A 112,613-nucleotide genomic window follows, 5' to 3' on the forward strand; every position below is an offset into this window, starting at 1 on the left:
ATGTCCGCCCGCTACGATCAGAAGCGGAGGATCCTCCGTTACTTGCTCAGCATAACCGGAGGGGGCTCCGGTTACCATCGACCCGGGCCTGCGACCCGGTCGAGCCGAGGAGGAACCGTGCCCGACCGTCCGCTGCGCGCCGACGCGCTGCGCAACCGGCAGCGCCTGCTGGACACCGCGGTGCAGGCGTTTTCCCAGGCGGGCGCGGAGGTAACGCTCGATCGCGTCGCCAAGGAGGCCGGCGTCGGCATCGGCACGCTCTACCGCCACTTCCCCAGCCGCGAAGCGCTCATCGAGGCGGCGTACCGCAACGAGCTGGAGAAGCTCTGCGACGCCGCGCCGTCGCTGCTCGCCACCCGGCCCGCCGACGTGGCGCTGCGCGCGTGGATGGACCGGTTCGTCGACTACCTCGCCACCAAGCGGGGCATGGCCGACGCGCTGCGGCTGGTCATCGCCTCCGGCGCCAACCCGTACGCGCAGAGCCGCGACCTGCTGCTGGCCGCGCTCGGCGAATTGCTCGCGGCCGGCGCGGCGGCCGGCGTCCTGCGCGCCGACGTGGCCGCCGCCGACGTGCTCGCCAGCCTCAGCGGGGTCTCCCTGGTGGCCGGCGAACCGGACCAGCGCGCCCAGGCCGGACGCCTGCTCGACCTGCTCATGGACGGCCTGCGCCACCGGCCGGGCTGACCGAATCGGCCACCCGGACCGACGTGCGCTGACAGACTCGGCCGGTGGGCTCGTACCGCTGGCGGGGACGCCTGGGGCCGGCGGTGCCGGTGGCCCCAGGCGCCCGCGTCGACCGGTTCGAGATCTTCTTCGACCTGGTCTTCGTCTTCTCGTTCTTCATCATCACCCGGGCCACCGCCCTGCAGGTGAACGGCGGGGCGCTGCTGCACGCGCTGCTGGTCCTCGCCGTGCTCTGGTGGTCGTGGGTCGTGCACAGCGTGGTCGCCACCCGGGTACGCCTCGGCGAAGGCTTCGTCCCGGTGCTCATGACCATCGGCATGGCCGCGCTGTTCACGTTCGCGCTGTCCCTGCCGCAGGCGTTCCGGGACCCCACCGGCAACGCGGCCGGGCCGATGGTCGCGGCGCTCAGCTACACCGTCCTGCGGTTGATCCACCTGCTGCTGTACCGGCACGCCATCCGGGACAGCCCGAACGAGCGCCGGCAACTCCTCCGGTTCGCCCCGGAGCTGATCGGCAGCACCGCGCTGCTGCTGGTCGCCGCGCTGCTGCCGCCGAGGATCGACGACCTGTTCTCCGCGGCGGTGCTCCGGGACGTGCTGTGGGCGGTGGTCATCCTGCTCCAGTACGGCACCGGCATACTCGCCGGCACCTGGGGCTGGGGCGTCGCGTCCGCCGAACACTGGACCGAGCGGTACGACCTGATCCTGATCATCGCGCTGGGCGAATCCGTGATCTCGGTCGGCGTCGGCAGCAATCTGCTCGGCCAGCCGCCCACCTGGCCGGCCGTGGCCGCCGCCGTGCTCGGCATCTTCTTCACCGCCGCGCTCTGGTGGGCGCACTACGACATGATCGGGCCGGCCGCCCGCATCGCGTTGCACGTCGCGCAGGACGGCCCCCGGGTGGCGATGGCCCGGGATGCGTACGCGTACCTGTTCCTGCCGATGATCGCGGGCATCATCCTGTTCGCGCTCGGCGCCGAGACGATCGTGCACGGGATCGCCGACCCGAACGTGCCACCGAGCGAGCCGGCGCACGGCCCGGGCGTGCCGCTGCTGTTCGGCGGCGTGATCTGCTACCTCTGCGGCAACATGCTGTTCCAGCTGCGTACCCTGCGCACGCTGAGCTGGACGCGGGTCGCGACGGCGTTGCTGCTCGGCCTGGCCATCCCGGTCGCGGAGCGGGTCCCGGGGCTGGCCGCGCTGGGCATACTCACCGCCATCACCGTCGGCATGGTGGCCGTCGAGGTGATCGTCTTCGACGAGGGCCGGCGGGCCCTGCGGAAGCTGGTCTTCGAGGAACGCGCCAGCCACGAGGCGCACGAGGCTGCCTGGCGGGCCCGCTGGCACGACCGGCCCGACGAAGGCGAGTGAACCAGCGTCCCGCCGCCTCCGTGGCACCTGCCGGATCGGCGCTCCCCCGCCGGCCCGGCCCGCCTCGACGCGGCGTGAGGTGTCTTGTTAACAAGGGGCCCTTTCACCTCCTCAGGCGTTAAGAAGGGGCCCTTCCTTACGGTTCGGCCGTCGGCAGAATCGGCGCGTACGGGGTGGCCGGCGACGCGGCGCGCGCCGATGCTGAGGCGATGGCGACCTTCTCCGTACAGGCCCATCCCACCGACGCGGCGAGCTGGACCGAGCTGGCCCGCACCGTCGAGGCGGCCGGTTTCGACGCGCTGTTCGCGGCCGACCATCCCGGCGACTGCGCTTCGCCGTTCGTCGCGCTGGCCGCCGCGGGAGCCGTGACCAGCACGCTGGGCCTCGGCTCGTACGTCTCCAACGCCGCCGTCCGGGAACCGATCCTGCTCGCCGCCGACGTGGCCACGCTGGACGTGGTCTCCGACGGGCGGGCCCGGCTCGGCCTCGGCGCCGGGCACACCCCGGCCGAGTGGCGGGCCGTCGGGCGCGAGCGCCCGGACGTCGCCGGCCGGGTCCGCCGCTGCGTCGCGGTGGCCGAGGCGGTACGGGCGCTGCTGGCCGGCGAGACGGTCACTGTGGACACCGAGGAGCTGACCGCGTACGCCGCCCACCTCAAGGAGCCCCGACCGGTCCAGGACCGGATCCCGCTCACCGTCGGCACCGCGAACTCGGCGCTGCTGCGCTGGGCCGGGGCGCACGCCGACGTGGTGGGGCTGACCGGCTTCGGGCGTACCCTCTCCGACGGCCACCGGCACGAGGTCAGGTGGCGGACCGACCAGATCGAGGCGCAACTCGCCCACGTCGCGGCCGGCGCCGCCGGCCGCGACACGCCGCCGGTGCTGGAGGCGCTGGGCCAGCACGTCGCGGTCACCGACGACGCGGAGGCGGACGCCGCGCCGCTCGCCGCGAAGCTCGACCTCACCGTCGACGAACTGCTCGCCACCCCGTTCGCGCTGGTCGGCACCGCCGACGAGATCGTCGCGGCGGTGGCCGGGCACGAGCGCCGCTGGGGCGTCACCCACTTCGCGGTACGCGCCGGCGCGGTGGCGCCGCTCACGCCGCTGCTGCCCCGGCTGGCCGGAAAAGCGCTGGACTTCGAGCCCGCTCGAAAGTGAACACTGTGCCCATGACGACGACACGACGGCTGGGTCGCAGCGGCATCGAGGTCAGCGCGATCGGCATGGGCTGCTGGGCGATCGGTGGCCCGCTCTGGGACGGCAGCCAACCGCTCGGCTGGGGCGAGGTGGACGACGACGAGTCGGTACGCACCATCCACCGGGCCCTCGACCTGGGCGCGACGCTGTTCGACACGTCCAGCAACTACGGCGCGGGGCACAGCGAGCGGGTGCTCGGGCGCGCGCTGGCCGACCGCCGGGACCGCGCGGTCATCGCCACCAAGTTCGGCTACCCCACCGACGAGGCGACCCGGCAGGCCCTGGGCGAGGACGCCACGGCGGACTACGCCCGGCGCAGCCTGGAGGGTTCGCTGCGCCGGCTGGGCACCGACCACGTCGACCTCTACCAGCTCCACCTGGGCGGCCTGCCGGTGCCGCAGGCACTCGACCTCGTCGGCACCCTGGAGGACCTGGTCGCCCAGGGCAAGATCCGGGCGTACGGCTGGAGCACCGACGACCCCACCTCGGCACGCGCCTTCGCCGAGGCGGGACCGCACTGCGCGGCGATCCAGCACGACCAGTCGGTGCTGCGGGACAACGCGGCCATGCTCGCGGTCTGCGCGGAGTTCGACCTGGCCGCCCTGAACCGGGGGCCGTTGGCGATGGGCCTGCTCACCGCGAAGTACCAGGACGCGCCGGCCGCCCGGGGCGACGACGACGTGCGCGGCCTGGCCCCGGAGTGGCTGGACTGGTTCACCGGCGGCGTCCCGCGCGCCGAGTGGGCGCAGCGGGTGGCCCGGGTCCGCGAGGCGCTGACCGCCGACGGCCGCACGCTCGCCCAGGGCGCGCTGGGCTGGCTGCTCGCCCGCAGCCCGCACACCCTGCCCATCCCCGGCTGCCGGACCGTCGCGCAGGCCGAGGAGAACCTCGGCGCGCTGGCGTACGGGCCGCTGCCACAAGACGCGTTCGCGGAGGTGGAGCGCCTGCTCGCCGACCTGCGTACCGCCCCGGCCGACGCCTGACCGGCTCGGCCGCACCGGCACGCCACACCGCAGATCTGTAGCACTTCGTAGCACACAGGCGGTAGGCTGCCGGTGTGGCCGAGCACGCTCATCGCGAGATCACCCAACGCGAGCTGCGCAACGACTCCGGTGCCATCATGCGCGGAGTGGAGCGCGGAGAGTCCTTCACCATCACCCGCAACGGCACGCCGATCGGGCGGTTGATCCCGATCCGGCGGCGCACCTTCGTGCCGCGAGCCGAGGTTCTCGCGGCCTTCGCCAGCGCACCCCGGCTGGACGAGGCACGCTTCCGGGCCGACCTCGACGCCGCGATCGACCAGGATCTGCCCAGCCGTGACTGGTGACCTCCCCGTCCGCGGTCTGATCGACACCAACATCGTCATCCATCTGGGTGGCCTCGACGGGACGGAACTGCCCGACGAGATGGTCATCAGCGCGGTCACGTTGGCCGAGCTTTCGGCCGGTCCACATCACACCGACGATCCGCGCGAGCGCGCCCGCCGGATGAGCGTCCTGCAACACGTCGAGGCCACCTTCGAGCCGCTTCCGTTCGACGCCGAGGCGGCGCGGGCCTTCGGCCTGGTCTCGGCGGCGGTGCTCGCCGCCGGACGCGGAACGCGCCGCCGGGTGGCGGACCTGATGATCGCTTCCGTCGCACACGCCAACGCGCTGCCTCTCTACACCACGAACCCGGGCGACTTCCTCGGGCTCGACGGTCTGGTCACCGTGCATCCGGTCAGCAGGCCGACCGGCTGAGGCCGGCCGTCGGCGCGCAAGCGGCGGACGTGGCGAGTGAGTGATTTCGCTCAACGCATCCGAATCGCGCTCCGTACTCGAAGATGTGAGTATGCGGATCCTCATGGCCGGCGTGTCCGGCTTCCTCGGCACCCGACTGGTCGACTGTCTCACCGCGGACGGCCACCAGGTCACCCGTCTGGTCCGCCGCCCACCACGCACACTCGCCGAACGCCAGTGGAACCCGTCCGCCGCGCAACTGGACCCGCAGTGCGTCGCCGAGGCGGACGCCGTGGTGAACCTGGCCGGCGCCGGGGTGGGCGACAAGCGCTGGACCGACGAGTACCGCAAGCTGATCCGGACCAGCCGGGTGGACAGCACGACCACGCTCGCCATCACGATCGCGGGTCTGCCCGCCGCCGACCGGCCCGCGGTGCTGCTGAACTCCTCAGCGGTCGGCTGGTACGGCAACACCGGTGACCGCGCGGTCACCGAGGAGGCGCCGGCCGGCGAGGGCTTCCTCGCCGACGTCTGCCGGGTGTGGGAGGCCGCGACCCGGCCGGCCGAGGACGCGGGCGTACGGGTGGTGCGGCTGCGTACCGGGCTGCCGCTGCACCGCGACGGCGGCCTGCTCAAGCCGCAACTCCTGCCGTTCCGGCTCGGTGTCGGCGGCAAGCTGGGCAGCGGGCGGCAGTGGCTGCCGTGGATCTCGATGCGGGACTGGTTGAACGCGGCGAAGTTCCTGCTGGACCGCGACGACGTGGCGGGCCCGGTCAACGTGGTCGGCCCGGCGCCGGTCACCAACGCCGAGTTCACCCGGGAGCTCGCCCGTCAGCTGCACCGCCCCGCGATCATGCCGATCCCGGCGGTGGCGCTGAAGGTGGTGCTCGGCGGCTTCTCGCAGGAGGCGCTCACCAGCACCCGGGTGCTGCCGGGCGTGCTCGACAAGTCCGGCTTCCCCTGGACACATCCGGACCTGCCGGGCGCGCTGCGCGCCGCCCTCGCGGAGTGAGCCCGCGAGGGCGGCGCGGCGTTGCGGTTCAGCAGCCGATCACCCAGTACGCGGGCCCGGTCTGCTTGAGCGTGCTCGTGTAGAACGTGTTGTAGAGGCCCATCCGCTGCCCGCTGCCCAGCGCGTAGGCGTACCCGCCGGACTGGTAGGCCCGCCCGGCCACCACGTGCGCGTAGTTGCTGGCGGTGACGCAGACCGGCGCGCTGGTCGGCGAGGTCGTGGGCGAGGGCGACGCGGTGGGGGTGGGCGACGCGGTCGCCGTCGGGGTCGGGCTCGGCGAGGCGCCGCCACCACCGAGGCCGAAGAAGAGCGCGTCCCGGTACGTCGAACAGATGGTGTCCAGGAAGTACGCCCCGGCGGTGCCGCACTGGTCCGTGCCCGTGCCCGGGTCGACGGGGGTGCCGTGGCCCATGCCGGAGACCCGGTAGAGGCGGACCTGGTCGTTGCCGTAGACCTCCAGGCTCGTGCCGGACGGCAGCGTGGAGGTGCTGGTCGGGGTGGTGGACACGCCCAGCACGTTCGTCCACTGGTCCCGCGACTCGACGGCGTTCGCGGTCGCCACCGTGGTGTCGCTGGTGCCGTGCCAGATCGCCACCCGGGGCCGGTTGCCGGTGTAGCCGGCGTACGCGCCGCGGGCCAGGTCGCCCCACTGCGCCGGGGTCTTGTCCACGCCCGGGTTCATGCAGCTGAACGCGGTGACGGTGCTGGTGGCGCAGCGGTACGGAATGCCGGCGATGATCGAGCCGGCGGCGAAGACGTCGGGGTAGGCGGCGAGCATGGCCGCGCTCATCGCGCCACCGGCGGAGAGGCCGCTGACGTACACGCGGGCGGCGGCGGTGCCGTAGTTGGTCTTGGCGTAGTCGACCATCTGCTTGATCGACAGCGCCTCGCCCTGACCGCGGGCGGTGTCACCGGTCTCGAACCAGTTGAAGCAGGAGTTGGCGTTGTTGCCGCTGGGCTGCTGCGGCGCGATGAGCGTGAACTTCCACTGGTCGGCGTACTTCTGCCAGCCGGAGTTGGCGACGTAGGTCGAGGCGTTCTGCACGCACCCGTGCAGCAGCACCACGGCGGGAGCGCCGGCCGGCAGGCCGTCCGGGCGGTACGCGTACATGGTCAGGTTGCCGGGGTTGGAGCCGAAGCCCGTGACCTGGGTGAGCGAGGCGGCCTGGGCGGGGAGGGCGGCGACCAGCGCGGTGGCCGCGGCCAGCACGACCCCGGCCGCCGCTCCGGCGACGCGGGCGATGAGGGATGAGGAGCGGGGCACGGGACCTCCCGATCGGGGAATGTGAACTGAGTCACTTCCGAGTTGCCGCGACGTTACGGCCGTGTTTCGTCACACCGGAATGGCCGCCACTCACACATTCACGACCGGCGAAGTGTGCGGGCGAGTTTCGTGTCCGGGCGGTCTGCCCAGGTCAGGTTGGTAACGTCCGCTGCGTGCCGTCCTCCCCGTTCCTGGCCACCGGGCCGTCGACGACCCGCGTCCGTGACCGGCGGGCCGACCTGCTGGTGACGCTCGCCGCGCTGGCCCTGGCCTTCTGGGTCACCAGCGGCATGTGGCGTGACCCCAACAGCCGCGCCATCACCGTCAACTCCAGTGATCAGGCGTTGTTCGAGTGGCTGCTGGCGTTCGGCGGGCACGCGCTCACCCACGGGGAGAACCCGCTGTACACCACGCTGATCAACGTCCCGGACGGGGTGAACCTCGCGGTGAACACGTCGATCACCGTGTACGCGGCGGTCTTCGCGCCGCTGACGTACCTCATCGGGCCGCCCGCGACGTTCCTGGTGATCCTCACGCTCAACCTCGCCGCCACCGCGGTGGCCTGGTACTGGCTGCTGAGCCGGTACCTGGTGCGCAGCCGGCTGGCCGCCGGCGTGGGGGCGCTGTTCATCGCCTTCTGCCCGGCGATGGTGTCGCACGCCAACGCGCACCTGAACTGGACCGCCGGCTGGCTGGTGCCGCTGCTGATCTGGGGCGTGTTCCGGCTGCGCCGCCCCGGTCGCGCGGTCACCGGCGGGATCGTGCTCGGCCTGCTGGTGGCGGCCGCGTTCTCGATCGCCGCCGAAGGGCTGTTCTTCACCGCGCTGGCGCTCGGCGTGTTCCTCGCCGTCTGGGCGCTGCACCCGGCCCGGTGGCCGGAGGTACGCGCCGCGCTGCCCCGGATGGCGGCCGGGCTGGGCGTCACAGCGCTGGTCGCCGGGGCGCTGCTGGCGTACCCGCTCTGGCTGCATTTCCTCGGGCCGCAGCGGTTCCACGGCACCGGCTTCGATCCGCTGATCCACTCCGAGGACATCGCCGCGTACGGGTCGTACCCGCGCCGGTCGCTCGCCGGCTGGGCCGGGTGGGGCACCTCGCTGGCGCCCAACCCGACGGAGGAGAACTCGTTCTTCGGCGTACCGCTGCTCCTGCTCGCGGCCGTCTGCTTCGCGCTGCTGTGGCGGCGCGCGGACCGGGCGTTCCGGGCCACGCTCGCGGCGCTCGGGGTGACCGCGGTGGTCTTCGCGGTGCTGTCGTGGGGGCCGACCGTGAAGTGGAACGGCCGCCGGTTCGACCAGATGCTGCCGTTCGGGGTGCTGGACAACCTGCCGGTGATCAACGCGGCGTTGCCGTCGCGGCTGGCGCTCGTCGTCGCGCCGGTGATCGGCCTGCTGCTGGCGTACGCGATCGACGCGCTGCGCGCCCGGCCGCCCCGGCACCGCGCCACCGGCGTGGCCTGGGCGCTCGGGTTCGTGGTCGCGCTGCTGCCGCTGGTGCCCACCCCGCTGCTCACCAGCGTCCGCGAGCCGATTCCGCAGTTCATCACCAGTGGCGCCTGGCAGCGCTACGTCCCGCCCGACGGGGTGCTGACCCCGCTGCCGCTGACCGTCGACGTGTATCCGGACGGGCAGCGCTGGCAGGCGTACGCGCTGGCCCACCGGCAGGGTGAGTTCCGCATCCCGGCCGGGTTCTTCCTCGGCCCGGGCGGGCCGGAGGGCCGGGGCCGGATCGGGCCGGTGCCGCGCACCTTCGACTCGCTGATGGACCAGGCCGGCCGGACCGGCCTCGTACCGATCATCACCGACGGCAGCATCCGCGAGTCCCGGGCGGACCTGCGCCACTGGGGCGTGCGGGCGGTGGTGCTGCCGGACCGGGTGCACGGCGCCAAGTACGACGTCGACGAGGATGCGCTGCGGCGCACCGCCACCGCGCTGCTCGGCCCCCCGGAGCGGGTGGAGGACGTCTGGCTGTGGCGGGTGCCGGACTGACCGCTGCCTCGGCCCGATGGCGACGAGGCTCACGGGTCCGGTTCCCGTACGGCGGGACTAGGCTGGACGGGTGAGCGTGACGACTTCCGGGCTGACCGCCGTCCGCGCCGGCCTGCTCGACTACCAGGCCGCCTGGGACGAGCAGCGCCGGCTGCACGAGGCGGTGGTGGCCGGCGAGCAGGGCGACACGGTGCTGCTGCTGGAGCACCCCAGCGTCTACACCGCCGGCAAGCGCACCGAACCGTGGGACCGGCCGATGGACGGCACCCCGGTGGTGGACGTGGATCGCGGCGGGAAGATCACCTGGCACGGTCCGGGGCAGCTCGTCGGCTACCCGATCGTCCGGCTGCCCGACCCGGTCGACGTGGTCGCGTACGTCCGCCGCACCGAGCAGCTGCTGATCGACGTGTGCTCCGAGTTCGGGCTGGCCGCCGGCCGGGTCGAGGGGCGTTCCGGCGTGTGGGTGCCGGAGGACGACAGGGGCCCGGCCCGCAAGGTTGCCGCCATCGGCATCCGGGTGGCCCGCGGCGTCACGCTGCACGGCTTCTCCGTCAACTGCGACTGCGACCTGGGCTTCTTCGACCGGATCGTGCCGTGCGGCATCCGCGACGCCGGGGTCACCTCGCTGACCGCCGAGCTGGGCCGGCCGATTTCAGTCGCCGACGTGCTGCCCGTGGTCGAGCGGCACCTGCCGACGCTGACGCGGGTCTGAGCCCGGTGCGGCTCGACCTGGTCACGCTCGTCGTCACCGAGTACGACCCGGCGATCACGTTCTTCACCGAGGTGCTCGGCTTCGAGCTGGCCGAGGACAAGCCGTCCCTGACCAACGACGGCCGGCCCAAGCGCTGGGTGGTGGTACGCCCACCGGGCGGCGGCACCGGCCTGCTGCTGGCCCGCGCCGACGGCGAGCACCAGGCCGGCGCGGTCGGCGACCAGACCCACGGCCGGGTGGGCTTCTTCCTCCAGGTCGACGACTTCGACGCGGCCTACAGCCGGATGCTCGACGCGGACGTCGAGTTCGTCCGGCCGCCCCGCACCGAGCCGTACGGCCGGGTCGCGGTCTTCCGCGACATCGCCGGCAACCTCTGGGACCTGCTCGGCCCGGCCTGACCGTCCTCGCCCCGCCCCGCCCCGCCGCGCCGCCCGCCTTCCGCGGCCCGCCCACGTGGTCCCGCGCTCGCCGTGGCCCCGCCCTCCCTCGGCTGTGCTCCCGCCCTCGGTCACCGCGCATCCGCTCGACGCGCGGTGGCCGACGGGTCCGGATCGCCCCGCACCCGGGACCGCCAGCCGGTCACCGTGAGTGACAGTCCAGCGCCCGAGGCTGACACCCTCCGGCGGACTTTGCTCTGCAGCCGCCCACGCGGCGGTAACTCCTGGTCGATCGCTGCGTCGGTGGCTGCAGAGCAAAGGGCGCAGACACTCATCCCTCCCTCCCGGAGACCGTTCGCCATAAACCCTGCTCAGGGCACCCTGTCAGCGACGAGGACACCCCCGCGAGCCCGAACACGCCATCACACAGCGTCACCCCAGTGCGGCGCAGCCTCTCCTCACTCTCGGTGGTCAGCCTCAGCAGGCCGAGGCACCGGCGAGGCACCGGCGAGACACCGACGAGCACGGGCCGCCGACCGGCACGGAGCACGCCCACCGGCCGCAGCCGTCAGGGCGTGAGGCGGTGCAGGTCGCGCGGGAAGGCGGTCACCTCCCGGACGTTCGCCGCACCCGTCAGCCGCGCGACGAACCGCTCCAGCCCGATCGCGAACCCGCCGTGCGGCGGCATGCCGTGCCGGAACGCGTCCACGTACCCGGCGTACGGCTCGACCGGCTCGCCCCGCGCCGCCAGCGCGGCCAGGTAGTCGGCGTGCCGGTGCAGCCGCTGCCCGCCGGTGACCAGCTCCACGCCGCGGAACAGCAGGTCGAAACCGTTCGAGTACGCGGGCCGCGCCGGGTCCGGATGCGTGTAGAAGGGGCGCTTCGCCATCGGGTAGCCGGTGACGAAGAGGAAGTCGCTGCCGTGCTCGCGGAGCGCCCACTCCCCCAGCGCCCGCTCGTGCGCCGGCGCCAGGTCGGGCTCGTCGGCCGGCGCACCGGCGATCTTCAGCGCCTCGGTGAAGTGCACCGCCGGGATCTCGGCCGGCACCTCCGGCACCGTCACGCCGAGCGTGGCCAGCGCCCCGCCGGCCCGGTCGGCGACTGTCGCCACCATCCCGGCCAGCGTGTCCCGCAGCACCGCCATCACGTCCCGGTGGTCGGCCACGAACCCCAGCTCGACGTCGAGCGACGTGTACTGGGCCAGGTGCCGCGCGGTGTCGTGCGGCTCGGCGCGGAACACCGGCCCGACCTCGTACACCCGCTCGAAGACGCCCACCATGAGCTGCTTGTAGAACTGCGGCGACTGGGCCAGGTAGGCGGGACGGCCGAACCAGTCCAGCGCGAACACGTTCGCCCCGCTCTCGGTGGACGAGGCGACCACCTTCGGCGTGTGCACCTCCACGAAGCCCTGCCCGTCGAGCGTGGCCCGGAAGCCGGACACGGCCGCCGCCGAGATCCGCAGCGCGGCGGACCGGATGGGGTGCCGCAACGCGACCGGCGCGTGGTCGAGCTGGGTGGACAGGCCGGCGGTGAGCACCGGCCGGTACAGGTCGAACGGCGGCGGGACGGCGGGTGGCCCGAGCGGACGTACCGTCGGCTCGACGACCTCGACCCCGGCGGGCGCGGCCGGGTTCGCGACCACGGTGCCGACCACCTCGACGACCGTCTCCTCGGTGAGCGCCTCGACCTGCGCGCGCACGGCGGGCGCGGCGACCACCACCTGGGCGAGCCCGCCGCCGTCGCGGAGGACCAGGAAGGCCACCGACTTGAGCAGCCGGCGGCGGTGGACCCAGCCGGCGAGTCGCACGGTCGAGCCCACCTGGGCGGGGAGTTGGGAGGACAGGATGCGTTGCACGACGACTACCTCCTTGACCAATCGCAACGCGATCCCCAGGGAGGTGTGGGCGAGCGGGAACCTCGCGGTGCCACCACACCTTCGCCCCCGCCTGGGCGGGAGCCTCGTTCGTCGCCTTTTCACCGGGGCCGGCCGGGCGGGCTCTACTGGGCGCCGAGACGCCGTTCTTCCCGCAGCTCGGGAGGGTCTTCGCGGCCCGGCGCCAGACCGCCTCGCAGCAACCGGCGGCTCTCTCGACTGGCGGATCGGTCCGTTACTCGGCTCCGTCACAGCTCTGCCCGGCACGCTAGCACCGGACGCCTCGCGGTGTGACCGGGATTTTTGGCCCTTGGTGTCCGGTGTCACAGCGATTCCGGGGTGACGGCGGTCGCCCGCCGTTCATCGACCGGCGCCGACCGGCGTACGCTCGGTTTTGTGACGATCGAGCAATCCGCGCCGACGACTGAGCAGCCCGCGCGCCCCGCGACGGTCGCCCCGGAGGGGCGGCGCATGCTGCGGATCGAGGCACGCAACGCCGAGACGCCGATCGAGCGCAAGCCGCCGTGGATCAAGGTCAAGGCCAAGATGGGCCCGGAGTACACCCAGTTGCGCGGGCTCGTCTCGCGCGAAGGGCTGCACACCGTGTGCCAGGAGGCCGGCTGCCCCAACATCTACGAGTGCTGGGAGGACCGGGAGGCCACCTTCCTCATCGGTGGCGACCAGTGCACCCGGCGCTGCGACTTCTGTCAGATCGACACCGGAAAGCCGGCCGAGTTCGACGCCGACGAGCCGCGGCGCGTCGCCGAGTCGGTCGCCGCGATGGGTCTGCGCTACGCGACCATCACCGGCGTCGCCCGCGACGACCTGCCCGACGGTGGCGCCTGGCTCTACGCCGAGACGGTCCGGCAGATCCACGCGCTGCAGTCCGGCTGCGGTGTCGAGCTGCTGATCCCCGACTTCAACGCGGTGCCGGAGCAGCTCGCCGAGGTGTTCGGCTCGCGGCCGGAGGTGCTGGCCCACAACGTGGAGACGGTGCCGCGCATCTTCAAGCGGATCCGCCCGGCGTTCCGCTACGAGCGTTCGCTCGACGTGATCCGCCAGGCCCGCGCCGACGGCCTGGTCACCAAGAGCAACCTGATCCTGGGCATGGGCGAGGAGCGCGCCGAGGTCTCCCAGGCGCTTCGCGACCTGCACGAGGCCGGCTGCGAGCTGATCACCATCACGCAGTACCTGCGCCCCTCCCCCCGGCACCACCCGGTGACCCGCTGGGTCAAGCCGGAGGAGTTCGTCGAGCTGCGCGAGGAGGCCGAGGAGATCGGCTTCGCGGGCGTGATGAGCGGTCCGCTGGTCCGCTCGTCGTACCGCGCGGGCCGCCTCTACCAGCAGGCGCTCGCCGCCCGCCAGGAGGTCGTCGCCGCCGGCTGAGGCCGGCTGTCGACCGCGTCACCGTCCGTCGGCCGCCCGCCGGATGCCATGATCACAGGCATGACCGCCGGGGTACGCGAGGAGCCACGCGAAGCCGTGCGCCCTCGTACGCCCCGGCGGCTGCCGTTGCCGACGCTGCTCGCGGTGCTCGTCGGGTTCGCCGCTGTGGGCTACCGGCTGGCGCTGCTGTTCGCCGACGTGCCGCCCACGAACAGCGACGAGGCGACGATGGGGCTGGCCGCCCTGCACATCGCCCGCGGTGACGGCTTCCCGGTCTGGTTCTACGGCCAGGCGTACATGGGCACGCTGGAGGCGTACCTGGCCGCGCCACTCGTCGCGCTGGCCGGGCCGTCGGTGCTCGTGCTGCGGCTGCCCACGCTGGCGCTGTACGCGTTGTTCCTGCTGCTGTCCTGGCGGCTGACGCGGCGGCTCGGCGGTGACCGCTGGTACGCCCTACTGGTCGTCGCCGTGCTGGCGCTCGGCGCGGACCGGGTGGTGAAGAACCAGTTGATCGCCGGTGGCGGCTATCCCGAGCTGAACCCGGCCGGCGCCGCGCTGGCGCTGCTCACCGTCGGGCTCTGCGTGACCGGACCGGGCGCGCGGTGGCCCCGCTGGGCGGCCTGGGGGCTGATCGCCGGGGTGCTGCTCTGGGTGGACCCGCTGATCCTGCCGTACGTGCTGACGCTCGGCACGCTGCTCGTGGCGTGGCGGTGGCGGGAACTGGCCGGACGGGCCGGGGTCGTGCTGGCCGGGGCGCTGCTGCTGGGCGCGGCGCCGATGGTCGTGGACAGCCTCCGGCACGGCCGCAACCCGGTGGCCGCGGTGCTGGCCGCCGGTGGCACGGGCACTGCCGCGGACTGGGCGGACCGGCTGCACGGCGGGCTGGTGCTCGGGCCGCCGCTGGCGATGGGCTTCTGCTCGCCCGGCCGGTGCGCCACCTGGCAGCTCTGGTGGGCTGTCGCGTTCCCGGTGCTGCTGGCGCTCGCCGCGCTCACCGCGTGGCACACCCTGCGCCGCGCCTCGGGCGGTCCGCGCTCGGCGGAGCGGGTGTCGGCCGGGGTGCGGCTGGCGCTGCTCGGCGGCGCGGCCGGTGTCCTCGCCGCGTACGCGGTGAGCAACGCGGCCGGGCGGACACCGATCGAGAGCAGCCGATACCTGTCGTGCCTGGCGGTCGCCGTGCCCGCCCTGCTCTGGCCACTGTGGCAGGCCGCCCGCCCACTCGCCGCCCGCCCGCTCGCGTGGCGGCGCCAGCTCGCCGAGGTGGCGGCATCGGACCGGCCCGCCGAACGCCAGATCGCCGACGTGGCGGCATCGGACCGGCCCGTCGAGCGCCAGCTCGCCGAGGTGGCGGCATCGGAGGAGGGTGGATACCGCTATCTCCCCGAGGTGGAGTCGATCAAGGCGATCGGCGAGCGGACGGCCGGGGCGAGAGCGGCCGGGGCGCGAGCCCGGGTGGCGGGTGTCGGGGCGCTGGCGGTGCTCGCGGGTGTGCTCGGGACCGGCGCGGCGGCCACAGCGGAGGTGATCCGGGCGGCTCCCGCCGTGCACGCCGAGGCGGACCGGCACCGCTCGCTCGTGGACACGCTCGGCGCGCTCGGCGTCCGGCACGTGCGCGGCGGCTACTGGACGTGCAACCGGCTCACCTACGCCACCGGCGAGAACGTGCTCTGCGCCGCGGTCGAGGACGACCTGCGCCCCGGATTCGACCGGCTGCCTAAGTACCGTCGGGAGGTGGCCGCCGACCCGGACGCCGCCTGGGTGGCGCTCGCCGGCTCGCCGCTGGCCGCCCGGCTGGACGCGCGCCTCGGCCCCGAAGCGGGCGCGCTCGACGTCGTCACCGTCGCCGGCTGGCGGATCTACCTGCCACGCCGCTGACACAGACCCGAAGCGGTCACCGGCCCACGATCGCCCGACACAGCGCGGCCTGACGCTCACCGACACGGCGCGGGCCGACAACGGCGCGGGTCGACGCGGCGCGCTACCGGGTGCGGCGCTGCGCCGGGGCGGGTGGCGGCACGTCGAGCAGGCCGAGGCGGTGGGCCAGCGCGGCTGCCTCCACCCGGTTGGTCACGTCGAGCTTGGCGATGATCCGGGACACGTGCACGCTCGCCGTCTTCGGCGAGATGAACAGCCGCTCGGCGATGCGGCTGTTGCTGTGCCCCTCGGCGACCAGGCGCAGCACCTCCCGTTCCCGGCTGGTCAGCAGGTCCGGCCCGGGTCGCCCGGTGCCGCGCAGCCCGACCCGGCGGGCCAGCGTCGCCGCCTGCTCGCCCAGCGGGGTCGCGCCCAGCCGGGCGGCCACCTCGACGGTCTCCCGCACCGCGGCGGCCACCTCGTCCCGCTCGCCCGCCGCCGCGGCCGCCTCGGCCAGCCCGAGCAGCGCCCGGCCCAGCGGGTACGGCTGTCCGGCCGTCCGCCACGCCGCCACCGCCGCCCGCCACTGCGCGAGCGCCCCGGCGGGGCCGGTGGACGCGAGCCCGGCCAGGACGGCGGCGACGTCGGCCGCGTACGCCTGCTCGGCCGGGTGCCGGGCGGGCAGCGCGGCGGCCGTCGTGGACACGTCGGCGGCGAGCGTCGCGTCACCGGTCAGCGCGGCGGTACGCGCCACCGCGCTGAGCACCGGCCAGCCCTCGCGCGGCAGGTCGGCCAGGTGCGGGTCGGCCAGGGCGGCGCGCGCCGCGCGTACCGCTTCCAGCTTGTCGTCAGCGGCGAGCGCGGCCTCGACGCGCAGCTCGTGCAGCGGCAGCCGGTGGTTCGGCCACAGGTAGGGGCGGCTGAGGAACGCCAGCGCCCGCCCGACGACCTCGTCGGCGGCGGGATGGGCGCGGGCCAGGTGGAGCCCGGCGCGCAGTTGCAGCCAGTGCAGCCCGGAGACGCCGGGCGGGTCGATGCGGGCCGCCTCGGCGCAGGTGCTGTCCGCCTCGTCCCAGCGGCCCAGCGCGATCAGCGCCTCGGCCCGGTTCGACAGCAGGTACGCCCCGATCGAGCGGCTGATGCCGACCCGGCGCGCCTCGGTCACCCCGGCGGCGGCTGCCTGTTCGGACTCGTCGTAGCGGCCCAGCTCGTAGAGCACGTCGGAGAGGAAGACCAGCGCGCTGACCAGGGCCCACGAGTCACCTGCGGCGCGGGCCCGCGCCTCGACCCGGCGCAGCTCGGCCAGCCCGCGCTCCGGGGTGCCGTCGAGGCGGTGCAGCAGGGCGATCCGGGTGGGCAGCAGCACCAGGTCGGTGCCGACCTCGGACGCGCCGGCCGCCGCCTCGGCGGCGACCGAGGCGGCCTCGCGCGGGTCGACCTTCATCAGGTGCGACGCGATGTCGGCCAGCACGGCGAACCGTTCCGCGCCGTCGGGGGCGCCGGCCGCCAGCCGGTACGCCTCGCGCAGCTCGGCCGCGCCGTCGCTCTTGCCGAGCAGCGCGAACAGCCGGCCCCGGTGGTCGAGCAGGCGGGCGGCGCGCAGCGGTTCGGCGTCGGGGTCGACCTCGGCCAGCGCGGCCCGGGTGAGCGTGAGCGCGCGGCTGAGGTCACCGGCGGTGACCGCCGCGGTGAGCGTCTCCTCCAGCACCCGCAGGTGGTCCATTTCGAGCCGGTCGGCGGCGTCGGGCACCTGCTCCCACAGTTCGAGGACGCGCTCCAGCAGCCGGCTCTGCTCGGCGTACGCGTACCGGTCGGCGGCCGCCTCGGCGGCGAGCCGGGCGGCGGTGAGCGCGCGCGGGTGGTCGTGCGCCGCGTACCAGTGGTGGGCGATCTCGGCCGGGGCGCGACCGGCGGCGACCAGGTGGGGTTGGGCCTCGATCGCGGCGGCGTACCGGGCGTGCAGCCGCGCGTGCTCGCCGGGCAGCAGGTCGTCGTGCACGGCCTCGCGGACCAGCGCGTGCCGGAACTCGTAGTCGCCGTCCGGGTCGGCCACCACGAGCTGCCCGGCGACGGCGGCGCGCAGCGCGTCCTCCAGCTCGGCCTCGGGCAGACCGGCCACCTCGGCGAGCAGCTGGTGGGCGAAGCGGGTGCCTCCGGCGGCGGCGATCCGCAGCACCCGCTGGGCCGGCTCGGGCAGCCGGTCGACGCGGGCCAGCAGCAGGTCGCGCAGCGTCTCCGGGATGGCGGCGCAGCCGACCGGGCCACCGGCGGCGGCCAGCTCCTCGATGAAGAACGGGTTGCCCTGGGTGCGTTCGTGCACGTCGTCGACGGTCCGGGCGTACTGCTCGATGCCGAGGAGGTCGGCGAGCACGGCGGCGGTGCCGTCGCGGTCGAGGCGGCCCAGTTCGATCCGGTCGACGCCGCGGACCCGGTCGAGCTCGGCGAGGAACGGCCGCAGCGGGTGCCCGCGGTGCAGTTCGTCGGTGCGGTACGTGCAGACCACCAGCAGGCGGGTGGCGCGGGCGGCCCGCACCAGGAAGCCGATCAGGTCGCGGGTGGAGCGGTCGGCCCAGTGCAGGTCCTCGATCACCAGCACCAGCGGGCGTTCCTCGGCGAGCCGCCGGAACAGGTCGGCGACCAGGTCGAACAGGTAGCCGCGCGGGGTGTCGGCGAGGGCCGGCCCGGCGGGCGCGGCGGCCGCGGCGGGCATCCGGGCCAGCTCCGGCAGCAGCCGGGCGAACTCCGCCTCGTAGCCGGCGAAGGCGGCCGGCCCGTCGTGGCGCAGCACGTCGCGCAGCGCGGCCGCGAACGGGGCGAACGGCAGGCCGGCCTCGCCCAGCTCCAGGCACTGGCCGACCAGCAGCCGCGCCCCGGCGGTGTGGACGTGCGTGCCGAACTCCTCCAGCAGCCGGGTCTTGCCGACCCCGGCCTCGCCGCCGACGAGCACCGTTGTCGGGTCGCCGGACCGGGCCCGGGCGAGCGCGTCGCCGAGCACTGTCAGCTCGGGCCGACGGCCGACGAGGACGGTGCTGGCGGCGCGTACTGTCACGCCGTCGAGCATGCCACGGCCCCCCGACGGCCCGGCCCGGCCGATCGGGCGGCGCACGGCCGCCGGCCCGGCCGCCCCCGTGACGGCCGGACCGGCGAGTTTCCCTACGGCACCGGCCGCGCCCACGAACCCGGTGACGGTCGGACCGGCGAGTTTCCCTACGGCACCGGCCGCGCCCACGAACCCGGTGACAGCCGGACCGGCGACGGCCGCCGGTGCGGTCACCGGCGGGCGTCGGTGGTGCGGGCGTGGTGCTGCCGGCGGCTCAGCCAGCCGCGCGGGTGCCGGCGGGGCAGCGACCGGGCCAGCCGGTCCTGTGCCGCGTCGGCCTGCAGTTCGGAGGCGTGGCTGCGGTGGATGCTGAGGATGAACTCCGCGTCGTTGCCGAACATGTCGGATCTCCCTGTCGTGCGTCTGTCGTCCCTGTCGAGATCCACTTTTCGCGCGAAGGTGCCCCCGACGCATGGGTACGCAGCCTGATCTTTCCCCCCGCCGCCTCCTTACCTGAGGGCCGGCCGGGGCCGGCGCGACCGTAAGGTACTCAGCCCGCGCCGGAAGGGGCGGCCACGGATCAACGTGACGTGCGCCGACCACTAGACTCTGCGGCATGGCAAAGCCCCAGGAGAAGGTCTCGTTCGGCCAGCGGCTGAAGCAGATCGGGATGGTGTTCCGGTTCACCGCCAAGCAGGACAAGTGGTTCGCGCCGCTGACGGCGGCGGCGGTGCTGATCCCGCTCGCGCTCACCGTGGTCGCGGTGATCGCCTGGGGCTGGATCTGGCTGCCGATCGGCATCCTGCTCGCCCTGCTGGCCGTGCTGATCGTGCTCAACCTGCGCTCGAACAAGGCGATGATGAACGCCGCCGAGGGGCAGCCGGGCGCGGCGGCGCAGATCATGGAGAGCATGCGCGGCGACTGGCGGGTCACCCCGGCGGTCAGCTCCACCACCCAGATGGACATGGTGCACCTGGTGGTGGGCCGGCAGGGCGTGATCCTGCTGGCCGAGGGGCACCCGCAGCGCGTGCGTGGCCTGCTCGGCCAGGAGAAGCGCCGGCTGGCGAAGGTGATCGGCACGGCTCCGCTGCACGACTACGTGATCGGGCAGGGCGAGGGTGAGCTGCCGGTCCGCAAGCTGCGGATGACGCTGATGCGGCTGCCCCGCGCCCTGTCCCCGAAGGACGTCAACGCCCTCGACAAGCGGCTCAAGGCGCTGACGGCACGGCCGCAGATGCCCAAGGGCGCGGTCCCGAAGAACATGCGGCCGCCGCGCGGCGCGTTCCGGCAGACCCGGGGTCGCTGACCTCCGGCGTACGCGAGAAGGAGCCGGTCCCGTGCGGGGCCGGCTCCTTTCTCGTGCGGGTCAGCGGCGCGGCGCGTCGGTGACGACGGAGCCGGCGAGCCGGTCGTGCAGGCCGCGCCGGTGCTCGTCCATGAGCAGGGCCGGCACGACGAGGGCCAGCAGGAATCCGCGCAGCAGCCCGCGGAGCAGCCCGATCCGGCCGCCGTCGGCCCAGGCGACGCAGCGCAGCCGGGTCAGGTACATGCCGGGGGTCTGGGCGAACAGGCCGATGAAGAAGCCGTACTCCAGGATCAGCACCAGGACCGGCGGCCAGCCGTCGCGGACCGGGTCGGAGAAGGCCCGGGCGACCATCAGGCACAGCACCCAGTCGATGATCAGGGCGCCGAATCGGCGGCCGAGGCTGGGCGGGGTGAAAGCGGGGTCGGTGGCGGGCGGCACCGGTGTGGCGGCGGTATCGGTCACAGCGGCCAGGGTAGCGCCGCCGAGACCGTCAACGAAAATTCCGACATTCCGCACCAGACAGCGCTAGGATGACGCTCCGCAAGCGACGTAACACGGCGGAAACAGACGAGACACGGCAGGGCAACCCCCCGGCCATAGCGTCGCCAGTAGTTAGCTACCGGAGTGGACCTGCCAGGAGGACGTGTGTTCGCCAATTCCGAGGAACTCCTGCGATACCTCGCCAACGAGGACGTGAAGTTCGTCGACGTACGTTTCTGTGACCTGCCCGGCGTGATGCAGCACTTCAACCTGCCGGTCGAGTCGTTCGACGACAGCGTGTTCACCGACGGCCTCGCCTTCGACGGCTCCTCGATCCGCGGGTTCCAGGCCATCCACGAGTCCGACATGCTCCTGCTGCCGGACGTCGCCACCGCCTTCATCGACCCGTTCCGCACGCAGAAGACCCTCGCGCTGAACTTCTTCATCCACGACCCGTTCACCCGCGAGGCCTACTCCCGCGACCCCCGCAACGTCGCCAAGAAGGCCGAGGCCTACCTCGCCGCCAGCGGCATCGCCGACACCGCCTACTTCGGCGCCGAGGCGGAGTTCTACATCTTCGACTCCATCCGCCACGAAACCTCCGCCCACCAGTCGTTCTACTACATCGACTCGATCGAAGGCGCCTGGAACAGCGGCCGCATCGAAGAGGGCGGCAACCGCGGCTACAAGACCGCCTACAAGGGCGGCTACTTCCCGGTGCCCCCGGTGGACCACTACGCCGACCTGCGCGACCGGATCGTGCGGCGCCTCGTCGACGGTGGCTTCACCGTCGAGCGTTCGCACCACGAGGTGGGCACCGCCGGCCAGTCGGAGATCAACTACAAGTTCTCCACGCTGCTGCACGCCGCCGACCAGCTCCAGCTGTTCAAGTACATCGTCAAGAACGAGACCTGGGCCGCGGGCAAGACCGCCACGTTCATGCCCAAGCCGCTGTTCGGCGACAACGGCTCCGGCATGCACACCCACCAGAGCCTCTGGCGCGGCGGCGAGCCGCTGTTCTACGACGAGACCGGCTACGCCGGCCTGTCCGACACCGCCCGCTGGTACATCGGCGGCCTCCTGCACCACGCCCCCTCGCTGCTCGCCTTCACCAACCCGACGGTGAACTCCTACCGCCGCCTGGTGCCGGGCTTCGAGGCGCCGGTGAACCTGGTCTACTCGCAGCGCAACCGCTCCGCGTGCACCCGCATCCCGGTCACCGGCAGCAACCCGAAGGCCAAGCGCGTCGAGTTCCGGGTGCCGGACCCGTCCAGCAACCCGTACCTGGCGTTCTCGGCCATGATGATGGCCGGTCTCGACGGCATCAAGAGCAAGATCGAGCCGCCGGCGCCGATCGACAAGGACCTCTACGACCTCCCGCCGGAGGAGTGGGGCGACGTCAAGCAGGTCCCGGGCTCGCTGCCGGAGGTGCTCGACGCGCTCGAGGCCGACCACGACTACCTGCTCGACGGCGGCGTGTTCACGCCCGACCTGATCTCCACCTGGGTCGAGTGGAAGCGGGCCAACGAGGTCGACCCGGTGCGCCTGCGCCCGACCCCGCACGAGTTCGCCATGTACTTCGACTGCTGAGCACGCTCGTCAGCACCGGCCGGGCCGGCTCCGCGATGGCGGAGCCGGCCCGGCCGTTTCACGCGGCTCGTCGGCGCAGCGCGGCCCGGACGCCGGTCACCGCGACGACCACCACCAGCACCGTCATCAGCACCGCGCCTGGCGCCTTGGTGAACCGGGCCAGGTTGGTCCCGTCGGGCAGGGTGAGCAGCGAGACTACCGCGCAGGGAGCCACGAACCAGACCTCCCGGGCCAACGGCACCGCCGCGACCGCGAGCAGGGTCAGCGGCCAGATCGCGTACCAGGGGTGGAAGACCGGCGCGAGCAACACCGTGGCGGCCAGCGCCAGCCCCGCGCCGAGCAGCGCCACCCGGGGCCGGGCCAGAGTCAGCCGGGCGACCCGCTGCCGGGCGTCGTTGAGCCGCCGCAGCGTCGTCCACGCCCGCCACCAGAGCGCCACCAACGCTCCGGCAAGCAGCGCCAGCGCGACCGTCCGCGCCACCGGGACCGCCGCCGGCCGCCGCCCGGCCAGCTCACCGGCGTAGTCGATGACGAAGCCGACAGCCGTCGGCGGGGAGGTCCACTGCTGCGAGTCGCCGCTGTGGCCGAGCCCTCCGATCCAGCCCAGCCCGAGGCCGGTGGCGAGCGAGACGACGAGCAGCGTGCCGAGCACCGACGCGGCCAGTTGCCCGCCGTCGCGCAGCAGCGCCCGCCAGGTGTAGCGGCCGAGCACGGCGGCGAGCGCCGCGAACGGCAGCGCCACCACCGCCACCGCCTTCACCGCCACGGCCAGGCCCAGCAGCACCCCGGCCACCAGCAGCGCGCGCGGCTTGCCCGGCCGGCGGACCAGCACCAGCAGGCCGAGCAGGAGCAGCCCGAGCGCGAGCGCGTCGTTGTGCGCCCCGGCCACCAGGTGGATCCCGACCAGCGGGCAGGCGAGCACCAGCCACGCGGCCCGGCGCGTGGGCACCCCGGCGGCCCGGGCCAGGCCGGGCAGGCAGAGCGCGGCCAGCAGCACCCCGGCCACCGCGACCAGCCGCAGCGCCACCACCGTCCCGATCAGGCCGCCGCCGGCGAGCACGGCGAGCCCGGCCAGCAGGACGAAGAACGGCCCGTACGGCGCCGGGGTGTCCCGCCAGATCGGCGACACCGAGTCGGTCCACGGGCAGCCGGCCGCCGCGACCCCCACCCGGTACGGGCTGAGCCCCTGCGTCCACGTCCAGCCCTGGCAGGCGTACGAATAGACGTCGCGGCTGCCGATCGGCGGCGCGGCGAGCAGCGGCAGCGACCAGAGCCCGGCGGTCAGGTACGCCCACCGGCCGGACGGCGCGCCCCACCGCAGCGACCACCAGGCGCCGACCAGCAGCAGCGTCCCGGCCAGCCAGCAGCCGAGCGTCAGCGGCCCGTTCGGGGCCGCCCAGATCGCGGCGAGCGTGCTGCGCGGGGGCGGACCGGGCAGCGCGCCGCCGAGCCACCCCGCGGCGGTGAGCAGCACCGCCCCGGCGAGACCGGCGTAGCGGGCGACGGCGGCGGCGATCGGCCGGACCGGTCCGTCGACCTCGCTCACCGGCACACTCCTCAGTCCGCGGGAACCGGCTGCCGGCCCATGCGAGCCGACCGTACCAACCACACGACCACCCCGATCACGAACAGGGTCATCAGCGGCGCACCGGGCATCTTGCTGAACCGGGCCAGCCCGGTGCCGTCGGCGAGCACCAGGAACGACGACACCACCGTGACGATCGAGAACCAGAGGGTGCGGTGCGCGGTCGCGGCGAGCACCGCCAGCGGCCACAGCCAGTACCAGGGGTGGAACAGCGGAGACAGCGCGACGGTGGCGGTGAGCGCCAGCGCGGCGTGCCAGAAGGGCTCACCGCGACGGAACGACCGGAACCAGAGCCAGACCAGCACCCCGATCAGCGCGACCATGCCGATCGCCCGGGTCACCGGCAGCGCGTCGACGTGCACCCCGAACGGCACCAGCAGATAGCCGACGGTCTGCCCCACCGCCGTCGGCGGCGACGTCCAGGCCACCACCAGGCTGCCCTGCTCCAGCCCGCTGATGAAACCCAGCCCCAGACCGGAGACGACAGTCACCCCGGCCAGCGCCACGAGCGACCCGCCGACCACCCACCCGCCGTCGCGGACCAGCGACCTGATCCGGTACGCCCCGACGATGGCGGCGAGCGCGGCGAACGGCATCACGACCAGCGCGGTGACCTTGACGGCGGCTGCGAGTCCGAGCAGCGCCCCACCGGCGAGCAACGGCCAGGGCCGGCCCGGGCGGGCCGCCACCACCGCCAGCCCGGCCACGAGCAGGCCGATCATCAGCGCGTCGTTGTGCGCGCCGGATATCAGGTGCACGGGCACCAGCGGGCTCGCAAGCGCCAGCCACAGCGCCCGCCGCGGCGGCACCCCGCAGCGGCGGGCCAGCACCGGCAGCGCCCACGCGGTGAGCGCCACCCCGGCCACGGCGAGCAGCCGGAACAGCGCGACAGCGCCGAGCAGCGAGCCGGTGGCCTCCACCACCGCGCCGGCGAGCAGCACGAACAGCGGCCCGTACGGTGCCGGGGTGTCCCGCCAGATGAAGGAGATGGTGTCCAGCCAGGGGCAGGGCAGCGCTGACACGCCCTGCTCGTAGGGGTTGATCCCGGCCGAGAAACTGGCGCCCTGGCAGGCGTACGCGTACACGTCCCGGCTGCCCAGCGGCGGCGCGACCAGCATCGGCAGCAGCCACAGCGCGACTGTGACCAGCACCCAGCGCGACGACGGCACCCGGTCCCGCAGCGACCACCAGGCCCACGCCAGCAGCGCGGTGCCGACCAGCCACAACCCGATGGTCAGCGGCCCGTTCGGGCCCTGCCAGATGCTGACCGGAGTGGGACGCAACTCGCCGTCGGGCAGGGCGCCGCCGAGGAACGCGGCCACGGCGAGCAGCACCGAACCCGCCAGGCCGATCCAACGCGAGAGGTGGTGAGACACGCCCGACATGCTGCCAGTACGGTGGTTCGCGATCAGGAGGTGGGCATGCGGGGCGGTCGGGTGGTGGCGGTGTCCGCCGCGTCGGCGCTCGTCCTGGCCGTGCTGTATCTCACCCTGCCGGTCACCGGCTCGGACCTGTCCGCCCAGGTCGCCCGCGCCGACTTCTTCGCCGCGCACCCGTCCGCCCTGGTCGACCTGCGCTGGTACGGCGGCGTGCACCCGTGGGGCTACAGCCTCGTCTCGCCGCCGCTGATGGCGCTGCTCGGCGTACGCGTCACCGGCGCGCTCGCGCTGCTCGCCTCCGCCACCGCGTTCGCCGCCCTGCTGGTGCGTACCCGGGTGCCCCGCCCGCTGCTCGGCAGCCTGGTCGGCGTGCTGACGATCGCCGGCAACCTGGTCTCCGGCCGGGTCACCTACGCCCTCGGCGTCGCGTTCGGCCTGGCCGCGCTGCTCGCGCTCACAGTGCCCGCCCACCGCGCTCCCGCCGGTGCCGCTGCCGACGCTTCCGCCGAACCGGCCGGTGCCGCCGGTGGAGCCGGCGTCGACGCCGACGCCGACCCCGGTACCAGTGCCGGTCCGGCCGGTGCCGCTGCTGGTCTGGCCAGCGCCGGCGCGCCGGCCGGCCACGTCGGCATCGGGGCGCGCCGGAGCGTCTGGGCGACCGTCGCCGCCGCTGCCACCGCGCTGCTCGCCTCCGCGGCCAGCCCGGTGGCCGGGCTGTTCGTCGGGCTCGTCGGCGTCGCGCTGCTGCTGACCCGCCGGTACGCCGACGGCCTGCTGCTCGCCGTACCCGCGGCCGGGTCGCTGGCCGTGACCGGGCTGCTGTTCGGCGAGGGCGGCTGGATGAACATCAGCCGCACCGACACCGTGCACGCCGTGGTGACGAGCCTGCTGGTCGCGGCGCTCGTGACGTACCGGCCGGTGCGGGTGGGCGCGCTGCTGTCCGCGGCCGGGGTGCTGGCGTCGGCGTTGCTGCCCACCCCGGTCGGGCTGAACGCCACCCGCCTGGTGGTGATGTTCGCGCTGCCGCTGCTGGCTGCCGCCGCGACGCCACCGGCATGGTTCACCGAGAGCCGCCTCAGCGGTCGACTCGGGTTGGGCCGGGCCGGCGCGGGCCGAGGCGGCGTGGACCCGGACAGCGAGGGCCGTTCCGACAGCGGCCCGCGTGGCACGGGCCGGCCCGGCGAGGGTCGGTCCCGCCGAGCGGTCGGGGCGGCCGGGCTGGCCGCCCTGCTCGCCGTCGTCTGCTGGTGGCAGCCGCCGGTGGTCACCGCCGACCTGCGCAGCGCCGACGATCCGACGGCCGACCCGGCGTACTTCGCTTCGCTGCGCGCGGAACTGGCCCGGCGCGGGCTCACCGGACGGGTGGAGGTGCCGCCGACCCGCAACTACTGGGAGGCGGCTCGGATGGGCGAGGTGCCGCTGGCCCGGGGGTGGCTACGGCAGGCCGACATCGACCGCAACCCGCTGTTCTTCACCACTGTGCCCGGCGCGGACGGCACCGGCATTCCGCTGACGCCCGTCACCTACCGGGACTGGCTGGCCGACAACGCGGTGCAGTACGTGGCAGTGCCCGACGCCGAGTTCTCCTGGGTGGGGCGGTCCGAGGCGAAGCTGGTGGAGTTGGGTCAGCCGTACCTGACCGAGGTCTGGTCGGACCGGCACTGGAAGCTGTACGCGGTCGCCGACCCCACCCCGATCGTCGGCGCACCGGGCGAACTGATCAGCCAGGACGGCGCCTCGATCACATTCCGCGCCTCCGCCCCCGGCCCGATCCCGATCCGGGTACGCCACGACCGCTGGCTCACCGCCTCCGACGGCGCCACGGTCACCCGGGACGGCAAGTGGACCACCGTGACGGTCCCCCGAGCGGGCACCTACACCCTCACAAGCTGACCCGGCGAGAGATCTTGGTACGAAATGGCCCCCATAGGGGCCGTTCTCTACCAAGATCTCTCGGCTATCCCGGGATACGGAACACATGTCTCGCGCTTCGGGACCAGCGTCGGCAGCGGCGCAGCGAGGGCTGCGAGTGCAAGATCTGTGAAGGTTGCTGTCAAGTGGTGGCTTCGAGGGTGCGCCAGATTTGGCGGGCTATGTAGCGTTTGAGGCTGCGGGTGATTTCGGCTGGGGTGTGGCCTTCTGTGGTGCGGCGGTTGGTGTAGTCCTTGGTGGGCTGGTGGCATCGTTGGCGGGTTTTGGCGATGGTGTGCAGGGCGGCGTTGAGGGTGCGGTCGCCGCCTCGGTTGAGGCGGTGGCGGGTGATGCGGCCGGAGCTGGCGGGGACGGGGCTGACGCCGGCGAGTGAGGCGAAGGCGGCTTCGTTGCGGAATCGGCCGGGGTGTGACCAGGCGGTCAGCGCGATCGCGGCGGTGACGGGGCCGATGCCGGGTTGGTCGAGCAGGGTGGGGCAGAGTTTGTCGACCAGGGTGCGGATCTCGGCGAGGTTGGCTTTCAGGAGCCGGTCGAGGGTGAGGATCTGCTCGGCGAGGGCTGCCAGGTGAGTGCGGCGCAGCCGGTCGAGACCGCTGCCGCTGCCGCTGGTGGTGGTGAGGGTGGTGGCGTGCTGGACCTGCCGCAGGGTGCTCAGTCCTCGCATCTGTGTGCGTAGGTCGTCGTCGGCGGTGAGGATCACCGATTTGAACAGGTTGATGGTGGCGGTGCGGGTGTCGCTGTAGTGGCGGCGGCAGACGTGCAGCAGGCGCAGGGCTTCCCGGTCGCCGTCGGCGCGGGGTGTGGCGACGTGATCGGCGGCCAGCACGCCACGAGCGGCGTGCACGGCGTCCAGCGTGTCGGACTTGCCGCCTCGACGGCGGCGTCCGGCAGCGGGTTTAGGTGCTTCCAGGACGTACTCGTCCGCGGCGCGCAGGACGCGCAGCAGACCGACACCGTGACAACGAGCGCCGTCCAGGGCCCAGGCCCGCCGGCCCGTTCCGAGCGTGCTGCTCTGCTGCTGGGCCCAGGCCAGCAGGACAGCGGCGCCGTCGTTGGTGGCCGGCACGGTGATCTCCGCCAGCACGGTGCCGACCGCGGTGAGCACCACGGCGGTGTGCGTATCGGTATGGGTGTCCACACCGATGACCGCGTCGACACGCTCGGCCAGACGTTCTGCCAGGATAGGAAACACGGACGGTTCTCCCTTGCACGGGACGACGTTCGGACGGCGTCGGCCCGGGAGACGATCACCCAGCGGCACATCTGTGATGAGTCACGCGACACGGGCTGCACACCCCCGTCGCGGACAGGCTTCTGATCAGGCCAACAAGGTGGGCCGGGCCGACGCCGGCAACCCACGAGGACAAGTCGACGCCACGGCACACCAACTCACAGCGGCCAGATCTTGCATGAGTCACTCATAGATCACCGACGTCGAACCCTACCGATACCAACCACCCGGAACCGGCCCACCTATAGAAGCGTCGACGCCGAGGGCAGGGCGAGACCGAGGGCAGGGCGAGGGCAGGCAGGCAGGCAGGCCGGGGCAGTGCAACCCCAAGAGGCGTGGGCGGGCGCAGGGTCTACAGGGGTGACTCCAGGATGCGCTGGACGACTGTGCGGGAGTGGCGGCCGGTGCGCAGGTACTCGTCGAGGAACTCGCCCTGGTCCTCGCGCCCCAGCAGCCGCACCACCCCGGCCAGCTCCACCCCGTGCCGGGGCAGCTGGTCACCGGCCCGGCCGCGTACCAGCATCAGCGCGTCACGCACCTCGGCGGCGAGCGTCCAGCCGGCGGCCAGCTCGGCGGCGTCGGTGGCGTCGAGCAGCCCGGCGTCGCGCGCGGCGGTCAGGGCGTCGAGCGTACGGGTGCCGCGCAGCTCGGGTATCCGGCCGGCGTACCGGAGCTGGAGCAGCTGCACGGCCCACTCGACGTCGGCGAGCCCGCCCCGGCCCAGTTTGGTGTGGGTGGCCGGGTCGGCGCCGCGGGGCAGCCGCTCGGTCTCGACCCGCGCCTTGATCCGGCGGATCTCGATGACCTGCTCGCGGGTCAGCCCGTCGGCCGGGTAGCGCACCGGCTCGATCATCGCCTCGAACTCGGCGCCCAGGTCGGCGTCGCCGCAGACGAACCGGGCCCGCAGCAGCGCCTGCGCCTCCCATACGCGGGACCAGCGCGCGTAGTACTGCGCGTACGCGGCGAGGCTGCGGACCAGCGGGCCCTGCCGGCCCTCGGGGCGCAGGTCGGCGTCGACGCCGAGCGGCGGGTCGGGGGCGGGCGCGGACAGCAGCCGGCGCAGCTCCTCGGCGACGGCGTGCGCCGCCGCGCTCGCGGTGCTCTCGTCCACGCCGGGCGGCGGGTCGTAGACGAACAGCACGTCGGCGTCGGAGAGGTAGTTGGACTCGTACCCGCCGAGCCGGCCCATGCCGATCACCGCGAAGCGCAGCCCGGGCGGTCCGGGGTGGACGGTACGGGCCGCGCGCAGCGCGGCGGCGAGCGTGGCGTCGGCGACGTGGGACAGCGCGGTGCCCACCGCCGTCACGTCCACCACCGTGGGCCGGCGTTCCCCGCCGCCGACCGGGCGGGGGGTGAGCGGGGCGAGCGAGCCGGCGCGGCTGAGCACGTCGGCGGCGGCGATCCGGACCAGTTCCCGGCGGCGCAGGGCGCGGACCGCCCGGATCGCCTCGACCGGGTCGTCGTGCCGGGCGGCCGCGGCGGCGAACCCGTCGACGAGCGTCTCGCGCGGGCGCGGGGTCAGTTCGCTGTCCTCGGCGAGCAGCCGCAGCGCCTCCGGCTCGCGGGACAGCATGTCGGCCGCGTACCGGGACGAGGAGAGCACCCGGGCCAGGCGGCGCGCGACAGGGCCGGAGTCGCGCAGCAGGCGCAGGTACCACGGGGTGCTGCCGAGCTTGTCGGACACCTGCCGGTAGTTGAGCAGACCGCGGTCCGGCTCGGGGGCGTCGGCGAACTCGTCGAGCAGCACCGGCAGCAGCGTGCGCTGGATCGCGGCGGTACGGCTGACGCCGCCGGTGAGCGCCTGCAGGTGCCGCAGCGCGCCGGCCGGGTCGGCGAAGCCGAGCACCTCCAGCCGGTGCCGCGCCGCCTCGGGCGTGAGCCGCAGCCCTTCGGCCGGTACCCGGGCCACGGATTCCAGCAGCGGCCGGTAGAGCAGTTTGGCGTGCAGCCGGCGTACCTCGGCGGCGTGGGTGACCCACTCGGCGCGGAACTCCTCGACGGCGCTGCGGCCCGGCGTGGCCGCGTAGCCGAGCGCGGCGGCGAGCCAGCGCAGCGCGGCCGGTTCGGTCGGCACGGTGTGGGTGCGGCGCAGCGCCTGGAGCTGGAGCCGGTGCTCGACGGCGCGCAGGAAGCGGTAGCCGCGCAGTAGCGCCTCCCCGTCGGCGCGCCCGACGTAGCCGCCGGCGACGAGCGCGCGCAGCGCCGGCACGGTGCCCGGCACCCGCAGCGACTCGTCGCCCCGGCCGTGCACGAGCTGAAGCAACTGGACGGCGAACTCGATGTCGCGCAGCCCGCCCGGACCGCGCTTGATCTCGCGTTCCAGCTCCTTCGGCGGCACGTTGTCGAGGATCTTGCGGCGCATGGACCGGACGTCCTCGACCGCCTCGGGGCGTTCGGCGGCGGTCCACACGAGCGGGGCCAGCGCCTCGATCCACTCCCGGGCCAGCTCCAGGTCGCCGGCGGCCGGGCGGGCCTTGAGCAGCGCCTGGAACTCCCAGGTGCGGGCCCAGCGCTTGTAGTAGGCGAGGTGGCTGGCGAGCGTGCGGACCAGCGGCCCCCGGTTGCCCTCGGGGCGCAGCGCCGCGTCGACCGGCCAGGCCACCAGGCCGCAGATCTGGATCAGCCGGGTGGCGACCTGGGTGGCGGCGGGCAGGTCGTCGTCGGTCGCGGAGACGAAGATGACGTCGACGTCGGAGACGTAGTTCAGCTCGTCGCCGCCGCACTTGCCCATCGCCACCACGGCGAGGCGGGGGCGCGGCGTGCCCTCGGGCAGCTCGGCGACGGCGATGTCGTAGGCGGCGGCCAGCGTGGCGTCGGCCAGCCCGGACAGCGCCGCCATGGTCTGCTCCAGGCCGCGCCCGCCGGTCAGGTCGGCCGCCGCGATCCGCAACAGCGCCAGCCGGTACGCCTGCCGCAGCAGCGGGACCGCGCCGGTCATGTTGGTGAGCCGGGCGGCCACGCTCAGGTCGAGCCGGCCGTCAGCGGTGGGGGCGAGCCCGTCCGGCTCGGTGGCCAGCACCGCCCACTGCCCGGGGTTGGCCACCAGGTGGTCGCCGAGCGCGGAGGAGGCGCCGAGCACCGCGATCAGCCGGCGGCGCAGCCCGGGGTCGGCGGCCAGCGCGTCGCGTACGGCCACCTCGTCGCCGGAGCGCCGCTCGGACTCGACCATCCGGTGCAGCTGACGCAGGGCCAGGTCCGGGTCGGCGGCGCGGGACAGCGCGGCGAGCAGCTCGGCGGCGCGTTCGTCGGCCGGCTCCTGCGTGTCGGGTCGCCACAGCGCGAGCCCGTCCGGGCCGAGCAGGTCGGCGGCGCGCGTCGCGCCGTCACCCTCGGCGAATCCGTAGCGGGCCAGGCGCCCGCGGGCCGGCCGGGTCACCCTCAGGCCCCGAGCAGCGGCAGGCTGCGGCGCGGGTTGTCGTCGCCGAGTTCGCCGAGCGCGAGCGCGGCGAACCGGATCGCGAACGGCTGCCACGCCTCCTCGACGTCTGCCATCACCCGGTCGCAGGCGGCCACCACCAGCTCCGGGTCGTAGTCCAGCTCGGCGAGCACCGCCGAGTCGCGGGACCACTCGGCGATCATCGCGGTGTCGCACTCGATGTGGAACTGCAGGCCCCAGGCCCGGTCGCCGAGGCGGAACGCCTGGTGCGGGTAGCGGGTGGACGCGGCCAGCAGCGTCGCGCCGTGCGGCAGCTCGGTGATCTCGTCGGCGTGCCACTGGAGCACGTCGGGCATCAACGGCACGTACCGGAACAGCGGATCGTCCTCGGCGGCGTCGCGCCGGCCCACCAGCGCCGGGCCGATCTCCGGCCCGGACGGGCTGCGCTCGACCAGGCCGGCGTGCGCGGTGGCGAGCAGTTGCGCGCCGAGGCAGATCGCGAGCGTGGGCACGCGCTGGCGGACCGCCTTGCGCAGCAGCCCTTCCAGCGCCGGGAACCAGGGCGCGCCGGGGGCGCCGTCGGGCCCCGGGTACGCCTGCTGGTCGCCGCCGAGCACCACCAGGGCGGCATATCCCTCCAGGTCGGCGGGGAGCGCGTCACCGGCGTGCGGACGCAGGACGCGCAGCTCCAGGCCCCCTTCGGTGAGCCACTCCCCCAGGCGGCGGAGGTCGTCGGTCGGGTCGTTCTCGATCACCAGCGCGGTCGCCACGACGTCGAGGCTAACCGGTACGCCCGACAGCGGGCCCCTCGGCTCGGCGGCACTAGGCTGCCGATCGTGCCCGACGACTGCCTGCGCCCACCGGCCCTGCGTCCCGGCGACGCGGTGATGCTGGTGTCCCCGTCCGGACCGACCCGTCCCGAGCGGGTGGCCCGTGGCATCGAGCTGCTGACCGGCTGGGGGCTGCGGCCGGTGCCCGCGCCGAACGCGTACGCCAGGCGGGGTTACCTGGCCGGCGACGACGCGCTGCGGGCCGCGGACCTGAACGCGGCGTTCGCCGACCCGGAGATCCGCGGCGTGATCTGCACCCGGGGCGGCTACGGCGCGCAGCGGGTGGTCGACCTGATCGACATGGCGGCGGTACGCCGGGACCCGAAGGTGGTGGCCGGGTTCTCCGACATCACCGCGTTGCAGTTCGCGCTCTGGCGGGGCGCCCGGCTGGCCGGCGTGCACGGCCCGGGGGCCGCGTGGCGGGACGAGCGCACCCCGCTCCGCTCGGCGGAGTCGCTGCACGCCGCGCTGACCAGCGTCGAGCCGGTGACGGTGGCGGCTGTCGAGGCGGAGGAGACGTACCCGGTGCGGGTGCCCGGCCGGGCCGAGGGCCGGCTGCTCGGCGGCAACCTGTGCCTGATCACCGCGTCGATCGGCACGCCGGACATGCCCGACCTGACCGGGGCGATCCTGCTGGTCGAGGAGGTGCAGGAGCCGCCGTACAAGATCGACCGGATGCTCACCCACCTGCGTCGCTGCGGCGCGCTGGACGGCATCGCCGCTGTGGCTGTGGGTCAGTTCACCGAGTGCGCGGACGACTGGGACACCACTGTCGTCGACGTGCTCACCGACCGCCTGGGCGACCTGGGCGTACCTGTCCTCGGCGGCCTGCCGATCGGCCACGGCCCCGGCCAGCTCACCGTCCCGGTTGGCACCCCCGCGGTTCTGGACGCCACCACCGGCACCCTCACCGTGACGTCCGCCGTCCGCTGACGCCGAGCCCCGGCCCCGGCCCCGGCCCCGGCCCCGGCGATCATGAAGTTAGCGGCAGTTCAGAGATCCACAACTGCCGCCAACCTCATGATCAACGCGGCGCGGGCGGCGCGGGCGGGGTGAGGTGGGCGACGGCGCCGGACTCCAGGGCCGCCCAGACTGCGCCGTCGGGGGTGACTGTGAGTCCGTGGGGTTCGGACGCGGGGGTGGGCAGGGCGTGGGCGGTGTGGTGGCCGCCGGGGTCGATGTGGGCGATGCGGTTGGCGCTCCACTCGGTGAGCCAGCAGCCACCGGCCGGGTCCGCGACGATCGCGTGCGGGCGCGCTGCGCGGTCCGGCAGCGGGAACTCGTCGATCCGCCCGTCCGGCGTGATCCGCCCGACCTGCCCGGCGGCGATCTCGACGAACCAGAGCGCGCCGTCGCCGCCCCGGGTGATGCCGACCGGCCCGGCCGCCTCGGTGGGCAGCGGATGCAGCGTCACCGACCCGTCCAGGTCGATCCGGGCGATCGCGTTCGCCTGGTTGAGCGTGAGCCAGAGCGCGTCGTCCGGCCCGGCCGCGAGCATCGACGGGAAGCCCTTCTCGACCGGCAGCGGGAAGGACGTGACTTCCCCGTCGACGCTCACCCGGCCGACCGTGTCGTCGTTCATGCCGGCGTACCAGAGCGCGCCGTCCGGGCCCACCGCCAGCCCGCACGGGCCGCAGCCGGGCGGCAGCGCCACCGAGCCGGTCTCGCCGTCGACGGTGATCCGGCCGAGCCGGTCGTCGCCCGAGCGGGTGTACCAGAGCGCGCCGTCGGGGCCGCCGACGATGATCAGCGGGCGGCTGCCCGGCGGGTCGTCGCGGTAGGCCCGTACCTCACCGTCGAGACCGAGCCGGGCGACGCCGCCGGAGCCGGCCAGCGCCAGCCAGAGCGCGCCGTCGGACCCGACAGTGATCGAGTACGGGCCGGAGCCCGGCCCGGTGAGCGGGATCTCACGGATGGCAGGCTGTGTCATCGAGTGGCCTTTCGTCGGGTTTGGCCCAGCCTTCCCGGCGCTCCCTCACCCAGCAACACGAATAATCCGGACCATCCGGGCGGGATTGCCAGCCCGCTGACAGGTTCGCCACGGGTTGCCCTCAGTTCCGGGGATCACTGTCGGTGACGTCATCGCACCACCACCGACAGGAGAATCGCATGATCCGCACGATGTCGAAGAAGCACCTGCTGGCCGGCCTGGCCGCTGCCGGAGTGCTCGGCGTCGGGATCGCCGCCCCGACGGTGGCGCTCGCCGACGACAAGAACCCGAACCCGTCTTCGAGCGCCAGCAGCACCGACCAGGGTGACGAGCGCCGCCAGAAGCACGCCGACCGGCAGGCCGAGTTCGCCGAGGCGCTCGCCAAGGAGCTGGGCGTCCCGGCCGACAAGGTCACCGCGGCGCTGGAGAAGCTGCACGAGCAGCGGCAGGGCGACCGCCCGGAGCGGCCGGAGCGGCCCTCGACCGAGGACCGGCAGGCCGCGCTGAAGGAGCGGCTGGACCAGGCCGTCACCGACGGCAAGCTGACCCAGGAGCAGGCCGACGCGGTGCTCAAGGCCGCCGAGGCGGGCGTGTTCCCGGGCGGCCCCGGCCACGACGGCAAGGGCGGCCCGCACGGCGAGCGCGGCGGGCACGGCAAGGGCGGCCCGGACGGCAAGTGACCGCACGGCCACGCCGTTTCCCGCCGGCCAGATCTCCTCGTGACCGGCGCCGGCGAGGCCACCGCGACACCAGGCGGGCGGGACAGAGGCGCCGCACCGGGGATCCCCGGTGCGGCGCCTGTCGCGCCGTACCCGTGACACCGCGGCCGGCGGCACGGGTACGGCAGTGGGTCAGCGAGCGGTCGCGTACGCGGCGCAGCCGATCAGTTCGAGGGAAACCTGGAGTCGCTCGAGGCTGATGTTCTTGGCGATGGTGTCCTCCGGGGTGTGGTACGGCGGCTCCAGCAGCGCCGGGCTCGTCTCACCCCGCCAGGAGAAGTTGGCGCTGGCGATGCCGACCTCCTGGAAGGACTGGTGGTCGCTGGAGCCGCGCTGCGTCACCGGCGACATCCGCGGGTCGTAGCCGAGGCGTACACCGGCGGCGGCCACCTCGTCGGTGGCCCGGTTGGACTGGCCGGTGAAGGACAGCAGCCAGTAGAGGGTGGCCGGGTCCCAGCTCGTGGCGACCATGTCGTTCTGGTACACCGCCAGGATGCGGTCCCGCTCGGCCTGCGGGAGCTGGCGCACGTGGTGACGCGAGCCGAGCAGGCCCTGCTCCTCCGAGCCCCACAGCGCGAACCGCAGGGTGGCGTCGACCGGGATCGCCTTCATCACCCGGGCCAGTTCGAGACAGAGCACCGTGCCGGAACCGTCGTCGTTGGCGCCGGGGGCGCCGATGACCGTGTCGTAGTGGGCGCTGACCATGACGACCGGCCCGTTCGCGCCGGACCGCCCGACCCGCTCCGCGATGACGTTGTGGGACGTCAGGTTGCGGTGCGCGGCAGTGGAGACGGTGAGCGTGAGTCGCCCGCTGGCGAGCAGGGCACGCAGCCGCTCCTTCTGCGCCTGGGCGACGCCGACCACCGGGATCGGCACCGGGGTGCCGGCCGAGCCCGGCAGGGTCGGTGAGAACGTACTGCTGCGCCGGGGCGGCACGCCGTCGGCGGCGAGGAACACCACGGCGGCCGCGCCGCGCTCCAGCGCGGTGGCGACCAGCTGCTCGCGCCGGGCCGCCACGTAGTCGACGAGCACGATCTGGCCGGTAACGCTCGCCGGGTAGTTCTCGGGAGCACCCGCGCCCACGTCCACCACGTCGCCCTGGACGGTGGTGTCCAGCGCGGCCTGCGGGGAGGCGCCGGCCTGCCAGTTCAGGTCGGTGGGCAGCCCGGCCGGCGAGGCGAGCTGAGCGAGGAACTTGTCCGCCACCGCGAACGGCTCCAGCCGGACCTGGTAGCCGAGGCGGTCGAGCTGCTTGGCGATGTAGTCGGCGGCACGCCGCTCCGAGGCGGTCCCGCCGATACGCGGTCCGATCTCCTCGCTGAGCACGCGCAGGTGCGCCAGCGCCCGCTCGGCCGAGACCTGAGCGATGATCTTGCGATCGTCCGACGTGAGCGCGGGCGCCCGACGGGAGCCCGGCCGCTTGTCGTCGGCCGCCCAGGCCGGCGTGGGCAGGGCCACGGTGGCGGCGCCACCGAGAGCGATGGTCAGCATGCGGCGTCGGTTCACAGTGGATCCGGTGATGTCCGTGGCGGGGGAAGAGGGGTGGCCGTCGTTGGTCATACGCTTCTCCTGACTGTGCGAGCCGGGCGGACCGGTTACCGGCCGTCCGACTCGGAGGATCTTGAACATAACCCGAGGTAGGGGGCACATCCAAGATCCTCTCCGGTGATCGCCGGACCCGACATCGACCGGTCTCTTGCCCGCCGCTGCTTCACGCCGGCCGGCCGGCACGGGTGGACGGTCCGGGCGGCCGCCGTCGCGACCGCCCGGACCGACGTGGCCCCGCCCCACCGACACCGTCGCGTTCGGACGGACCGCCACGGTGTCACCGGCCGCCCCGGATCGGGGTCAGCCGCCGGCCGGCGGGGTGAAGACGCCGAGCAGATTTCCCGACGGGTCGCGCAACAGGGCCCGCACCAGACCGGCCGGCGTGGTCACCGGTGCCGTCACCACGACGCCGCCGGTCGCCTCGGCCCGGCGGCAGGTCTCCGCGACGTCCGCCACCTCGGCGTAGAAGATCGTGTAGTTGCCGGTGTCGGTGCCCCGGATCGCGCCGCCGATCCCCCGCTCACCGCCGGCTGCCGTCTGCCGGTACGACCCGGCCGGGCCGCCCTGCTCCTCGAAACTCCAGCCGAACAGGTCGGCGTAGAACCGCTGCGCCTCGTCCGGGCGGTCGGAGCTGATCTCGAACCAGGTCACGGGCGTGCTGGACATGCTTCCTCCTGAGGTTCGCGCCGGCGGTCGGCCGGCGTCGTCAGGATTCAGCGTGGTGCCGGGACACGACAGCGTCCTGTCGGTGTTTCCCCCGAATCAGACCAGGGTGAGCGGGCGCACCCGGTCGACCGGCACGTCGAGGTCGCCCGGACGCCATTCCCGGGTCACCGGCTCGGCCAGCGGGCGCACCGTACGGATCCGGTCGGTGCGGAAGCAACGCACCCCGTCGCGCAGCCGGCACCAGGCGACCAGGTACCAGTGCACCGAGTTGCCCAGGTAGGCCAGCGGCTCCACGTCGCGCACCGAATCGGCGCCGCCGCGGTCGGCGTACCGCAGGCGCAGCACCCGCCCGGCGGCGACCGCGTCGGCGACGACGGCCGGGACGGGCGTGCCCGGCCCGTCACCGACCAGGTGCACCCGGCCGGCGAGCCGGTGCGCCTCGGCCACCGCGGCCGGCGGCATCACCGCGACCAGCTTGCGCAGCGCGGCGCCGGCCGCCGCGGCGAACGGGGAGCCGCCGAGCCGGTGCAGCGCGACGGCCATCGCCACCGCCTCGGCCGCCGTCAGGTTGACCGGCGGGAGCGTACGCGCCCGGTCGACCACGTAGCCGCCGGCGCGGCCCGGCTCGGCCCAGATCGGCACGCCCGCGCCCTGCAACGCGGAGATGTCCCGCTCGACGGTGCGGGTGCTGACCTCGAAGCGGCGGGCCAGCCAGCTCGCGCTACGCGGGCGCGGCGACACCGCCCGCAGCTCCTCGACCAGGGCGTAGAGGCGGTCGGTGCGGTTCACCCCCGGAAACTAACCCCGGGGTACGACACCGCTCAGGCGATGCAGGCGCAGACGATCAGCGCGGCGCCGAAGTGGGTGGCGGCGCTGACCCTGGCGGCCGGGTGCGGCTCCTCGGCGGCGATGACGTCGCCCAGCCGGCCCGGGGTGAGCAGGTCCAGCACCACGAAGGCCAGCGCCATCACCAGCAGACCGACCAGCCCGAAGACCACAGTGGAGGCGAGCCCCTTGGCGAACGAGCTGTAGCTGGTCAGCACGGCGGTGAACACGATGCCGGCGATGCCGAGCTGGTTCGCGGCGAGCAGCAGCGCGGCGTTGCCGTTGCGGCGTACCCAGATCAGCTCCCGCAGTTTGCCCGGGGTGAGCAGATCCACGAGCAGGAACCCGGCGGCCATCAGCGCCACCCCGACGATCCCGAACACGATGCTCTGCCACGCCCCGTCGAGCAGGTCTCCCAGCACCAACGCCTCCCCGGCTCACCCGCCCGGCGAGGTGCCGGCGCGGTGCCGCAGACGATAGCGGCACCGCGCCAGGTGATCTAGAGAGACAGGTAGCGCTGCCGCTCGTACGGGGTGACCTCGCGGCGGTACTGCTCCCACTCGGCCCGCTTGTTGCGCAGGAAGAAGTCGAAGACGTGCTCGCCGAGCACCTCGGCGACCAGCTCGGAGCCGGCCATCACGTCGATCGCCTCGGCCAGGTTCTCCGGCAGCGCCTCGTAACCCATGGCGCGGCGCTCCGCGCTGCTGAGCGACCAGACGTCGTCCTCGGCGCCCGGCGGCAGCTCGTACCCCTCCTCGATGCCCTTGAGACCGGCGCCGAGCATCACCGCGAACGCCAGGTAGGGGTTGGTCGCCGAGTCCAGCGAGCGGACCTCGACCCGGGCCGAGTTCGGCTTGCCGTACGCGGGCACCCGCACCAGCGCGGACCGGTTCAGGTGACCCCAGCAGACGTACGCGGGGCTCTCGGTGATCCGGTCCGGCAGCGCCTGCGGGAACAGCCGCTTGTACGAGTTGACCCACTGGTTCGTCACCGCGGTGTACTCCCGCGCGTGGGTGAGCAGCCCGGCGATGAACGACTTGGCGACCTTCGACAGCTTCATCGGGTCACCGGCGTCGTGGAACGCGTTGCGCTCCCCCTCGAACAGCGACAGGTGGGTGTGCATGCCGTTGCCGGGCTGGTCGGTGAACGGCTTCGGCATGAAGCTGGCCTGCACGCCGGTGGAGAGCGCGACCTCCTTCACCACGTGCCGGAAGGTCATGATGTTGTCGGCGGTGGTGAGCGCGTCGGCGTAGCGCAGGTCGATCTCCTGCTGGCCGGGGGCGACCTCGTGGTGGCTGTACTCCACCGAGATGCCGATCCGCTCCAGCGCCAGCACCGCCTGGCGGCGGAAGTCCCGCGCCACGGCGTGCGTGGTGTGCTCGAAGTAGCCGCCGGTGTCCACCGGGACCGGCACCGAGCCGTCCTGCGGGCCGTTCTCCAGCAGGAAGAACTCGATCTCCGGGTGGGTGTAGAACGTGAAGCCCTTGTCCGCGGCCCGGGAGAGCATGCGGCGCAGCACGTGCCTCGGGTCGGCCCAGGACGGGCTGCCGTCGGGCAGCGAGATGTCGCAGAACATCCGGGCGCTCTCGCCGCTGACGCCGCCCTCGAACGGGAAGACCTGGAACGTCGTCGGGTCCGGCATGGCGACCATGTCCGACTCGAAGACCCGGGCGAAGCCCTCGATCGCGGAGCCGTCGAAACCGATGCCCTCGTCGAAGGCCGCCTCCAGTTCCGCCGGGGCCACCGAGACGCTCTTGAGCGTGCCGAGCACATCGGTGAACCACAGCCGGACGAAACGGATGTCCCGCTCTTCCAGCGTACGGAGGACGAACTCCTGCTGACGGTCCACTTCCACCCCTCGTTACACGTACGTCCGCGCCGGCGCCGGGGCCGGCTCGGCCTGACCGCCCAGTCTCCACCGGGCTCGTTACGCCGACGTTACGCCCTCCCCGGCCGGCCGTCCCGCCGTGTCCGCCGCGCTGGGACGCGCGGGCCGGCGCGCCTGTCTGCCCCAACCGGTCGGATTCGGCCGGGACGGCTGGGGGAAGATGAGGACATGCCCACCCTGCGTCTCGCCCTGTGCCAGGTCAACCCGACGGTAGGCGACCTCACCGGCAACGCCGGCCTGGTCCGCGAGTGGACCCGCCAGGCGGCCGGCTCCGGCGCCCAGCTCGTCCTGTTCCCCGAGCTGATGCTGACCGGCTACCCGGTCGAGGACCTGGTCTTCCGCCGCTCGTTCGTGGCCGCGTCCCGGGCCGCGCTGCACCGGCTCGCCGCCGACCTCGCCGCCGACGGCCACGGTGACCTGCCGGTCCTGGTCGGCTACCTGGACGCCGACGGCCCGCCGCAGGTCAGCTCCGACGCCGAGCCGGGCCGGGGCGCCCGCAACGCGGCGGCGCTGCTGCACCGGGGCGAGGTCGTCGCCACCTACTTCAAGCACCACCTGCCCAACTACGGCGTGTTCGACGAGGACCGCTACTTCGTGCCCGGTGACACGCTCACCGTGGTGCGCGTCGGCGGGGTGGACGTGGCGCTGACCATCTGCGAGGACCTGTGGCAGGCCGGCGGGCCGTTCGCGGTGGCCCGGCAGGCCGGCGTCGGGCTGGTACTGAGCATCAACGGCTCGCCGTACGAGCTGAACAAGGACGACGTGCGGCTGCCGCTGGTGCGCCGGCGCGCCGCCGAGGCCGGGGCCACGATCGCGTACGTGAACATGGTCGGCGGCCAGGACGAGCTGGTCTACGACGGCGACTCGATGATCGTCGCCGCGGACGGCACGCTGCTGACCCGGGCGCCGCAGTTCGTCGAGCACCTGGTGGTGCACGACCTGGAACTGCCGGCGGCGGCGGACGCGCCGGGCGAGACCGGCGAGCCGGCCGGCGGGATGCGGGTGGTCCGCCACGAGGTCCCGGCGATCCCGCCCGCACCCGCCGGGCCGGCGGCCGACGGCGGCATCATCGAGCCGGTCGCCGACGAGGCCGAGGTGTGGCACGCGCTGGTGCTGGGCCTGCGCGACTACATCGACAAGAACCGCTTCCCCTCGGTGGTGCTCGGCCTGTCCGGCGGCATCGACTCGGCGGTGGCGGCGGCGATCGCCGTCGACGCGGTCGGCCCGGAGCGCGTCGTCGGCGTCTCGATGCCCAGCCAGCACTCCTCCGAGCACTCCCGCACCGATGCCGAGGACCTGGCGAAGCGGACCGGCCTGGACTACCGGGTCGAGCCGATCCAGCCGATGGTCGACACGTTCCTGGCGAACATGTCGCTGTCCGGGGTGGCGGTGGAGAACCTCCAGGCCCGGGTACGCGGCGTGATCCTGATGGCGTTGTCGAACCAGGAGGGCCACCTGGTGCTCACCACCGGCAACAAGAGCGAGCTGGCGGTGGGCTACTCGACGCTCTACGGCGACTCGGTGGGCGGCTACAACCCGGTCAAGGACGTCTGGAAGACGCTGGTGTGGCGGCTGGCGAAGTGGCGCAACGCCGACGCGGCACGGCGCGGGCAGACGCCGCCGATCCCGGAGAACTCGATCGGCAAGCCGCCCTCGGCCGAGCTGAGCCCCGGCCAGCTCGACAGTGACACGCTGCCCGACTACGACGTGCTCGACCCGATCCTGATCGGCTACGTCGACGGTGACCTGGGCCGCGACGGCCTGGTCGAGTCCGGCCACGACCCGGCCGTGGTGGACAAGGTGCTGCGGATGGTGGATACCGCCGAGTACAAGCGGCGGCAGTCCGCGCCCGGCACCAAGATCTCCATGAAGGCGTTCGGGCGGGACCGGCGGCTGCCGATCACCAACCGGTGGCGCGAGGACGGCTGACCGCTCCCCCGGCCGGGGAGTGACATCCTCCACTCCGATCTGCCCGCGGGCCGTCGCCCGGTGCGACGATCGCGGGGAACCCGGGGACCGCGTGCGCGGCCTCGAGGAAGGAGATTGTCATGGTGGAGTCCACCCCGGCCGAGGTGACAGCCCTCTACGGCGGGCCGGCCACCCGGCGGGTACGCACCCGCGACCTGATCGCCGCCAAGGAGCGCGGCGAGCGCTGGGCGATGCTCACCTCGTACGACCAGTACACCGCCTCGATCTTCGACCAGGCGGGCATCCCGGTGCTGCTGGTCGGCGACTCGGCGGCGAACAACGTCTTCGGGTACGAGACCACGCTGCCGGTGACCGCCGAGGAGCTGCTGCCGCTGGTGCGTGCCGTGGTACGCGCCACGAAGCAGTCGCTGGTCGTCGGCGACCTGCCGTTCGGCTCGTACGAGGAGGGGCCGGCGCAGGCGCTGCGCACCGCGGTGCGGTTCATGAAGGAGGGCGGCTGCCACGCGGTGAAGCTGGAGGGCGGGCGGCGCTGCGCCGCCCAGATCGAGGCGATCACCGGCGCCGGCATCCCGGTGATGGCGCACATCGGCTTCACCCCGCAGAGCGAGCACACGCTCGGCGGCTACCGGGTGCAGGGCCGGGGCGAGGCGGCCGAGGAGGTGCTCGCCGACGCGCGGGCGGTGGCCGAGGCGGGCGCGTTCGCCGTGGTGCTGGAGATGGTGCCGGGCGAGGTGGCCAAGCGGGTCACCGCCGAGCTGACCATCCCCACAGTCGGCATCGGGGCCGGCCCGGACACCGACGGGCAGGTGCTGGTCTGGCAGGACATGGCCGGGTTGCGGACCGGCCGGGCGCCCCGCTTCGTGAAGCGCTACGCCGACCTGGCCGGCGCGCTGACCGACGCCACCCGCCGGTTCGCCGACGAGGTACGCGGCGGCGAGTTCCCCGCCGCCGAACACACCTTCTGAGGGTGTAAGGAAGGGCCCCTTCTTAACGCCTGGCGTAGAGGAGGGGCCCCTTGTTAACACGCGCCGCCGCCGCGGCGTCGCGCCGAGCGCACCGCCCGCGCGCTCGCGCGACGGACGGCGGGCGCGGCGCGACGGCGCGCGGCGCGGGGGTTCAGAGGTCGGTGACGCGGATGCCGGCGTGCGCCTTGTAGCGCTTGTTGATCGCGATCAGGTTGGCGGTGAACGCCTCGATCTGGTGGGCGTTGCGCAGCCGTCCGGCGTAGATGCCCCGCATGCCGGGGATCCGCGCGGCCAGCGCGGCGACCACGCCGGCCACCTCCCGGTCCTCGGTGCAGATCAGCACGTCGAGGTCGATCCGGTCGATCTGCGGGTCGGCCAGCAGCGGCGCGCTGACGTGGTTGAACGCGGCGCAGACCCGGGACTCGGGCAGCAGCCCGGCTGCCTGCTGCACCGCGCTGCCCTCGGGCACGTCGAGCGCGTACGGGCCCTGCTTGTCGAAGCCGAGCGGGTTGACGCAGTCCACCACGATCTTGCCGGCCAGCGGGGCGGCGAGCGCGGCGACGGTGGCCGCGTGCCCGTCCCACGGCACCGCCACGATCACCACGTCGCTGCGCCGGGCCACGTCCTCGTTGTCGCCGCCGGAGACGACGGCGCCCTCCGGTACGCCGGGCAGGGCGGCGATCTCGGCGGCGGCCTGATTGGCCCGCTCCGCGGTGCGGGAGCCGATCAGCACGGTCTGCCCGGCGCGGGCGAACCGGTAGGCGAGACCTCGTCCCTGGTCGCCGGTGCCACCGATGATGCCGACGGTCAGCCCGGAGACGTCGGGCAGCGTGGTCGCGTCGTAAGCCATGGGCTCATCCTCGCAAAGCGGGGCCGCGTGCGGTGCATCCCGATGCTGTGACAATGGCCGCTGGTCAGGCCCGTTCGAAGGCGACCCGGCGCTGGGCCGGGTCGGCGGCGGTGAGGCGTACCCGGACGCGCTCGCCGAGCGGCAGCTCTCCGGTGCAACGGGCGCGGACCGGCGGCTCGTCCAGCGCGATCGTGCCGCCGGGTGGGCGGCCGGGCCGGCCGTTGCCCGCCGGGCGCGGTTCGTCCACGTCGAGCACCGCCGCCTCGAACGTCTCCCCCACCCGGTGCGCGAGCAGCACCGCCTCGGCCAGTTCCACGGCGCCCCGGCTGGCCGCGCCAGCGGTCCGGTCGGTGGTGGCCATCACCTCGGGCAGCTTCGGCAGCGCGGCCCGGACCTGCTCGGGCACCTCCCGGCCCTCGTGCAGCGCCAGGCAGACCTCGGTGGCGTACCGGTCGGCCAGCCGCCGCAGCGGCGCCGTGACGTGCGCGTACGCGGCGGCCACCCCGCCGTGCTCGGGCTGCTCGGGCACCTCGCCGTCGAAGGCGGTGTACGCCGCGCCGCGCATCAGCTCGGCGGCCTGGTCGACGAAGGCGGCCACCCGGGGCTGAGAGGTGTCCAGCCCGTCGAGCACCTGACCCACGGGTGTGCCGTCCGGCCAGGGCACACCCAGCGGGCCGGCGGCCGTCCGCAGCCGCTGCACCGCCTCCGGGCGGGGGCGCGGCATGGTCCGCAGCAGCCCGATGCCGCCGGCCAGCATGATGTCGGCCGCGGCCATCCCGGTCAGCAGCGAGATCTGGGCGTTGTGCTCCTCCATCGGGCCGGGCCCCCGCAGCACCAGCCGCCAGCCGTCGCCGTCGGGTTCGACGTCCTGCTCCGGCAGCGGCAGGTTGATCGCGCCCCGGCTCAGGCCACGGGCGGTGAGCAGCGCCCCGATCTCGGGCAGCAGGGCGATCGGCTCGGGCAGCCGGCCGGCGTCGGCGTCGCGCTGCACGCCGCCGTAGTCGAGCTTGGCCCGGCTGCGCACGAGAGCCCGCTCCAGCGTGACCGCGACGGTGGCGCCGTCGGCGTCGAGGTCGACGGTCCACAGCACCGCGGCCCGGTCGGCGTCGGGCAGCAGGCTGGCCGCTCCCTCGCTGAGCGTGTGCGGGTGCAGCGGCACGTTGCCGTCGGGCAGGTAGACCGTCTGTCCCCGGCGCCACGTCTCGGCCTCCAGGTCACCGCCGAGGCGTACGTGGGTCAGGACGTCCGCTATCGCGTACCGGATGCGGTAGCCGCCACCGGGACGGCGAGCGAGGTGCATGGCCTGGTCGAGGTCGCGCGAGGTCGCCGGGTCGACGGTGACGAACGGGACGCCGGTCCGGTCGGCGACGGCCGGTGGCGGCGCGGCGGCGGCCACGTCGGCCTCGCGCTGCGCCGCGGCCGGGAAGCTCTCGGGCAGTCCCAGCTCGCGGCGCAGCGCGCCGAAGTCGATGCGGGGCGCCAGTACGCGTCGGATCACCACGTGGTCAATCCTGACAGCGCCCCGCTCGTTCCGCCCTCCGGGGCGAGCGCCGTGTTCGCCCGGCGCCGCACGGGAGGGCGGCGGGGGTCAGGCGCGGCGGGCCGGCGCCTTCCGGGCGGTGCTCTTGGCGGCGGTGGTCTTGCGGGCGGGCGCCTTCTTGGCCGCTGTGGTCTTCTTCGCCGCGGTGGTGGTCTTGCGCGCGGTGGTGGTCTTGCGCGCGGGCGCCTTCTTCGCCGCCGTCTTGCGGGCCGTGGGACGGGTCGAGGCGGTGGCCTTCTTCGCCGGAGCCTTCTTCGCCGCCGCGGTGACCTTCCGCGCTCCGGTCGTCTTCGTCGCCGCCGCCGTCTTCTTCGCGGTCGTCGTCTTGCGGGCCGGCGCCTTCTTCGCGGTGGTGCTCTTGCGCGCGGTGGCCGTCGACTTCGCCGCCGTGCTCTTGCGGGCGGCGGTGGTCTTCTTCGCTGCCGTCGTCGTCTTCTTCGCCGTCGTCTTCTTCGCGGTGGCCTTCTTGGCGGGCGCGCTCTTGGCGGCGGCCCGGCCGGCCGGTGCCGTCCGGGTGCCCGCCTTCTTGGCTGTGGTCTTCTTGGCTGTCGTCCTGGTGGTGGCCTTCGTGGCCGGCGCCCCGCGGACCGCCGACACGACCTTCTTGGCGGCCGTCTTCTTCGCCACCGCCTTCTTCGCCGGCGTCCGTCCGGCGCCGGCGCCCGAGGCGTTCGGCGACGCCTTGGTGACCGTCGTCGACCTGCCCGCGGTGGTCCTCTTCGCGGTCGTCCGTTTCGCGGCCGGGCGGGTGGCCTGCTGTGCTTCGGCCATCTCGGTTCCCTTTCCTGGGGACGTGCTCCCGCCCTCGCGGAAGCACGGATCACCTCGACGCGGGCCCTCCCGCGCCGTCTAGCGGCCCTCCCCGGCCCAACGGGCGTCCTCGGCGTCCCACGCGTCGTTCCGCTCCCGCACCGTCTGCAGGGCGTTGTCCGCGTCGGCGGCTGAGGCGTACGGTCCGAGAACGTGCCGTGCGGGACACACGTCGGCATCGGTCTCGACCCGGTGGTGTCGCGTGCACCAGTAGTAGTGCCCACCACTTCCGTCGTCGCTCATGCGATCACTGTGCACTGGTAACCGCCCGTCCGCCACCGGAACGGCCCAAATAGTCATGCTTCTCCACATTAGACCTGGTCGGGACGGTTGCGGTGGGGAACCGCGGAAGACCCGGGCAGGCCAGTTCTCCTCCGAACGGCCGGTACCGGCAGTGGTGCGAACCGGACAGGATCGGCGCTCGTGATCACCATGACGACGGGCACGGGGGCCTGTCCGCGATGCGGCGCGACGCCGGTGTCGCTGGACGGGGCGTTGCCCTGGTGCGCCGGATGCGACTGGAACCTCGACACCTACGACGCGCGCCGCCAGGCGCCGGAGTTCGGCTGGTCGTGGATCGACCGGCGGATCCACCGGCTCGCCGCGCGGCTCACCCGTCAGCAGTACGCCGCCCTGGTCGGCCGGTCGCTTCAGTCGGCCGGGCCGGGGCTCACCGGCCTCCTCGTCACCGGCATCTCGGTGCTGCTCCTGCTCGGTGTGGCCGGGCTGGCAGTGGCCGGCGTGTGGCTGCTGTTCGCGTACCCCTTCCCGAACCTCGCGGTGGTCGGCGGCGTGGCGCTGATCGCGCTGGCGGTGGCGCTGCGCCCGCGCTTCGGCCGGATCGACAGGGACCTGGAGGTGCTCACCGAGCAGGAGGCGCCGGAGCTGCACGCCCTGGTCCGCGAGGTGGCCTCCGCGGTGGGCGCGCCGATGCCGCACGTGATCGGCGTCGACGGCGACATCAACGCGTACGCGACAGCGGTCGGGCTGCGCCGGCGACGCGTGCTCGGCCTCGGGCTGCCGTTGTGGGGCGCCCTGGACGGACCGGCGCGGGTGGCGCTGCTGGGGCACGAGCTGGGCCACTTCGTCAACGGCGACGTACGGCGCGGGCCGGTCACCCAGCCGGCGCTGACCATGCTCGGCAACGCCGCCGACCTGTTCCGGCCCCGGGGCGGGTCCAACGGCGGCGGGCTGCTGGTGATGGTCGGCGAGTGGCTCGGGCACCTGGCGTCCTGGACACTGTCGCGGCTGCTGTTCGCCGGGCACGTCGTGCTGGTCGCCACCGCGCTGCGGGAGAGCCAGCGGGCCGAGTACCTGGCCGACGAGATGGCCGCCCGCGCCGGCGGCACCGCAGGCGCGACCCGCCTGCTGGACACGCTGCTGCGTACCGACACGGTGGCCACCGCGGTGCGCAACGCGGTACGCGGCGGCCACGGGCCGGACACCTGGCGGGTGGAGACGGGGCGCGCGCTGGACGCCGCTACCGAACGGCTGTCGCTGGAGCGCCAGCTCACCGTGCGGGAGGACACCTCGCTGTTCGCCACTCACCCGCCGGCCGGCCTGCGGCACCGGATGCTCGGCGCGCGGCCCTGGCAGGATCCGGCCGTCACGCTCACCGAGGACCGGGCCGCGCGGATCGACGCCGAGCTGGCGCGGCACTACGAGCGGGCCGGCCGGGCGCTGAGCTGGAACGCCTGACCCTCAGGCGAGGGCCGGGACGGGCGCCGGGCGGCGAGCAGCGCCGACGTTGCGGTCACCGTCGCGGCGATCGGCAGCACCACGCCGAGCGCGGTGGGCAGCGCCCCCACGCGTACGGTCCGGCGGGCGGCCCGGGCGGCGACGAGCGCGAGCGCCACGCCGAGCAACGCGGTGAGCCCGGACCAGGTCGGCAGTTGCGCGGCGGACCGCATCTCCAGCCGCCCGTGGGCCAGGGCCATCACCGCGACCGCGAGGACCGCGAGGCAGGCCGGCGGCGCGAGCAGCAACACCCCGCGGTACGCCCCAGCCGCGGGTCACCATGCGAGCAGCGCCGAGAGCACCTTCGCCACCGGGACGGTCAGTCGCACGGGCGCACCCTATCGGCACTCTAGATAGGGCGGGTGCACCCGACTTAGCAGGACGAACGGTGATCGACAATGGGACGGTGTGTCCCCTTCGGCGGAACCGGTGGCCGGTCCGGCAGGGCCCGCTCAGGTGGATCACCGGTGGCCCGGGTGCATCACACGACTCCATATGCGAGCCTCGACGGACGAATCCGCTGTCGCGCTTCCAGCGGACAGCGGCCCGAGTTGGGGAGAGAAATCGTGGGCAACCTTGACATCGCGCTGAAGAACGCGATGAACATCGACGGCGCGATCGGCGCCGCGCTCGTCGACTACACAAGTGGCATGACCCTCGGCGTCGCCGGGGGCACCGGCGAGATCGACCTGACCGTCGCCGCCGCCGGCAACACCGACGTGGTACGCGCCAAGCTGCGCACCATCGAGATGCTCAAGCTCGACGACGAGATCGAGGACATCCTGATCACGCTCGGCAGCCAGTACCACCTGATCCGCCCGCTGAGCAACCGCACCGGCAAGGGTCTGTTCCTCTACCTGATGGTGAGCAAGAGCCGGGCCAACCTCGCGATGGCGCGGCACCAACTGCGCACGATCGAGGAGAGCCTGGAACTGTGAGCCGGGTGGACGACCTCCCCCGCCGTACGCGCGCCCAGACCGGCACCCTGCCGCCACCACGCGCGCTTCCGCCCTCGCTGGCCGGCAACCCGGCCCTGCCGTACCCGGCCATCGCCCAGGAACTGTCCGCGCTGCGGTTGCAGATCCCGGGCGTGCACGGGTGCGTCCTCGGCGGCGTCGACGGCCTGCTCGTCACGCACAACCTGCAGAACCGCGCCGACCCGGACGACCTGGCGGCACTCGCCGCCACCACGTACGGACTCGGCCGCCAGGTCGGGCTCCGCCTCGGGCAGGGCGACTTCCAGCAGTCGACGGTGCGCAACGCGGGCGGCTACCTCAGCGTGTACGCGATCAACGGCCAGGCCCTGCTCGCCGTGGTCGGCACGGACAGCATCAACGTGGCGCGCCTGCACCTGCACGCCCCGACCACCGCGGCCAAGCTCGCCGAACTGCTCGACGGCGCCAGCCCGGCCACGTCCTGACGTACGCCGGTCGTCCCGGTCCCACCCGTCCGGACCGGAGGCGGCCGGCGTACCCCAGGTTCTGCGGCTCGTGCGCGGCGGTCGCGAGCCGACGCGCGGCGGTCCCGTGCGCGGCGCGTCGGGCTGCGCGGTCGCGACGGTCACGCCGGCCCGCGTGGCGCGGCGGGTCAGACGCCGAAGCGGCCGGCCCACGTGGTCACGTCGGCCACCGTGGCGTTGCCGCCGCAGACCACCAGGCCCAGCCGGGCGTCGCCGCCCACCCGCTCGACCACCCGGCGGGCGGCGGGCAGCAGGCAACCGGCGGCCGGCTCGGCCCACACCTTGGCGTGCTCCGCCAGCTCCAGCGTGCCCCGCACCGCCTCGGCGTCGGAGACCACGAGGACGTCGCTGACCAGCGCTGTCACATGGTCGTAGGTGAGCTGCGAGACGGTCGGCGCGCTGAGCGTGGTGACGATCGAGGACAACGGCACCTCGACCGGGCCGCCCTTCGCGAGGGCCTGCGACATCGCCTGCGCGCCCTCGGTCTCCACGCCCCAGACGCGTACCCCCGGCCGGCGCGCCCGCAGCGCCGCCGCCACGCCCGAGATCAGCGCGCCCCCGCCGATGCTGACCAGCACGTCGGTCAGCTCACCGGCGTCGTCGGCCAGCTCCAGCCCGACAGTGCCCTGCCCGGCCAGCACAATCGGGTCGTCGAACGGGTGCAGCAGCGTCACACCCTCGTCCCGCAGCCGGTTCATCAGCGCGAACGCGCCGGCCATGTCCTCGGTCAACCGGACGTCCGCCCCGGCCGCGCGGGCGACCTCGACCGCACGGGCGGGCGCGCTGCGTGGCATCACCACGGTCGCCGCCACCCCGAGCGCGCCGGCCATCACCGCGACCGCGATGCCGTGGTTACCGCCGCTGACCGCCACGACGCCGGCCGCCCGCTCCGCGCCGTCGAGCGCGAGCAGCTTGGCCGCCGCGCCCCGGGCCTTGAACGATCCGGTACGTTGCAGCAGCTCCAGCTTGGCGGTGACCGGTACGCCGAGCAGCTCGGTCAGTCCCGGGCTGGGCAGGGTCGGGGTGTGCACCACGACGTCGGCGATCCGGTCGGCGGCCGCCTGGATGTCCGCAAGCTCGATCACCACCGCAGCGTGCCACACGTCGCCCGCCAGCCCTCTTGCCACCTCGGTTGCCCTCGCCCTTCGCCGCCCTCCCCGTTCTCGCCCGCTCTCGCCCGCTCTCCCCGGCGATCTTGAAGTTGTGGCACCTGTCGAACTTCGTGGAACGGGGCGTTCTGGGCGCCACAACTCCAAGATCGGTGGGAGCCGGAGCGGGCCGGGCGCCTCGGCGCCTGGGCTCGATCGCTGTCACGGCCGGGTGGCGGCCACCTCGGCGTCGCTGCGGAGGATGCAGAACTCGTTGCCCTCGGGGTCGGCGAGCACCACCCAGCCGGTGCCGTCGTTCTCCCGCCGGTCGGTCACCACTGTCGCACCCAGCCCGGTCAGCCGGGCCAGTTCCTCGTCGCGCGTCCCCTCGACCGGGCGCAGGTCGAGGTGGATGCGGTTCTTGACCTGCTTCGCGTCCGGCACCTCGATGAAGAGCAGGCGGTGCCGCCCGTCCCGCGAGTAGATCATGCACTCCTCGTGGCCCGGCTCGTTCGGGTCGTCCGGATCCTCCCGGTAGTCGAGGACGGCTGCCCACCAGCGGGACAGGGCGTAGGCGTCGGCACAGTCCACGGTGGTGTGAGACACGTAGGAGGTCACCACCTGATCATCGCAAGTCTGGAGAGAGAGGTTCCACCACGCCGAGGGCGGGTATTCCCGATCGTGCGTATCGACATCGACGAGCCGATGGCCGCAGAACTGTTCTGGGAGGGCATGCGGGAGGTGGCAGCCGGCGCCGCCCGGCATCAGGACGACGACCTGTACCGGGCGCTCGTCAAGATCGGCCGGGGTGCGCTGGCCCAGGGCAGCGAGTTGGTGCCGCAGTGCGGCCTGTTCCTCCAGTGCCCGGTCTGTGAAGCGGTGGCTGGTCAACGGTGCATCAACGTGCCCGGCCACCCCCTCTACGACGACGTACTCCACCCGGAGCGCGTCGAACTGGCCGAGATGGCGCTGCGGGGAGATGCGCCGCTGCCCCCGCCGCTGCGGGATGAGTGAGCCGGCTTGCGGTCGAACGGCGACGCGACTCATCACCGGCGTGAATCGAGCCCGGGTCGACAGCCTCGACCGCTCACAACGCTTCGCCGGCTGCCAGTCCGGCATCGAGCGCGGTCAGGAAGTCCAGCAACTCACGCCGTGCGGCCTCGTCATGTGTGCGGTGGTTCAGGAAGTCCGACGTGACGCAATGGGACCTGTCCTCGACCACCTCGATCAACTCGGCTAGCTGACGGCGGGCCTCGATCACCGCGGCCGAGCCCACCTGACGGCACCAGTCCTCGATGCGGGCGGGATCGGTGGAGACGGCGTCGATCCCGCAGCACAGGCGAACGCACTCGACTTCGCAGAAGATGACGCATGTGCGCAGGGGCGACGGCACGTCGACCGACACGTCCGCCATCGCCGCTCCCTTCCTGAGCCCGCCGACGGTGACGGGGTAGCCGATGCTAGCGCCGCCACCCCGCACCGCTCCTGCGAATTCGGCGGCCGATCCGGAGCCATAGCCTGGTGATCGTCGAGGAGGTCGCCGGGTGAACATCTCGTGGAGCGCCACGTCTCCGACGTCAGGCAGGTTCGTGCCAATGGAGCGGTCGGACGTCGCCGGTCTGGTCGAGCGGTTCGAGGAACTGCGTGCCCAGGGGTGCGGCTATCTCGAAGTGCGGGGCGACGGCGCATTCCCGGTGCTGACGCTCGGGTTCACGGGGTCGGCGGCGGTCGTCCAGCTGATGGCGGACGAGGATGCCGTTTCCCTGCTGGCCGCCGTTGACCCTGCGGACGCGGATGCCGAGGTACTGGTGCTGGACGACCTGGTGGAGTTCACCGCGGACGTCGTTCTCGATCTCGAACGCGCCTGGCAGGTCATCGAGGAGTTCGTCCGCACGGGTGATGCCGGCCGGGCAGGACAGTGGCGCGAGTTGTAGCGCAGGCGGCAATGGCGGTGGGCGACGAGCGAGGACGTGCTACAACGCAGTCGTCCCGAGGATGCTGGGAGGGCCGGCAATGGCGAGCCCGTTCGGCCGACGAGAACTCAAGTTGGTCCTGGCGGTTGTCCTGGGCACCCTTCTGGTCGGCGGCGGGATGCTGCTCAACGCTCGGCTGACCACGGCGATCGACGAGCGGGTACTCGCCGGCGCCGAAACGACCGGTCAGGTGGTTCACGTCGAACGGTTCACGATCAGTCGATCGTTCGCCGCCACGAGGTTGACCGTGGACTACACGCTCGACGGCGTGCGGCACCGGAAGCGGTTCTCCAGCGAACTCGACGAGAGTGAGTTCCACGTCGGGGACGTACTCGATGTACGCGTCGACCGGACGGATCCGACCAGGGCTGCCACACCTGACGGGTACGCGACGGAGGACCTGCTCCTACAGGCGCCCGACATAAGACCAGCTCAGAGCCTTGATCAGGTCTTGAGCTGATGGGCGACGGACGAGTCGACCTGCACGCCGGACACTGGACGCAGCACCGGCGTTGAGCTGCGGAAACACCACCGCAACCACCCGTCAGGGCGCCTGTAGGGCGTCACGCCTCCTCCTCGCCGCCGAACAGCTCGTCCATCGCCCGTCTTGCCCGCTCCTCGCTCGACAGCATCAAGGCGGCGCCGACCCGGCCCCGGCCTGCTGGCGACCTCCGACCGGCATCGGCCGGGCCGGCCAGCCACGCTTGGGAATGACCAGGACCTTGAAGACCTCGGGGCTCGCCCCGAACCCCGACCCTCCTCAGAGATGCCGCCGCAGATCACCTCGCCGGGCACCACAAGGGCTACCAGCCTCCCCCGACGGGAAAATCCGCTTCAGCGCTTGGCCTTGGTTCGTTACGCGTCAGCCCACCGCGCCGATGCGTGAACACCTGCTCAGAGCATCGCGCTCCCAGTCGCTTCCGACGAGAGCGACGGGGTAGCTGACCTCTCTGCCTTGCTTGTCATCGGTCTCGACCGATAACCCTAGCGGCAGCGGCTCTCGCTGGAGGCGTGCGACCGAGCACTCGAACCACAGCTCGACCGCGAGCTGACCGGTACTGCCAGCGGGTAACAGCCGGGGCGATCCGATGCTGTGTATGACGACGCCCGGCCTCTTTGCATGAACCTGACGAACGGTGATCGGCCCAGGGCCGGCGTTGGCCAACGCCAAATACCCGGACAGTCGGACGGATCCCTCGGAGGCCGCACTTCCAGAGTCGGCCGATTGAGGGAAGGCCACGAATGCGACCACGGCGTTCCGCTCCCGCTGATCACGCGAGTCCCGCAGTTGGCCGACACCGAAGCCGCCAAGCACAACGCCGACCACGAAAGCGGCGACGAGCCGCAGCGTCATCTTCTGTCGGACCACGAGACGGTCATGGACGCTGGTACCCGACTCCGCCGACTGGTGATTGTGCTCGTCCAGGTCGATCACCGCATGCTCCACGACATGGACGTCAGCCTAGGTCTCTTCACACCAGCAGGTCGCCCGGCCGTAGAGCCGCCCGTACAGCCAAGGCCATCCGCAGACGCCGACCAGGCCCGACGACGTTGGACAGGTTGACCAGGCGTGCAGTGCCGGACCAGCCACCCTGACGTTCTTCTCACCGGAAGGCAGCACGGGCCATTCGTGGGCCGGTAACCGCGGCGCGCGGGCACGAGCGGGCATGAGACGCAACCGGACCGGCCGCCGCCCGCAGGCGTTTCGGGCATCGCGACCGCCTGAGCGCACCCTTCCAAACTGACGCTCCACGTTCAAGATCCGGGCGTTCCCAGGGTCGTCTTCAGTGCGTCGAACGGGGACCAATGACGACCACCAACACCGATAGACATCCGGACATACGCGGAAGTCGCAGCCTTGATCGAGGCTGCGACCTGGTGGGCGACGGACGAGCCGACCTGTACACCGGATTGTGAAGGGTGCACGCACTCTGAGCAGGCGTTTTACCCTTCTGACACCCTCTCAGGGCGCCGCCAGGGCGTCTGGCGAAATTTCGGAAGCCTCGACGACGGCACTTCCGCCGGGTCGCAAGCCGACCGGATCGCGCCCGACTACTATCTGGATACCGCCGGACCCAGGAGATCCACGGAGACGAGGAAGACGGCCGTTCCGTCCTCGGCCGCAACGCCGTCAGGCTCGGTCGAGACCAGGACCAGCGGCATCGACGAGGCGGCAGGCATGTCGCGGATCTCCTTGACGACGCACCGCACCGCAGCCGGCGTAGGCAACGTTGACTCGGCATCGAGGTCGCTACCGAAGATGGGCGCCTTGTCTACGAGCGACCATGCGCGGCTCTGCGCATCGGTGAACACGACCCGTACCACGGCCGGGAAGAAGGTCCGGTCCACCCACTCGACCGCTTCGCAGGCAAGCTCGACGTGATCACCGGGTCGGAGGGCGTGTCGGTCCATCTGTCGCATCCTGCCTGTCGACGTATCTCGGGTGACGGCGCTTTCGGGATCTACGATGCCGCGAACAGATCATCTATCGCGCGCCGGGTGCGTTCCTCGCTGGCCGGCATCAGGTGCGTGTAGACCCGGAGCGTGAAGCCGGGGTCGGCGTGGCCGAGGTACGAAGCCAGGGCCTTGATGCTCTCCCCCGCGTCGAGCAGCGACGAGGCGTAGAAGTGGCGCAGCGCGTGCATGCCGGTGGCCTGGGTCGGCGTGATGCCGGCCGCGAGTACGGCGGGGCGCCAGTCCAACCCCGGGACTGGCTTGCCACCGGATCAGCGGGTCGCGGCACCAGCTCCACCGCCAGGAGGTGCTCGGCCCTCCCCCACAGCCGACGGCTCCGCTCCGGAACCATCGAACGGCGGCCCTCAGGCGGCCCGCAGCGCCATAGCCAGTCCGACTCGGGAAGAGATCCCACTAGCTGCCGACACTTATGACCTTCCCGCCGAGCCCGGACCGGGACGTGGGCTGGCCGACCAGCTCGACGAGCACTTCGTCGCGACAATCCTCGCCGAACACGGCAGTAACGGCTTCGGTGAAGGCGGAGACGAGTTGTGCGATGACTCTGGCTGCGTCCTCTCGCGCGAACACTTCCTCCCGCATGCCGAAGGTGACCGAGGGGGCTGCTGTAGTGACCGCCGCTCCGCCGCGGGCCCATCGACCGGTAGGAACGCCGATCAGCCTGACATCCACCGAACTTCTAGCCCACGCGCCATACACGGAGGCGACGGCATTGGTCAGTTCCTCGATGAGGTGGGGTTCATGCCCGACCAGTTCCTCTTCAAGCGCGTAAAGCGTCACGTGGGGCATCGGCAACTCCTCGGTGTCGGATTGCAGCGGCGGGCCAGTGACCGGATCGTCTGCGAGCAAGCAGGGTAGGGCCCGTCGTCCGCATGCCGGAAGCGATTTCCATCCTGTCGCCGAACTGAGCCGGCGCTCAGGGCGCCTCCAGGGCGTCAGGGCGTCGTCAGGGCGTCAAACGCCGCCCAATGTTGACCATGAACGACCATCGACGCCCGAACATAGAACCAGCTCAGAGCCATGATCGAAGCTCTGAGCTGGTGGGCGACGGACGAGTCGACCTGTACGCCGGATTCTGTGCCCGGCACGCCCGTAGGCGCACCGGCGGCGGCCATCCATCTCGGCCTGCCGTTGCCGGCAGGCTCCAGCGGCCTACCCGCAGACATCGGGCGGGCAGCCCTCAAGCGTCTGCGCGGGTCGTCATCTTGCGGTGACGGCCCTTTCTTGGCCTTGCTCCGGGTGGGGTTTACCGAGCCACCCCGGTCACCCGGGGTGCTGGTGGGCTCTTACCCCACCGTTTCACCCTTACCGTCCCGTAACGGGCCGGCGGTCTGTTTTCTGTGGCACTGTCCCGCGGGTCACCCCGGGTTGCCGTTAGCAACCACCCTGCCCTGTGGAGTCCGGACGTTCCTCGGCGACGGGCCGGAGCCCGTCGACGCGACCGCCCGGTCGACTCGTCCGTCGCACCTTCATCCTAACGACGCACCCACCCCGCCCATTTCCGCCCCGGCCCACCAGGGCGCGCCCGCAACTTCGGGGAGGTGGCGGCATCAACCGGCCCTCGATACAGCCACTTCCCCGAGCTGGCGCGGAAACCCGCGGAAACGACGGCCCACCGGCCGGGAACCGGACCGACTAGCCTCGGGGGACCATGGATCTCTCCGACGCCGCGCTCCTGATCGCCGCCGGTCTCGCCGCGGGCACAGTCAACGCGGTGGCCGGTGGTGGCTCACTGATCACGTTTCCGGCGATGATCGCGACCGGCCTGCCGCCGGTGGCGGCGAACGTCTCCAACTCGGTGTCGGTCTTTCCCGGGTACGTGGCGAGCGTGGCGGGCAGCCGGATGGACCTGCCGCGCGGGCGGGAGCTGTGGTCGCTGCTGCCCACCGCGGTACTCGGCACGATCGCCGGGTGCGCGCTGCTGCTGGCGACCCCGGCGCGCGCGTTCGAACTGGTGGTGCCGTTCCTGGTGCTCGGCGCGACCGCCGTACTCGCGTTCCAGGGACCGCTGCGCCGGCTGGTCGGCCATCCGGAACGGCTGGGCGCGCGCCGCCGTACCGTCACGGTTCAGACCATGGTCGCGCTCGGCACTGTGTACGGAGGCTACTTCGGCGCGGCCCTCGGGGTGATGCTGGTGGCCGGGCTGGCGCTGGTGCTGGACGCGACGCTGGCCCGGGTGTCGGCGGTGAAGAACCTGCTCTCGGCCGTGGTGGGGTTGACCACGCTCATCGTGTTCGCCCTGTTCGGCCCGGTGAACTGGGCAGCGGTCGCGGTGGTCGCGCCGGCCACCCTGTTCGGTGGGTACGCGGGCGCGCGGCTGGCCCGCCGGCTTCCGCAGGTGGTGTTGAAGACGGTGATCGTGGTGTTCGGCACGGTCATCGGGTGCTACCTGCTGTGGCGGGCGCTGACCTGACGCGACCGGGCCGGGCCGGGCCGGTCAGTAGGCCTCCCCGACCGGCTCCTCCGGGGCTCGCTCGGCGCGGCGGGCGGCCCGGTTCCAGATGACCCGTTCGCCGTAGCCGGCCGCCATCAGGTGACCGAACGCCAGGTAGACCAGCACACCGGCGGCGAGCACCGCGAAGCCGACCCAGAACGGCAGCGCGAGGCTGTGCTCGGCCAGCTTGCCGGAGATGATCGGCGCGGGCGCGGCGGCGCCCCAGCGGACCAGGTTGAACGCGCCGGTGGCAACGCGGCGGTCGGCGGAGCCGAGCCCCAACGCCAGGTCGGTCAGGTTGGCGTTGGCGAGGCCCATGAACAGGCCGGCGACGACCAGGACGACGAGCGACATGGCGGTGCCGGTGGAGGTGGCGAACAGGACCATGCAGACCAGCAGGCCGAGCAGGGCGACGCCGACGGTCTGCACCGCGCCGATGCGGTGGGCGAGCCGGTGCCCGATCAGCAGGATGCCGGCGGCGAGGCCGAGGCCCCAGCCGGTGAACGCCAGACCGAGCGGGATGACGTCGAGGCGCAGGAACAGCGGCGTGTAGCCGAGTACGACGAAGAAGACGAAGTTGTACGCGGCGGTGACCACGCAGAGCGTCACGAACGCGGGCTTGCGGTAGGTGGCGAAGATCTGGCCGAGGCGTACCGGCTGTTGCTTGTGGGCCGGTTCGCGCAGCTTGCGGGCGGCGACGCCGAGCGCGAGCACCATGAACACGCCGCAGACGAAGAACGGCAGCCGCCAGCTCACCTGGCCGAGCAGGCCGCCGATGAGCGGGCCGACGGCGAAGCCGAGGCCGAGGGCGGTCTCGAACAGGCCGACCACCCATTCCCTGTCGTTCGCCAGGCTGACCAGCACCACCATGGCGGTGGCGAAGAACATCGCGTTGCCCAGGCCCCAGACGCCGCGCAGCACGGAGAGCTGCACGATGTCGTTGCTGAACGAGGCGAGGATCGCGGCGAGGCCGACGACGGAGACGCCGGTGACGAGCACCGGCTTGAAACCGAACCGCCCGCTGGCCAGCGTCGCCGGGATCATGCCGAGGGCCATGACCGCGATGTACGCGGTGAAGAGCAACTCGACCTGCCAGGCGGTGACGCCGATCGCATCGCCGATGGCGGGCAGGATCGGGTCGACGACGGCGATGCCGGCGATGGCGAGGAACGCGACGAGCGTGGTGGCGTAGATGGCACTGCGGTTGGGCTCGGATCAGCGATCCACTCCGCAACCTCCCATTTAGCTGTATCGTACAGGTATTTTCCTTGTATGATACAGCTATAAGCGGCGACGACCACACCCACGAGGCCACCCTCGGCCGGATCGAAACCGAAGTCGCGTTGCTGATGCGACTGGGCGAGGCCACCCGCCGGGGCACCGGCACGACGGAGCACCGGCTGCTCGACCGCGCCGCGTACGTGATCCTGCGACACCTGGACGCGGCCGGCCCGCAGAACGTCTCGGCGCTCGCCGCGCGGCTGAGCCTGGACGGCTCCACAGTCACCCGGCAGGTCTCCGCGCTCCAGCGCGACGGCCTGATCTCGCGTACCCCCGACCCGGCCGACGGGCGCGGCACGGTGATCTCCGCGACGGCGGCCGGCCTCCAGCGGATGGCCGCCGTGCGGGCGGCCCGCACCCGGCTGTACGGCGACATCCTCGCCGCCTGGCCCGAGGCGGACCGGGAGACGCTCGCGGACATGTTGCACCGCCTCAACGAGGCGCTCGACGCACGCAACCGCCGCCGCTGAGGTGTTAGGAAGGGCCCCTTATTATGCAGAATGCGTTAATAAGGGGCCCTTCCTTTCACGGGACCGGTTCGGGGGCGGGGTCGGCGCGATCGGCGGAGGCCGTGACGCGCGGATCGCCCTCGTCGGCGAAGTAGTCGTCCGGCGTGGTGTGGTCGGGGCCGTCGGCCACCTTCGCGGCCCGCAGCACCAGCGTGAGCAGCGCGGCCACCGCCAGGTTCACCAGCACCGCCACGATGCCCACGTAGATGGTCTTCGGCGTGTCGAAGCCGAACTTCTCCAGCGGGAACGCCGACCCGGCGAAGTGCTTCTTGCCGGTCGCCGGGTTGCCGATCTGGTAGAGCATCCACATGCCCAGGCCCATGCCGGCCGCCCAGCCGGCGATCAGCGCGCCCCTGTGGAACCAGCGGGTGTAGAGGCCCAGCGCCACCGCCGGCAGCGTCTGCAGGATGATCACGCCGCCGATGAGCTGGAGGTCGATGGAGAACTGCGGGTCGAGGAAGACGATGCAGGCCACCGCGCCGACCTTCACCACCAGCGAGGTGATCTTCGAGACGTTCGCCTCCTGCGCCGGGGTGGCGTCCCGCTTCAGGTACTCCTTGTAGATGTTGCGGGTGAACAGGTTCGCCGCCGCGATCGACATGATCGCCGCGGGGACCAGGGCGCCGATGCCGATGGCGGCGTAGGCGACCCCGGCGAACCAGTCCGGGAACTGCTGGTCGAACAGCAGCGGCACCACTGTGTTGCCGTCGGTGGTGCCCTCCTTCGCGCCGGGCAGCGGCTTCACGTTGGCCGCGATGGCCATGTAGCCGAGCAGCGCGATCAACCCCAGCAGCAGGCTGTACGCGGGCAGCGCGGACATGTTCCGCTTGATCACGTCGCGGTTCCGGCTGGCCAGCACACCGGTGATGCTGTGCGGGTAGAGGAACAGCGCCAGCGCCGAGCCGAACGCCAGCGTCACGTACTGGATCTGGTTGTTCTGATTCAGCAGGATGCCGTCGCCGGGCGCCGGTGACGCCTGGAACTTCGCGTCGGCGGCGTCGAAGATGGCACCCCAGCCGCCGAGCTTGTACGGCAGCCAGATCACCGCGACCAGGATCACGATGTAGATCAGCGAGTCCTTGACGAACGCGATCAGCGCCGGCGCGCGCAGCCCGGACTGGTACGTGTACGCGGCCAGGATCGCGAACGCGATGATGATCGGCAGGTGCCGGGCCAGCGCGCTGTCCCCGGTGACGCCCATGGTCTTGAGCACCGCCTCGATGCCGACCAGTTGCAGCGCGATGTACGGCATGGTGGCGACGATGCCGGTGATCGCGACGAGCAGCGCCAGGATCGGCGAGCCGAACCGGTTGCGGACGAAGTCGGCGGGCGTGACGAAGCCGTGCCGGTGCGAGACCGACCAGAGCCGGCACAGCACCAGGAACACCAGGGGGTAGATGACGATCGTGTACGGCACCGCGAAGAACCCCGCCGCGCCGGCTCCGAAGATGAGCGCCGGGACCGCCACGAACGTGTACGCGGTGTAGAGGTCACCGCCGACCAGGAACCAGGTGATCCAGCCGCCGAAGCTGCGCCCACCCAGCCCCCACTCGTCCAGGTGGGCCATGTCTCTTGGTCTGCGCCACCGGGCCGCCACGAAGCCCATGGCGCTGACCAGCAGGAACAGCAGCGTGAAGACGATGATCTCGGTGAGGTGGTCCCGCCACATCAGCGGTCACCCCGCTTCTTGGTCATCTGGTAGACCAGCGTGGTGGTGGCGACGCCCAGCAGGATCCAGGCCAGTTGCAGCCAGTAGAAGCGCGGGAAGCCGAACAGCCGGGGCGAGTCGGCGTTGAACAGCGCCGGGATCAGCGGCACCACGATCGGGATGAAGAGCAACCAGTTCCAGGGACTCTTGTCCTTCGCCCTGGATCGCGCCGTGTCGAGCGCCTCCGGTTCCGGTTCGGACATGTGACACCCTCCGGGCATTCGTAGCGGGCCATGTGACGGCCGGAGGCTACGACCCTGTGACGGGGGTCACGTCCGATCGGGTGATGTCGATGCGCCGAACGGCCGCCGGCATGCGCCGAACGGCCGTCAGACGTCCGTGAGGTGCGAGGTGTCGTTCACCGAGCGGACCGCCACGCCGCCGTCCGGGTACAGGTCCAGCACCGAGATGCCCGCGGTGTCCAGGTAGAGCCGGTGCAGGAACGCGTCGCCGGCCGCGAGCGCATCGCGCAGCACCAGCTTGATCGGCGAGACGTGGGAGACCACCACGACCGTCTCCCCCGGGTACGCCGACCGCAGCCGGTCGACGGCCCGCCCGGTGCGCTCGGCGACTGTCACGAACGACTCGCCCTTCGGCGGCGCGACCTTCGTGGAGGCTAGCCAGGCGTCCAGTTCCGCCGCCCAGCGCTCGCGTACCTCGGCGAACGTGTGCCCCTCCCAGACGCCGAAGTCGCATTCGATCAGGTCGTCGTCGGTGCGTACCGGCGGGTTGCCGACCTGGGCGGCGATCGCCTCGGCGGTGGCCGTGCACCGGGACAGCGGTGAGCTGACCACTGCCGCGACGGACGGCGCCAGCGCGGCCACGCGGGTGGCGGTGGCCCGGGCCTGGGCCCGGCCCCGGTCGGTCAGCGGCACGTCGCCCCGGCCGGAGTAGTGCTTCTGCACGGTGCGCTCGGTCTCGCCGTGCCGGACCAGGATCAGCCGGGTGGCCTCCTCGGTCGGGCGCGGCTCCCAGGAGGCGGGCGTGGTGGCCGGGTCGGTGCCGGTGGCCCGGACGACAGCCGCCTCCCGCGCCGCGGCCTTCCTGGCGCCCGCCGGGGCGGCACCCGAGGCGGCGGCGTCCATGGCCGCGTTGGCGAGGGCGTCGGCGTGCCGGTTGCGCTCCCGGGGCACCCAGGTGAACCGTACGGCGGTGAACCGGCTGACCAGCCCGGCTGCCTGGGCGGCGAGCGGGCGCAGCCCGGGGTGCTTGATCTGCCAGCGGCCGCACATCTGCTCGACGACCAGCTTGGAGTCCATCCGCGCCTCGACCTCGGCCGCGCCCAGCTCGGCGGCGGCCTCCAGCCCGGCGATCAGGCCCCGGTACTCGGCCACGTTGTTCGTGGCAGTGCCGATCGACTCCGACCGCTCGGCCAGCACCTCGCCGGTCTCCGGGTCCCGGACCACAGCGCCGTAACCGGCCGGGCCGGGGTTGCCCCGGGAGCCGCCGTCGGCCTCGATGACGACCGCGCGCACCGCCACGGCGGCTACAGTCCCGACTCGTTGGTCCGGACCATGATCCGCCGGCACTCCTCGCAGCGGACCACGTCGTCCGGGTCGGCCTTGCGGATACGGGCCAGGTCGGCGCCGGACATCTCCAGCCGGCAGCCGCCGCAGCGGCCACCGGTGAGCAGCGCGGCGCCCATGCCGGTGTCCTCGCGGATCTTGTCGTAGAGGCCGACCAGGTCCGAGGGCAGGTCACCGGCGAGCGGCTGGCGGGCGGTGCGCTTGAACTCCTCCTCCTTGGCGATCTCGGCCAGGGTCTCGTCGCGGCGCTGCTCGGTCGCGGCGCGGCGGTCCCGGGTCTCGGCGAGCCGGCTCTCGATGCCGTCGAGCACACCCTGCGCGGTCTCCCGCTGCTCCATCAGCTCCAGCTCGGCGTCCTCCAGGTCGCTCTGCCGGCGGTTCAGCGAGACCAGCTCGTGCTGGAGGGCCTCCAGCTCGCGGGCCGGGCCGCTGCCCGAGGCCAGCCGCGCCTCGTCCTTGCTCTTGCGCGCCCGTACCTGGTCGACGTCCTTCTCGATCCGGGCGATGTCCCGGTCCAGGTCGTCGACCGCCACCTGGGCGCGGACCCGCTCGTCCTCCAGCGCGGACAGCTCACGCGCCAGGGCCTCCAACTCGGCCCGCTCCGGCAGGCTGCGGCGGCGGTGCGCGAGCTGCGCCAGCGCGGTGTCGATCGCCTGGAGGTCGAGCAGGCGGCGCTGCACCTTCGGGTCAGCCTTCACGTCGGGGCTCCTTGTCGTCCGGCCGGGGCGCGGCGGCGTGCACGGTCCACGGGTCGGTGTCCAGGTCGGACACCACGGTCTCGACGCCCAGCGCGCCGGCCAGGTGGGCGGCCAGGTCGTCCAGCCAGGGTCGCTCCGTCGCCCAGTGGGCGGCGTCCAGCAGCGCCGGGCCGCCCGCGGCGAGGTGTTCCCCGGCCGGGTGGTGACGCAGGTCCGCGGTGAGGAACGCGTCCACCCCGGCCGCGGTCGCCTCGGCGAGGAAGCCGTCCCCCGAGCCGCCGCTGACGGCGAGGGTACGAACCATACGCCCGGGATCCCCGGCGGCGCGAACGCCCCAGGCGGTGACCGGGAGCACGGCGGCGGCCAGCCGGGTCAGCTCGGCCAGCGTCATCGGCTCGGGCAGTTCGCCGATGCGGCCGATGCCCCGGCCGGGCCCGTCGGCGGGCGAGCCGGGGCGGGGCGGGTGCAGCGGGCGCAGCCCGGTCAGCCCGAACCGGGCGGCGAGCGCGTCGGACACGCCGGGATCGGCCACGTCGGCGTTGGTGTGCGCCACGTACAGCGCGACGTCCGCCTTGATCAACCGGTGCACGATCCGGCCCTTGTACGTGGTGGCGGCCACCGAGGAGACGCCGCGCAGCAGCAGCGGGTGATGCGCGACGATCATGTCCGCGCCGGCGTCGAGGGCCTCGTCCACGGTCTCCGGGACCACGTCCACCACGCAGGCGATCCGGCGTACCGGGTGGTCGGGCTCGCCCACCACCAGGCCGACCCGGTCCCACTCCTCGGCCCAGGCGGGCGGATAACGGCGGTCCAGGGCGGCCACCACGTCGGCGACGGTTGTGCTCACGGGCGGCCAGCTTACCGGCGTCCGGGCCGGTACACGCCGACCGCCGTCGGGCGTGGCTCCCGGCGCGCCGGGAGCCACGCTCACACCGTCAGCCGACCGGGGCGACCGGCCGGTCCGCGCCGCGCAGGGCGGCCAGTCCGGCGTCCCAGGGGAAGGCGTCCGCTCGCCGCTCCCCCGTGCCGGGCGGATGCAGGCGTACGACGTGGTCGCCGAAGACCACCCGGACGCCCCACCCGGCCAGCCGGTCGAGGCTGGCCCGGAACGCCGGGTGCCCGGCCATCGCCACGTTCGTGTACGGGACGGCAGCGATCGGCACCCCCATCCCCTGCGCCTCGACCAGCAGGCCGAGCGCGAGGGTGTCGGTGATGCCGACCGCCCACTTGTTGATCGTGTTGACGGTGGCCGGGCACACCAGCATGGCGTCCGCCGGGGGCAGCACGTCCAGGTCACCCGGGTTCTTGTAGTGCGTACGGACCGGGTGGCCGGTCTGCCGGGCCAGGGCCGCCCGGTCGACGAACTTCGCGCCGTCCGGCGTGGTGACCACGCAGACCGTCCACTCCTCCTGCTGGGCGAGGTCGACCAGCCGGCCGACGTGACGGGCCAGCGGCGAACCGCAGGCGATGACATAGAGCACCCGCCGGTGCCCGCTTGCGGTCTCCGGACCGCTCATACTCCGACTCCCATGTGCTCAGCCAACTCCGCGATCGGCGGAGGCGGCGCACCACGTGTGCGACGGAGAATCTCAGACATCAATTCGTGCGCTATCGGCCGGCACCGGATCTCGGAGGGCGCGAGCCGGTCACCGCGCAGCAACATGTCCCCGGCGTTGGCGACGTCGCCGATCTGGGAGTAGCCCCGGGCCAGGTCGAGCAGGTGGTGCGCGCGGCGTTCCGGCAGCAGCGCGTTGAACGCGGGCTCGGACAGCCGCAGGTGCGTCTCCACCGCCCGGCCGCCGTCGCCCAGCTCGACGGCGGCGGCGGCCCGGTGCAGCTCCAGGTTGGTCGGCCCGAAGGAGGTCCAGTAGTAGTTGTGGTCGCCGCCGAGCATCGTCGCCGCCTCGTCCGCGCCGGCGAGCAGGTCGTCCACTGTCGCCGAGTCGCCGATCCGGGCGGCGGCCATCGCGCCCTGCAGCAGCAGCATGCCGTAGACGGAGAGACGTTCGGGCCGGACGTCGTTGTCGCCGCCGGGCGCGAGCCGGCCGGCGATGCGCACGTTGAGCTCCAGCGCGGGGCGGGGGCGGCCCATCGCGACCAGCGCGTTGCAGACCCTCGTGGTGGCGATGCCGGCCAGCAGCGGGTCGTCGGCCCGCTGGGCCACCGCCATCGACCGGTCGGCGGCCAGCCAGGCGAGGTCGCACTCGCCGAGCTTGCGCAGCACCGAGGAGGCGATCTGGTAGACCTGACCGAGCAGGTGGGCGGCCTCGCGTACCTGGTCGCCGGCGGCGTAGCCGGCGTCCGCCGCCTGGGCGTCGCGCAGCAGCTTGGGCAGCGCGCGGGTGAGCATGCCGTACCGGCCGTACTGGTAGGTCAGCCAGGCGTGGTTCACGGCCTTGCGCATGTCGGCCAGCGGCGGGGGGCAGGGCGCCGCGTCGAAGTAGGCGCTCATCGAGTCGTACCGCTCCAGGGCGGTGCGGATCTCCTCCACCTCGACCTGGTCGATGCAGTTGAGCGCGTCGGCACGCCGCTCCGGGTCCTTGCCGTGCAGCAACTGCACGTCGATCTGGAGGATGTCGGCGATCTCGTAGAGGACGGAGAACTTGTCCAGCCGGCGGACGCCACGCTCCACCTTGTCCACCCAGCTCTTGGACTTGCCGAGCCGGTCGGCGAAGACCTGCTGGGACATCTTGCGCCGGCTCCGCCAGTACGCCACCCGCCGGCCTATGGGTAGTTCGTCCATCCCCGCTCCCTCCCCCTCACGGCGCCGGCCGCTCCTCCCACGTCTCCCAGGCTTTCCCTGGTCGCACAGGTTGTGCGTCCACCGACCAGCCAGTTCTCGTAGTTTTCGTGCAAGTTGCACCGACCGTTAGTCACCACAACGAGTGTGGGTTACGGCAGTGACGGCTTTCGACGTGTGGCATGTGGACGGTTTGGCGGAACGAGAGGGGATGTCAGACATGTGGAGGAATGTCCGACCGCGCGTCGCTCACCTGTCCCCGCTGGAACGGGTCCGGCTGCGCCGCGTCGCGGTGCGGTACGCGTTGCACGGCTGGCCGGTCACCCCCGGCGCCTGCCTGGCCAACAGCCGCTTCGTCTGCGGCCGGGCCGGCTGCCCCACAGTGGGCTGCCATCCCGCGCTCGAGGACTGGGAGCACGCCGCCAGCACCGACCCGGCCCGGGTGGCCACCTGGTGGCGCAGCCGCCCGCACGGCGTCCTGCTCCCCACCGGGCACGCGTTCGACGTGCTCGAGGTCGCCGCCCACCTGGGCCGGCAGGTGCTCGACGCGGTCGCCACCCATCCCGCCGGGTTCGGCGTACGCGGACCGGCGCTGGTCACCCCCACCGGCCGCTGGATGTTCCTGGTCCGCCCCGGCGACCCGCTGCGCCCGGAACTGGAGCACTGCTTCCACGTGGTACGCCACGGACCCGGCTCGTGGATCCCCGCTCCGCCGACCCGGCTGCCGGAGGGGACGGTGCGCTGGGCGGTCGCGCCGGAGCAGGCCCGCTGGCAGCTGCCCGACTCCTACCTGGTGCAGAACGCGCTGATCGCCGCGTTACGCGCGGCCGGCGTGACGCTCGGAGCGGACCTGTTCCCCGGCCACCTGCCGCTCCCCCGGCGGGGCCGCTGATCTCCCCGTCCGCCCCGGACGGGTGCCTGACAGCGACCTCCCCGGCACCGCACTCGTTGAACCTGGCGAGGGCGCGTGTGCGCCAGAGCGGGGGTTTTGACCATGTCCAGGGACGACGCTGCCCGCCACACCGGCGGTACCGAGCCGGCGCGGCCCCGCCGCCGTCTGCATCCGTGGGCCTTCACCCGCCCCTTGGGCGTCCGCCCCGGCCGCCCCCGCCCCACCGGCTCCCGCCCCGCCATCCTCCACCGCCCCCTCCGCTGACTGTGAGCATGGCGGGGTCGGTTCAGCGGTGGTGAGCTGATGGCTGGCAGCAGTGGGTGTGACTCTTCGTCTGACTGGCTTCGTGCCTTTGACGGGACTTGTCCGTCCGCTGCTGCCGGCGCCGGCCCGGCGGGAGACGTTTGGCCTGATCAGGAGCTTGACCGCCAGTTAGCGGCTGGCGTGTCTCATCACAGTCCTGCCATCTCCGCACCGGACCGGACCCGTGCGTCCCCATGGTGAGGAGAGAACGCATGTCCATGCTGGCAGATCTGGTCGAGGTCGTCATCGGCGTCGACACCCACAAACACACCCACACCGCCGCGGTCCTCGATGCCCGCACCGGTGCCGTGTTGGACCGTATGACCGTCACCGCCGATCCGGACGGCTACGCGCAACTGCTGGCCCTGGCCGGGCAGCGCTCGGGATTGCGGGCCTGGGCGATGGAAGGCACCGGCGGCTACGGCGCGGGACTTCACCGCCACCTGGCTGCCGCCGGCGAGTTGGTCGTCGAGCTGGACCGCCCCAAGCGACCAACTCGCCGGGCCGGAGCGAAGTCCGACCCGATCGATGCCGAACGCGCCGCCCGCGACGCTCTGGCCCGCACCCAGTTGGCGCAGCCCAAGACCGGCCCCGAACGGGCAGCGCTACAGATGCGACTGACCGCCCGCCGCGCAGCCGTCGAGGCCGCCACCACCGCCCAACGGCAACTACACGCCCTGATCATCACCGCCCCGGAGACAGTCCGATCCCGCTTCCGTGGACAGAACACCCGCGCGATGATCACCACCGCCGTCCGACTGCGAACCACCACGATCAGCGGCGATGTCGAGATCATCACCGCGTTGACGGTGCTACGTGACCTCGCCCGCCGCATCCGCGCCCTCGAAACCGAGGCCACCAGCCACGAAAGGGCAATCCTCACCATCGTCCGGTCCTGGCGTCCCGACCTGCTCACCCTCACCGGCGTCGGACCCATCGTCGCCGCCACCGTCCTGACCGCCTGGTCCCACCCCGGCCGCTGCCGCAACGACGCCGCCTTCGCCATGCTCGCCGGCGTCGCCCCTATCCCCGCCTCGTCCGGCAAAACCGTCCGCTACCGCCTCAACCGCTCAGGCGACCGCCAACTCAACCGCGCCCTACACACCATCACCCTGTCCCGCCTGCGCTACGACGAACCCACCCGCGCCTACGCCGACCGCCGCCGCGCCCAAGGCAAAACCGACCGCGAGATCAAACGCTGCCTCAAGCGCTACATCGCCCGAGACCTCTACCGACGCCTCGAAGCCCCGCCCCAACCACTTGACGCGCCATAGGAGCGTCCCACCCACCCCGGTGATCAGGCAGGGAGGGCGGGGAGCGTGCGGGAGTGGTGTTGGTGGGCGTCCTCGGTGACCACGGCGTGCTGCCAGGGGGACGGCAGGCCGTCCAGCCAGATGAGGCCGGGTCCGCCCATGGCCACCGCCGCTGTCGCGTACGCGTCGGCCACGCCCAGGTCCGGGCCCACCACCGTCACCGAGCGCAAGCCCTTCGCCGGGGCGCCCCGGCGCGGGTCCACCACGTGGTGCCCGCGCTCGTACACGCCGGAGGTGGCGACCGCCAGGTCGGTGCCGGTCAGTACCAGACAGGTCGCCGCCGGATCCCAGGGATGCCGCACCCCGATACGCCACGGTTCCCCGGCCGCGTCGTGGCCGCGTACGCGCACGTCGCCGCCCGCGTTCACGCAGTGGTTCGGCGCCCCGGCGGCCACCAGCCGGTCCGAGGCGACCTGTGCCGCCCAGCCCTTGACGTAGCCGGACGGGTCGAGCCGCCCGGTCGCGTACACGTCGAAGTAGCCGTCGGTGGCGGTCCACAGGTCGGCGCAGGCCGCCAGCACGGCGCGCAGGTCGGCGGAGGCGTCGGCGGGCCGCAGCTCGCCCCGGTCCACCCGGCACACCTCGCTGTCGTCCCGGTACGTGCTGAACCGCGCGTCCACCTCGCGCAGCCAGCCGAACGTGTCCTCGGCCAGCTCGTGCAGGGCCCCCGGGGGCAGGTCGTCGGCCAGGTCGAGGCTGATCGCCGTGCCCATGATGTGCTCGACCCGGCGCAGGCCGGAGCGAACTGTCACGCCTTGTCCAGCGCGGCCTGCAACGACTGCTTGTACGCGGTGCTGGTGTAGGTGGCCCCGGACACCGTGCTCAGGCTGGCGCTCTGCCGGGCCACCACCTCACCCGACGTGCCGCTGTAGCGGGCCTGCACGTCGTCGCTGCGCTGCCCGGACTGCCCACCCAGCGGCAGTCCGATGGCCGTGGCGTCGACGATCCGGCTGCCGCTGAGCGTGATCCGCACCTGGAGTGAGCCGTACTCGTAGGTGACCGACGGCCCGGTCACCGTGCGGGTGGTGACCTTGGGCGCGCTGGTGGTGGTCCGGGGCGCGGCGGGCGTGGTGCGCGTACGGGTGCTGCCCCGGCTGGCCGGGCTGCGGTCGGCGGACGGCTTCGGGGTGGGCTTGGCCGAGGCGCGCGACGACGGCGTGGCGCTGCCGGACGCCGCGGCGGTGGGCGACGGCGGCTCAGGCGCGGCCGAGCCGCCCGGGGCGACCGGCGCCAGGGCGACCGGCACGTCCGGCACGGTCTGCCCGCTGCCCGGCGCGCCCTTGAGCACCACGAGCGCGGTGGTGCCGGCGGCCAGTCCGGTGATCGCGAGAAGCGCGCGACGCATGGTGGTGCCTTTCCTACAGCTCGAACGCGGTCAGGTGGATCTGGCGGCGGGGCACGCCGGCCGCCCGCAGCGCGGCGACCGCCTCGTCGACCAGGCCGCCCGGGCCGCACAGGTAGACGTCGCGCCGGGTCAGATCGGGCACCAGGCGGCGCAGCCCTTCCGGGTTCATCACCTGGCGGGGGCCGGGGTCGTCGCGGCTGCCGACGACGTACCAGACGGAGGTCTGCCGGGCCTGCGCGAGCCAGTCCAGCTCCTGGTGCAGCAGCACGTCGGCCGGGGTACGCGCGCGGTAGATCAGGGCCGCGCCGGGCGGCAACTCCTCCAGCATGGCCCGCAGCGGGGCGATGCCGCTGCCACCGGCGATGAGCAGGGCCCGTTCCCGGGTACGGTGCGCGGCGGTGAACGTGCCGGAGGGGCCCTGCGCCCAGACCCGGGTGCCGGGCGTCAGGTCGCGCAGCTCGGCGGTGTACCCGCCGACGACCTTCACCGTGATCCGCAGCCACCTGTCGTTCGCGGCGGCGGAGACGGAGAACGGGTGTGACTGCCACCAGCAGCCGGGGTTGAGGAACCGCCAGCGGAAGAACTGGCCGCCGAGCACGTCGATCTGGTTGAGCCGCTGCCCGGTCAGGTAGACCGAGACGGTGTCCGGGCTCTCCGCCACCACGTCGGCGACGCGCAGCCGGTGCCGCAGGTTGAACGCCAGCGGCGCGAGCACCCGGCCCCACACCAGCGCGGCCACCACCAGCGCGTATCCGGCGATCCAGCCGGTACGCACCAGGCCGGGCTCGTGCAGCTGCGCGCCGTTGCTGAACTGGTGCGCGTACCCGAGCAGCAGCGTCAGGTAGCCGGCCGCGTGCATCAGGTGCCACAGCTCGTACGGCAGGCGGCGGCGCACGGCGCGTACCGCGGTGAGCGCGACGGTGACCAGGACGCCGGCCGCGGCGAACGCGGTGATCATGTCCTCGTAGTCGGTCAGCAGCACGCCGACCTCGCCGAGCACCGAGTTGCGCTCCTGGCGGGAGTAGCCGACCACCAGCAGCGACATGTGCGTGAGCACCGCCACCAGCAGCGTCGCGCCGAGATCCCGGTGCAGCCGGGAGATCCGCTCGCCGCCGAGCGCGCGTTCCAGCACGCCGAGCCGGCTCATCATCAGCACCTGGACCAGCAGCAGGTAGCCGGCGATCAGGCCGGTGACCCGGCCGCCCGCGGTGAGCAGGTCGGCGGTGTCGGCGAGCGAGCCGGCCGGGGTGTCCAGCCACCACGGCAGGACCGCGGCGACCAGACCCAGCCAGAAGAGCGCGGCGAGCGCGCGCCGGCCGCCGGGGCCGCGGCGCGGGCGAGCCGGGGGTACGGGAGCAGCCGGACGGCCGCCGTACGGGGCGGAGTGCCCGGTACGACGGCCGGCGGCGCGGGTTTCCTGGTACGTCACGCGTAGATCTTGACCGGGGTGAACTTCTGCCGGGGGAAGACCTTGTCGACTTCGGCGTTTGTCAGGCCGAAGCGGCCCTGCGCTACCGATCCGTAGACGTTGAACATGTTGTTGTACTCCGGCACGTCGCCGCTGTCCAGCTTGTCCAGCCCGTTCCAGGTGCCGAGCAGCGAACTGGCGAGCTTGCGGCCGGACAGCACGGTGACCACACCGCCGTGCCCGTGGTCGGTGCCGCCGCCGTTGGAGCCGACCCGGCGGCCGAACTCGCTGGACACCATGATCGTCACGTCCGCCGCCTGGTCGCCCAGGTCGGTGAAGAACGCGGCCATGGCCTTCGCCAACTCGTTGAGCCGCCGCCAGAGCTGGCCGCCCTCGCGGGTGCCCTGGTTCTCGTGGGTGTCGTAGCCACCCATGCCGACCGTGGCCACCCGCACGTTCGCCCCGCCCTTGATGAGCTGGGCGAGCTGCTTGAAGGAGTTGCCGACGCCCTGGTACTCGACGCCTTCGGCGGCGGCGTACGGCTTCGCGGCGAGCTTCTGCGCGGTGGCCAGCGCGCCCATGCCCTCCTGCACCGCCTCCTCGACCGGGTGGTTGATGCCGGTGAACAGGCCGCGGATCGCCTTCTCGGTGGCCGCGCGGTACTTGTCGGCGCCGTTGAGCCGCAGGTCGCCGACGCTGTTGAGGGAGATCGCGCCGTTCACGCCGACCAGCGAGCGGGGCAGCGTGCTGCCGATGCCGACGCTGCGGAACGCGGTGCCCTTGCCGAGCGAGTCGACAAGGCTGTCCAGCCAGCCCCGGCCGCCGGTCTCGCCGGGCAGGCCGCCCAGGTTGCACGCGTCGGCGGCCTGGAAGTGGCTGCGGGACAGCCGCGGGTCGGACGCGGCCGGCACGAAGCCGAGCTGCCCGGCCTTGAGCCACTTCTCCAGCGGGGCGAACGCGCTGGTCATCTTGAAGCCGCGGGCCAGCGCCAGCGAGTCGTTGCCGAGCAGCAGGTCGGGGCGCGCCTTGGCGAGCACCGGCTCGTCAGCCGGGGCGACCAGGCTCAACCCGTCCAGCCCGCCGTAGAGGAAGACGTGGATCAGCGTGCCGGTCTTCGTCGCGGCGAACGACGCCGACGTGGTGACGAACTGGGCGGTGGCCAGCGCGGTAGCGGTGGCCGCGGCGCCCGCGACGAAGGTACGCCGGGTGACGCCCCGGCCGTCCTGCTGGGCCTCCTCGACCTCCTCCAGCCGGCGGTACCGGTCGGCCTCGGCCGCGTTCTCGGCCGCGACGATGTCCGCCTCCGCGCGCAGCAGCGCCTCGGCCGGGTTGTCGGCCAGCCGCCGCAGGTCGGGGCATTCGGGGTGCAGGGGGTACGGGTTCACGGTCATCTCCATCGAATGCCTCACCGGAGGTGGTGCTGGGGGGACGCGAGGATCGTCCGCGCGACCGCGGCGATGGCCCCGTTGAAGGTGGCGTCGACCTTGGCGCTCTCGGCGACCCCGGCCACGGCGAGCACGAGCTTCTTCTCCTTGGCGCTGAGCTTCTGGTGCACCAGCCGCTGGGCCAGCGCGTCCACGTACGCCCCGGCGGTGGCCGGCGGCTTCGCCACCAGCTTCTCCGGCTTGGCGAAGGTGAACTGCTTGCGGTAGCCGGCGATCAGGTCGCCCGCCTCGTTCCAGCCGTCGATCATCGTGCCGGCCGAGGTCCAGGCCAGGTAGACGTCGGCGTAGCCGTCCGGGGTGGGCTTGCCCATCGGGTACTGGCCGAGTTCGCGCATCTTGTCCTGGATCTGCCGCAGGCCCTGCGCGAACGGGGTCCGCCGCTGGTCGCCGGAGTAGCCGGGGGCCGCGTCGGGCGAGACGCCGAGCGCCCGGTACGTGGCGACCAGGTACTCCATCGGGCGGCGAACCTTCTGGCCGACCGCGGCCCAGAACTCCGAGGAGCTGAACAGCGTCGCCAGCACCGGGCGGATCTGCCCCTTGTTCGTGGTGTACGCCTTGGCGAGCCGGTCCACCACGGACTTCGGCGGGGTGTCGGAGACGAACCGGGTGGCGAGGTTCTGCGCCACGTACCGCGCGGTCGACGGGTGCATCGCGATGTAGCGGATGTACGAGTCGATGACCTTGTCGGCGGCCACCGGATCGTCGGAGTTGTTGGCGTGGCTGAACCCGAGGATCTTCACCTTGCCGAGGTAGTGCCGCTCGGCGAAGAACTTGTACTTGCCGTCGGCGACGCCGCGTCCGGTCTGGAGCAGCGCGGCCTGGCGTACGTCCTTCTCGGTGTAGCCGCCGTCGACACCGACGGAGTACAGCTCCAGGTTCTCCCGGGCCAGGTTCTCGTTGACCGCGTCCTTGCGCGAGTCGACCTGGTTCAGGTAGAGCAGCAGCGCCGGGTGCTTGTTCGCGGCGACGAGCATCTCCGGGTAGCTGCCGAGCGCGTGCTTGCGGATGACGTCCCGGTCGAACGCGTTGCGGTAGTTCTCCCCGCCGTCGAAGTCGGCCGCGACGTGCAGGAAGTCGTTCCAGAAGTCGACCATCACCTCGAACAGCTGGCGGTCCGACCAGATCTGCCGGGCGATGGTGGCGTCCACCGTCTCCCGGGCCGGGTCGACGCCCTTCTCGTTGAGCTGCTCGCGCTGGTCGCGAAGCTGGGTCGGGCTGAGCTTGAGCGAGGTCAGCTCGGCCAGCTTCAGCTCCGCCTTCGTCGGGGCGATCTTCTCCGGTTCGAGCTGCTGGCGCAGCCAGTCGTCGATGCCGAGCCGCTTGATGTCGGCGAGCACCTTCGGGGTCGCGCCGAACGTGGTGCGGGTGGCGAGGTGCCGGATCGCGTCCTTGGCGAGCACCGTCTTCACGGTCACCTTGGTCGCCGCGGCGGCTTCGGCCGGGCTGCCGTAGAGCCGGCCGCCGGAGGGCGCGTTGCGCTTGAGCGCCTCGCCCGCCCGGGAGCCCATGTAGCTCTCGTTCTGCTCGGTGTAGGTCCGCACGGTGCTGGGCTGCTGGCCGCTCGGCCGGGCCGCGTTGCCGTCGGTGGTCACCGTGCCGGTGGCGTCACCGGCCGACGCGTCACCTGTGAACAGTCCGCGTACCTGCGGAGACAGCGCGAAGGCGGCGCCACCGGCGACCACCGCGGCGCCACCGAGGGTGGCCAGCGCCCGGCGGCGACCCCGGTTCGGGGGCTCGTCACCGTCGTCGTCCAGGGTGGGCAGTCCCGGGCCGGGCGGCGGGCCGTACCCGCCGGCGGGCTGGGCGTAACCGCCCTGCTGGGGGAAGCCGCCCTGCGGCGGATAGCCGGCGGCGGCGGGGGCGAAGCCGTCCGGCCCGACCCACTGCGGGCCCGACGCCGGGGCGGGGTGCCCGCCGGCGTACGGCGCGGCGTGCGGGTCGCGGTACCCGTCCGGATGGGGGTGCTGGTATCCGTCCCAGCCGCGGTCGTCCCGGGGTCGACGCGGTGGCACGTTCAGGTCGGCCATGTACCTATCCCGTTTTCTTCGAGCGCCGGCACGCCTGCCACCCGGGGGTTGGGTGGCGCAGGGGCGGCGACGGTTGCCGGAGAGTTGCTACGGGAAAGTAGCCATGCCGTCCCGACCGCTCAAGGCACGCCGGAAGCGCCCGCGAGCGCACTTAAGACAGTGCTCATGCCCGCCGCCGGAGCCGGTCACCGCGGCGGGTGATCCGGCGACGTCCGGAGCAGGGCCGACCCGGGCGCGCACCGACCGAACGCGAGGTTTCACACCCCGGCGACGCCGCCGACGGCGTTCACCACCTCACCGAAACTTAAGGTACGGATAAGCCTGCGCTGAGAACCTCGTTCCGCCTGTCCGATCCGGCGAAACAGCAGCAGCGGCGGCGCGTGACCGGCCTCCGATCCGGGTATGCCGCCGAACCGCTGAAGCCGTGAGGGGAAGGCACCGCCATGCTCAGCCAAGAGGATCAGCGCAGGTTCGAACAGATCACCCGCCGTCTGCGGGAAAGTGACCCTCGGTTCTTCGCCCGGTTGGACAGCCGGATCAAGGGGCGCCGGGGCCGATACATGATGCTGCTGACGATCGTGCTGTGGGCCTCGCTGCCAGCGATGACAGTACTGGTCGGACGGCTGGCCGGGGCGATCTGCGCCGTGGTGCTGGTCGCCAACGCCGCCGTGATGTGGCGTTTCCGCCGCCGCCTGCTGTAGGTGTAAGGAAGGGCCCCTTCTTAACGCATTCGGTAGAGGAAGGGCCCCTTCTTAACGCGCGCCCTCGGCGCTGCCGGCCTCCCTGGGGGAAGCGGCTCCGCCGCTGGCGAACTCCCGGTACGCCCGGCGCAGCCGCTCGGCCAGCCCTGGGCCGCCGATCGCGGCACCGGGTGACCCGAGCTGGCGCAACAGCAGCTCCGGGCCGGTGGCGAGCGTGGGCGGCCGGTCCGGCAGCGCCACCGGCGCCAGCCAGAACCGGTCCAGCTCCGCGTCCGGCTCGATCGCCGGCAGCCCGGCCAGGGCCCGCGCCGCGCCGATCACCGGCGCGGTGGCACCCGTCGCGTCCGGCTCACGCGCGGAGTCCGCCGGGGCAGGCGTCCCGGCGCCCGCGTCCGAAGCGGTGCCGGTCGGGCCCGGCGCCACGTCGGTGGTACGGGGGCCGCGCAGCGTACGCAGCCGGTCGAGCAGTTCGGCGCGGGATCGGCCGCGCCAGTGCAGCAGGTGGAACGGGTCGGCGTCGAACGCCTCGGCGAGCAGGTAGAACGTGGCCGCCAGGTGTTTGCACGGCACCGCGAAGTCGGGGCAGCCGCAGCTCTGGTCCAGCTCGTCTATCTCGGCCGGGAACAGCGGCGCGCCCGCCTCGGCGAACAGCTCCTCCAGTTCGGCCGGCAGGTCACCGGCGAGCAACCGGGCGCTGAAGAACGCCTGCCCGGCCAGCTCCGACTCCAGCCGCCGCCACACCTTCTCCGGGTACGCGGCCAGCCCGATCCGTACCGGGTAGGGGCGCGGCCGGGAGCCCTGCACCTCGGCGGTGACCTTTCCGGGGGACACGTCGAGCCGGAGCACCTGCCCCCGGCGCGCGTACGCCCGGCCGCGGGTGAGCCGGGAGCCGAGCGCGAACGACTCCAGCACCTCCACGAAGCGCCGGGACCACCAGGACTGCCCGATCGCACCTCTGGTGCTGCGCGCCCGCAGGCCGCCCTCGACCCGCAGGGGCGGGCCGTAGTCGTCGAAACCGGGGCTCACTCGACCACCGCCCCGGACTCCAGCGTGAACAGGTCCCGCAGCGTGTCGGTGGACAGCTCGGTGATCCACTGCTCGCCGCTGCCCACCACGGATCGGGCGAGGCTGCGTTTGTCCGCGATCATCGCGGCCACCTTCTCCTCGACGGTGCCGGCGCAGACGAACTTGCGTACCTGCACGTGGCGGCGCTGTCCGATGCGGAACGCCCGGTCGGTGGCCTGGTCCTCGACGGCCGGGTTCCACCACCGGTCCACGTGCACGACGTGGTTGGCGGCGGTCAGCGTGAGACCGGTGCCGCCGGCCTTCAGCGACAGGACGAACAGTGGCGGCCCCTGCGGCGTCTGGAACCGGGTCACCATGGCGTCCCGTTCGGCCTTGCCGACGCCGCCGTGCAACAGCAGCACCTCCCGGCCGGTACGCGCCGACAGGTGCCCGCGCAGCATGCCGCCGAATTCGGCGTACTGGGTGAACAGCAGCGCCTTCTCCTCCGCCGCGAGCACCTCGTCGACGATCTCGTCGAGGCGTTCCAGCTTGCCGGAGCGGCCGTCCAGCGCGGAGCCGTCGTGCAGCAGTTGCGCGGGGTGGTTGCAGACCTGCTTGAGCCGGGTCATGGTGGCCAGCACCAGTCCGCGCCGCTCGATGCCGTCGCTGGACTCGATCTTCGCCATCATGTCGTCCACCACGGCCCGGTAGAGGGCGGCCTGTTCGGCGGTGAGGTTGCAGACCACCTCCATCTCCAGCTTCTCCGGCAGGTCGGTGATGATCGACGGGTCGGTCTTGAGGCGTCGCAGCACGAACGGGCCGGTGATCCGGCGCAGCCGCTCGGCCACCTCGGCGTCGCCGTGTCGCTCGATCGGTTCGGCGAAGCGCTTGCGGAACGTGGCGGCCGGTCCGAGCAGCCCGGGATTCGCGAACTGCATGATGGACCAGAGGTCGGCGAGCCGGTTCTCCACCGGCGTACCGGTGACCGCGACCCGGTGCCGCGCGGGCAGTGACCGGACCGCCTCGGCCTGCCGGGTGGCGGCGTTCTTGATCGCCTGCGCCTCGTCCACCACCACCCGGTGCCAGTCGACGCCGGCCAGCTCGAACGCGTCCCGGGCCGCCACCGAGTACGTGGTGAGCACCAGGTCTGCCTCCCCCACGGCGGTGGCGAAGCCCTCGCCCCGGGCGCGCTCGGCGCCGTGGTGCACGTGCACCCGCAGCCCGGGGGCGAACTTTGCCGCCTCCCGCTGCCAGTTGCCGACGAGCGACATCGGGCAGACCAGCAGCGTGGGCCCGGCCTCCGGCGGGTCACCGGCGAGCAGCGCGAGCAGTTGCACGGTCTTGCCCAGGCCCATGTCGTCGGCAAGGATGCCGCCGAGCCCGAGCGACTGGAGGAACGCCAGCCAGGCCAGTCCGCGCCGCTGGTACGGCCGCAGCGTCCCGGTGAACCCCGGCGGCGGGTCGGCCGGGGTGAGCCGCCGTTCCGCCTCACCGGCGAGCAGTTCGCCGAGCGCGCCGTCGGCGACCACGTCCAGCACCGGCAGCTCACCGGCCCGGTCGTCACCGGACAGTCCCATCCGCAGCAGGTCGGCCACGCTCAGCTCGCCGGAGGAGCGCAGCAGCTTCAGCCCGGCCTCCAGCCGCTGCGGGTCCAGCTCGACCCACCGGCCGCGCAGCCGGACAAGTGGGGACTTCAGGTCGGCGAGCGTCGCGAGTTCCTCGGCGGTCAGCGGCTGGTCGCCGAGCGCCAGCTCCCAGCGGTAGTCGACGAGCGCGTCCAGCCCCAGCTTGCCGTCGGTGGTGGCGACCGCACCGGGCGCGCTGCGGCTGCGCGCCCGCAGCCGCGCGCCGAGCCGGGACGAGGAGCGCCGCCACCACGACGGCAGCAGCACCCCGAACCCGGCCGCGTGCAGCACCGGCGCGCCCTCGCGCAGGAACCGGTGCGCGCCCTCGGCGTCCAGTTCCATCCCCTCCGGCGCGGCGGTACGCAACGCGGCGTCCACCTCGGGCCAGAGCCGGCTGGCGCGGCCCAGCTCGGCCAGGAGCGTCTCCTGCGGCTCGACGCCCCGGGCGGTGAGCGCGGGCGCGGGCCGCTGCCAGATGTGCGCGGCGTCCACCACGAGCCCCGGCTCGTCGGCCGGGTGCAGGCCGAACTCGACCCGCCAGACGGCGTCCTCGATCAGCTCGGCGACCGGGTCGACGTCCGGCTCGACCAGGCGGAACGTGGCCCGTACCGCGCCGCCCGCGGCGTCGCGCTGCCAGGCGTCCAGTTCGTCGCGCAGCGTCGCCAGCGCGTCCGGCTCCGCGGGGAACGCCCGCTCCGGGCCGGTCAGCGCGGCCAGCCAGCGCGGCACCGCGCCGACCGGGCGCATCCCCCGGTGCAGCCGGGTGTCGGCCAGCGCCACCCGGGCGGCGGCGTCGACGAGCGCGTCCAGCGCCTCGGCGACCAGCTCACCGGCCCCGATGTCGTCGGCCCGCCCGGCCCACGCGTCGTCCGCCGGACCGCCCGCACCGACCGGCGCCGCCGCCACCGGCGCATCCCAGGGCTCGGGCCGCCACTCCCGGGCGGCACGGGCCGCCGGTGGCAACGCCGTCGCCAGGTCGCGCGCCCAGCCCGCGTCGGTGCCGGTGAGCAGCGGCCGCCAGAGCGCCAACGCCGTCACCACGTCGTCCGCCGCGACGGCCCGCAACCGCCGCCCGGGCCTCGCGCCCGGATCCACCACGCCCGAGGCCGCCGGTGGCCGCCGCGCCGAGGTCCGCCGGCCGGTCGCGGCCGGTCCGCCGTCGGGCACACCACCGGGGTACGCGTCGAGCACGCCGGGCAGCAGCCGGCCGCGTGCCGCCAGGTCGGCGGCGAAGTCGGCCAGCTCGCACAGGTGGCGCAGGCTCGCCCCGACCGGGCCCGGCATCGGCGCGCGCAGCAGCTCGTACGCGGCGTCCGGGGCGTACCCCAGGGCCGGGACCCGCCATCCGGCGCGGGTGACCGGGCCGCGGACCGGTTCCCCGACGGTGGCCCGGACCAGCTCCGGCGAGTCCAGCGGCGAGCCGGCCCGGGTCGGCAGGTCCAGCAGGGCGGAGATCGGCTCGCCCGGCATGGCGTCGAGCACGTCGGCGAGCGTGGCGTGGTCGGCGGCGAAGGGGTGCGGGCGCTCGCGCGGGACGCGACCGGGCCGACGGGGCGCGCGGGCCGGGCGCGTGCTGTCCTCGGCCCACAGGGCGAGCCCGGCGCGGGGCAGCCACAGCCCGTGGATGACCAGCACGCACTCCCCCTCGACGGCGCCGGGTCCCGGAGACGACGCCCGGGGGCCAGGATAGGCGGCGGGGCGCGGATATCGTCGGCGCCATGGTCGACCTTCTCGTGATCGGCGGGCTCGGCGTGGACGTCCGTGTCCAGGTGCCCGCGCTGCCACCGCCCGTCGCCGACTCGTTGCTGGTGCCGCCGATCGACATGCGGATCGGCAACACCGGCTCCGGGGTGGCGCTTGCCGCGCACGCGCTCGGCCTGCGGGTGGCGCTCGTCGACGTGCTGGGCGCCGATCCGGCCGGTGACGTGGTGCGGGCGGCGCTGGCGCGTACCTCGATCCGGACCACGCTCGCCGACGCGCCGGCCGGCACCCGGCGCTCGGTGAACCTGGTCGACCCGGCCGGACGGCGGATGTCGCTGCACGACCCGCGCCCGTGGTCGGGGCCGGCGCCGTTCGCCGACGCGGAACTGGCCGCGCTCGTGGCCGGCGCCGCCCACGTCCACCTGTCGATCATGGACTGGGCCCGGGACTCGCTGTCGGTGCTGCGCGCCGCCACGTCGGTCTCCACCGACCTGCACGACTGGGACGGCGAGAACGACTACCACCGCCCGTTCGCCCGGATCGCGGACCTGGTCTTCGTCAGCGACACGCGGCTCGGCGAGCGGGCCGGGGCGGAGGCGGCCCGGCTGGCGCCGCGCACGGTGCTGGTCACCGGCGGCGCGGCCGGCGCGACGCTGCACACCCCGGACGCCCCGCCGGCCCACGTGCCCGCCTCCACCGCGCCGGGCCCGGTGGTGGACACCAACGGCGCCGGGGACGCGTTCGCCGCCGGGGTGATCGCCGCCCGGCTGCGCGGCGCGGACGTGCTCGACGCGGCCCGGTACGCCGCCCGGGTGGCCGCCGCGGCCTGCGCGCACGACGGGATGGAGTACCCGGACGGGCTGCTCCCCCGCGCCTGAGAGAGTGTTGTGATACCTGGACGTGATCTTTGCTGACGGTGTCAGCGAGGATCACGTCTGTGTCGCTGTGTCTGTAAACCGGCCTACGACTCGTCGTTGACGGATGGGCAGTGGGCGGTGATCGAGCCGTTGTTGCCGGTGCGGGATCCGCGTCGGGGTGGTCGGCCGTTGCGGTATCCGCGCCGGTTGGTCATCGACACGATTCTGTACGTGCTGCGTACCGGTACTGCGTGGCGACACGTGCCGCACGATCTGGCGCCGTGGGACGTGGCCTACCGGTGGTTCCGGTGCTGGAGTGCCGACGGAACCTGGGACCGGGTGCATGACCGGCTGCGAGACGCGGTGCGGGTGGCTGAGGGGCGTGATCCGCAGCCGTCGGCGGCGGTGTTGGACTCGCAGACCGCGCACAGCCATCAGGGTGGTGAGGCGATCGGCTACGACGCCGGTAAACGCACGCGGGGTCGTAAGCGGCATGTCCTGGTCGACACCTGCGGGCTGCTCCTGCGGGCGGTCGTGCATTCCGCGTCGATCCAGGAGCGTGCCGGAGCCAAGCTGGTCCTGGCGGGGATCACCGAGACGTTCCCGCTACTGGGTCTGGTCTGGGCCGACGCCGGTTACGTCAACCGTGTCGATGCGGGGCTGCTGGCCTGGGCGCGCACGCACGCCGGTGTCGACCTGCAGATCGTGGCCCGCAACGCCGACGTGAAAGGCTTCCAGGTGCTACCCCGCAGGTGGGTGGTGGAACGAACCTTTGCCTGGTTGGGACGGTGCAGACGGTTGGCCCGCGACTACGAACGCAAGCCCGCGCACGCCGAAGCGATGATCAAAGTCGCCATGATCCGGCTGATGGCCGCCCGCCTCGCCGGCGAGGACATCGAACCGCAGGGTCCGATCGAGACCGAGGCAGCCCGACGTCTCGATGACGAACTCAACCAGAAGTAGTCACCGGGTTACCCAACACTCTCTGAGGCGTCAGATCGCGCCGGTCTCGCCGTCGGTCAGCTCACGCAGGATGTCGGCGTGCCCGGCGTGCCGGGCGGTCTCCTCGATCAGGTGCACCAGCACCCAGCGCAGCGACACCTCGCCGAGCTGCGGGTGCGGCACCACGTGGTCGAGGTCGAACCGCGCGGCCACCTCGCGGGACCGGTCACAGGCCGCCTCGTACGCGGCGGCCAGCGAGGCGACCGTGTCGCCGGCTGACAGCGTGAAACTGGCGTCGGCGTCGGCCTGGGAGGTGACGTAGACGTCGCCCGGCTCCGGGGCGAACAGGCGGCGGAACCAGTTCCCCTCGACCACCGTCAGGTGCCTAAGCAGCCCGGCCAGGGTGGTGAGTGAGGGCACCAGACGCCGGGTGGCGTCGGCGTCGGTCAGGCCGCGTACCTTGCGCAGCACGGTGCCGCGGTGGAAGTCGAGGAACGCGTCGAGGATCGCCCGTTCGCCGCCCGTACGGGCGAGGACCGGACCGAGAGTCGGATCGATCGTCGGGTGCGCCATTCCCGGACCCTAGTACGCGCTGCGCCCGTTTCGCTGCCCCGCGTGATCCCCTGCGCGGGCGGGCCGGCCGGGGCAGGATGGGCGCATGGCTTCCACGGTGCAGATCCCCCTGGTGGGCGGTGCGGCCGACGGCGAGACCGTCACCGTCGAGCTGGACAGCAACGGCCGGCCCCCGCTGACCCACCACCACCTCGGGTCGAAGGGGCTCGCGGAGGCACAGATCTACGAGCTGGAGTCGGGCGAGCAGCCGGGCCGGGACTGGGTCTACTCCTGGCGCGGCCCGGCGGTCTGACGACCCGGCTCAGACCGCGGGGGTCAGCGACCGGGCCCGGATGCTGTCCAGCACGCCGCGGGTCACCTGCGAGGTGCCCCGCGCCTGCTCGCAGACCTCCGCCACCCGGCGCGCGGTCTCGTCGGCCCGCGCCGCCCGCTCGTCCCACAGCCGGTCCACCTCGGCCAGCAGCGGGCCCTCGACCTCGCGTTCCACGCCGCGCAGCGCCGGTACGCCGAGCCGCTGGGCCAGGTCGAAGACCTTTCCGGCGTACGGCAGCGGCAGGAACGGGGTGCCCATCATGGCCGCGAAGATCAGGAAGTGCAGCCGCATGCCGACCGCGAGGTCGAAGTGGCGCATCAGGCCGAGGATCTGCGCCGGGCGGTAGTCGCCGTGCAGGATCCGGCCCCGGTCGGCGGCGGTCATGTGTGACAACACGCCGTGGGAGTGCCGGATGTCGTCGCGTTCCATCGGCACGAACAGCACGTGCGCGTCGATCCGGTGCACCAGGAAGTCGCCGATCTGGGCGAGCAGGCGGTGGTAGCCGTCCACGTCGAGCCGTTCGGCCGCCCGGCCCGGCTCGCGCACGCTCAGCCCGACCAGCCTGGAGTTGGCCGGCACGCCCTCCTCGCGCAGCCACTGCTCGGGGAACTCCTCCGGTTCCAGCAGGAACGCCGGGTCGGCGGTGACGGTGATGGGGTTGACCAGGCCCGCCTCCTCCAGCACCATCCGCGACTCCTGGTCGCGGACGGTCACCTCGACGGCCTGCGCCAGCGTCTCGCGCACCATGCCGCTGTCGAGCGTGTCGCTGAGCGGGCCGACCCCGACCGCGTACGTGAGCAGCGGCAGCCCGCGTTCCTGGGCGACCCGGACCACCCGCAGGTAGCGCCGGGCCTCCTTGTCGTAGAGGATCCCGCCGCCGCCGAGGATGAGCAGGTCGAGCTGGTTGAGCACCGGGGACGAGTCGACGCGGCTGACGCCCTCCCACGGCACCGCCTCGACCTCGGGGTGGGCCAGCGCGGTGTGCGCCGGGTTGCGGGAGAACACGATGATCCGGGCGTTCGGCTCGTGCCGGCGCAGGTCGTCCAGGAGACCCGTGAGGATCGCCTCGTCGCCGAGGTTACGACCGCCGTACGACCCGAGCACGCCGATGGTCATTCCGGTGCGATCCCTCATCCGTTGCTCCTTCCCAGGGGCGTCCGGCCCAGCGTTCCCGCTGGTCGCCCCGGCTTAACGTGCGCCGGGAGGGGCGAGGACGCTCAGTCGGCGGCGCCGCCGACCAGACGGGAGACGAGGTCGGAGACCACCTGATCGATGTCGAACCCGGCGTCGATCGAGGTGGTCAGCAGGTCGAGCAGGAGCCCGTCGACGGCGTAGTGCAGCAGCGCCACCTCGTACGCCCCGCCCGGCAGGCCGGCGGCGAGGTGGTGGGCGACGTCGTCGGCGTACCCCTGGCGCAGCACGCCGCCGAGCGCGGACCGCAACTCGGGGCGGCGGGCGGCCTCCAGCCGCAGTTCGAACAGCGCCCGGGTGAGGCCCGGCTCGCGGGTGGTGCGCGCGACGATGTCGCGCAGGTAGTCGGTCATCAGCGCGAGCGACGGCTCGCGGCGCCCGAGGTCGGCGAGCACGGCCGGGTCGGGCGCGATCCGGGCGAAGATCCGTTCGGCCAGGCCGGCGAGCAGCGCCGCGCGGGACGGGAAGTAGTTCGAGGTGGTGCCGGTGGGCACGCCCGCCTCGGCGTCGACCGCCCGGTGGGTCAGGCCGCGCGCGCCCGCGTCGGCGAGCACCCGCAGACCGGCGTCGGCGAGCAGGGTACGGCGTTCCGGGTTCCTGGCCACGCGAACACACTAGCAACGACCACGACAGGTGTTGTACATTCATCTCCGAACCACGACAGCCGTCGTGGATCACCTCGGACATCGGAGCCGGTTTGCGCAAGCTCGTCTACTTCGTCGCCAGCACCCTCGACGGCTTCATCGCCGCGCCCGACGGGTCGTTCGACTTCCTCCCGCTGACGCCCGACCTGGCGCCCCACCTGGTGGCCGAGTGGCCCCAGACGCTGCCCACGTTCGCCCACGCCCAGCTCGGCATCGAGTCCCCGCCCAGCGGCCGCTTCGACACCGTGCTGATGGGCCGCGGCAGCTACGAGCCGGGCCTGAAGCTCGGCGAGGCCAGCCCCTACGCCCACCTCAAGCAGTACGTCTTCAGCCGCTCGCTCCCCCCGGCCGACTACCCGGACGTCGAGGTCGTCGCCGGTGACCCGGCGGCCCTCGTCCGCGAGCTGAGGACCCGGCCCGGACGCGACATCTGGCTCTGCGGCGGCGGGCAGCTCGCCGGCCAGCTTCTGGACGAGATCGACGAGCTGGTGGTCAAGGTCAACCCGGTGGTCGTCGGCAGCGGCATCAAGCTCGTCGACACCGGCTTCGATCCGCGGCGGCTCACGCTCACCTCGGCGCGCCCGTTCGACGCCGGCGTGGTCGTCCTGCACTACACGCGCAACGGTTAACCCGGTTGCCCCGGACGGTGGGCGGCACGCACCGTGGAACGGTGACGAAGACCCGGTTGCACTGGCACGAACTGCCCGCGCACGTACGCGACGGGGTCGAGGCCGTCCTCGGCGACCGGGTGGTGGCGGCGCACTCGCAGCCGGGCGGCTTCTCCCCCGGCACCGCCGACCGGGTCCGTACCGCCGGTGGTGGCCGGGCCTTCGTCAAGGCGGTGAGCCCGGCGCAGAACGACCGCAGCCCGACGCTGCACCGCGCCGAAGCCCGGATCGCCGCCGCCCTGCCGCCGGCCGCGCCCGCACCCCGGCTGCTCGGCAACTACGACGACGGCCACTGGATCGCGCTCGTCTTCGCCGACGTGGAGGGCCGGCATCCGGCCACCCCGTGGCGTACCGGCGAGCTGACCGCCGTGCTGTCCACGCTGGAGACCCTGGCGGCGGCGCTCACCCCGGCGCCCGCCGCCGGCGGGACCACCACCGCCGCCGAACACCTCGCGCACGACTTCGGCGGCTGGCGGCGCATCGCCGCCGACCCGCCGGCCGACCTCGACCCGTGGGCCCGTTCCCACCTGCCCGAACTGTGCGCCGCCGCCGACCGGGGCCTGGCCGCGCTCGCCGGAGACACGCTCTGCCACGTCGACGTCCGCGCCGACAACCTGCTGCTCGGCCCGGACGGATCGGTCACCGTCGTCGACTGGCCGTGGGCCTGTCGCGGGCCGGCCTGGCTGGACACGCTGCTCACCGTCGTCAACGTGCAGGTGTACGGCGGCCACGACCCCGACGCGCTGCTGGCCGCCCAGCGACTGACCGCGAATGTCGACCCGGCCGACCTGACCGGCGTGCTGGCCGGCCTCACCGGCTTCTTCCTAGACGGCGCCCGCCAGCCACCCCCACCCGGCATCCCCACGGTACGGGCGTTCCAGCGCCTACAGGGCGAGGCCCTGCTCCCCTGGCTAACCCACCGCCTGACCCCCTGACCCCCTGACCCGCCGCCGGGCGGGTTTCGCCGTCGATCTTGGAGTTGTGGCGCCTCACAAGGCTCACCAAAGCGACATCCCAGGCGCCACAACTCCAAGATCGGCGAAGCACCGACGCGCGGCGTTGGCTCACCCGGAGGCGGGGACGCCCAGGGGGTCGGCGAACAAGGGGGTGAAGCCCAGTTCGGCGGCGCCGATCAAGGTGGCGTCGTAGCCGAGCGCGCTGACCCGCAGGCGGGCCTTGTCGCGCGAGATGGGGAGCACGTTGGCCGCGATCCGGCTGCGGACGTGGTCGGCGCAGACCGGAAAGACCTCGCTGAGCGTGCCCCCGAAGATCACCACGCCGGGGTTGAACAGGTTGATCACGTTCGCCACGCCGATGCCCAGCCAGTCACCGATGTGCCGCAGCGCGTCCTGGGCGGCCGGCTCGCCCCGCGCGGCGGCGGCCACCACGGCCCGTACCGCCTCACGCCCCTTCTCCCCCGCCGGGCGGCCGGCGGCGTCGAGCAGCGCCCGCTCACCGACCTCGGCCTCCAGGCATCCGCGCGAGCCGCAGCCGCAGGGCCGCCCCTGGTACGGGTTCACGAGCATGTGCCCGACCTCGGAGGCGTACCCGCCGTCGCCGTCGAGCAGCTCACCGCTGACGATGATCCCGCCGCCGACGCCCACGTCACCGTGCAGGTAGACCACGTTCTGCACGCCGACTCCGGCGCCCCGCTGATGCTCCGCCAGCGCGCCCAGGTGCGCCTCGTTGCCGACCAGGACGGGCAGGCCCAGATCCAGCCGCCCGGCCAGCTCGGCGCCGAACGCCTGGTCCACCCAGCCCATGTCCGGTCCGAAGCGGACCATGCCGTCGCCGGGCCGGATCATCCCGCAGTACGACGCGCCGACACCGACGCACACCGATCCGGGTGGCGCGGCGTGGTGCAGCGCCCGCCCGAAGTCGGCGAGCACCGAGACCACGGAGTCCAGGTCGGCCCCGGCCCGTGGCCGTTCCGCCTCCAGGCGGGCCGACACCACGCCGCCGAGCCCGACGCGGGCGGCCACGAGCCGGTCCACAGCGATGTCGAAGGCGAGGACGTAGACGGTGTCCGAGGCCGGGCGGACCACAAGCGAGGGTCGGCCCGCTCGTCCGCTGCCGCCGGCCGCCACGTCCCGGACCAGACCGGCCGCCGCCAGTTCCGCGGTGAGCGCCATGACCGTGCTGCGGTTGACGCCCATCCACTCGGCCAGCTCGACGCGCGTGACCGGGCCGGTCAGGTGGACGCGCCGCAGCAGCGCGCCGAGGTTGGCTCTGCGGCCGTCCCCCTGCGCATGCCGGTCCGCGACCAGGCCCTTCCGCATCGACCACTCCGTCAGACGGCGACTGGCTTGTGACTCGAGAATAGTTGCCGCACATCGACGCGTGCCAGCGCCCGCCTCCGGGGACGGCTGCCTCAACCATCGGCGGCCCGACCGGCGTTCGGTGTACCGGCGGCTGCGCCGCGGGCGCCGGTGACGAAGTGGGTGCCTCCCCGGCGGGGAGGCACCCGTGATGCTTGCGTCGTCTCGGGCTACGCCGACTGTTACTCCGCTTCGCGGACCGGGCTCTGCGGCACCACCATCACCGGCCGGTGGGCGCGGTGCAGGGTGGCCATGGCGACGCTGCCGAGCAGGATCTTGCGCATCGCCGTGCGTCCGCGCGAGCCGACCACCACCGCGCTCGCCTTGTGCTCGGTGGCGACGGCGGAGAGCGCCTCGGCCACCGCGCGCCCCTGGGCGCCGCGCCCGGCGCTCACCCGCACGGTGGTGACCTGTCCACCGGCCGTGTCCGGCGTGGGCGTCTCGCCCTCCTCGCCGTCGACGGCGACCAGGACGACGTCCCGCTCGGGGAAGAGGCGCCGGGTGGCGTCGAGCGCCGCCTCGGCGCCGGCGGAGGCGTCCCAGCCGACCACGACCGGGCCGGCGGCGAGCGCGTCGTGCTCGTCGGTGAGCAGCGGGTGCGGCACCACCAGGACTGGCCGCGGGCTGTAGTGCACCGCCATGTCCGAGACGCTGCCGAGCACGGCCCGGGCGCCGCCCAGCCCGCGTGAGCCGAGCAGCAGCACGTCGGTCTGCTTCTCGTCGGCCAGTTCGGCGAGCCGGAGCCCTTCCCCGCCGTAGCTGCGGCACACGAGCGGCTCGGCGTCCCAGCCGGCCGCGCGGGCCAGCATCACGCCGACGGAGGTGAGCCGGTCGGCCTCCCGGCCGCCCTCGCGCTCGATCGCCTCCACGAACGCGTTGATGTTGCGCTTGCCGGTCCAGAGGCGCTTACGCAGCTCCTCGCTGGCGAACGGTGGCGTCCACAGATGCCCGATCCATGCGTGCGCGCCGGGGAACAGCAGCGCGCCCGCCTCGATGGCGGCGCTCGCGGCCGGGGACCCGTCGTAACCCACCATCACTTGCCTGCTGTGCACGTCGCTCACCGCACCAAACCTCTCTTACCGACGACATCCCACAAGATCGTATCCGCGGCCGGAGCGGGTCCGCGTGGGATCATCCGCCACGGACCCGTCGGTACGCTGGGCGGATGAGCACCCCGGACCTGTCGTACCTGCTCGACCACACCAGTCACGTGCTGCGCACCCGGGTGGCCGCGGCCCTGGCCGAGATCGGGCTGACCGCGCGGATGCACTGTGTGCTGGCGCACGCGCTGCCCGAGGAGCGTACGCAGATCCAGCTCGCCGAGATGGGCGACATGGACAAGACCACGATGGTGGTGACGGTGGACGCGCTGGAGCGGGCCGGCCTGGCGGTGCGGCGTCCGTCGCGTACCGACCGGCGGGCCCGGATCATCGCGGTGACCGAGGAGGGCGCCCGGGTCGCTGCGCGCAGCCAGGAGATCGTCGACCGGGTGCACGCCGAGACGCTGGCGAGCCTGCCGGACGACGAGCGGGACGTCTTCCTGCGCGCGCTGGAGCGCCTGACCGCCGGCCACCTGGCCAATCCGGTGCCGAGCCCGAAACCGGCGCGCCGCGCCCGCCAATAGTTCCCAAAGAGATTGTCTGTGACGGGACTATCCGTTACGGTCCCTCCTGTCGCACCTCTCGACAGGAGGACTCCATGTCCGCTCCCCGCTCGCGTCAGATCGCGCTCGGCGTGCTCGCCACCAGCGCCCTGATGACCATTCTCGACGGCAGCATCGTCACCGTGGCGATGCCGGCCATCCAGCGCGACCTGCGCTTCTCCCCGGCCGGCCTGAGCTGGGTGGTGAACGCGTACCTGATCGCCTTCGGCAGCCTGCTCCTGCTCGCCGGCCGCCTCGGCGACCTGCTCGGACGCCGGGCGCTGTTCCTCGGCGGCACCGCGCTGTTCACCGCCGCGTCGGTGCTGGCCGGGGCGGCCGACTCGCCCGCCACCCTGGTCGCGGCCCGCTTCCTCCAGGGCGTCGGCAGCGCGGCGGCGGTCGCGGTGAGCCTCGGCATCCTGGTCACGCTCTTTCCCGACGCCGCCGAGCGGGGCCGGGCGATCGCCGTGTTCGCCTTCACCGGCGCCGCCGGGGCGGCCATCGGCCAGGTCGCCGGCGGCCTGCTCACCGACGCGCTGGGCTGGCACTCGATCTTCCTGATCAACCTGCCGATCGGCCTGGCCACAATCGCGCTCGCGGTCCGTACGCTGCCCGCCGACCGGGGCCTCGGCCTGGCCGCCGGGGCCGACGTGGCGGGCGCGCTGCTGGTCACCGCGGGACTGGTGCTCGGCATCTACACGGTGGTCACCATCGAGCGGTACGGGGCGACGTCACCGCACACGCTCGGCCTCGGCACCCTCGCCGTCGCGCTGGCCGCCGGCTTCGTCGTCCGGCAGGCGACCGCACGCCGCCCACTCATGCCGCTGCGGATCCTGCGCTCGCGCGGCGTGGCGGTGGCGAACACGGTCCAGATCCTCACCGTGGCGTCGACGTTCGCGTTCCAGGTGCTCGTCACGCTCTACCTCCAGCAGGTGCTCGGCTACGACGCCACCCGCACCGGGCTGGCCCTGCTCCCGGCGGCAGTCGTCATCGGCGCGGTGTCGCTCGGCGTCTCGGCCCGGCTCAACGCCCGCTTCGGCGAGCGGGCCGTGCTGATCGCCGGGCTCGTGCTGCTGGTGGCCATGTTCGTGTTGCTGGCCCGCATACCGGTGGACGGCAGTTACCTGCCCGACGTGCTGCCGGTGATGCTGCTCGCCGGCGGGTTCGGGCTGGTGCTGCTGGCGCTGACCGCGCTCGGCATGTCCGCCGCCGGCGCCGGGGACGCCGGGCTCGCCTCCGGGCTGTTCAACACCACCCAGCAGCTCGGCATGGCGTTCGGCGTAGCGGTGCTGTCCACGCTGGCCGCCGCCCGCACCGCGGACCGGGTCGCGCTCGGCGACGACCGGGCCACCGCGCTGACCAGCGGATTCCACCTCGCGTTCGCGATCGGCGCCGGGCTGCTCCTGGTCGCCGTCGGGCTCGCGTACGCGCTGCTGCGCCCGCACACGACGGCGGACGCGGACACCCCGGCGCTGGTGGGCTGAGTCAGCCGGGGGCGCGCGCCGGGTGGGTGAGGAACGGCAGCACCGCCGCCGGTAGCGCGGGTGAGGTCAGCACGTCGTAGTGAGTCAGTCCGGGCAGCACCGCCAGCCGGGACGCGGGACGGTCGGTTCCGTCGCCGCCCGCGTCCCGGTGGCCGCCGCCGAGCAGGCCGAAGAACTCCGCCGCGTGGCTCACCGGGATCTCGTCCGCGTCGGCGAACACCAGCAGCACCGGCATCGGCAGCGCGGCAACCTCGGCGGACCAGTCGTAGTCCCGTCGCAGCAGCTCGCCGCCGCGGGCCCAGAGCGCCGCCCAGTCCTGCGGGCGGGGCGCCACCCGGGCATATCGCTCGTGGAGCGGGGTGCCGCGCATCTGTTGCGCGACGCGCTCGTCGTGGGCGGACATCGCGGCGAGCGTCCTTGGGTACCAGCCGTGCCGCCGGAACGGCGTGGAGACCAGCACCAGGCGCCGGACCAGGTCGGGGTGCTGGATCGCGGTACGCAGGGCCACCCCGCCGCCGAGGGAGTAGCCGAGCACGTCGGCCCGGGGCAGGCCGAGGTGCCGCAGCAGCGCGGCGACGTCGTCGGCCATCGACTCGTACCGCAGCGGCCGGTCCACGTCGGCGGTGCGGCCGTGGCCCTGCAGGTCGACGGCGATCAGCCGCCGGCGTGTGGCCAGCGCCGGGCGGATCGGCGCGAACGTCTCCGTCGAGCCGTACTCGCCGTGCAGCAGGACCAGCGGCTTGCCGTTCCCGTGCTCCTCGTACCAGATCCGCAGCCCGCCGGCCTCCGCATAGCTCACCCGCCGATCGTCGCGCCGCCGATGCCGCCGCGGGCGCGTTTGCGGTCGCCGCTCAGCTCGACGCGCGGGGGCGGGCGCGCAGGTGGGCGCGTTCGCCCTGGCTGCCGAAGAGGCTGAGGAACTCCACCGCCTCGCTGTCGGCACGCCCGAACCAGTGCGGCACGCGGGTGTCGAACTCGGCCGCCTCACCGGGGACCATCACCAGGTCGTGCTCGCCGAGGACGAGCCGCAGCCGCCCGTTGAGCACGTACACCCACTCGTACCCCTCGTGGGTCTTCGGCTCGGGCTCGGACCGGCCGCCGGCCGGGATGATCAGCTTGTACGCCTGGATGCCCCCGGCCCGGCGGGTGAGCGGCAGCATGGTCATCCCGTACGCGGCGACCGGCCGCAGGTGGATGCGCGGGTCGCCGGTGGGCGGGGCGCCGACCAGCTCGTCCAGCGTCACGCCGTGCGCGCGGGCGAGCGGGAGCAGCAGCTCCAGCGTGGGCTTGCGACCGCCGGACTCCAGCCGGGACAGCGTGCTCACCGAGATGCCGGTGGCGGCGGAGAGGTCGGCGAGCGTGGTGTCCCGCTCACGCCGCAGCGCGCGCAGCCGGGGGCCGACCGCGTCGAGGGCCTGGTCGAGCTCGTCGTCCATGCCACCATTTTGCCACATCAGCAAGAGAGTTTGCGGTTCCGCCCGCCCCCGCCGCAGTCTGGTCGCGGAGGTGGTCACGATGACCGAGGTACGTGAGGACTACGAGGTACTGGTGATCGGCGGCGGCGCGGCCGGGTTGAGCGGCGCGCTGATGCTGGCGCGGGCACGCCGGTCGGTGCTCGTGGTGGACGGCGGCGGGCCGCGCAACGCGCCCGCCGACGGGGTGCACGCGCTGCTGGGCCACGACGGCGTGCCGCCGGCCGAACTGCTGGCGCGCGGCCGGGACGAGGTGCGCGGCTACGGCGGGCACCTGACCGAGGGCCAGGTCGAGGCGGTGAGCCGCGACGGCGACGGCTTCGAGGTGACGCTCGCCGACGGCCGGCGGGTACGCGCCGCTCACGTGCTGGCCGCCACCGGCCTGGTCGACGAACTGCCCGAGGTGCCCGGCCTGCGCGAGCGCTGGGGCCGGGACCTGGTGCACTGCCCGTACTGCCACGGCTGGGAGGTGCGGGACCGGCCGATCGGGGTGATCGGCAGCGGCCCGATGTCGGTGCACCAGACGCTGCTGTTCCGGCAGTGGAGCGACGACGTGGTCTACCTGCGGCACACCGCGCCGCCGCTGACCGACGAGCAGGCCGAGCAGCTCGCCGCCCGCGGCGTGCCGGTGGTCGAGGGCGAGGTCGCGGCCGTCGAGGTGGCCGGGGACCGGGTGACCGGGGTACGCCTGCGCGACGGCCGCACGGTCGACCGCGAGGTGCTGACCGTCGCGCCCCGGATGGTGGCGCGCGCCGGGTTCCTGGCCGGACTGGGCCTGCGCCCGCAACCGCACCCCAGCGGGATGGGCGAGTACCTGCCGGCCGACGAGTCGGGGCGTACCGAGGTTCCCGGGGTGTGGGTCGCGGGCAACGTGACCGACCTGTCGGCGCAGGTCGGGGCCGCCGCGGCTGCGGGCGCCCGGACCGCGGCGATGATCAACGCGGACCTGGTGAACGAGGAGACCCGGCGGGCGGTCGAGGCCCGGCGTGGCGTGCGGGAGGGTGGGTGAGCACGAATCGCCTCTAACCTGACAATTCTTCCCCTAGGTTGAGTCGGAGAGGGCAGTCGGAACCTGGGGGGGCGACGTGAAGAGCTATCCGGCGATCGAGGATCACGGGCTCATCGGCGACCTCCAGACCGCGGCCCTGGTGACCTGTGACGGGACGATCGACTGGTTCTGCGCCCCGCGCTTCGACTCGCCCAGCATCTTCTGCGCGTTGCTGGACAAGGACAAGGGCGGCTTCTTCCAGATCGCCCCGCACGACGTCCGATACGTCACGAAGCAGCTCTACCTGCCCGGCACGCCGATCCTGATCACCCGGTTCATCAGCGCGGACGGCGTCGCCGAGGTGATGGACTTCATGCCGGTGACCGGCGAGCGGGTCACCGACTCGCACCGCGTCGTACGCATGGTCAACATGGTGCGGGGCACCATGCGCTTCCGGGTGGAGTGCCGGCCGCGCTTCGACTTCGCCCGGGAGAGCCACGAGCTGGAGCGGCACCGCAACGGCTACCTGTTCCGGAGCCGGTCGGCGACGCTCGCCTTCAACCCGATCGATCCGGTGCGGCAGCTCTGGGCCAAGACCGGCGAGATCCGCATGGAGGATGGCGACCTGATCGCCTACGGCACGTTGCAGGAGGGCGACACCGGCGGGGTGGTCCTGGAGACCGGCAGCGAGGAGCCCCGGATCATCCCGCCGGAAGAGGTCCAGGGCATGTTCGAGTGGACCCGGGACTACTGGCGGCGCTGGGTCGAGCGCTCCCGCTACACCGGGCGCTGGCGGGAGATGGTCGAGCGCTCGGCCATCACGCTCAAGCTCATGACGTACGCGCCGACCGGCGCGATGATCGCCGCGCCGACCGCCGCGCTGCCCGAGCTGGTCGGCGGCTCCCGCAACTGGGACTACCGCTACACCTGGGTACGCGACACCTCGTTCTCCGTGCACGCGCTGCTCGGCCTCGGGTTCACCGAGGAGGTCAGCCGGTACATGGACTGGCTCGACGAACGCATCCGGGAGGCCGGCGACCACCAGGACCCACTGAAGATCATGTACCGGGTGGACGGGTCCTCGGACCTGCACGAGGAGGTGCTCGACCACCTGGAGGGCTACCGCGGCTCCCGTCCGGTGCGGATCGGCAACGGCGCGGCCGACCAGATCCAGCTCGACATCCACGGCGAGGCGCTCTACGCCATGCACCTCGCCGACGAGCAGGGCATCCGCGTGTCGCACCAGGTGTGGAAGAGCACCGTGCGCCTGATCGACTGGCTCTGCCACAACTGGGACCAGCGCGACGCCGGCATCTGGGAGAGCCGCCACCACCCCCGCAACTACACGTTCGGCCGGGTGATGTCCTGGGTGGCGCTGGACCGGGCCATCCGGCTGGCCACCCGGACCGGCCGTCCCGGGGACATGAGCTGCTGGACCGAACAGCGCAACCGGATCTACAACCAGGTCATGGCCCGCGGTTTCCACCGGGAACGCGGCAGCTTCGTGCAGGCGTACGACGAGAACGTGCTCGACGCCGCTCTCCTCTACATGCCGGCGGTCGGCTTCGTCACGCCCACCGACCCGCTGTGGTTGTCCACCCTCGAGTCGATCGAGCGGGACCTGGTCTCGGACAGCCTGGTCCACCGGTACGACCCGGTCCACTCCCCCGACGGGCTCCCCGGCCACGAGGGCACGTTCAACATGTGCACGTTCTGGTACGTGGAGGCGCTGGCCCGCTCCGGCCGGCTGGACGACGCCCGGCTCACCCTGGAGAAGATGTTCACCTTCAGCAACCACCTCGGCCTGTACGCCGAGGAGATCGCCGCCACCGGTGAGCAGATCGGCAACTATCCGCAGGCGTTCAGCCACCTCGCTCTGATCAACTCGGCGCTGGCGGTGAACGACCTGCTCGACGCCGAGGCCGACGCCCGCCGCCGCCGATAACTGCGGCGATCTCCGGCCCGGCCCCGGGTAGTGTTGACCGCATGAGGTTCTACGCCGCTGTCATGAAGCCCTGGTCCCTCCGCTGACGGCGGCAGGGTGACCGGCTTCTTCTGACGTACCAGCTCTGCTCCGCCGTCCCGGCGTTCCCGCCGGGCGGTGTCCTCGCGCTGCCCGGCTCCACGACGAGCCGAAGAGCGGACTGTGCACAACCTCGACAACATTCCTTCCTCCCCATCCACCTCGGGCGGTTCGCTGCCCGCCGGGCACCGGGCGCACGTGCGGGCCGACGGCGTCCGCGTCGTACGCGGCGGCCGGGTCGTGCTGTCCGACGTCAGCGTGACCGTCTCCGCCGCTTCCCGCCTCGCAGTCGTCGGCGAGAACGGCCGCGGCAAGACCACCCTGCTGCACGTGCTGGCCGGCCTCATCGCGCCCGACCAGGGCGTGGTGGAACGGCTGGGCACGATCGGCGTCGCCCGGCAGAACCTGGAGTCGCGCCACGGCGAGACAGTGGGCACGCTCGTCCGGGAGGCGATCCGGGAGTCCGAACGCGCGCTGCGGGCGCTCGACGAGGCGACGATCGCGCTCACCGAGGGCCGGGCGGGCGCGGACGACGCGTACGCGGCCGCGCTCGACGCGGCGACCCGGCTGGACGCCTGGGACGCGCAGCGGCGCGTCGACGTGGCGCTGGCCGGCCTCGACGCGTGCCCGGACCGGGACCGGCAGCTGGCCACGTTGTCCGTCGGCCAGCGCTACCGGGTACGGCTGGCGTGCCTGCTGGGAGCGAGGGTCGACCTGCTGATGCTGGACGAGCCGACGAACCACCTCGACGCCGACAGCCTGGCCTTCCTCACCGCCCGGCTACGCGACCACCCGGGCGGCGTCGTGCTGGTGACCCACGACCGCGCCCTGCTGCGGGACGTCGCCACGGAGTTCCTGGACCTCGACCCCAGCGCGGACGGGCGCCCGCGCCGCTACGCCGGGGACTACGTCGCCTGGCAGGACGGGCGCCGCCGCGACTTCGCGCACTGGGTACGCGACCACGAGGCGCAGCAGGCCGAGCACCAGCGGCTGGCCGACGGGGTACGGGAGGCGCGGGACCGGCTCAGCACCGGCTGGCGGCCGGAGAAGGGGCACGGCAAGCACCAGCGCCAGTCCCGCGCGCCCGGACTGGTCCAGGCGCTGCGCCGCCGGCAGGAGGCGCTCGACGCGCACCGCGTCACCGTGCCGGAGCCACCGCAGCCGCTGCGCTGGCCGCCGCTGGACACCCGTGCCGGACTGCCCATCCTGCGATGCCACGACGTCACGGTGGCCGGGCGCCTGCGTACCCGGGTCACGCTCACGCTCGACGGCGGGGACCGCCTGCTGGTGACCGGACCCAACGGCGCGGGCAAGTCGACGCTGCTCTCCGTGCTGGCCGGCGACCTCACGCCGTCGACCGGGGAGGTCCGGCACCTGTCCGGCGCGCGCGTCGCGTACCTCGGTCAGGAGGTGCCCGACTGGCCGCCGGCGCTGCTCGCGCACGACCTGTACGAGCAGCACGTGGGCCGGCTCCGCTCCAGCGGGCGCGTCGGCTCCGGCACGGCCCTGCCGCTGAGCGCGACGAACCTGCTCGACGCCGAGGCCCGGCGTACCCCCGTCGGCCGGATGTCGCACGGACAGCAACGGCGGCTGAACCTGGCGCTGCGCCTGGCCGAACGTCCCGACCTGCTGATCCTCGACGAACCGACGAACCACCTGTCGGCGCCGCTGGTCGACGACCTCACCGCCGCCCTGCTGACGACCCGGGCGGCGGTGGTCGTCGCCACCCACGACCGGCAGATGCTCCAGGACCTCGCGGCCTGGCCCACGCTGCCGCTCACAGCCCCGGCGGCGTCAGGTCGTTCGGTCACTTCCGAGCGATATGACTGGGAGTCATAAATATGCCTCTCAGTCATATCGACTTCTCGCCACCCCTTCCTCACCGGACTGGACTCGCTGGCTACCGTGGATGTCCGGGGCAGTCGGCGAAGGAGCGGCGGGATGGCTGTCGACGGAGCGGGCACCGGCCCCGTCGGCCGCCCCTCGCGCTACGAGGAGGTCGTCCTCGGCCTGCTACGGGGCGAGGGGGCGACCGTGCTGACAGCTGGCCTCTGGCTGCTCGTCACGTCCCTGTTCACCGCGCTGTTCCTGACCTTCGTCGGATGGCAGGTGTGGGAGAACCGCACGCTGGAGACCAGGGGCCGGATCGGCGACGCGCAGGTGGTGCGGGCCAACTACGAAGGGCGCGGCAAGTCCCTGAACGTCGTCTACCTGTCGGGGCCGGTGGGCGCGACGGCGATCCTGGAGAACCCGGTGCACCGGCCGGCCGCGGGCGACGTGATAGCGGTCCGGTACGACCCCCGGCACCCCACCCACCTGCGGGAAGCGGACGCGCCGGTCTGGCGGTGGCCGGACTTCCTGGTGACCGTACCGCCCGCGGTGGCGGGCTGCCTCGTCGTGCCGGCCGAGTGGATGCGGTTCCGGCGGCGGCTGCGGGAGCGACGAGTCTGAGCAGTCACCACCCCTGCGGACCGGCCTCCCGGGTCCACCCGACGAAACGGCGGTGCAGTGCGCCGGCAGGTGCCCAGGGCATGTCCTCGGAGGCTTGCACGAGGTAGGCGCCGAGATACAGCGCCAGTGACACCGGCGCACCGGCGTACTCCGCCCGCAGCTCCCGCCTGCGGGTGGGGCACGGCCACGGCAGGTCGCAGCCGCCGCAGCTCCAGACCGGCATGACCGGGCCGTGGGTGGTCACCGCGCACCCTCCAAGAACCGCGCGGTGATCGCCCGCGCCTGCCGACTCGTCGCCCATTCCGCCTGCCAGCACGGGTACGGCGTAAGCCGCGACCACCACACCCGGCACCCGGCACACATGCCGTCGAGTCCCCGCACGTGTACCGCGAGGATCGTCTCCTCCGGCCCGCCGATCACTCGTCACTCGCCTGTGGCCAGTGACCGCGATTGATCGGAATCCGATGCCGCGTATGACAGGGCAGCTCGGCTCCGCACCGGCAGACCCGTCGCCACCGCCGCCAGCACCACACCGGCCGGTGCCGCCGGGCGAACGTCAACGCGGCGGCCGACAGGTACGCGTCGTACGAGACGCGGCGCTCCCGCGAGGCATCGCCGTCCGGGGACCGTTGCCCGCCTCGCGCCTGGTCCAGCAAACGACGTCTGGCGATCTCCTGCTCCATCGCCTGGATGCGCTCGCCGAAGCCGGACACCGTCGACGGCGGAAGGTACCGACCGACGAGCCGTCGCAGGAGCCCAATGGTCACCGTCATCTGTCCGGCCCTCCGTGGTGAGGGCACGGAGGACACCTGCTGATGTGCCTATCCGCGCCCGGTGGAGATCCAGCGTCACGCCGAGCGCGTCCACGATCCAGGAGGTGACTGTCCGCTAACCAGGTGTGCTGTCCGCTGTCGATCGGCGGGTGGGGGCGTACTCGACGCACAGGTCACGCAACATCGCGGCCTCCGGCACGCCCGACTGCTCCACCTTCGCGAGCAGTTCCGCGGCTCGCCACCAGTTCGACGGCACCACCCGCCCGGACGCCACCGCCTGCGCCCCGAGCGCAACCGCCTCATCCGGCTGGTCGGCGGCGACCAGGGCAAGTCCGAGGTCGAGACGCGCCGACGCGGAACGGCGAGGACGCGCTCCCCCATCACCGTGCGGGTCCAGATCGGTCAGTACCGCCCGCGCCACCTGCTCGGCAGCCGGGTCACCGGCCCACGCCAACGTCGTGGCCATATAGGCGGCGGCCTTCGCGGGATCGTAGCGGTAGTGATGCTCGGCCCGTTCCGGAACGGGCAGATTCGCCGTCAACCGCTCCACCCGCTCCAGCGCTCGCCGGGTGGCGGCCACATCACCGATCCGCGCCCACGCGCGAGCTTCCTGGGCAGTCGCCTGAATCCTGGCCGAGCTGCCTTTCGGCGCGACCCGCTGTGCTTGATGAGACAGATCGAGTGCCGTCCGGTAGTCACCTTGCGTCAACACGTCCCAGGCCCGGGTCTCCAGACACCACGCCTGGATCTCCGCATGCTCGGCGTGTTCGGCAAGCTCACGAGCAGCACGCAGATGGGCAGCCGCCGCACCGCGCTGCCGCAGGTCGATGTGAACGGTGGCCCGCAGCACCGCCAACCAACCGCCCGCAACCAACAGCCGACGCTGCTGAGCAAGCGTGACCCGTCCGTCCAGCAGCCGCACCACATAGGCCAGATGTCGCCGCACCAGCGGCAACAGATCCGCCGGCGCCATAGTCGGATAGGAGGTGGCGAGGTCGTCGACGCCCTGCTCGATCCGTTCGAGCACCTCACCGCTGACATCACTGGCGGCAACCCTCGCCCGCAACTCGCCCGCCTCGGCCGCATGGTCGATCGGCGCATCGACCAGCCGAGCAAGCACACCTCCGGCGTCGAGAATCCGGTCCAAGTGGCGCGCCGTGTCGACAGTCGGAGCCTTGAGCCCTGCTTCCAGCTCGTGCAGATGGCTCTTGCTTCGATGGGCGAGCTGCCCGAGGGACCGAAGCGACAGACCACGCCGCTCCCGAAACTCGCGCAGAGCTGCCCCGAAGCGCGGATCGACGGAGGAAGCCATAGCCCAGCTCCAAGCTCAAGAGGCCCGGCGAACTCACCCGGCCGCCATTCTGTCGACCGTACCCCGAAACGCCGCTCGTCGATGACCTACGAGCCACGCACCAACGGTGACACCACTGCGACACAGCGCTATCGTGTCGCTCATGGCCGCTCCCGACACGGCCCTGGGCGCCCTCCATGACGGGATGCGCATGAGCCAGGACGACTTCGCACGCGCGCTGGAGGTCGTCACCGGCCTGCCCATCTCACTGCTCGGCTTCGCCGCGGTGCCCGGTGGGCACGTGGCCGACGACCAACAGGGTGGCCACGACCTGGCCTCACCCGTGTCGAACCTGGCCACGCCGACGCCGGCTGCCGAGCCCAGCACGGCGCACAGGTCGTACGAGGGCGTGTGGCTCAGCCGCTACCAGTACTACTCCAGCGGCCGGGAGGAGTCCTTCGCCGGACAACACTTCGTCGTCCTGCTGCAGCACGGTGACAGGCTGACCGCGCGCAGCCTGCCCGGATCGGCGTCCTCGTCTCTGTCGCTGGACCTGACCGTGGACGGTGCCGTTGTCACCGGCACCTGGGTGGAGCAGACCGACCCGGCCGGCTACTACCGGGGTGCCCACTATCACGGAGCGATCCAGCTTCTGGCCGAGCCGCCGGGCCGACGGTTGGCCGGGAAGTGGGTCGGGTTCGGCAAGGACATGGATGTGAACACCGGCCCGTGGGAGCTTGTCTTCCGCGACGCGTCGACCTCGAAGGCGACGCTGGACCGGTACAACACCTCAGCGACATAGCGCCGTGGCCTTGTTCTGGCGCCGACTACTCTGCACTCGGGGTTCAACACGGCACGGCGTCCGGATCCAGCGAAACGCCCGGTGCCCCCGACACAACAGGAGAGCGCTGTGACAATCCGCGCCACGGGCCACCCACTGACCCGACTGGAAGCCGCCCAGGCGCAGGCGGAGCACGTACTCGGTCCTCGCAAGGCGAAGCGGATCGCGACGTTCGGCAACGGCGGCCTGTACGTCCGGGCCGGCACCGGGGCACAGATCATGGCCTGGCTCGTCGACTTCACGGTGTTCCTGTTCGGTGTCGGGGCGGGCGTCGTCGCCCTGGCCCTGGTGGACCGCGCGGTCACCCTGTCCGACAACCTCGCCGCCGGGGCGAGCCTCTCGTTGCTCGTGGTGGTGCCGCTGCTCTACGGCCTCTGCTACGGCAACGGCCGGGCGCTCGGCGCGCTGCTCACCGGCACCCAACTCGTACGAGCCCGGGACGGCGGCCGGATCGGCCTCAAGGCGTGCTGGGCCATGCTGGTCCGGACGCTGTTGATGCCGGTGCTGGTCGTCGTGCTGGTGGTGACCGCGTTCAGTACCGGATCCTCAGACGCGCCCGGTTCGCTCGTGCGGACCACCATCGATCCGGGTGCCACCCGGCGGCTCCACGACGCGGGCATTCGCTGACCCGTCGCGCAATCGCGTCCCCATGGGCGGACACGGCCCCGCGTACCGCCTAGCCTCTCGGGGATGGAGCGACTGCGCGACCTTGCCGTCCGGCTGGCGATGGACGAGCCGGTCGGCGACGACCTGGCGATGGCAGCCGCGCATGCTCTGGCCCGTGGTGTCGACTCGCCGAGCCTGCGTGAGCTCGCCGGTCTGTCGAAGGGCCAGTCCCGGGAAGCCGTCGACCTGTTCCGGCAGGCGATGGAGGAACTCGGCTCGCCGGTCCCGGACGAGAGCGGCGCCCGGCTGCACCTCATGCGGGCGGCAGCGGCGAGCATCATCGACGGAGAGGGCGATCCCGAGGACCTGGCGCACGAGATCTACTGGCAGTCGTCCTACTTTCCCTCGGAAAAGCTGCGCGAGGTGGGCTACCGCTTCCTGCACCTGTACGCCGATTGCGGCGCAGCGCCGGATCGGACGGAGGAGGCGGTGGCGGCCATGAAGGAGGCGGCGCGGTCGTTCCTGCACGACCATCTATCACCTCCTCGTCCGTCAACTCGGGCTGGTTGAAGAACATCAGGGTGATGACGTCCGGGCAGCGCAGGATCCGCAGCCCGAAGGGTACGGCTCCAAGCCTGATCTCCAGCCATCCGCCGCTCGCCGGGCCTCTTGCTATCGGCGTTGCTGTCACCCCAAGAGCGATGTGCCCCTGACGCCAGATCAGCTTGTGTATGGTCCGCCGAGTGATCATCAAGAGGGCCAACCGCCGGCGAGGGTCGACGTCTCGATGGCCGCTGTTCGCACCGGCCGTCGCGGTCGGCCTACTGGTGCTCGGGTTGACGCTCAACGCCGTAACAGTCCTCTATGACCTCACGCACTGGGACGTCGTGTACCACGTGTCGCCGGAGGAGGCAGCGAACCGGAACGGGCTTGCCGACCTGAGGGCCGAGGTCGTCGGCCGGCTGACGGTGGTCCTGTCCGGTCTCGCTATGGCCGGCCTGCTCCTGTCGCTGGTGGGTCTCGTGCGAGGCAGAGCGTGGGCACATACGATGACCTGCATCCTGACCATTCCAATGGCCCTCTGCTGCGGCCAGGCGTTCATCGCAAATCGGGGCTCGTTCGCCGGAAGCCCTGACAACCCGAACGCGCCTCAGCACACCTCGGCACCGAGCGGGATCCGCCTCGCTGACTCGCTGGGGCCACCGTTACTCGTGGGAGCAGCGATCGTCGTCCTGATTCTGCTGTTCCTACCTGCCATCTACCGGCGGTTCCACCCGACGAAAACGACGTAGTAAGAGCGTTTCCGCTTGATCAACAGCGGCGCAGCCACCAGGGGTCGTGACCGGGCGTTTGAGGATCGTGATGGGTACGCCTCAACAGAGCGTCGTCCAGGCGGTCGACAACGGCTCGAAGCTCTCGGCTGGCATGGCTTGGCAGCGAGACGATTGCCTCTTCCAAGCGCAGTCGTGCCCAGGCTTCGCCACAGCAGGAACAGGCGAACTCCGCTTCCCACGGCTTCCACCGAAGCCGGCTGCCGTACGCATGCGCGCCCCAGATCCTGACGGCGGCGGCCACCGTGCCCGGGAGCCACCGCCGCCCTTCCACCAGACGGATGGCAGCGTTCGCGGGACCGGAGAGTCCAGGAACATCCCGATAACGGGCCCACGGGCTTCGCGTGATGCGCACGCGGCGGCGAAGTGATCGGGGCTGCGGCTGCCTACGAGGCACTGCCCCTTCGGTAGAGAATCACACCTCAGATCCTCGCATGAAGGTCAACAGGGCGCAGGTCGGTCGCCCCGAACCCATCGACGTCAGAAATGGCGGGGTCGCGCAGTTCTCGAACGAGGACCAGTGCCCTGCCCCACGATGCATCGTCCAGTTCCACAGCCCCGGAGGGTACGGCTCCGAGCCTGATCTCCGGCGGCTCATTCGTTGTCGAGGCGCCCTGGAACCAGCCTTGACCGGCTGCCTCACAGTGGGGGCAGGCATCTCACCCAGGGAGGTCGAAGTGCGCTGGCTCAGCGTTCTGATCATCATCGCGGCGGCCGTCGCTGCGGTCGCACTGTGGCGCCATAGCCGGAAGACACCAGTCGACGGCGGCCAGGTGCGTGACCTCCAGGCATCCGCCGAGGCCCGCCGCAGGCTCGACGACCATCGGAACCGGACGGACGGCGGCAACACCGGCAGCGGTGGCGTCGGTGGCTGGAGCGCCTGACCTCATTGCAGGTCGTCAACGGGCTACTCGTGCTGTCACCGCACCGGCGGTTTGGCTGGCGTGAGCGGCGGGTGCGGCCGGTTCGGAGCTGCGAGCTGTCGCTTGCTCTCCCGTGTCGTCCGCCGCTAGTCGCGGCTGCGGCTTCCGCAACGCGGCAAGAACACCTGTTGTTGAATCAGCTCGAGTCGGCGGCCAACCCCGCCTGCTGATTTGCCTCTGCCTTTGGCAGTCCGGACGCTTGAAGCACGTCGCTGATGGCAAGGCGCAGCCGGGAAATGAGGACCATCTCGCAGAATCCGATCTCTTCGGCGCAGGCCTGGTTGACCTCCTCGATGGCCTGTTGCGCCCGCGCGCGTGCAAGGTCGGGCTCTCGGCCGGCGACGAAATCGCGATGCAGCAGCCGCACCGCTTGGCCGAGGTGCTCGATCGACGCTGAGAGGCCGGCGGGTACGGGTTCACGCAGCCGTACCGCCGATACGACCCAGTGCGCCAATTCGCGGCTGTTGGAGTAGGCGGATTGGAGGTGCTCGGAGGCGCGCTGATACCGGCGCAGGATGCCCAATCGTCGCCACCGCCAGGGTGAGAGAAGCGCGATCTCCCCCGCCGCGGCGACCATCTCGATCGTCTTGTCTCTTTCCTGCTCTACCGCGATCAGGCGCTGCAAGGCGTCGTCGGCCTGTTGAACCTCACGCCGATCCAACGCCTCGGCGACAGCCGTGAGAGCACGGGCGAAAACATCCAGCGACGGACCGGCAGAGCGGTGCACGACGCGCACAGGGTTGGCCGGCAGGATCAGCAACGCCACGGCGATGGCCGTCGCGCCCCCGATCAACGCGTTGACCGTCCGCGCCACAGCCAGGTGGGATTGCTGCGCAGTCAGCGTCCCCAGCAGCACCGCGGTGCTTCCTGCGTGCACCATCACGGCGCCGCCCCCGCGAATCACGGCTACCGACGAGATCGCGAATGCCACGATCACGGCGATCTGTATCGGCCCCGTCCCGATGGCGAAGATGATCAACTGCCCGGCCGCCACCCCGAGGATCACCCCGGCGATGAGTTCCGCCGCTCGCCTGATCCGATTGCCGAGGGCTGCTGCGACCGTGCCGATCGAGGCGGCTGGGGCGAACAACGCCTGTGGATTGTGCAGCACGTCGCTGGCGATGAACCAGGACAATCCAGCGGCCACACCCGCCTGAACAGCGATTATGGAGTACGTGCGAAGCCGCTCGAAAGCTTCCCGGCCTTCTCGTTGCACCATCTCTGGCCGCAAACCCGGGTCCACGGTAGCCACGTCTCACCTCCGAGGAGCAGTGCAGGCGAGGGTTACGTCTGCGGCAACCGCTCGGGGGAGGTAGCGGTCCTGCGAGGTGTGGCCTGGCAGCGTAATGCAGCGCCGGCCCGGTAGGGCATTCCCGCAGGCGCGGAAGCGCTTCCTGGTCAGAGGCCACAGGCTCATTCTCCCGGACCCCAGCCGCCCTGGTCCCGGCATCAATGGCAACGGATCTAACACGTGGAGCCCGTCGAGTCACCGCCCCGGGGAGTGATCTTCTCGGGACGGTTCCCGCTGATGTGAAAGGTGGGCGCGGCAGGTTTCGAACCTGCGACCCCTCGCTTGTAAGGCGAGTGCTCTCCCACTGAGCTACGCGCCCGGAACGCCCGTACGGCGGGCCGGAGCGGCCAGCTTACCTGCCCGCCTCCGGCCCGGTCGAACGACGTACCTGGGTGTGGGACTCAGGCAGCGGCGGCCTCGGCCAGCGCCATGCGCCAGCCCTGCTGATCGCGCGCCTCGCCGGGCATGTTCATCTCCGCGAAGCGGACCACGCCGGCCTTGTCGATGACGAAGGTGCCCCGGTTGGCGATGCCCGCGACGTCGTTGAAGACGCCGTACGCCTGGGCGACCGCGCCGTGCGGCCAGAAGTCGGCGAGCAGCGGGAACTGGAAGCCCTCCTGCTCGGCCCAGATCTTGTGGGCGTACACGGAGTCGACGCTGACGGTCAGCACCTGGATGTCGTCGTTGGCGTACTCGTCGAGGTTGTCCCGCACCTCGGACAGCTCGCCCTGGCAGACGCCGGTGAACGCGAGCGGGTAGAAGACGAGCAGCACGGTCTTGCGGCCACGGAAGTCGGCGAGCCGTACCTCCTGGTTGTTCTGGTCCTTGAGCAGGAAGTCGGGCGCTTCGGCGCCAACCTCGACGGGCATGTGCGCTCCTACTTCTTGCTCTTGGAGCCGCGCCGCATGACCAGGCGGGCTCCGCTCCAGTCGCGGCCGGCGTTGATGGTGGAGGTCTGCTGGAGGCCGGCGGTCTGCGCGCTCTCCGCGACCTCGCTCGGCTCGACGTGGCCGTCGCGGCCGGCCTTCGGGGTCAGGAGCCAGACCACGCCGTTGTCGGCGAGCGGCCCGAGGGCGTCCACGAGGAGCTCGAAGAGGTCACCGTCGCCGTCGCGGTGCCAGACCAGAACCGCGTCGACCACCTCGTCGGTGTCCTCGTCGACGAGTTCCCCACAGCGGTCGGTCAGGGCGTCCCGGAGATCGGTGTCGACGTCGTCGTCGTAGCCCATCTCCATGACGACCATGCCCGGCTCGATACCGAACCGGTCCGCCAGGCTGCGTACCCCGTCGGCCTGGCCAGCGGTCGCGCTCACTGTCGCGTGCCTCCTCATCTATCCCTGCTCGTGGCGTCGGGTGACACCGTCGGGCCCAGTCCACACAGTTGCGGCTCGCCGCGCAAGTGGCGCACCGGGTGGAACGGAATTTACCGTGCCAGCAGCGTACGGGCACCCTGGGTGATGGCTTCCTCGGAGACCAGAACCTGACGAGCGGCCGGACCTAATGGTACAAACGAGTCAAGTCCGGCCACACGGCGCGCGGCGCCGACGTACCCGGTGTCGACGAGCGCGGACACCACGCCCTCGCCCACCCCGCCGGAGCGTCGCGTCTCGTCCACCACCAGCACCCGGCCGGTCGCCGAGGCCTCCCGGATGATGTCGGCCACCGGCAGCGGGGCCAGCCAGCGCAGATCCACCACCCGGCTGCCCACGCCCTCCGCGGCGAGGGTGGCCGCCGCGCGCAGCGACATCCGCACCCCGCTACCGAAGGTGATGATGGTGAGGTCCTCGGCCGAGCCGATCCCGTAGACGCGGGCCCGCCCGATCGGCACGTGCCGGTCCGCCCAGGTGCCCGGCTCGGCGTACTCGGCCGTCCACTCGCCGTCACCGTCGGCGTAGAGGTCGCGGGCGTGGTAGAGCGCGGCCGGCTCCAGGAAGACGCAGACGCTGCCGTCCACCCGGGCCGCCGCCAGGCACGTACGCAGCATCGGCGCGGCGTCGTCCGGCCGCGCCGGCACGGCGACCACGAGCCCCGGTACGTCCCGCAGCACCGCCACCGAGTTGTCGTTACGCGCGTGGCCGCCGAGCCCGTCCTCGCCCGCCAGGGCGGCCACCCGCACCACCATCGGGTTGCGGAACGCGCCCCGGGAGAAGAACCGCATGGTGGCCGCCTCGCCGCGGAGCTGGTCCTCGGCGCTGTGCAGATAAGCCAGGTACTGGATCTCCGGCACCGGCAGCATCCCGGCCAGGCCGGCGCCCAGCCCGAGCCCGAGGATCGAGGTCTCGTCCCGTGGCGTGTCGAACACCCGGGCCGCCCCGAACCGGTCCCGCAGCCCCTCGGTCACCCCGTGCGCCCCGCCGCCGGCGGCCACGTCCCGGCCGAACACCGCCATCTGAGGGTGGTCGAGCATGCCGTCGGCGAGCGCCGCGTTGATGCTCTGCGCCAGCGTCAGCGGCCCGGTCAGCTCCGGCGGCTTGCCGCCGAACGCCTCCGCCCTAGCCCCGGCACCCGGCCCGGCCGCCCGCGCCGCCGCGTCGGCCACCGCCCGGGACACCCGGACCGGCCGGCGTGGCGCCAGCTCCCGCACGACGTCGACCGCGGACGCCAGTTTCGGCTCGTCCAGCACCTCCTCGGCGATGCGGCGCAGCTGCCAGCCCCGCTCGTCGTACCGGCTGAGCAGTTCCTCGCCCCCGGCGTACCCGGAGGTGACCAGCAGCCGCGCGGTGGCCAGCAACGGGTCGCGGACCGCGTCGCCCTCCCCCATCAGCCGGACCGCGCCCAGGTGCAGCACGGCGGGCCGGCGGTGCCGGCGCACCCAGGCCGCCGCCTCCGCCGCCACCCGGTAGCTCTCGGCCACGTCCGTGCCGTCGGCCGCGAAGTAGCGGATGCCGGGCCGGGACCGCAGCGTCGTCGCCACCCACCCATCGGCGGAGCCACCGCTGTCCTCGCACACGAACAGGACCGGGATACGCAGGCCGGTGTGGTCGTACCAACCGGCGGTGTTGAGCGCGGCGGTGACCGTGGCGTGGTTGACCGAGGCGTCGCCGAAGGAGCAGGCCACCACGGCGTCGGCGGGCCAGGCTGCCGCGTCCGGCTCACCGTCCGCGGGCCGGGCGCCCCGGCGCAGCCGCTCCAGCGCCAGCCCCAGGCCGACCGCGCGGGGCAGGTGCGAGCCGGCGCTCGCGGCGGTCGGCACGACCGCGAGGTCGGCGCGGCCGAAGAGCTTCTGCCGGCCTCCGGCGGCCGGTTCCTCGGCGGACGCCACGATGCCGCGCAGCACGTCGCGCGCCGCCGCCGCGAACGCGTCGTCGGGGGCAGGCGGCGGCAGATCGGGTACGCCGACAGTCGCGCCACCGTCCGCGTCCACCACGATCCCGGCTCCCACGGGAAGGCTGTCCGCCTCACCCGCCGCCGCGTTCGTCCGACCGCTCGAACCGCCCGGTGCGCCCGCCCGGCCAGCGTCGCCTCCCGCCCCCGGCCGTTCGAGATCTTGGTACGAAACGGCCCCCATAGGGGCACTTTCGCTCCAAGATCTCTCCGGTTCCCGGTGAGTGGAACGCTGCTCCTGGGAGGTGGGATTGATGTGCGGATCCTGGCCGGTGCCGCGCTGGGCGGGCAGGTCGTGCGAGTCGTGGGTGGCGTCCGGCAGGGCCGGGGTGGCCGACGGGGCCGGGGCGGCCGACGGGTTCGGGATGACAGCCGACGGAGCGGGGGCGACAGCCGACGAGGCGGGGGTGGCTCGCTGCGCGGAGGATGCGGCCGGCTCGTCGGGCGAGACGCCGCTTGAGGCGCCGGGGACGGCACCGGACGAGCCGTCGGTGGCGGTGCCGGGCGAGCCGGCAACGGCGGTGCCGGGCGAGCCGGCAACGGCGGTGCCGGGCGAGTCGGTGGCGGTGCCGGGCGAACTGTCGGCGGCAGCCCGCGGAGCAGCACTAGGCGAACTGTCGACGACGGCGTCGGGATCAGCATCGGGCGAGCCGTCGACGGCGGCGTCGGGAGCGGTCTCCGGGTCGGGTGTCGGCGGGGCGGGCGGCGGCGGGGCGGCGGGGAAGGCGCCGGCTGCCTGGGCGGCGCGCAGGCAGTAGAACGCCCCGGAGCGGTGGTGCAGCAGCGCGGGGTCGGTCGGCCGCAGCGCGGCGGCCACCGCGGCGTTGCCCTCGTGCCCCGCCGACTCGATGGTGTGGTACCCCTCACCGAAGCCGTGCAGCCACTGCCCGGCCAGGTCGAGCAGCCGGCTGGTCAGTTGCGCGTCGAACAGGGCCAGCGCCTGCGCCCCGGTCAGCGGCCCGCCGTCGGGCAGTCGCTCGCCCAGGTCGCGCCGCTGGTCGGGCGCCCCGAGCGCGGCCAGTTCGGCCCGGAGCCGGTCGTCGAGATCGTGCGGGGTGGTCACGTCGGACAGCATTACCGACTCGGGCCCGCCGCGCCCAGTCGGACACGTTCCGCCCGGCGTGGCTCAGACCTCGCCGCACTCCTCCGGGCAGCCGCCGTCGGAGACCTTGAAGACGAGTTCACGCAGTGCGGCCAGTTCGGCGGTGCTCAGGTCGTCGAGCAGTCGGGAGTCCGACATGACCTGCCGGACCCGCGCCCGGACCTCCCGGCCGCGCCCGGTGACCACAAGCGTCTTCTGCCGCCGGTCGGCCGGATCGGTGCGTCGTTCCACCAGCCCGGCCCGCTCCAGCCGGTCGGCCAGGCCGGTGACGTTCGACCTGTCGCAGCCGAGCTGCTCGGCGAGGTCGCGGGCCGGCTGCGGGCGGTCCGGGTCCAGTTCGTGCAGCGCGCGGGCGGCCGCGGGGGTGAGCCCCAGCCCGGCGAGCGCCTCGTTCTGGTGGTGGCGCAGCGCGGCGGCGACGTGCAGGATCCGGCGCACGGTGTCCCCGGCCAGGCTCGGCCGGTCACCGGGGCCGGGCTGATCAGCGGAGACGGTGGAGTGCGCCATCCGCCAATTCTACGTGACTGGTCAATAATTGATGCACTCCACTATCTGCGCGGCCGGTCAGCCGGGCAGGAACGAGAAGCGCACCTGGCGGTCGGGGTTGTCGCCGTTGGTGTCGACCAGGCAGATCGACTGCCAGGTGCCGAGCTGGATCCGCCCGGCGAGCACCGGCAGCGTGGCGTACGGCGGGACGAACGCGGGCAGCACGTGGTCGCGGCCGTGCCCGGGCGAGCCGTGCCGGTGCCGCCACCTGCCGTCGGTGGGAAGCAGGTCGTCGAGCGCCCGCAGCAGGTCGTCGTCGGAGCCGGCGCCTGTCTCGATGATCGCCAGCCCGGCCGTGGCGTGCGGGACGAAGACGTGCAGCAGACCGTCGCCGGCGCTGGCGACGAACCGCTCGGCCTCGCTCGTGATGTCCCGGACGGTCGGCCGGGAGCCGGTCCGGACGGTGATCACCTCACTGCGCATACGGCGCATTCTGCCGCAGTGCCCGGTTCCCCGCCGCGCCCCCCGATAGCGCACCCGGTGATCGCGCAAAGTTACTGATGGGTACCTGTGTTCAGCGTCGCGTCTGAGGGTGGGAGAGGTGACGACACGCGCCACCAGGGGGCAGGATGGCGCTAGAGACCTATCCCACACGAAACCGAGGGAACGCCTGTGGCTACGGAACGCAAGCGCCCGGTGATCACCGCTGGTCTGCCGAGCCAGCTTCCGGACATCGACCCTGAAGAGACCAGCGAATGGGTCGAGTCGCTCGACGGTGTCATCGACGAGCGCGGGACAAAACGAGCCCGGTACGTCATGCTGCGCCTGCTGGAGCGGGCCCGCGAGCGGCAGGTCGGGGTGCCGTCCCTGACCACCACCGACTACATCAACACGATCCCGCCGGAGCGCGAACCGTGGTTCCCGGGTGACGAGCACGTCGAGCGGCGGCTGCGGGCGTACATCCGATGGAACGCCGCCATGCTGGTGCACCGGGCGCAGCGCCCGGAGATCGGCGTCGGTGGCCACATCTCCACGTTCGCCAGCTCCGCGTCGCTCTACGAGGTGGGCTTCAACCACTTCTTCCGGGGCAAGAACCACCCGGGCGGCGGCGACCAGATCTTCTACCAGGGCCACGCCTCCCCCGGCATGTACGCGCGGGCGTTCCTGGAGGGCCGGCTCAGCGAGTCCCAGCTCGACGGCTTCCGGCAGGAGCTGTCGCACCCCGGTGGCGGGCTGCCGTCGTACCCGCACCCGCGGCTGATGCCGGACTTCTGGGAGTTCCCGACCGTCTCGATGGGTCTCGGGCCGCTGAACGCGATCTACCAGGCGCGGTTCAACCGCTACCTGCAGCACCGGGGCATCAAGGACACCTCCCAGCAGCACGTCTGGGCGTTCCTCGGCGACGGTGAGATGGACGAGGTCGAGTCGCTCGGCGCGATCGGCGTGGCCGCCCGCGAGGAGCTGGACAACCTCACCTTCGTGATCAACTGCAACCTCCAGCGCCTGGACGGACCGGTCCGCGGCAACGGCAAGGTCATGCAGGAGCTGGAGGCGTTCTTCCGGGGCGCCGGCTGGAACGTCATCAAGGTCGTCTGGGGCCGGGAGTGGGACCCGCTGCTCGCCGCGGACACCGACGGCGCGCTGGTCAACCTGATGAACACCACGCCCGACGGTGACTACCAGACCTACAAGGCGGAGTCCGGGGCGTACGTGCGGGAGCACTTCTTCGGCCGCGACCCGCGGACCCGCAAGATGGTCGAAGGGCTGACCGACGACGAGATCTGGAACCTCAAGCGGGGTGGCCACGACTACCGCAAGCTCTACGCGGCCTACAAGGCGGCCACGGAGCACACCGGCCAGCCGACGGTGATCCTCGCCAAGACGATCAAGGGCTGGACGCTCGGCTCGCACTTCGAGGGCCGCAACGCCACGCACCAGATGAAGAAGCTGACGCTGGAGGACCTGAAGCTCTTCCGCGACCGCCTCTACCTGGACATCCCGGACAAGCAGCTGGAGGAGAACCCGTACCTCCCGCCGTACTACACCCCGGGCGAGAAGTCGGACGAGATCACCTACCTGAAGGACCGGCGCCAGCAGCTCGGCGGCTACCTGCCCACGCGCAGCACCACGCGCAAGACGCTGGCCATCCCGGGCAGCGAGCGGTTCGCCGACGTCAAGCGCGGGTCGGGCAAGCAGAAGGTCGCCACCACGATGGCCTTCGTCCGCCTGCTCAAGGACATCATGAAGGACAAGGAGTTCGGCAAGCGCTGGGTGCCGATCATCCCGGACGAGGCCCGTACCTTCGGCATGGACTCGCTCTTCCCGACCCAGAAGATCTACTCGCCGCACGGCCAGCGCTACACCGCCGTGGACCGGGACCTGTTCCTGTCCTACAAGGAGTCGACCACCGGCCAGATCCTGCACGAGGGGATCAACGAGGCCGGGTCGGTGGCCTCGTTCACCGCCGCCGGCACGGCGTACGCCACGCACGGCGAGCCGATGATCCCGCTGTACATCTTCTACTCGATGTTCGGCTTCCAGCGCACCGGCGACGGGTTCTGGGCGGCGGCGGACCAGATGGCGCGGGGCTTCGTGCTCGGCGCGACGGCCGGCCGGACCACGCTCAACGGTGAGGGCCTCCAGCACGAGGACGGCCACTCGCTGCTGCTCGCCGCCACCAACCCGGCGGTGGTCTCCTACGACGCGGCGTTCGCCTTCGAGCTGGCGCACATCGTGGAGAACGGTCTGCACCGGATGTACGGCGAGGCGCAGGAGAACATCTTCTACTACCTCACCATCTACAACGAGCCGATCTTCCAGCCGGCCGAGCCGGAGGGCGTGGACGTCGAGGGCATCGTCAAGGGCATCCACCGCTACTCCCCCGCGCCGCAGGTCGGCGACGACGCGCCGAAGGCGAACATCCTCGCCTCCGGCACCGGCATGCAGTGGGCGCTCAAGGCCCAGCAGCTGCTCGCCGAGGACTGGGGCGTCTCCGCCGACGTGTGGTCGGTGACCTCCTGGACCGAGCTGCGCCGCGACGCGGTGGAGTGCGAGGAGTACAACCTGCTCAACCCGGGCGAGGAGCAGCGGGTGCCGTACATCGCGCGGAAGCTGGCCGACGCCGACGGGCCGAAGGTCGCGGTCAGCGACTGGATGCGCGCGGTACCGGACCTGATCGCCCGCTGGGTACCCGGCGACTACACCTCGCTCGGCACCGACGGCTTCGGCATGTCGGACACGCGGCACGCGCTGCGCCGCCACTTCCACGTGGACGCCGAGTCGGTGGCGGTCGCCACGCTGCGCCAGCTCGCGCTGCGCGGCGTGGTGCCGGCCCACGTGCCGGCCGACGCCGCCCGCAAGTACGCGCTGGACGACGTCAACGCCGCCCCGGTCGGCGAGACCGGCGGCGACAGCTGAAAGGAAGGGCCCCTTCTTAACGCCTCCGGTAGAGGAGGGGCCCCTTCTTAACACCTCGGGTAGCAACGACGGCCCGGCGTCCCTGGCGGGAACGCCGGGCCGTCACCATCGCGGGCGACGCCGGGACTGGGCTCGGTCAGCCGACGGCGGCCAGGTCGGTCAGCCGGGCCAGCGAGTCCTCCAGGTCGGCGCCGACCCGGCGCAGGCCGAGCCGGAGCAGAGCCGCCTTGACGGGTCCGGCGGGCCACCGCACGACGATCAGCCGTACGACGGTGCCGCCGGCTTCCTCGTCCGGGGTCAGCTGGACGTAGATCTCGGTGCGCGCCTCGGCCCGGGCGCCGGCGCCCTTTGCGCGTTCACGCCAGCCGATCAGGGTCGGCTCCTGGAAGGCGATCACCTCGGCCTCGTGCGCGGCGCCGCGTC

General features: G+C 72.9%; 106 protein-coding genes, 1 tRNA gene, 1 other RNA gene and 2 pseudogenes (1 of these 110 cut by a window edge). 48 read left to right on the top strand and 62 right to left on the bottom strand.

Going from position 1 to position 112,613, the window contains the following annotated elements; translation table 11 throughout:
- Positions 1-117: 117 nt before the first annotated feature.
- The 7 genes from MicB006_RS17905 to MicB006_RS17935 all read left to right on the top strand — a co-directional run bounded on the left by MicB006_RS17905 (position 118) and on the right by MicB006_RS17935 (position 5,980).
- A complete protein-coding gene (locus tag MicB006_RS17905) occupies positions 118-684 on the top strand; it encodes a TetR/AcrR family transcriptional regulator (protein ID WP_116507630.1) in 567 nt (188 codons plus the stop codon).
- Between the two features lie 44 nt (positions 685-728).
- Positions 729-2,054, top strand: a complete 1,326-nt coding sequence (locus tag MicB006_RS17910; RefSeq protein ID WP_116507632.1) for a low temperature requirement protein A — start codon at positions 729-731, stop codon at positions 2,052-2,054.
- 209 nt (positions 2,055-2,263) lie between these two features.
- Positions 2,264-3,211, top strand: coding sequence for an LLM class flavin-dependent oxidoreductase (locus tag MicB006_RS17915; RefSeq protein WP_116511553.1), 948 nt, complete (start codon positions 2,264-2,266; stop codon positions 3,209-3,211).
- Positions 3,212-3,222: 11 nt separating this feature from the next.
- A complete protein-coding gene (locus tag MicB006_RS17920; RefSeq protein WP_116507634.1) occupies positions 3,223-4,233 on the top strand; it encodes an aldo/keto reductase in 1,011 nt (336 codons plus the stop codon).
- A 74-nt stretch (positions 4,234-4,307) separates the two neighbouring features.
- Positions 4,308-4,577: a type II toxin-antitoxin system Phd/YefM family antitoxin gene (locus MicB006_RS17925; protein ID WP_116507635.1), complete on the top strand. Its 270-nt coding sequence runs from the start codon at positions 4,308-4,310 to the stop codon at positions 4,575-4,577.
- Positions 4,567-4,989, top strand: a complete 423-nt coding sequence (locus MicB006_RS17930; RefSeq protein WP_116507637.1) for a type II toxin-antitoxin system VapC family toxin — start codon at positions 4,567-4,569, stop codon at positions 4,987-4,989. Before MicB006_RS17925 ends, MicB006_RS17930 begins: the two co-directional genes overlap by 11 nt.
- Before the next feature lie 91 nt (positions 4,990-5,080).
- Positions 5,081-5,980 (top strand): TIGR01777 family oxidoreductase, encoded by a 900-nt coding sequence (locus MicB006_RS17935; protein WP_116507639.1) that lies wholly within the window; start codon positions 5,081-5,083, stop codon positions 5,978-5,980.
- 28 nt (positions 5,981-6,008) lie between these two features.
- Here MicB006_RS17935 and MicB006_RS17940 read toward each other — a convergent pair whose 3' ends face one another.
- Complete coding sequence (locus MicB006_RS17940) at positions 6,009-7,244, bottom strand: PHB depolymerase family esterase (RefSeq protein WP_116507641.1); 1,236 nt, start codon at positions 7,242-7,244, stop codon at positions 6,009-6,011.
- A gap of 173 nt (positions 7,245-7,417) precedes the next feature.
- Between MicB006_RS17940 and MicB006_RS17945 the strand changes: the two genes are divergently transcribed.
- From MicB006_RS17945 to MicB006_RS17955, 3 genes are all read left to right on the top strand, one after another.
- Positions 7,418-9,229, top strand: coding sequence for a DUF2079 domain-containing protein (locus MicB006_RS17945; protein ID WP_116507643.1), 1,812 nt, complete (start codon positions 7,418-7,420; stop codon positions 9,227-9,229).
- A gap of 70 nt (positions 9,230-9,299) precedes the next feature.
- A complete protein-coding gene (lipB, locus tag MicB006_RS17950) occupies positions 9,300-9,941 on the top strand; it encodes a lipoyl(octanoyl) transferase LipB (protein ID WP_116507645.1) in 642 nt (213 codons plus the stop codon).
- A 5-nt stretch (positions 9,942-9,946) separates the two neighbouring features.
- Positions 9,947-10,339, top strand: coding sequence for a VOC family protein (locus tag MicB006_RS17955; RefSeq protein WP_116507647.1), 393 nt, complete (start codon positions 9,947-9,949; stop codon positions 10,337-10,339).
- Between the two features lie 547 nt (positions 10,340-10,886).
- Here MicB006_RS17955 and aspS read toward each other — a convergent pair.
- Positions 10,887-12,173, bottom strand: coding sequence for an aspartate--tRNA(Asn) ligase (gene aspS / locus MicB006_RS17960; protein WP_116507649.1), 1,287 nt, complete (start codon positions 12,171-12,173; stop codon positions 10,887-10,889).
- 357 nt (positions 12,174-12,530) lie between these two features.
- Between aspS and lipA the strand changes: the two genes are divergently transcribed.
- The gene (gene lipA, locus MicB006_RS17965; RefSeq protein ID WP_174536825.1) at positions 12,531-13,577 is read left to right on the top strand and encodes a lipoyl synthase; all 1,047 of its coding nucleotides are present in this window, start codon (positions 12,531-12,533) and stop codon (positions 13,575-13,577) included.
- 60 nt (positions 13,578-13,637) lie between these two features.
- Entirely contained in the window at positions 13,638-15,452 is a 1,815-nt protein-coding gene (locus tag MicB006_RS17970; protein ID WP_225980405.1) for a DUF423 domain-containing protein, read from the top strand.
- A 103-nt stretch (positions 15,453-15,555) separates the two neighbouring features.
- On the opposite strand, the gene MicB006_RS17975 is transcribed toward MicB006_RS17970, so the two are convergent.
- Complete coding sequence (locus tag MicB006_RS17975) at positions 15,556-18,705, bottom strand: helix-turn-helix transcriptional regulator (protein ID WP_225980406.1); 3,150 nt, start codon at positions 18,703-18,705, stop codon at positions 15,556-15,558.
- Complete coding sequence (locus MicB006_RS32035) at positions 18,702-18,872, bottom strand: hypothetical protein (protein WP_174537813.1); 171 nt, start codon at positions 18,870-18,872, stop codon at positions 18,702-18,704. Before MicB006_RS32035 ends, MicB006_RS17975 begins: the two co-directional genes overlap by 4 nt.
- A 215-nt stretch (positions 18,873-19,087) precedes the next feature.
- Between MicB006_RS32035 and MicB006_RS17980 the strand changes: the two genes are divergently transcribed.
- Complete coding sequence (locus MicB006_RS17980; protein WP_073831456.1) at positions 19,088-19,777, top strand: DUF4191 domain-containing protein; 690 nt, start codon at positions 19,088-19,090, stop codon at positions 19,775-19,777.
- Between the two features lie 60 nt (positions 19,778-19,837).
- Here MicB006_RS17980 and MicB006_RS17985 read toward each other — a convergent pair whose 3' ends face one another.
- On the bottom strand, positions 19,838-20,239 hold the full coding sequence (locus MicB006_RS17985; protein WP_073831455.1) for an RDD family protein: 402 nt from the start codon (positions 20,237-20,239) through the stop codon (positions 19,838-19,840).
- Between the two features lie 183 nt (positions 20,240-20,422).
- Here MicB006_RS17985 and glnA (MicB006_RS17990) point away from each other — a divergent pair, with 183 nt between their 5' ends.
- A complete protein-coding gene (gene glnA / locus MicB006_RS17990) occupies positions 20,423-21,847 on the top strand; it encodes a type I glutamate--ammonia ligase (protein WP_116507655.1) in 1,425 nt (474 codons plus the stop codon).
- A gap of 58 nt (positions 21,848-21,905) precedes the next feature.
- On the opposite strand, the gene mptB (MicB006_RS17995) is transcribed toward glnA (MicB006_RS17990), so the two are convergent.
- Together mptB (MicB006_RS17995) and mptB (MicB006_RS18000) are read right to left on the bottom strand one after the other, a co-directional pair.
- Positions 21,906-23,393 (bottom strand): polyprenol phosphomannose-dependent alpha 1,6 mannosyltransferase MptB, encoded by a 1,488-nt coding sequence (gene mptB / locus MicB006_RS17995; RefSeq protein WP_116507657.1) that lies wholly within the window; start codon positions 23,391-23,393, stop codon positions 21,906-21,908.
- Positions 23,394-23,404: 11 nt separating this feature from the next.
- The gene (mptB, locus tag MicB006_RS18000) at positions 23,405-24,817 is read right to left on the bottom strand and encodes a polyprenol phosphomannose-dependent alpha 1,6 mannosyltransferase MptB (protein ID WP_116507659.1); all 1,413 of its coding nucleotides are present in this window, start codon (positions 24,815-24,817) and stop codon (positions 23,405-23,407) included.
- A gap of 36 nt (positions 24,818-24,853) precedes the next feature.
- Here mptB (MicB006_RS18000) and MicB006_RS32795 point away from each other — a divergent pair.
- Together MicB006_RS32795 and MicB006_RS32800 are read left to right on the top strand one after the other, a co-directional pair.
- Positions 24,854-25,861, top strand: a pseudogene (locus MicB006_RS32795) (hypothetical protein); the annotation flags it as partial.
- A gap of 168 nt (positions 25,862-26,029) precedes the next feature.
- Positions 26,030-26,704 (top strand): annotated as a pseudogene (locus tag MicB006_RS32800) (hypothetical protein); the annotation flags it as partial.
- Positions 26,705-26,864: 160 nt separating this feature from the next.
- On the opposite strand, the gene MicB006_RS18010 reads toward MicB006_RS32800, so the two are convergent.
- From MicB006_RS18010 to MicB006_RS18020, 3 genes are all read right to left on the bottom strand, one after another.
- Positions 26,865-27,935: an IS110 family transposase gene (locus MicB006_RS18010; protein WP_116507663.1), complete on the bottom strand. Its 1,071-nt coding sequence runs from the start codon at positions 27,933-27,935 to the stop codon at positions 26,865-26,867.
- Between the two features lie 391 nt (positions 27,936-28,326).
- Positions 28,327-31,350 carry a bifunctional [glutamine synthetase] adenylyltransferase/[glutamine synthetase]-adenylyl-L-tyrosine phosphorylase gene (locus tag MicB006_RS18015; protein WP_116507665.1) on the bottom strand — a complete coding sequence of 1,008 codons (3,024 nt, stop codon included), beginning with the start codon at positions 31,348-31,350 and terminating at the stop codon, positions 28,327-28,329.
- Between the two features lie 2 nt (positions 31,351-31,352).
- Complete coding sequence (locus tag MicB006_RS18020) at positions 31,353-32,120, bottom strand: type 1 glutamine amidotransferase (protein ID WP_073831540.1); 768 nt, start codon at positions 32,118-32,120, stop codon at positions 31,353-31,355.
- Positions 32,121-32,237: 117 nt separating this feature from the next.
- Between MicB006_RS18020 and MicB006_RS18025 the strand changes: the two genes are divergently transcribed.
- Entirely contained in the window at positions 32,238-33,113 is an 876-nt protein-coding gene (locus tag MicB006_RS18025) for an LD-carboxypeptidase (RefSeq protein WP_370013494.1), read from the top strand.
- Positions 33,114-33,204: 91 nt separating this feature from the next.
- Here the strand turns inward: MicB006_RS18025 and MicB006_RS18030 are convergent, their stop codons facing one another.
- A complete protein-coding gene (locus MicB006_RS18030) occupies positions 33,205-34,110 on the bottom strand; it encodes a virginiamycin B lyase (RefSeq protein WP_116507667.1) in 906 nt (301 codons plus the stop codon).
- 179 nt (positions 34,111-34,289) lie between these two features.
- On the opposite strand from MicB006_RS18030, the gene MicB006_RS18035 reads away from it, so the two are divergent.
- Positions 34,290-34,790 carry a hypothetical protein gene (locus MicB006_RS18035; protein ID WP_116507669.1) on the top strand — a complete coding sequence of 167 codons (501 nt, stop codon included), beginning with the start codon at positions 34,290-34,292 and terminating at the stop codon, positions 34,788-34,790.
- A gap of 171 nt (positions 34,791-34,961) precedes the next feature.
- Here MicB006_RS18035 and MicB006_RS18040 read toward each other — a convergent pair whose 3' ends face one another.
- From MicB006_RS18040 to glnA (MicB006_RS18060), 5 genes are all read right to left on the bottom strand, one after another.
- On the bottom strand, positions 34,962-36,389 hold the full coding sequence (locus MicB006_RS18040) for a M28 family peptidase (RefSeq protein ID WP_116507671.1): 1,428 nt from the start codon (positions 36,387-36,389) through the stop codon (positions 34,962-34,964).
- Positions 36,390-36,677: 288 nt separating this feature from the next.
- Positions 36,678-37,043, bottom strand: a complete 366-nt coding sequence (locus tag MicB006_RS18045) for a VOC family protein (protein ID WP_073831928.1) — start codon at positions 37,041-37,043, stop codon at positions 36,678-36,680.
- Positions 37,044-37,139: 96 nt separating this feature from the next.
- A complete protein-coding gene (locus MicB006_RS18050) occupies positions 37,140-37,832 on the bottom strand; it encodes a YafY family protein (protein ID WP_116507673.1) in 693 nt (230 codons plus the stop codon).
- A 32-nt stretch (positions 37,833-37,864) separates the two neighbouring features.
- Positions 37,865-38,290: a DUF350 domain-containing protein gene (locus MicB006_RS18055; RefSeq protein ID WP_116507674.1), complete on the bottom strand. Its 426-nt coding sequence runs from the start codon at positions 38,288-38,290 to the stop codon at positions 37,865-37,867.
- 77 nt (positions 38,291-38,367) lie between these two features.
- Complete coding sequence (gene glnA / locus MicB006_RS18060; RefSeq protein WP_073831925.1) at positions 38,368-39,717, bottom strand: type I glutamate--ammonia ligase; 1,350 nt, start codon at positions 39,715-39,717, stop codon at positions 38,368-38,370.
- A gap of 207 nt (positions 39,718-39,924) precedes the next feature.
- Here glnA (MicB006_RS18060) and MicB006_RS18065 point away from each other — a divergent pair, with 207 nt between their 5' ends.
- Complete coding sequence (locus tag MicB006_RS18065) at positions 39,925-41,685, top strand: NAD+ synthase (RefSeq protein WP_116507676.1); 1,761 nt, start codon at positions 39,925-39,927, stop codon at positions 41,683-41,685.
- Positions 41,686-41,804: 119 nt separating this feature from the next.
- A complete protein-coding gene (gene panB / locus MicB006_RS18070; protein WP_116507678.1) occupies positions 41,805-42,650 on the top strand; it encodes a 3-methyl-2-oxobutanoate hydroxymethyltransferase in 846 nt (281 codons plus the stop codon).
- A 151-nt stretch (positions 42,651-42,801) separates the two neighbouring features.
- Here panB and npdG read toward each other — a convergent pair whose 3' ends face one another.
- From npdG to MicB006_RS18090, 4 genes are all read right to left on the bottom strand, one after another.
- Positions 42,802-43,500 carry an NADPH-dependent F420 reductase gene (gene npdG / locus MicB006_RS18075; RefSeq protein WP_116507680.1) on the bottom strand — a complete coding sequence of 233 codons (699 nt, stop codon included), beginning with the start codon at positions 43,498-43,500 and terminating at the stop codon, positions 42,802-42,804.
- 64 nt (positions 43,501-43,564) lie between these two features.
- Positions 43,565-45,001, bottom strand: a complete 1,437-nt coding sequence (locus MicB006_RS18080) for an RNB domain-containing ribonuclease (protein WP_116507682.1) — start codon at positions 44,999-45,001, stop codon at positions 43,565-43,567.
- A gap of 87 nt (positions 45,002-45,088) precedes the next feature.
- Entirely contained in the window at positions 45,089-45,811 is a 723-nt protein-coding gene (locus MicB006_RS18085; RefSeq protein WP_116507684.1) for a histone, read from the bottom strand.
- A gap of 78 nt (positions 45,812-45,889) precedes the next feature.
- Positions 45,890-46,093 (bottom strand): hypothetical protein, encoded by a 204-nt coding sequence (locus MicB006_RS18090; RefSeq protein WP_018787041.1) that lies wholly within the window; start codon positions 46,091-46,093, stop codon positions 45,890-45,892.
- 189 nt (positions 46,094-46,282) lie between these two features.
- Here MicB006_RS18090 and MicB006_RS18095 point away from each other — a divergent pair, with 189 nt between their 5' ends.
- The gene (locus MicB006_RS18095; protein WP_116511563.1) at positions 46,283-47,548 is read left to right on the top strand and encodes a M48 family metallopeptidase; all 1,266 of its coding nucleotides are present in this window, start codon (positions 46,283-46,285) and stop codon (positions 47,546-47,548) included.
- On the opposite strand, the gene MicB006_RS18100 is transcribed toward MicB006_RS18095, so the two are convergent.
- Entirely contained in the window at positions 47,509-47,835 is a 327-nt protein-coding gene (locus MicB006_RS18100) for a hypothetical protein (protein WP_225980407.1), read from the bottom strand. The two genes, MicB006_RS18095 and MicB006_RS18100, sit on opposite strands and share 40 nt — an antisense overlap.
- A 318-nt stretch (positions 47,836-48,153) precedes the next feature.
- On the opposite strand from MicB006_RS18100, the gene MicB006_RS18105 reads away from it, so the two are divergent.
- Both MicB006_RS18105 and MicB006_RS18110 read left to right on the top strand, forming a co-directional pair.
- Entirely contained in the window at positions 48,154-48,525 is a 372-nt protein-coding gene (locus MicB006_RS18105) for a hypothetical protein (protein ID WP_013287772.1), read from the top strand.
- Positions 48,522-49,007, top strand: coding sequence for a roadblock/LC7 domain-containing protein (locus MicB006_RS18110; protein WP_116507686.1), 486 nt, complete (start codon positions 48,522-48,524; stop codon positions 49,005-49,007). Before MicB006_RS18105 ends, MicB006_RS18110 begins: the two co-directional genes overlap by 4 nt.
- 167 nt (positions 49,008-49,174) lie before the next feature.
- On the opposite strand, the gene MicB006_RS18115 is transcribed toward MicB006_RS18110, so the two are convergent.
- The gene (locus MicB006_RS18115; RefSeq protein WP_116511565.1) at positions 49,175-50,131 is read right to left on the bottom strand and encodes a threonine/serine dehydratase; all 957 of its coding nucleotides are present in this window, start codon (positions 50,129-50,131) and stop codon (positions 49,175-49,177) included.
- A 225-nt stretch (positions 50,132-50,356) separates the two neighbouring features.
- Complete coding sequence (locus tag MicB006_RS18120; protein WP_116507688.1) at positions 50,357-50,752, bottom strand: VOC family protein; 396 nt, start codon at positions 50,750-50,752, stop codon at positions 50,357-50,359.
- A gap of 63 nt (positions 50,753-50,815) precedes the next feature.
- Between MicB006_RS18120 and MicB006_RS18125 the strand changes: the two genes are divergently transcribed.
- Entirely contained in the window at positions 50,816-51,148 is a 333-nt protein-coding gene (locus tag MicB006_RS18125) for a hypothetical protein (protein WP_116507689.1), read from the top strand.
- 73 nt (positions 51,149-51,221) lie between these two features.
- On the opposite strand, the gene MicB006_RS18130 is transcribed toward MicB006_RS18125, so the two are convergent.
- The gene (locus MicB006_RS18130) at positions 51,222-51,548 is read right to left on the bottom strand and encodes a DUF6331 family protein (protein WP_116511568.1); all 327 of its coding nucleotides are present in this window, start codon (positions 51,546-51,548) and stop codon (positions 51,222-51,224) included.
- 181 nt (positions 51,549-51,729) lie between these two features.
- Here MicB006_RS18130 and MicB006_RS18135 point away from each other — a divergent pair, with 181 nt between their 5' ends.
- Positions 51,730-52,068, top strand: coding sequence for an Imm1 family immunity protein (locus tag MicB006_RS18135; RefSeq protein WP_116507691.1), 339 nt, complete (start codon positions 51,730-51,732; stop codon positions 52,066-52,068).
- Positions 52,069-52,147: 79 nt separating this feature from the next.
- Positions 52,148-52,567: a DUF3592 domain-containing protein gene (locus tag MicB006_RS18140; protein ID WP_116507693.1), complete on the top strand. Its 420-nt coding sequence runs from the start codon at positions 52,148-52,150 to the stop codon at positions 52,565-52,567.
- A gap of 402 nt (positions 52,568-52,969) precedes the next feature.
- Here the strand turns inward: MicB006_RS18140 and MicB006_RS18145 are convergent, their stop codons facing one another.
- The 5 genes from MicB006_RS18145 to rnpB all read right to left on the bottom strand — a co-directional run bounded on the left by MicB006_RS18145 (position 52,970) and on the right by rnpB (position 56,036).
- Positions 52,970-53,542 carry a hypothetical protein gene (locus MicB006_RS18145; protein WP_152037852.1) on the bottom strand — a complete coding sequence of 191 codons (573 nt, stop codon included), beginning with the start codon at positions 53,540-53,542 and terminating at the stop codon, positions 52,970-52,972.
- Positions 53,543-54,162: 620 nt separating this feature from the next.
- On the bottom strand, positions 54,163-54,519 hold the full coding sequence (locus MicB006_RS18150; RefSeq protein WP_116507698.1) for a hypothetical protein: 357 nt from the start codon (positions 54,517-54,519) through the stop codon (positions 54,163-54,165).
- Between the two features lie 50 nt (positions 54,520-54,569).
- Positions 54,570-54,809 (bottom strand): tyrosine-type recombinase/integrase, encoded by a 240-nt coding sequence (locus MicB006_RS18155; RefSeq protein WP_116507700.1) that lies wholly within the window; start codon positions 54,807-54,809, stop codon positions 54,570-54,572.
- 166 nt (positions 54,810-54,975) lie between these two features.
- Positions 54,976-55,368 carry a tautomerase family protein gene (locus MicB006_RS18160; RefSeq protein WP_116511570.1) on the bottom strand — a complete coding sequence of 131 codons (393 nt, stop codon included), beginning with the start codon at positions 55,366-55,368 and terminating at the stop codon, positions 54,976-54,978.
- Positions 55,369-55,627: 259 nt separating this feature from the next.
- An RNA gene (gene rnpB / locus MicB006_RS18165) (RNase P RNA component class A) lies at positions 55,628-56,036 on the bottom strand.
- A 194-nt stretch (positions 56,037-56,230) separates the two neighbouring features.
- On the opposite strand from rnpB, the gene MicB006_RS18170 reads away from it, so the two are divergent.
- Positions 56,231-56,992: a sulfite exporter TauE/SafE family protein gene (locus tag MicB006_RS18170; protein WP_116507702.1), complete on the top strand. Its 762-nt coding sequence runs from the start codon at positions 56,231-56,233 to the stop codon at positions 56,990-56,992.
- A 24-nt stretch (positions 56,993-57,016) separates the two neighbouring features.
- On the opposite strand, the gene MicB006_RS18175 is transcribed toward MicB006_RS18170, so the two are convergent.
- On the bottom strand, positions 57,017-58,207 hold the full coding sequence (locus tag MicB006_RS18175; RefSeq protein ID WP_225980826.1) for an MFS transporter: 1,191 nt from the start codon (positions 58,205-58,207) through the stop codon (positions 57,017-57,019).
- Positions 58,208-58,281: 74 nt separating this feature from the next.
- Between MicB006_RS18175 and MicB006_RS18180 the strand changes: the two genes are divergently transcribed.
- On the top strand, positions 58,282-58,764 hold the full coding sequence (locus MicB006_RS18180) for a MarR family winged helix-turn-helix transcriptional regulator (RefSeq protein ID WP_225980408.1): 483 nt from the start codon (positions 58,282-58,284) through the stop codon (positions 58,762-58,764).
- Positions 58,765-58,819: 55 nt separating this feature from the next.
- On the opposite strand, the gene mctP is transcribed toward MicB006_RS18180, so the two are convergent.
- The 7 genes from mctP to MicB006_RS18215 all read right to left on the bottom strand — a co-directional run bounded on the left by mctP (position 58,820) and on the right by MicB006_RS18215 (position 65,478).
- Positions 58,820-60,472 (bottom strand): monocarboxylate uptake permease MctP, encoded by a 1,653-nt coding sequence (mctP, locus tag MicB006_RS18185; RefSeq protein ID WP_116507704.1) that lies wholly within the window; start codon positions 60,470-60,472, stop codon positions 58,820-58,822.
- Positions 60,472-60,714: a DUF3311 domain-containing protein gene (locus tag MicB006_RS18190; RefSeq protein WP_073831908.1), complete on the bottom strand. Its 243-nt coding sequence runs from the start codon at positions 60,712-60,714 to the stop codon at positions 60,472-60,474. The genes mctP and MicB006_RS18190 overlap by 1 nt, the downstream gene beginning before the upstream one ends.
- Before the next feature lie 126 nt (positions 60,715-60,840).
- Positions 60,841-61,992 (bottom strand): bifunctional RNase H/acid phosphatase, encoded by a 1,152-nt coding sequence (locus tag MicB006_RS18195; RefSeq protein ID WP_116507706.1) that lies wholly within the window; start codon positions 61,990-61,992, stop codon positions 60,841-60,843.
- A 5-nt stretch (positions 61,993-61,997) separates the two neighbouring features.
- The gene (locus tag MicB006_RS18200; RefSeq protein WP_073831906.1) at positions 61,998-62,735 is read right to left on the bottom strand and encodes a zinc ribbon domain-containing protein; all 738 of its coding nucleotides are present in this window, start codon (positions 62,733-62,735) and stop codon (positions 61,998-62,000) included.
- Positions 62,725-63,582: a Nif3-like dinuclear metal center hexameric protein gene (locus tag MicB006_RS18205; protein WP_116507708.1), complete on the bottom strand. Its 858-nt coding sequence runs from the start codon at positions 63,580-63,582 to the stop codon at positions 62,725-62,727. The genes MicB006_RS18200 and MicB006_RS18205 overlap by 11 nt, the downstream gene beginning before the upstream one ends.
- Positions 63,583-63,670: 88 nt before the next feature.
- Positions 63,671-64,252, bottom strand: coding sequence for a flavoprotein (locus tag MicB006_RS18210; RefSeq protein WP_073831904.1), 582 nt, complete (start codon positions 64,250-64,252; stop codon positions 63,671-63,673).
- Positions 64,249-65,478 (bottom strand): helix-turn-helix domain-containing protein, encoded by a 1,230-nt coding sequence (locus MicB006_RS18215; RefSeq protein ID WP_073831903.1) that lies wholly within the window; start codon positions 65,476-65,478, stop codon positions 64,249-64,251. The genes MicB006_RS18210 and MicB006_RS18215 overlap by 4 nt, the downstream gene beginning before the upstream one ends.
- Before the next feature lie 217 nt (positions 65,479-65,695).
- On the opposite strand from MicB006_RS18215, the gene MicB006_RS18220 reads away from it, so the two are divergent.
- Positions 65,696-66,367, top strand: coding sequence for a bifunctional DNA primase/polymerase (locus MicB006_RS18220; protein WP_116507710.1), 672 nt, complete (start codon positions 65,696-65,698; stop codon positions 66,365-66,367).
- A gap of 515 nt (positions 66,368-66,882) precedes the next feature.
- Positions 66,883-67,944, top strand: a complete 1,062-nt coding sequence (locus MicB006_RS18225; RefSeq protein ID WP_116507711.1) for an IS110 family transposase — start codon at positions 66,883-66,885, stop codon at positions 67,942-67,944.
- A 23-nt stretch (positions 67,945-67,967) separates the two neighbouring features.
- Here the strand turns inward: MicB006_RS18225 and MicB006_RS18230 are convergent, their stop codons facing one another.
- From MicB006_RS18230 to MicB006_RS18250, 5 genes are read right to left on the bottom strand one after another with little or no spacing between them, the layout of a single operon-like run.
- The gene (locus MicB006_RS18230) at positions 67,968-68,696 is read right to left on the bottom strand and encodes an FAD:protein FMN transferase (protein ID WP_116511575.1); all 729 of its coding nucleotides are present in this window, start codon (positions 68,694-68,696) and stop codon (positions 67,968-67,970) included.
- Positions 68,697-68,731: 35 nt separating this feature from the next.
- Complete coding sequence (locus MicB006_RS18235) at positions 68,732-69,328, bottom strand: FMN-binding protein (protein ID WP_116507713.1); 597 nt, start codon at positions 69,326-69,328, stop codon at positions 68,732-68,734.
- Positions 69,329-69,341: 13 nt separating this feature from the next.
- Positions 69,342-70,757: a ferric reductase-like transmembrane domain-containing protein gene (locus tag MicB006_RS18240; RefSeq protein WP_116507715.1), complete on the bottom strand. Its 1,416-nt coding sequence runs from the start codon at positions 70,755-70,757 to the stop codon at positions 69,342-69,344.
- A complete protein-coding gene (locus tag MicB006_RS18245) occupies positions 70,754-72,127 on the bottom strand; it encodes a DUF1501 domain-containing protein (protein ID WP_225980827.1) in 1,374 nt (457 codons plus the stop codon). The genes MicB006_RS18240 and MicB006_RS18245 overlap by 4 nt, the downstream gene beginning before the upstream one ends.
- Positions 72,128-72,141: 14 nt before the next feature.
- A complete protein-coding gene (locus MicB006_RS18250; RefSeq protein WP_116507719.1) occupies positions 72,142-74,208 on the bottom strand; it encodes a DUF1800 domain-containing protein in 2,067 nt (688 codons plus the stop codon).
- A 443-nt stretch (positions 74,209-74,651) separates the two neighbouring features.
- On the opposite strand from MicB006_RS18250, the gene MicB006_RS18255 reads away from it, so the two are divergent.
- On the top strand, positions 74,652-74,909 hold the full coding sequence (locus MicB006_RS18255) for a DUF3040 domain-containing protein (protein ID WP_043329246.1): 258 nt from the start codon (positions 74,652-74,654) through the stop codon (positions 74,907-74,909).
- Between the two features lie 51 nt (positions 74,910-74,960).
- Here MicB006_RS18255 and MicB006_RS18260 read toward each other — a convergent pair whose 3' ends face one another.
- Positions 74,961-75,935: an SWIM zinc finger family protein gene (locus MicB006_RS18260; RefSeq protein ID WP_116507721.1), complete on the bottom strand. Its 975-nt coding sequence runs from the start codon at positions 75,933-75,935 to the stop codon at positions 74,961-74,963.
- Complete coding sequence (locus MicB006_RS18265) at positions 75,932-79,174, bottom strand: DEAD/DEAH box helicase (RefSeq protein WP_116507723.1); 3,243 nt, start codon at positions 79,172-79,174, stop codon at positions 75,932-75,934. Before MicB006_RS18265 ends, MicB006_RS18260 begins: the two co-directional genes overlap by 4 nt.
- Before the next feature lie 83 nt (positions 79,175-79,257).
- Between MicB006_RS18265 and MicB006_RS18270 the strand changes: the two genes are divergently transcribed.
- Entirely contained in the window at positions 79,258-80,118 is an 861-nt protein-coding gene (locus tag MicB006_RS18270) for a carbohydrate kinase family protein (RefSeq protein ID WP_116507725.1), read from the top strand.
- A 57-nt stretch (positions 80,119-80,175) separates the two neighbouring features.
- Positions 80,176-81,060 (top strand): IS5 family transposase, encoded by an 885-nt coding sequence (locus MicB006_RS18275; RefSeq protein ID WP_116507727.1) that lies wholly within the window; start codon positions 80,176-80,178, stop codon positions 81,058-81,060.
- Between the two features lie 30 nt (positions 81,061-81,090).
- Here MicB006_RS18275 and MicB006_RS18280 read toward each other — a convergent pair whose 3' ends face one another.
- Positions 81,091-81,612 (bottom strand): DinB family protein, encoded by a 522-nt coding sequence (locus MicB006_RS18280; protein WP_116507729.1) that lies wholly within the window; start codon positions 81,610-81,612, stop codon positions 81,091-81,093.
- A gap of 85 nt (positions 81,613-81,697) precedes the next feature.
- On the opposite strand from MicB006_RS18280, the gene MicB006_RS18285 reads away from it, so the two are divergent.
- The gene (locus tag MicB006_RS18285; RefSeq protein ID WP_073831893.1) at positions 81,698-81,904 is read left to right on the top strand and encodes a hypothetical protein; all 207 of its coding nucleotides are present in this window, start codon (positions 81,698-81,700) and stop codon (positions 81,902-81,904) included.
- A gap of 9 nt (positions 81,905-81,913) precedes the next feature.
- Here MicB006_RS18285 and MicB006_RS18290 read toward each other — a convergent pair whose 3' ends face one another.
- Both MicB006_RS18290 and MicB006_RS18295 read right to left on the bottom strand, forming a co-directional pair.
- A complete protein-coding gene (locus tag MicB006_RS18290) occupies positions 81,914-83,059 on the bottom strand; it encodes a polysaccharide pyruvyl transferase family protein (protein ID WP_116507731.1) in 1,146 nt (381 codons plus the stop codon).
- An 83-nt stretch (positions 83,060-83,142) separates the two neighbouring features.
- Positions 83,143-83,721: a TetR/AcrR family transcriptional regulator gene (locus tag MicB006_RS18295; protein WP_116507733.1), complete on the bottom strand. Its 579-nt coding sequence runs from the start codon at positions 83,719-83,721 to the stop codon at positions 83,143-83,145.
- A gap of 92 nt (positions 83,722-83,813) precedes the next feature.
- Here MicB006_RS18295 and MicB006_RS18300 point away from each other — a divergent pair, with 92 nt between their 5' ends.
- Both MicB006_RS18300 and MicB006_RS18305 read left to right on the top strand, forming a co-directional pair.
- Positions 83,814-84,389, top strand: a complete 576-nt coding sequence (locus tag MicB006_RS18300) for a dihydrofolate reductase family protein (RefSeq protein WP_116507735.1) — start codon at positions 83,814-83,816, stop codon at positions 84,387-84,389.
- 41 nt (positions 84,390-84,430) lie between these two features.
- Positions 84,431-85,363 (top strand): phosphotransferase family protein, encoded by a 933-nt coding sequence (locus tag MicB006_RS18305; protein WP_116507737.1) that lies wholly within the window; start codon positions 84,431-84,433, stop codon positions 85,361-85,363.
- A 129-nt stretch (positions 85,364-85,492) separates the two neighbouring features.
- Here MicB006_RS18305 and MicB006_RS18310 read toward each other — a convergent pair whose 3' ends face one another.
- Both MicB006_RS18310 and MicB006_RS18315 read right to left on the bottom strand, forming a co-directional pair.
- Entirely contained in the window at positions 85,493-86,707 is a 1,215-nt protein-coding gene (locus tag MicB006_RS18310) for an ROK family transcriptional regulator (protein WP_116507738.1), read from the bottom strand.
- A gap of 221 nt (positions 86,708-86,928) precedes the next feature.
- The gene (locus MicB006_RS18315) at positions 86,929-87,780 is read right to left on the bottom strand and encodes a universal stress protein (protein WP_192900306.1); all 852 of its coding nucleotides are present in this window, start codon (positions 87,778-87,780) and stop codon (positions 86,929-86,931) included.
- Between the two features lie 131 nt (positions 87,781-87,911).
- Here MicB006_RS18315 and MicB006_RS18320 point away from each other — a divergent pair, with 131 nt between their 5' ends.
- Positions 87,912-88,370 (top strand): MarR family winged helix-turn-helix transcriptional regulator, encoded by a 459-nt coding sequence (locus tag MicB006_RS18320; RefSeq protein ID WP_073831885.1) that lies wholly within the window; start codon positions 87,912-87,914, stop codon positions 88,368-88,370.
- A gap of 74 nt (positions 88,371-88,444) precedes the next feature.
- Complete coding sequence (locus MicB006_RS18325; protein ID WP_116507742.1) at positions 88,445-89,872, top strand: MFS transporter; 1,428 nt, start codon at positions 88,445-88,447, stop codon at positions 89,870-89,872.
- Position 89,873: 1 nt separating this feature from the next.
- On the opposite strand, the gene MicB006_RS18330 is transcribed toward MicB006_RS18325, so the two are convergent.
- The gene (locus MicB006_RS18330; RefSeq protein WP_116507744.1) at positions 89,874-90,671 is read right to left on the bottom strand and encodes an alpha/beta fold hydrolase; all 798 of its coding nucleotides are present in this window, start codon (positions 90,669-90,671) and stop codon (positions 89,874-89,876) included.
- A 52-nt stretch (positions 90,672-90,723) separates the two neighbouring features.
- On the bottom strand, positions 90,724-91,308 hold the full coding sequence (locus MicB006_RS18335) for a helix-turn-helix domain-containing protein (RefSeq protein WP_116507746.1): 585 nt from the start codon (positions 91,306-91,308) through the stop codon (positions 90,724-90,726).
- A 79-nt stretch (positions 91,309-91,387) separates the two neighbouring features.
- On the opposite strand from MicB006_RS18335, the gene MicB006_RS18340 reads away from it, so the two are divergent.
- From MicB006_RS18340 to MicB006_RS18355, 4 genes are all read left to right on the top strand, one after another.
- Positions 91,388-92,353 (top strand): NAD(P)/FAD-dependent oxidoreductase, encoded by a 966-nt coding sequence (locus MicB006_RS18340; protein WP_116511578.1) that lies wholly within the window; start codon positions 91,388-91,390, stop codon positions 92,351-92,353.
- 76 nt (positions 92,354-92,429) lie between these two features.
- Positions 92,430-94,277: a glycoside hydrolase family 15 protein gene (locus MicB006_RS18345; protein ID WP_116507748.1), complete on the top strand. Its 1,848-nt coding sequence runs from the start codon at positions 92,430-92,432 to the stop codon at positions 94,275-94,277.
- 201 nt (positions 94,278-94,478) lie between these two features.
- Positions 94,479-96,194 carry an ABC-F family ATP-binding cassette domain-containing protein gene (locus MicB006_RS18350; protein WP_225980409.1) on the top strand — a complete coding sequence of 572 codons (1,716 nt, stop codon included), beginning with the start codon at positions 94,479-94,481 and terminating at the stop codon, positions 96,192-96,194.
- Positions 96,195-96,296: 102 nt separating this feature from the next.
- Positions 96,297-96,806, top strand: a complete 510-nt coding sequence (locus MicB006_RS18355) for a hypothetical protein (protein WP_116507750.1) — start codon at positions 96,297-96,299, stop codon at positions 96,804-96,806.
- Positions 96,807-96,810: 4 nt separating this feature from the next.
- On the opposite strand, the gene MicB006_RS18360 is transcribed toward MicB006_RS18355, so the two are convergent.
- From MicB006_RS18360 to MicB006_RS18375, 3 genes are all read right to left on the bottom strand, one after another.
- Positions 96,811-97,050, bottom strand: coding sequence for a hypothetical protein (locus tag MicB006_RS18360; RefSeq protein ID WP_091421332.1), 240 nt, complete (start codon positions 97,048-97,050; stop codon positions 96,811-96,813).
- A complete protein-coding gene (locus MicB006_RS32375; RefSeq protein WP_116507751.1) occupies positions 97,047-97,226 on the bottom strand; it encodes a hypothetical protein in 180 nt (59 codons plus the stop codon). Before MicB006_RS32375 ends, MicB006_RS18360 begins: the two co-directional genes overlap by 4 nt.
- Before the next feature lie 468 nt (positions 97,227-97,694).
- On the bottom strand, positions 97,695-98,891 hold the full coding sequence (locus tag MicB006_RS18375; RefSeq protein ID WP_091421336.1) for a helix-turn-helix domain-containing protein: 1,197 nt from the start codon (positions 98,889-98,891) through the stop codon (positions 97,695-97,697).
- 133 nt (positions 98,892-99,024) lie between these two features.
- Between MicB006_RS18375 and MicB006_RS18380 the strand changes: the two genes are divergently transcribed.
- From MicB006_RS18380 to MicB006_RS31675, 5 genes are all read left to right on the top strand, one after another.
- A complete protein-coding gene (locus tag MicB006_RS18380; RefSeq protein ID WP_370013350.1) occupies positions 99,025-99,672 on the top strand; it encodes an XRE family transcriptional regulator in 648 nt (215 codons plus the stop codon).
- 108 nt (positions 99,673-99,780) lie between these two features.
- Complete coding sequence (locus tag MicB006_RS18385; RefSeq protein WP_225980410.1) at positions 99,781-100,338, top strand: hypothetical protein; 558 nt, start codon at positions 99,781-99,783, stop codon at positions 100,336-100,338.
- Positions 100,339-100,401: 63 nt separating this feature from the next.
- The gene (locus tag MicB006_RS18390) at positions 100,402-100,887 is read left to right on the top strand and encodes a hypothetical protein (RefSeq protein ID WP_091421339.1); all 486 of its coding nucleotides are present in this window, start codon (positions 100,402-100,404) and stop codon (positions 100,885-100,887) included.
- A 173-nt stretch (positions 100,888-101,060) separates the two neighbouring features.
- The gene (locus MicB006_RS18395; RefSeq protein WP_139135458.1) at positions 101,061-101,609 is read left to right on the top strand and encodes a hypothetical protein; all 549 of its coding nucleotides are present in this window, start codon (positions 101,061-101,063) and stop codon (positions 101,607-101,609) included.
- 473 nt (positions 101,610-102,082) lie between these two features.
- Positions 102,083-102,532 carry a hypothetical protein gene (locus MicB006_RS31675; protein WP_139135459.1) on the top strand — a complete coding sequence of 150 codons (450 nt, stop codon included), beginning with the start codon at positions 102,083-102,085 and terminating at the stop codon, positions 102,530-102,532.
- 175 nt (positions 102,533-102,707) lie between these two features.
- On the opposite strand, the gene MicB006_RS18405 is transcribed toward MicB006_RS31675, so the two are convergent.
- The 7 genes from MicB006_RS18405 to MicB006_RS18440 all read right to left on the bottom strand — a co-directional run bounded on the left by MicB006_RS18405 (position 102,708) and on the right by MicB006_RS18440 (position 109,256).
- On the bottom strand, positions 102,708-103,823 hold the full coding sequence (locus tag MicB006_RS18405) for an aromatic acid exporter family protein (RefSeq protein WP_223201351.1): 1,116 nt from the start codon (positions 103,821-103,823) through the stop codon (positions 102,708-102,710).
- A gap of 286 nt (positions 103,824-104,109) precedes the next feature.
- Positions 104,110-104,181, bottom strand: a tRNA-Val gene (locus MicB006_RS18410).
- An 82-nt stretch (positions 104,182-104,263) separates the two neighbouring features.
- Positions 104,264-104,731, bottom strand: coding sequence for a peroxiredoxin (locus MicB006_RS18415; RefSeq protein ID WP_116507752.1), 468 nt, complete (start codon positions 104,729-104,731; stop codon positions 104,264-104,266).
- Positions 104,732-104,739: 8 nt separating this feature from the next.
- The gene (locus MicB006_RS18420; protein ID WP_013287823.1) at positions 104,740-105,174 is read right to left on the bottom strand and encodes a DUF3052 domain-containing protein; all 435 of its coding nucleotides are present in this window, start codon (positions 105,172-105,174) and stop codon (positions 104,740-104,742) included.
- 110 nt (positions 105,175-105,284) lie between these two features.
- Positions 105,285-108,248: a transketolase C-terminal domain-containing protein gene (locus MicB006_RS32380; protein WP_370013351.1), complete on the bottom strand. Its 2,964-nt coding sequence runs from the start codon at positions 108,246-108,248 to the stop codon at positions 105,285-105,287.
- Positions 108,249-108,311: 63 nt separating this feature from the next.
- On the bottom strand, positions 108,312-108,794 hold the full coding sequence (locus MicB006_RS18435) for a MarR family winged helix-turn-helix transcriptional regulator (protein WP_116507753.1): 483 nt from the start codon (positions 108,792-108,794) through the stop codon (positions 108,312-108,314).
- A gap of 57 nt (positions 108,795-108,851) precedes the next feature.
- Complete coding sequence (locus MicB006_RS18440; protein ID WP_192900094.1) at positions 108,852-109,256, bottom strand: secondary thiamine-phosphate synthase enzyme YjbQ; 405 nt, start codon at positions 109,254-109,256, stop codon at positions 108,852-108,854.
- A gap of 189 nt (positions 109,257-109,445) precedes the next feature.
- On the opposite strand from MicB006_RS18440, the gene aceE reads away from it, so the two are divergent.
- The gene (aceE, locus tag MicB006_RS18445; RefSeq protein ID WP_116507754.1) at positions 109,446-112,190 is read left to right on the top strand and encodes a pyruvate dehydrogenase (acetyl-transferring), homodimeric type; all 2,745 of its coding nucleotides are present in this window, start codon (positions 109,446-109,448) and stop codon (positions 112,188-112,190) included.
- A 136-nt stretch (positions 112,191-112,326) separates the two neighbouring features.
- Here aceE and MicB006_RS18450 read toward each other — a convergent pair whose 3' ends face one another.
- Positions 112,327-112,613, bottom strand: the 3' portion of a protein-coding gene (locus MicB006_RS18450; protein WP_073831293.1) for an SRPBCC domain-containing protein. The gene runs 160 nt beyond the window's last position; the window shows 287 of its 447 coding nt (coding positions 161-447); its start codon lies off the right edge, out of view — the gene reads right to left on this strand; it ends in the stop codon at positions 112,327-112,329.

The sequence above is a fragment of the Micromonospora sp. B006 genome, from assembly GCF_003408515.1.
GTDB lineage: Bacteria > Actinomycetota > Actinomycetes > Mycobacteriales > Micromonosporaceae > Micromonospora > Micromonospora echinospora_A.

What these genes read in the sequence shown, in the direction of transcription:
- MicB006_RS18030 (WP_116507667.1), bottom strand. Translation starts at nt 34,110, where the DNA reads ATGACACAGCCTGCCATCCGTGAGATCCCGCTCACCGGGCCGGGCTCC.
- MicB006_RS18310 (WP_116507738.1), bottom strand. Translation starts at nt 86,707, where the DNA reads ATGCGGAAGGGCCTGGTCGCGGACCGGCATGCGCAGGGGGACGGCCGC.
- MicB006_RS18340 (WP_116511578.1), top strand. Translation starts at nt 91,388, where the DNA reads ATGACCGAGGTACGTGAGGACTACGAGGTACTGGTGATCGGCGGCGGC.
- MicB006_RS18315 (WP_192900306.1), bottom strand. Translation starts at nt 87,780, where the DNA reads ATGGTGGGTTACGACGGGTCCCCGGCCGCGAGCGCCGCCATCGAGGCG.
- MicB006_RS18390 (WP_091421339.1), top strand. Translation starts at nt 100,402, where the DNA reads ATGGAGCGACTGCGCGACCTTGCCGTCCGGCTGGCGATGGACGAGCCG.
- MicB006_RS18150 (WP_116507698.1), bottom strand. Translation starts at nt 54,519, where the DNA reads ATGGACCGACACGCCCTCCGACCCGGTGATCACGTCGAGCTTGCCTGC.
- MicB006_RS18130 (WP_116511568.1), bottom strand. Translation starts at nt 51,548, where the DNA reads ATGGCGGACGTGTCGGTCGACGTGCCGTCGCCCCTGCGCACATGCGTC.
- MicB006_RS18160 (WP_116511570.1), bottom strand. Translation starts at nt 55,368, where the DNA reads ATGCCCCACGTGACGCTTTACGCGCTTGAAGAGGAACTGGTCGGGCAT.
- MicB006_RS18140 (WP_116507693.1), top strand. Translation starts at nt 52,148, where the DNA reads ATGGCGAGCCCGTTCGGCCGACGAGAACTCAAGTTGGTCCTGGCGGTT.
- MicB006_RS18325 (WP_116507742.1), top strand. Translation starts at nt 88,445, where the DNA reads ATGTCCGCTCCCCGCTCGCGTCAGATCGCGCTCGGCGTGCTCGCCACC.
- MicB006_RS17920 (WP_116507634.1), top strand. Translation starts at nt 3,223, where the DNA reads ATGACGACGACACGACGGCTGGGTCGCAGCGGCATCGAGGTCAGCGCG.
- MicB006_RS18440 (WP_192900094.1), bottom strand. Translation starts at nt 109,256, where the DNA reads ATGCGCAGTGAGGTGATCACCGTCCGGACCGGCTCCCGGCCGACCGTC.
- MicB006_RS18040 (WP_116507671.1), bottom strand. Translation starts at nt 36,389, where the DNA reads ATGACCAACGACGGCCACCCCTCTTCCCCCGCCACGGACATCACCGGA.
- mptB (WP_116507659.1), bottom strand. Translation starts at nt 24,817, where the DNA reads ATGTCGGGCGTGTCTCACCACCTCTCGCGTTGGATCGGCCTGGCGGGT.
- MicB006_RS18220 (WP_116507710.1), top strand. Translation starts at nt 65,696, where the DNA reads ATGTGGAGGAATGTCCGACCGCGCGTCGCTCACCTGTCCCCGCTGGAA.
- MicB006_RS18335 (WP_116507746.1), bottom strand. Translation starts at nt 91,308, where the DNA reads ATGGACGACGAGCTCGACCAGGCCCTCGACGCGGTCGGCCCCCGGCTG.
- npdG (WP_116507680.1), bottom strand. Translation starts at nt 43,500, where the DNA reads ATGGCTTACGACGCGACCACGCTGCCCGACGTCTCCGGGCTGACCGTC.
- MicB006_RS18085 (WP_116507684.1), bottom strand. Translation starts at nt 45,811, where the DNA reads ATGGCCGAAGCACAGCAGGCCACCCGCCCGGCCGCGAAACGGACGACC.
- MicB006_RS18035 (WP_116507669.1), top strand. Translation starts at nt 34,290, where the DNA reads ATGATCCGCACGATGTCGAAGAAGCACCTGCTGGCCGGCCTGGCCGCT.
- MicB006_RS18135 (WP_116507691.1), top strand. Translation starts at nt 51,730, where the DNA reads ATGGAGCGGTCGGACGTCGCCGGTCTGGTCGAGCGGTTCGAGGAACTG.
- MicB006_RS17935 (WP_116507639.1), top strand. Translation starts at nt 5,081, where the DNA reads ATGCGGATCCTCATGGCCGGCGTGTCCGGCTTCCTCGGCACCCGACTG.
- MicB006_RS32035 (WP_174537813.1), bottom strand. Translation starts at nt 18,872, where the DNA reads ATGTTCGGCAACGACGCGGAGTTCATCCTCAGCATCCACCGCAGCCAC.
- MicB006_RS18285 (WP_073831893.1), top strand. Translation starts at nt 81,698, where the DNA reads ATGGCTTCCACGGTGCAGATCCCCCTGGTGGGCGGTGCGGCCGACGGC.
- MicB006_RS18290 (WP_116507731.1), bottom strand. Translation starts at nt 83,059, where the DNA reads ATGAGGGATCGCACCGGAATGACCATCGGCGTGCTCGGGTCGTACGGC.
- MicB006_RS18215 (WP_073831903.1), bottom strand. Translation starts at nt 65,478, where the DNA reads ATGGACGAACTACCCATAGGCCGGCGGGTGGCGTACTGGCGGAGCCGG.
- MicB006_RS18435 (WP_116507753.1), bottom strand. Translation starts at nt 108,794, where the DNA reads ATGGCGCACTCCACCGTCTCCGCTGATCAGCCCGGCCCCGGTGACCGG.
- MicB006_RS18270 (WP_116507725.1), top strand. Translation starts at nt 79,258, where the DNA reads ATGGTCGACCTTCTCGTGATCGGCGGGCTCGGCGTGGACGTCCGTGTC.
- MicB006_RS18025 (WP_370013494.1), top strand. Translation starts at nt 32,238, where the DNA reads ATGCTGGTGTCCCCGTCCGGACCGACCCGTCCCGAGCGGGTGGCCCGT.
- MicB006_RS17970 (WP_225980405.1), top strand. Translation starts at nt 13,638, where the DNA reads ATGACCGCCGGGGTACGCGAGGAGCCACGCGAAGCCGTGCGCCCTCGT.
- MicB006_RS18355 (WP_116507750.1), top strand. Translation starts at nt 96,297, where the DNA reads ATGGCTGTCGACGGAGCGGGCACCGGCCCCGTCGGCCGCCCCTCGCGC.
- MicB006_RS18320 (WP_073831885.1), top strand. Translation starts at nt 87,912, where the DNA reads ATGAGCACCCCGGACCTGTCGTACCTGCTCGACCACACCAGTCACGTG.
- MicB006_RS18170 (WP_116507702.1), top strand. Translation starts at nt 56,231, where the DNA reads ATGGATCTCTCCGACGCCGCGCTCCTGATCGCCGCCGGTCTCGCCGCG.
- MicB006_RS18375 (WP_091421336.1), bottom strand. Translation starts at nt 98,891, where the DNA reads ATGGCTTCCTCCGTCGATCCGCGCTTCGGGGCAGCTCTGCGCGAGTTT.
- MicB006_RS18210 (WP_073831904.1), bottom strand. Translation starts at nt 64,252, where the DNA reads ATGAGCGGTCCGGAGACCGCAAGCGGGCACCGGCGGGTGCTCTATGTC.
- MicB006_RS18190 (WP_073831908.1), bottom strand. Translation starts at nt 60,714, where the DNA reads ATGTCCGAACCGGAACCGGAGGCGCTCGACACGGCGCGATCCAGGGCG.
- MicB006_RS18250 (WP_116507719.1), bottom strand. Translation starts at nt 74,208, where the DNA reads ATGGCCGACCTGAACGTGCCACCGCGTCGACCCCGGGACGACCGCGGC.
- MicB006_RS18225 (WP_116507711.1), top strand. Translation starts at nt 66,883, where the DNA reads ATGTCCATGCTGGCAGATCTGGTCGAGGTCGTCATCGGCGTCGACACC.
- mctP (WP_116507704.1), bottom strand. Translation starts at nt 60,472, where the DNA reads ATGTGGCGGGACCACCTCACCGAGATCATCGTCTTCACGCTGCTGTTC.
- MicB006_RS18045 (WP_073831928.1), bottom strand. Translation starts at nt 37,043, where the DNA reads ATGTCCAGCACGCCCGTGACCTGGTTCGAGATCAGCTCCGACCGCCCG.
- MicB006_RS18230 (WP_116511575.1), bottom strand. Translation starts at nt 68,696, where the DNA reads ATGGGCACGGCGATCAGCCTCGACCTGGCCGACGACCTGCCCCCGGGG.
- MicB006_RS18255 (WP_043329246.1), top strand. Translation starts at nt 74,652, where the DNA reads ATGCTCAGCCAAGAGGATCAGCGCAGGTTCGAACAGATCACCCGCCGT.
- MicB006_RS18245 (WP_225980827.1), bottom strand. Translation starts at nt 72,127, where the DNA reads ATGACCGTGAACCCGTACCCCCTGCACCCCGAATGCCCCGACCTGCGG.
- MicB006_RS18415 (WP_116507752.1), bottom strand. Translation starts at nt 104,731, where the DNA reads ATGCCCGTCGAGGTTGGCGCCGAAGCGCCCGACTTCCTGCTCAAGGAC.
- MicB006_RS18280 (WP_116507729.1), bottom strand. Translation starts at nt 81,612, where the DNA reads ATGGCGCACCCGACGATCGATCCGACTCTCGGTCCGGTCCTCGCCCGT.
- MicB006_RS17980 (WP_073831456.1), top strand. Translation starts at nt 19,088, where the DNA reads ATGGCAAAGCCCCAGGAGAAGGTCTCGTTCGGCCAGCGGCTGAAGCAG.
- MicB006_RS18065 (WP_116507676.1), top strand. Translation starts at nt 39,925, where the DNA reads ATGCCCACCCTGCGTCTCGCCCTGTGCCAGGTCAACCCGACGGTAGGC.
- panB (WP_116507678.1), top strand. Translation starts at nt 41,805, where the DNA reads ATGGTGGAGTCCACCCCGGCCGAGGTGACAGCCCTCTACGGCGGGCCG.
- MicB006_RS17915 (WP_116511553.1), top strand. Translation starts at nt 2,264, where the DNA reads ATGGCGACCTTCTCCGTACAGGCCCATCCCACCGACGCGGCGAGCTGG.
- MicB006_RS31675 (WP_139135459.1), top strand. Translation starts at nt 102,083, where the DNA reads ATGAAGGTCAACAGGGCGCAGGTCGGTCGCCCCGAACCCATCGACGTC.
- MicB006_RS18235 (WP_116507713.1), bottom strand. Translation starts at nt 69,328, where the DNA reads ATGCGTCGCGCGCTTCTCGCGATCACCGGACTGGCCGCCGGCACCACC.
- MicB006_RS18090 (WP_018787041.1), bottom strand. Translation starts at nt 46,093, where the DNA reads ATGAGCGACGACGGAAGTGGTGGGCACTACTACTGGTGCACGCGACAC.
- MicB006_RS18095 (WP_116511563.1), top strand. Translation starts at nt 46,283, where the DNA reads ATGACGACGGGCACGGGGGCCTGTCCGCGATGCGGCGCGACGCCGGTG.